At 38.0% G+C, this 115343-nt stretch carries 85 protein-coding genes and 1 tRNA gene (1 of these 86 running past the window's edge); 55 read left to right on the top strand and 31 right to left on the bottom strand.

Annotated features, from left to right (window positions below; all coding sequences use genetic code 11):
• Nucleotides 1-122 precede the first annotated feature (122 nt).
• Together BTO11_RS07185 and BTO11_RS07190 are read left to right on the top strand one after the other, a co-directional pair.
• Entirely contained in the window at nucleotides 123-1619 is a 1497-nt protein-coding gene (locus BTO11_RS07185; RefSeq protein WP_105051965.1) for an Hsp70 family protein, read from the top strand.
• 347 nt (nucleotides 1620-1966) lie between these two features.
• Nucleotides 1967-2716: an SDR family NAD(P)-dependent oxidoreductase gene (locus BTO11_RS07190; RefSeq protein ID WP_105051966.1), complete on the top strand. Its 750-nt coding sequence runs from the start codon at nucleotides 1967-1969 to the stop codon at nucleotides 2714-2716.
• Nucleotides 2717-2825: 109 nt separating this feature from the next.
• On the opposite strand, the gene BTO11_RS07195 is transcribed toward BTO11_RS07190, so the two are convergent.
• Nucleotides 2826-3557 carry a FadR/GntR family transcriptional regulator gene (locus BTO11_RS07195; RefSeq protein ID WP_105051967.1) on the bottom strand — a complete coding sequence of 244 codons (732 nt, stop codon included), beginning with the start codon at nucleotides 3555-3557 and terminating at the stop codon, nucleotides 2826-2828.
• A gap of 231 nt (nucleotides 3558-3788) precedes the next feature.
• Here BTO11_RS07195 and BTO11_RS07200 point away from each other — a divergent pair, with 231 nt between their 5' ends.
• From BTO11_RS07200 to BTO11_RS07275, 16 genes are all read left to right on the top strand, one after another.
• Complete coding sequence (locus BTO11_RS07200; protein WP_105051968.1) at nucleotides 3789-6887, top strand: TonB-dependent receptor; 3099 nt, start codon at nucleotides 3789-3791, stop codon at nucleotides 6885-6887.
• A 205-nt stretch (nucleotides 6888-7092) separates the two neighbouring features.
• Nucleotides 7093-9309 (top strand): chondroitinase-B domain-containing protein, encoded by a 2217-nt coding sequence (locus BTO11_RS07205; protein WP_229793350.1) that lies wholly within the window; start codon nucleotides 7093-7095, stop codon nucleotides 9307-9309.
• Nucleotides 9310-9317: 8 nt separating this feature from the next.
• Nucleotides 9318-11564 (top strand): heparinase II/III domain-containing protein, encoded by a 2247-nt coding sequence (locus BTO11_RS07210; RefSeq protein ID WP_105051969.1) that lies wholly within the window; start codon nucleotides 9318-9320, stop codon nucleotides 11562-11564.
• 186 nt (nucleotides 11565-11750) lie between these two features.
• Entirely contained in the window at nucleotides 11751-13046 is a 1296-nt protein-coding gene (locus tag BTO11_RS07215; RefSeq protein ID WP_105051970.1) for an MFS transporter, read from the top strand.
• A gap of 38 nt (nucleotides 13047-13084) precedes the next feature.
• Nucleotides 13085-14053, top strand: a complete 969-nt coding sequence (locus BTO11_RS07220; protein WP_105051971.1) for a sugar kinase — start codon at nucleotides 13085-13087, stop codon at nucleotides 14051-14053.
• Between the two features lie 180 nt (nucleotides 14054-14233).
• Nucleotides 14234-15400, top strand: a complete 1167-nt coding sequence (locus tag BTO11_RS07225) for an NAD(P) transhydrogenase subunit alpha (RefSeq protein ID WP_105051972.1) — start codon at nucleotides 14234-14236, stop codon at nucleotides 15398-15400.
• The gene (locus tag BTO11_RS07230) at nucleotides 15400-15675 is read left to right on the top strand and encodes an NAD(P) transhydrogenase subunit alpha part 2 (RefSeq protein ID WP_105051973.1); all 276 of its coding nucleotides are present in this window, start codon (nucleotides 15400-15402) and stop codon (nucleotides 15673-15675) included. The genes BTO11_RS07225 and BTO11_RS07230 overlap by 1 nt, the downstream gene beginning before the upstream one ends.
• Before the next feature lie 9 nt (nucleotides 15676-15684).
• The gene (locus tag BTO11_RS07235; RefSeq protein ID WP_105053690.1) at nucleotides 15685-17067 is read left to right on the top strand and encodes an NAD(P)(+) transhydrogenase (Re/Si-specific) subunit beta; all 1383 of its coding nucleotides are present in this window, start codon (nucleotides 15685-15687) and stop codon (nucleotides 17065-17067) included.
• Between the two features lie 118 nt (nucleotides 17068-17185).
• Complete coding sequence (gene eda, locus BTO11_RS07240) at nucleotides 17186-17803, top strand: bifunctional 4-hydroxy-2-oxoglutarate aldolase/2-dehydro-3-deoxy-phosphogluconate aldolase (protein WP_105051974.1); 618 nt, start codon at nucleotides 17186-17188, stop codon at nucleotides 17801-17803.
• A gap of 11 nt (nucleotides 17804-17814) precedes the next feature.
• On the top strand, nucleotides 17815-18894 hold the full coding sequence (gene fbaA / locus BTO11_RS07245) for a class II fructose-bisphosphate aldolase (protein ID WP_105051975.1): 1080 nt from the start codon (nucleotides 17815-17817) through the stop codon (nucleotides 18892-18894).
• A gap of 9 nt (nucleotides 18895-18903) precedes the next feature.
• A complete protein-coding gene (locus tag BTO11_RS07250) occupies nucleotides 18904-19869 on the top strand; it encodes a class 1 fructose-bisphosphatase (protein WP_105051976.1) in 966 nt (321 codons plus the stop codon).
• A gap of 804 nt (nucleotides 19870-20673) precedes the next feature.
• Nucleotides 20674-23784: a TonB-dependent receptor gene (locus BTO11_RS07255; RefSeq protein ID WP_105053691.1), complete on the top strand. Its 3111-nt coding sequence runs from the start codon at nucleotides 20674-20676 to the stop codon at nucleotides 23782-23784.
• A 445-nt stretch (nucleotides 23785-24229) separates the two neighbouring features.
• Nucleotides 24230-25633, top strand: coding sequence for a TolC family protein (locus BTO11_RS07260; RefSeq protein WP_105051977.1), 1404 nt, complete (start codon nucleotides 24230-24232; stop codon nucleotides 25631-25633).
• A gap of 2 nt (nucleotides 25634-25635) precedes the next feature.
• Nucleotides 25636-26991 carry an efflux RND transporter periplasmic adaptor subunit gene (locus tag BTO11_RS07265; protein WP_105051978.1) on the top strand — a complete coding sequence of 452 codons (1356 nt, stop codon included), beginning with the start codon at nucleotides 25636-25638 and terminating at the stop codon, nucleotides 26989-26991.
• 2 nt (nucleotides 26992-26993) lie between these two features.
• Complete coding sequence (locus tag BTO11_RS07270; protein ID WP_105051979.1) at nucleotides 26994-30077, top strand: efflux RND transporter permease subunit; 3084 nt, start codon at nucleotides 26994-26996, stop codon at nucleotides 30075-30077.
• 227 nt (nucleotides 30078-30304) lie between these two features.
• A complete protein-coding gene (locus BTO11_RS07275) occupies nucleotides 30305-31489 on the top strand; it encodes a hypothetical protein (protein ID WP_105051980.1) in 1185 nt (394 codons plus the stop codon).
• A gap of 133 nt (nucleotides 31490-31622) precedes the next feature.
• Here the strand turns inward: BTO11_RS07275 and BTO11_RS07280 are convergent, their stop codons facing one another.
• The 4 genes from BTO11_RS07280 to xseA all read right to left on the bottom strand — a co-directional run bounded on the left by BTO11_RS07280 (nucleotide 31623) and on the right by xseA (nucleotide 35071).
• The gene (locus BTO11_RS07280; RefSeq protein ID WP_105051981.1) at nucleotides 31623-32033 is read right to left on the bottom strand and encodes a response regulator; all 411 of its coding nucleotides are present in this window, start codon (nucleotides 32031-32033) and stop codon (nucleotides 31623-31625) included.
• Entirely contained in the window at nucleotides 32017-32790 is a 774-nt protein-coding gene (locus BTO11_RS07285) for a response regulator (RefSeq protein WP_105051982.1), read from the bottom strand. Before BTO11_RS07285 ends, BTO11_RS07280 begins: the two co-directional genes overlap by 17 nt.
• Before the next feature lie 149 nt (nucleotides 32791-32939).
• The gene (locus BTO11_RS07290; RefSeq protein WP_105051983.1) at nucleotides 32940-33698 is read right to left on the bottom strand and encodes a tRNA (adenine(22)-N(1))-methyltransferase; all 759 of its coding nucleotides are present in this window, start codon (nucleotides 33696-33698) and stop codon (nucleotides 32940-32942) included.
• A gap of 20 nt (nucleotides 33699-33718) precedes the next feature.
• Complete coding sequence (xseA, locus tag BTO11_RS07295; protein WP_105051984.1) at nucleotides 33719-35071, bottom strand: exodeoxyribonuclease VII large subunit; 1353 nt, start codon at nucleotides 35069-35071, stop codon at nucleotides 33719-33721.
• 278 nt (nucleotides 35072-35349) lie between these two features.
• Between xseA and guaB the strand changes: the two genes are divergently transcribed.
• Nucleotides 35350-36819: an IMP dehydrogenase gene (guaB, locus tag BTO11_RS07300; RefSeq protein ID WP_105051985.1), complete on the top strand. Its 1470-nt coding sequence runs from the start codon at nucleotides 35350-35352 to the stop codon at nucleotides 36817-36819.
• Between the two features lie 521 nt (nucleotides 36820-37340).
• Nucleotides 37341-38924, top strand: coding sequence for a glutamine-hydrolyzing GMP synthase (gene guaA / locus BTO11_RS07305; protein WP_105051986.1), 1584 nt, complete (start codon nucleotides 37341-37343; stop codon nucleotides 38922-38924).
• Nucleotides 38925-39051: 127 nt separating this feature from the next.
• On the opposite strand, the gene BTO11_RS07310 is transcribed toward guaA, so the two are convergent.
• The 3 genes from BTO11_RS07310 to BTO11_RS07320 form a co-directional block, all read right to left on the bottom strand.
• Nucleotides 39052-40230, bottom strand: coding sequence for an aspartyl protease family protein (locus BTO11_RS07310; RefSeq protein WP_105051987.1), 1179 nt, complete (start codon nucleotides 40228-40230; stop codon nucleotides 39052-39054).
• Between the two features lie 115 nt (nucleotides 40231-40345).
• Nucleotides 40346-40597, bottom strand: a complete 252-nt coding sequence (locus BTO11_RS07315; RefSeq protein ID WP_229793321.1) for a hypothetical protein — start codon at nucleotides 40595-40597, stop codon at nucleotides 40346-40348.
• A 41-nt stretch (nucleotides 40598-40638) separates the two neighbouring features.
• The gene (locus tag BTO11_RS07320) at nucleotides 40639-40872 is read right to left on the bottom strand and encodes a hypothetical protein (RefSeq protein ID WP_105051988.1); all 234 of its coding nucleotides are present in this window, start codon (nucleotides 40870-40872) and stop codon (nucleotides 40639-40641) included.
• A gap of 267 nt (nucleotides 40873-41139) precedes the next feature.
• Here BTO11_RS07320 and tadA point away from each other — a divergent pair, with 267 nt between their 5' ends.
• Nucleotides 41140-41652 carry a tRNA adenosine(34) deaminase TadA gene (gene tadA, locus BTO11_RS07325; protein WP_105051989.1) on the top strand — a complete coding sequence of 171 codons (513 nt, stop codon included), beginning with the start codon at nucleotides 41140-41142 and terminating at the stop codon, nucleotides 41650-41652.
• Nucleotides 41653-41655: 3 nt separating this feature from the next.
• Here tadA and BTO11_RS16475 read toward each other — a convergent pair whose 3' ends face one another.
• Both BTO11_RS16475 and mltF read right to left on the bottom strand, forming a co-directional pair.
• Complete coding sequence (locus BTO11_RS16475) at nucleotides 41656-41847, bottom strand: hypothetical protein (protein WP_189620481.1); 192 nt, start codon at nucleotides 41845-41847, stop codon at nucleotides 41656-41658.
• 86 nt (nucleotides 41848-41933) lie between these two features.
• Nucleotides 41934-43397: a membrane-bound lytic murein transglycosylase MltF gene (gene mltF, locus BTO11_RS07330; RefSeq protein WP_105051990.1), complete on the bottom strand. Its 1464-nt coding sequence runs from the start codon at nucleotides 43395-43397 to the stop codon at nucleotides 41934-41936.
• Nucleotides 43398-43697: 300 nt separating this feature from the next.
• On the opposite strand from mltF, the gene purL reads away from it, so the two are divergent.
• From purL to BTO11_RS07345, 3 genes are all read left to right on the top strand, one after another.
• Nucleotides 43698-47618 carry a phosphoribosylformylglycinamidine synthase gene (purL, locus tag BTO11_RS07335; RefSeq protein WP_105051991.1) on the top strand — a complete coding sequence of 1307 codons (3921 nt, stop codon included), beginning with the start codon at nucleotides 43698-43700 and terminating at the stop codon, nucleotides 47616-47618.
• Nucleotides 47619-47866: 248 nt separating this feature from the next.
• Entirely contained in the window at nucleotides 47867-49435 is a 1569-nt protein-coding gene (gshA, locus tag BTO11_RS07340; protein WP_105051992.1) for a glutamate--cysteine ligase, read from the top strand.
• A 1546-nt stretch (nucleotides 49436-50981) separates the two neighbouring features.
• Nucleotides 50982-51593, top strand: a complete 612-nt coding sequence (locus BTO11_RS07345; protein ID WP_105053693.1) for a transglycosylase SLT domain-containing protein — start codon at nucleotides 50982-50984, stop codon at nucleotides 51591-51593.
• Between the two features lie 129 nt (nucleotides 51594-51722).
• Here BTO11_RS07345 and BTO11_RS07350 read toward each other — a convergent pair whose 3' ends face one another.
• From BTO11_RS07350 to BTO11_RS07365, 4 genes are all read right to left on the bottom strand, one after another.
• The gene (locus BTO11_RS07350) at nucleotides 51723-52766 is read right to left on the bottom strand and encodes a phospholipase A (protein WP_105051993.1); all 1044 of its coding nucleotides are present in this window, start codon (nucleotides 52764-52766) and stop codon (nucleotides 51723-51725) included.
• Between the two features lie 124 nt (nucleotides 52767-52890).
• Nucleotides 52891-54525 carry a methyl-accepting chemotaxis protein gene (locus tag BTO11_RS07355; RefSeq protein WP_105051994.1) on the bottom strand — a complete coding sequence of 545 codons (1635 nt, stop codon included), beginning with the start codon at nucleotides 54523-54525 and terminating at the stop codon, nucleotides 52891-52893.
• A 157-nt stretch (nucleotides 54526-54682) separates the two neighbouring features.
• Complete coding sequence (locus BTO11_RS07360; protein WP_105051995.1) at nucleotides 54683-55963, bottom strand: HlyC/CorC family transporter; 1281 nt, start codon at nucleotides 55961-55963, stop codon at nucleotides 54683-54685.
• Nucleotides 55964-56032: 69 nt separating this feature from the next.
• The gene (locus BTO11_RS07365) at nucleotides 56033-56839 is read right to left on the bottom strand and encodes a cytochrome C assembly family protein (RefSeq protein ID WP_105051996.1); all 807 of its coding nucleotides are present in this window, start codon (nucleotides 56837-56839) and stop codon (nucleotides 56033-56035) included.
• Between the two features lie 249 nt (nucleotides 56840-57088).
• Here BTO11_RS07365 and ffh point away from each other — a divergent pair, with 249 nt between their 5' ends.
• A complete protein-coding gene (gene ffh / locus BTO11_RS07370; RefSeq protein ID WP_105051997.1) occupies nucleotides 57089-58459 on the top strand; it encodes a signal recognition particle protein in 1371 nt (456 codons plus the stop codon).
• Between the two features lie 149 nt (nucleotides 58460-58608).
• Here ffh and BTO11_RS07375 read toward each other — a convergent pair whose 3' ends face one another.
• Nucleotides 58609-59910, bottom strand: a complete 1302-nt coding sequence (locus tag BTO11_RS07375; RefSeq protein WP_229793320.1) for a sigma-54 interaction domain-containing protein — start codon at nucleotides 59908-59910, stop codon at nucleotides 58609-58611.
• Nucleotides 59911-60487: 577 nt separating this feature from the next.
• Between BTO11_RS07375 and BTO11_RS07380 the strand changes: the two genes are divergently transcribed.
• From BTO11_RS07380 to BTO11_RS07400, 5 genes are read left to right on the top strand one after another with little or no spacing between them, the layout of a single operon-like run.
• Complete coding sequence (locus tag BTO11_RS07380; RefSeq protein WP_105051998.1) at nucleotides 60488-62080, top strand: cytochrome ubiquinol oxidase subunit I; 1593 nt, start codon at nucleotides 60488-60490, stop codon at nucleotides 62078-62080.
• Nucleotides 62073-63209, top strand: a complete 1137-nt coding sequence (cydB, locus tag BTO11_RS07385) for a cytochrome d ubiquinol oxidase subunit II (RefSeq protein WP_105051999.1) — start codon at nucleotides 62073-62075, stop codon at nucleotides 63207-63209. Before BTO11_RS07380 ends, cydB begins: the two co-directional genes overlap by 8 nt.
• Nucleotides 63210-63219: 10 nt before the next feature.
• A complete protein-coding gene (cydX, locus tag BTO11_RS07390) occupies nucleotides 63220-63345 on the top strand; it encodes a cytochrome bd-I oxidase subunit CydX (RefSeq protein WP_105052000.1) in 126 nt (41 codons plus the stop codon).
• A 2-nt stretch (nucleotides 63346-63347) separates the two neighbouring features.
• Entirely contained in the window at nucleotides 63348-64970 is a 1623-nt protein-coding gene (locus BTO11_RS07395) for an ABC transporter ATP-binding protein/permease (RefSeq protein ID WP_105052001.1), read from the top strand.
• Nucleotides 64961-66475, top strand: a complete 1515-nt coding sequence (locus tag BTO11_RS07400) for an ATP-binding cassette domain-containing protein (RefSeq protein ID WP_105052002.1) — start codon at nucleotides 64961-64963, stop codon at nucleotides 66473-66475. Before BTO11_RS07395 ends, BTO11_RS07400 begins: the two co-directional genes overlap by 10 nt.
• Before the next feature lie 20 nt (nucleotides 66476-66495).
• On the opposite strand, the gene BTO11_RS07405 is transcribed toward BTO11_RS07400, so the two are convergent.
• On the bottom strand, nucleotides 66496-66657 hold the full coding sequence (locus tag BTO11_RS07405; RefSeq protein WP_105052003.1) for a DUF2986 domain-containing protein: 162 nt from the start codon (nucleotides 66655-66657) through the stop codon (nucleotides 66496-66498).
• A gap of 205 nt (nucleotides 66658-66862) precedes the next feature.
• On the opposite strand from BTO11_RS07405, the gene BTO11_RS07410 reads away from it, so the two are divergent.
• Both BTO11_RS07410 and BTO11_RS07415 read left to right on the top strand, forming a co-directional pair.
• Nucleotides 66863-69106 carry an N-acetylmuramoyl-L-alanine amidase gene (locus tag BTO11_RS07410; protein ID WP_105052004.1) on the top strand — a complete coding sequence of 748 codons (2244 nt, stop codon included), beginning with the start codon at nucleotides 66863-66865 and terminating at the stop codon, nucleotides 69104-69106.
• 29 nt (nucleotides 69107-69135) lie between these two features.
• Nucleotides 69136-70383: an acyltransferase family protein gene (locus BTO11_RS07415; protein ID WP_105052005.1), complete on the top strand. Its 1248-nt coding sequence runs from the start codon at nucleotides 69136-69138 to the stop codon at nucleotides 70381-70383.
• Between the two features lie 122 nt (nucleotides 70384-70505).
• Here the strand turns inward: BTO11_RS07415 and BTO11_RS07420 are convergent, their stop codons facing one another.
• Nucleotides 70506-71891, bottom strand: a complete 1386-nt coding sequence (locus BTO11_RS07420; RefSeq protein WP_105052006.1) for a Na+/H+ antiporter NhaC family protein — start codon at nucleotides 71889-71891, stop codon at nucleotides 70506-70508.
• A 274-nt stretch (nucleotides 71892-72165) separates the two neighbouring features.
• Nucleotides 72166-72462 (bottom strand): ribosome assembly RNA-binding protein YhbY, encoded by a 297-nt coding sequence (yhbY, locus tag BTO11_RS07425; RefSeq protein WP_105052007.1) that lies wholly within the window; start codon nucleotides 72460-72462, stop codon nucleotides 72166-72168.
• A 100-nt stretch (nucleotides 72463-72562) separates the two neighbouring features.
• Between yhbY and rlmE the strand changes: the two genes are divergently transcribed.
• From rlmE to BTO11_RS07475, 10 genes are all read left to right on the top strand, one after another.
• Complete coding sequence (gene rlmE, locus BTO11_RS07430) at nucleotides 72563-73192, top strand: 23S rRNA (uridine(2552)-2'-O)-methyltransferase RlmE (protein WP_105052008.1); 630 nt, start codon at nucleotides 72563-72565, stop codon at nucleotides 73190-73192.
• A 47-nt stretch (nucleotides 73193-73239) separates the two neighbouring features.
• Nucleotides 73240-75216 (top strand): ATP-dependent zinc metalloprotease FtsH, encoded by a 1977-nt coding sequence (gene ftsH / locus BTO11_RS07435; RefSeq protein WP_105053695.1) that lies wholly within the window; start codon nucleotides 73240-73242, stop codon nucleotides 75214-75216.
• A gap of 146 nt (nucleotides 75217-75362) precedes the next feature.
• Entirely contained in the window at nucleotides 75363-76196 is an 834-nt protein-coding gene (folP, locus tag BTO11_RS07440; protein ID WP_146105469.1) for a dihydropteroate synthase, read from the top strand.
• Entirely contained in the window at nucleotides 76189-77520 is a 1332-nt protein-coding gene (gene glmM / locus BTO11_RS07445) for a phosphoglucosamine mutase (protein WP_105052009.1), read from the top strand. The genes folP and glmM overlap by 8 nt, the downstream gene beginning before the upstream one ends.
• 84 nt (nucleotides 77521-77604) lie before the next feature.
• Nucleotides 77605-78342, top strand: coding sequence for a triose-phosphate isomerase (tpiA, locus tag BTO11_RS07450; protein ID WP_105052010.1), 738 nt, complete (start codon nucleotides 77605-77607; stop codon nucleotides 78340-78342).
• Nucleotides 78343-78351: 9 nt separating this feature from the next.
• On the top strand, nucleotides 78352-78762 hold the full coding sequence (gene secG / locus BTO11_RS07455) for a preprotein translocase subunit SecG (RefSeq protein ID WP_105052011.1): 411 nt from the start codon (nucleotides 78352-78354) through the stop codon (nucleotides 78760-78762).
• 18 nt (nucleotides 78763-78780) lie between these two features.
• Nucleotides 78781-78865 (top strand) — tRNA-Leu (locus BTO11_RS07460).
• 166 nt (nucleotides 78866-79031) lie between these two features.
• Entirely contained in the window at nucleotides 79032-79532 is a 501-nt protein-coding gene (locus tag BTO11_RS07465) for an integrase arm-type DNA-binding domain-containing protein (protein WP_105052012.1), read from the top strand.
• 2 nt (nucleotides 79533-79534) lie between these two features.
• On the top strand, nucleotides 79535-80635 hold the full coding sequence (locus BTO11_RS07470) for a tyrosine-type recombinase/integrase (RefSeq protein ID WP_105053697.1): 1101 nt from the start codon (nucleotides 79535-79537) through the stop codon (nucleotides 80633-80635).
• A 158-nt stretch (nucleotides 80636-80793) separates the two neighbouring features.
• Complete coding sequence (locus BTO11_RS07475) at nucleotides 80794-81348, top strand: recombinase family protein (RefSeq protein WP_105052013.1); 555 nt, start codon at nucleotides 80794-80796, stop codon at nucleotides 81346-81348.
• 103 nt (nucleotides 81349-81451) lie between these two features.
• Here BTO11_RS07475 and BTO11_RS07480 read toward each other — a convergent pair whose 3' ends face one another.
• The gene (locus BTO11_RS07480; protein ID WP_105052014.1) at nucleotides 81452-82798 is read right to left on the bottom strand and encodes a pentapeptide repeat-containing protein; all 1347 of its coding nucleotides are present in this window, start codon (nucleotides 82796-82798) and stop codon (nucleotides 81452-81454) included.
• An 848-nt stretch (nucleotides 82799-83646) separates the two neighbouring features.
• Here BTO11_RS07480 and BTO11_RS07485 point away from each other — a divergent pair.
• From BTO11_RS07485 to BTO11_RS07500, 5 genes are all read left to right on the top strand, one after another.
• Nucleotides 83647-84450 (top strand): type II toxin-antitoxin system death-on-curing family toxin, encoded by an 804-nt coding sequence (locus tag BTO11_RS07485; RefSeq protein WP_105052015.1) that lies wholly within the window; start codon nucleotides 83647-83649, stop codon nucleotides 84448-84450.
• A gap of 158 nt (nucleotides 84451-84608) precedes the next feature.
• Complete coding sequence (locus BTO11_RS16480) at nucleotides 84609-84779, top strand: hypothetical protein (RefSeq protein ID WP_181135867.1); 171 nt, start codon at nucleotides 84609-84611, stop codon at nucleotides 84777-84779.
• An 11-nt stretch (nucleotides 84780-84790) separates the two neighbouring features.
• A complete protein-coding gene (locus tag BTO11_RS07490; RefSeq protein WP_105052016.1) occupies nucleotides 84791-85276 on the top strand; it encodes a type II toxin-antitoxin system death-on-curing family toxin in 486 nt (161 codons plus the stop codon).
• Between the two features lie 612 nt (nucleotides 85277-85888).
• Nucleotides 85889-89536, top strand: a complete 3648-nt coding sequence (locus BTO11_RS07495) for a response regulator (RefSeq protein ID WP_146105470.1) — start codon at nucleotides 85889-85891, stop codon at nucleotides 89534-89536.
• A 150-nt stretch (nucleotides 89537-89686) separates the two neighbouring features.
• The gene (locus tag BTO11_RS07500) at nucleotides 89687-90790 is read left to right on the top strand and encodes a hypothetical protein (protein ID WP_105052018.1); all 1104 of its coding nucleotides are present in this window, start codon (nucleotides 89687-89689) and stop codon (nucleotides 90788-90790) included.
• A 261-nt stretch (nucleotides 90791-91051) separates the two neighbouring features.
• On the opposite strand, the gene BTO11_RS07505 is transcribed toward BTO11_RS07500, so the two are convergent.
• The 7 genes from BTO11_RS07505 to BTO11_RS07535 all read right to left on the bottom strand — a co-directional run bounded on the left by BTO11_RS07505 (nucleotide 91052) and on the right by BTO11_RS07535 (nucleotide 98871).
• Entirely contained in the window at nucleotides 91052-92860 is a 1809-nt protein-coding gene (locus tag BTO11_RS07505) for a cation:proton antiporter (protein WP_105052019.1), read from the bottom strand.
• A 181-nt stretch (nucleotides 92861-93041) separates the two neighbouring features.
• On the bottom strand, nucleotides 93042-93422 hold the full coding sequence (locus tag BTO11_RS07510; protein ID WP_105052020.1) for a rhodanese-like domain-containing protein: 381 nt from the start codon (nucleotides 93420-93422) through the stop codon (nucleotides 93042-93044).
• A gap of 24 nt (nucleotides 93423-93446) precedes the next feature.
• Nucleotides 93447-94424: a cobalamin biosynthesis protein gene (locus BTO11_RS07515; RefSeq protein WP_105052021.1), complete on the bottom strand. Its 978-nt coding sequence runs from the start codon at nucleotides 94422-94424 to the stop codon at nucleotides 93447-93449.
• Nucleotide 94425: 1 nt separating this feature from the next.
• Nucleotides 94426-95118, bottom strand: coding sequence for a 5'-methylthioadenosine/S-adenosylhomocysteine nucleosidase (gene mtnN / locus BTO11_RS07520; RefSeq protein WP_105052022.1), 693 nt, complete (start codon nucleotides 95116-95118; stop codon nucleotides 94426-94428).
• Nucleotides 95119-95277: 159 nt separating this feature from the next.
• A complete protein-coding gene (locus BTO11_RS07525; RefSeq protein WP_105052023.1) occupies nucleotides 95278-95886 on the bottom strand; it encodes a DUF2726 domain-containing protein in 609 nt (202 codons plus the stop codon).
• Between the two features lie 213 nt (nucleotides 95887-96099).
• Nucleotides 96100-97005 carry a recombination-associated protein RdgC gene (gene rdgC / locus BTO11_RS07530; RefSeq protein ID WP_105052024.1) on the bottom strand — a complete coding sequence of 302 codons (906 nt, stop codon included), beginning with the start codon at nucleotides 97003-97005 and terminating at the stop codon, nucleotides 96100-96102.
• 99 nt (nucleotides 97006-97104) lie between these two features.
• Nucleotides 97105-98871, bottom strand: a complete 1767-nt coding sequence (locus BTO11_RS07535) for a sensor histidine kinase (RefSeq protein WP_105052025.1) — start codon at nucleotides 98869-98871, stop codon at nucleotides 97105-97107.
• A 437-nt stretch (nucleotides 98872-99308) separates the two neighbouring features.
• Between BTO11_RS07535 and thrA the strand changes: the two genes are divergently transcribed.
• From thrA to BTO11_RS07565, 6 genes are all read left to right on the top strand, one after another.
• Nucleotides 99309-101759 (top strand): bifunctional aspartate kinase/homoserine dehydrogenase I, encoded by a 2451-nt coding sequence (thrA, locus tag BTO11_RS07540; protein ID WP_105052026.1) that lies wholly within the window; start codon nucleotides 99309-99311, stop codon nucleotides 101757-101759.
• A gap of 2 nt (nucleotides 101760-101761) precedes the next feature.
• Nucleotides 101762-102745, top strand: coding sequence for a homoserine kinase (gene thrB / locus BTO11_RS07545; protein WP_105052027.1), 984 nt, complete (start codon nucleotides 101762-101764; stop codon nucleotides 102743-102745).
• Between the two features lie 59 nt (nucleotides 102746-102804).
• On the top strand, nucleotides 102805-104079 hold the full coding sequence (gene thrC, locus BTO11_RS07550) for a threonine synthase (protein WP_105052028.1): 1275 nt from the start codon (nucleotides 102805-102807) through the stop codon (nucleotides 104077-104079).
• 255 nt (nucleotides 104080-104334) lie between these two features.
• Entirely contained in the window at nucleotides 104335-105075 is a 741-nt protein-coding gene (gene ung / locus BTO11_RS07555) for a uracil-DNA glycosylase (RefSeq protein WP_105052029.1), read from the top strand.
• Between the two features lie 248 nt (nucleotides 105076-105323).
• Entirely contained in the window at nucleotides 105324-107900 is a 2577-nt protein-coding gene (locus BTO11_RS07560; RefSeq protein WP_105052030.1) for a cadherin domain-containing protein, read from the top strand.
• Between the two features lie 359 nt (nucleotides 107901-108259).
• A complete protein-coding gene (locus BTO11_RS07565; protein WP_105052031.1) occupies nucleotides 108260-109021 on the top strand; it encodes a hypothetical protein in 762 nt (253 codons plus the stop codon).
• Between the two features lie 112 nt (nucleotides 109022-109133).
• Here the strand turns inward: BTO11_RS07565 and BTO11_RS07570 are convergent, their stop codons facing one another.
• The 4 genes from BTO11_RS07570 to tal form a co-directional block, all read right to left on the bottom strand.
• Nucleotides 109134-109316, bottom strand: a complete 183-nt coding sequence (locus BTO11_RS07570; RefSeq protein WP_373295176.1) for a DUF3545 family protein — start codon at nucleotides 109314-109316, stop codon at nucleotides 109134-109136.
• A 314-nt stretch (nucleotides 109317-109630) separates the two neighbouring features.
• Nucleotides 109631-110605 (bottom strand): DMT family transporter, encoded by a 975-nt coding sequence (locus BTO11_RS07575; protein WP_105052033.1) that lies wholly within the window; start codon nucleotides 110603-110605, stop codon nucleotides 109631-109633.
• Between the two features lie 151 nt (nucleotides 110606-110756).
• Nucleotides 110757-112385, bottom strand: a complete 1629-nt coding sequence (pgi, locus tag BTO11_RS07580; protein ID WP_105052034.1) for a glucose-6-phosphate isomerase — start codon at nucleotides 112383-112385, stop codon at nucleotides 110757-110759.
• Nucleotides 112386-112500: 115 nt separating this feature from the next.
• Entirely contained in the window at nucleotides 112501-113454 is a 954-nt protein-coding gene (gene tal, locus BTO11_RS07585; protein ID WP_105052035.1) for a transaldolase, read from the bottom strand.
• A 264-nt stretch (nucleotides 113455-113718) separates the two neighbouring features.
• On the opposite strand from tal, the gene BTO11_RS07590 reads away from it, so the two are divergent.
• Nucleotides 113719-114192 carry a DUF3429 domain-containing protein gene (locus tag BTO11_RS07590; RefSeq protein WP_105052036.1) on the top strand — a complete coding sequence of 158 codons (474 nt, stop codon included), beginning with the start codon at nucleotides 113719-113721 and terminating at the stop codon, nucleotides 114190-114192.
• A gap of 136 nt (nucleotides 114193-114328) precedes the next feature.
• On the top strand, nucleotides 114329-115105 hold the full coding sequence (gene yaaA, locus BTO11_RS07595) for a peroxide stress protein YaaA (RefSeq protein ID WP_105052037.1): 777 nt from the start codon (nucleotides 114329-114331) through the stop codon (nucleotides 115103-115105).
• A gap of 117 nt (nucleotides 115106-115222) precedes the next feature.
• Here yaaA and pulA read toward each other — a convergent pair whose 3' ends face one another.
• Nucleotides 115223-115343: the 3' end of a pullulanase-type alpha-1,6-glucosidase gene (gene pulA / locus BTO11_RS07600; protein ID WP_105052038.1), read on the bottom strand. It continues 2654 nt past the right edge of the window; the window shows 121 of its 2775 coding nt (coding positions 2655-2775); its start codon lies beyond the right edge, outside the window — the gene reads right to left on this strand; its stop codon occupies nucleotides 115223-115225.

Consider the following 115343-nt stretch of genomic DNA (forward strand, 5'->3'; position numbering starts at 1 on the left):
ATATTCATGATAAAAATAAAGTAATTTTTTTAACTGAAATTATTCATGGCCTTTTGATTAAATATGGGTAGAATTGCTTGCCGATTTTTCTGGTAAATTTAACGAATAAAAAAGAGGGTTCAATGGTAACTGTAGGTATTGATTACGGAACATCTAACTCCGAAGTTGTATTATTTGATGGTAAAGAACATCATTATATTGAGCTGGATAGAGATTCAAAAACACCGTTTAAGATCCGTTCTTCGGTATTTATTTATTATGAAGACGATTTACCTCTTCCTCCGGTTGAAGTTATTCAAGAAAAAGTTCAGCGTATCAAACGTGCTATCACCGCGCAGCTAGATAAAGCTAAAGACAAATATGAAGAAGCAAAGAACCCAGCTGACGAGCGCCGTTATTTAAAACAAATCGACCAACTACGAGCTGAATTCCATAATACGCCTGCGTTACAACGTAGAGCGATTAATGAATTGTTAAAAAATCAGTCGGTAGATGATCTGCCTTTACATAAAATGGTAGAGACGGGGACATTCTTATTTGGTGAAGCTGGATTTAAACAGTATTTAAAAACACCAGAAAAAGGTCGTTTGATTTATTCTCCTAAAAACTTTTTAGGGGCAAATTTATTGTCAGGCCAAAAAGATGCATTTGTTGGTTTGATTGCTAAGCAGTTAAGTTTCTTTAAAGAGTCTGCAGAAGCGCAATTAGGTAAGAAAGTGACTGGAGCCGTAATTGGTCGACCGGTTAAGTATCATGGAACTCGTGGCGAAGACGGAAATTCACAAGCAATCATGATAATGACCGAAGCTTCAAAATTAGCTGGGTTTGAAAAAATCGATTTCTTGGAAGAGCCAATTGCTGCAGCTTATCGCATAGAGCAAAACCTAACAGAAGAAAAAGTTGCACTGGTTATAGATATCGGTGGTGGTACAACAGACGTATGTTGTATACGTTTAGGTACTCAAAAACAACATGAGTACGATAGACAGCAAGATGTATTATCTGTTACAGGTACACGCCTTGGTGGGATGGAATGTGATAAAAACCTAATCTTAAAATGTATTGCTCCTTCTATGGGATTAGGTACGGAAACCACTAATGGTATACCAATTCCTCCACTGTATTACAGTGACATGGTTGCGGTAGATGACATCCCAAGACTGAATAAATTCTTTACCGATGAAACTGGCCTAGAGATAGCACAAACTATATCTGTAGCCAAAGAACCGAAAAAATTAGAAAAGCTATTAATAGTGCAAGAAGAAAAACAGTCAGCGCGTTTGGTTAACTCTTCTAGAATGGCAAAAGAAATGCTGTCTGAAAAAGATCACATTGTATTACCACTAAAATACATTGAGCCTGACTTTACCGTAGAGCTGACTGAAAACGATTTAAAACGTTCTATGGTTGGTTGGATGTCTAGAGTTCGAGCCTTGGTAAATGAATGTTTGAATAACAGTAGTGAAAAACCAGACATACTATTCTTAACCGGTGGTATGAGCTTGTCACCTGTGGTGCAAAAGGACATTAAAGAAATGTTACCGGATTTACCAATGGTGACGGCGGATGCATTTAAGTCAATATCGGAAGGATTGAGTATTCAGGCTAATAAACTTTAGCCAATACGTATCAACCTTTTAAGCTAATCGTCCAAATCCATTGAAAATCTCAATATTTGGGCGATTTTTTTTTATTAATTTTTAACAATCTTATTTTTAATCCCATTTTTGTGTGTATTCAGTCGTTTAATATCTAAATATGCAGAGGTATTTAGCTGTTCTAACCTATATTTCATCTCAAATTACCTATTATGGTTAACCAATGGTAAATAATTGGTTGACATTGAGTTGAATACTGGTTAGTTTCTCTTCTCTACTAGCTTCAGAGCGAATAAAGGAGTGCGGTTCTTTTTACTGTATGAAGTTAGAAATTTTTAATATTAGATAATTAAGTTCTGGAGAATAGAATGTCGATGAAAGGCAAAGTAGCAATTATAGCAGGCGGTGGACGAGATATAGGCCGTGCATGTGCAATCGATTTAGCAGAAAAAGGCGCGAACATTGTTCTTACTTATCATTCAAGTAAAGAAACCGCGCAATCTGCAGTGGCAGAGATTGAAGCTTTAGGTTGTAAAGCAATTGCAATCAAAGCTGATTTAACTTTAAAAGCTGATGTTGATGCAACCGTTGCAGCAGCATTAGAAACTTTCGGTTCAATTGATACGTTAGTACATGTATCTGGTGGATTAATTGGACGTGTTAAAGTGTCTGAAATGTCTTTAGAGCATTGGACAAACGTTATGAACTTAAACTTAACGTCTTTATTCATGATGTCTAACGCATGTATCCAGCATATGAAACCTGGAAGTACTATTGTGACTTTCGCTTCTCAAGCAGCACGTGATGGCGGTGGCCCAGGATCTGCAGCTTATGCAGCATCTAAAGGCGCTGTAATGTCATTCACTCGTGGTCTTGCTAAAGAGCTAGGTGTTAATAACATCCGTGTAAATAGCGTATGTCCTGGTATGATAAGTACTGGTTTCCACGATACGTTCACTAAAGATGAAGTTCGTAAAAACGTAGCGGGTGCAACTGCCCTTAAACGTGAAGGTACTTCACAAGAAGTAGCTAAGTTAGTAACTTTCTTAGCAAGTGATGATTCATCATATATGACAGGTAACTGTGTAGATATTAACGCTGGTATCTTATTCTCTTAATAAGCCTAGTTTAAATATTTAACATAAAAAAAAGAAACCATATCGGTTTCTTTTTTTTATGCTTTTTTTATGACAAAACACAATTGTTTAGTCATAAATACCAGCTTACTTAGCTCACTAAGTGACTTAAAGAGTATAAATCACGAGTTTCATTATTCTTTCTCTTAACTTCTTCTAACGCTTTAGCTTCTGTTGCATCAAATAATGCATTGATAAGACGATTAAAGTGCTCATGCATTGCTATACGAGCTTTCTGTGCATCACCAGCCTTTAATGCATTGTAGATATCTCTGTGTTCATCTTTACGTTTATTTACGTTTGATTGACACACCATACGATAAGCTTCTTTAATATTCTCTTTGCTCTCTCTTAAAGACCAAAAATTTTGAACAGCAAATAAAATAGCGTTGTTACGTGTGGCTCTAGAAATAATAGAATGGAATTCTTTATCGGCTTGATCTGCGTCGATCCCAGCTTCCATTTTAACTAAATTTGTATGCAGCTGTTCTAATTCTTCTTTGGTTATACTTCCAGCAGCCAATGCAGCAGCTTCACCTTCCACCAAAGCTCTGGCTTGAGTCAATTCAAACGCGGTAACAAATAACTGTTTGTTTGCTTCATCTGGCTTTTCAATAACGTATACACCAGAGCTGGTTTTTACTTCAACACGTTGACGAACTTCTAATGCAATAATTGCTTCGCGGATTGTAGGGCGACTGACGTCAAACTGCTCTGCTAGTAAACGTTCAGGAGGCAAACGACTACCAGGTGGATAATTACCAGAATCAATAAGTAATTCGATTTTGTCCACGATATCCCAAAATAATCGGCGGTTTTGCATTTTTGGTCTCTTTGTCTATCTGCAGCTAAGCTGGATTTATTGAAAATTTAATTACTGTTAGTATATCGTTATATCAGCTTTTATTGAATAATCAAATTGGTTAATGAATTAGTTTTATTTGGTAGGGTGGAATTTGTCAAGTGGTTAACCAAAGTGGTTGACAATCTACCGATATATTGGTTGAATGAGCCTGCTGTATATAAAAAAAACAATAATTATAAGAGAATCTCGATGGCTACTCACAACAAATTAAACAGGGTTAGTAGAGTGTTACGTCAAAACATTCACAACCATAAAAATTTTTTATACACCTCTACCATCTTATCTATGCTGGCATTTCCAGCCTTAGCTGCGGAACCAAGCAGCACAGATCAAGTTGAGGCAGAAGTTGAAGTAATTGAAGTCAGGGGCCTTAGAGGCACAATGACTCGTTCGTTAAATGAAAAGAAAAACAATACGGCTATCGTCGACGCGGTAGCAGCTTCTGACTTTGGTGAGCTGCCAGGCCTTTCTCTTTCAGACATTATTGAAAATATCTCAGGCGCTTCAGGTCATAGACTTAAAGGTAGCCAAAATGAAATATCAGTTCGTGGCTTAGGATCTTATTGGGGATACTCTACCTTCAATAATCGTACTATTACCAACGCCGGACCAGGCCGAGCGGTAAACTTTAAAAAATTCCCATCTGAGTTAGTTGATAAAGTTGTTATATACAAATCTCAACAAGCTAACTTAGTTGAAGGTGGTACATCAGGTACTATCGACGTTAACTCCTTACGTGCTGTTGATTATGGTAAGAGTCAAACAACAGTTGAAGCAACCGGTATCTATAACTCTTATTATGGTGATGTAGAAGGTGATGCAAGTCCTTGGGGCAATAAGTTTGTTGTTTCTACCGTGCAAAGTTTTGAAACTGATGATTATGGTGATATTGGCTTCTCATTTGGTATAAACCGTACTGATTCATCAAACCCAGAAGAAAACTACGGTGGTAGTTCTCAAATGGGTGTATGTGCTCTGCGTGATTCAGATGGTAACGATCTATCTGATGATGGTGGCGATTGTACCGGAGGTAGTTCGGAACAAGCCGTTAGTGCTGGCCGTGCAGGTCGTTCACCAACAATAGGTGAAGATACTTTCTTAGCTGATTATGATCAAAGTTCGATTTTTTATGTACCAAATGATGTTTTCTGGCGTACAGGCGAAGATTCAGACCAACGTACTGGCGCAGTAGCAACGGTACAATGGAAGCCAACAGACCGTTGGGATATAAATGCAGATTTTGAATATTCAGACTTAGAATATACAGAAAAACGTATGGAGTTAGGACTTGATTCACGTCGTCGTAACTTAGAAGACCATATAATTGCTGATGATCACACATTGTTGTATGCCACAGGTGAAGCGAAGCCGCAGCTAAATGGTGAAGACAGAAACCAGGTTGATGAATATCGTGGTGGTGGCATCAGCATAGAGTATCTAGCAACTGACGTTTTAAAACTGGCGTTAGATGTTTCTTATTCAGAGTCTTACCGTTATCGCTTACGCCAACGTACAAAATTTCGCTCACAAACTCGTTATAACTACGGATTAGACTTCCGTGATAGTGACGTTCCAGTGCTAACTTGGTTAGATGATGACCGTAATGCTCCTGGCGATGCTGGTTTTGATTCCGATGAAGTATTTGATGCATCTGATATGACTAACTTCATTCACGATGATCATGCTTATGTTGAATATCGTCGTACCCATGAAGAGCGTAAAGATGATATTTTAGCTGTGAATTTTGATGTTGAATATGACATCGATAATCCATTCATATCAAGCTTTACTGCAGGTGTTCGTTTATCAGAAGAACATTTAGTGGATTATGTAACTAATGATGTTTCACTCATTCTTACCGATGGCTCTCAAAAGTATGGCGCTAGTGATAACGAAGATGATGACTGGGATGAATTAAATCATGAGGCAAACTTAGCATTAGTAAACGGTATCGTTGATAGCTGTCAAAATGGCCACGATAACGGAAACTTATTCAGTGAAGAAGCTGGTTCTGGCGGCGATGCGTCAAACTTTGCAACTTACGACTCTAAATGTTTTATTGGTCAAGTTTTAGGTCAAATACCTGGAAGTACAGGAACTGATTTTTATGACATCGGCGAACGTGAAGACGGCAGAGATGGTGCTGACCGTGATGTAACTGAAACTATCACCGCTGCATATTTTATGGCAAATATTGATGCTGAAATATTTGATATGCCTGTATACGGTAATGTAGGTTTACGTGTTGTTCAAACTGAAACTCACTCAGAAGGTTGGGGAGATAAGGTTTATATTAGAACCAATTCTGATGGTACGTTTACTTCAGATATTAACTCAAGTGGTGAAATTGAAGCGGTAACTTTAGATTCAAGTTATACCGAAGCATTACCTAGCTTAAATTTAACATTCCAAGTATCGGAAGAGCTTTATATAAGAGCTGCAGTGTACCGTGCTATGTCACGTTTTCAAATGAATGCGATGTCAGCGGGTGTTAGTTACGAGTTGTGTCAGGATGAAGATGAGACTGTTTGTGATCAAGCAACAAACACTGACTTTTCAGCAGTTATAACTGGCGGTAGTGCTAGTGGTAACCATATGAAACCTTACCTTTCAACTAACTATGACGTGTCTTTTGAGTATTACCCAAATCAAGATGCGGCCATTACATTAGCCTTATACACCAAACAATTTACTGGTGGTTATGTTAACTCTGTTGAGTACCGTGATATTACAGTTGATCTTGATGGCGTAGATACATTATATGAAAATGTAGCCCACGTAGTTCGTCAAACCTCAGATGACACATCAACTATCTCAGGTGCAGAATTTACTGTTCAAAAACACTTTTCTGAGTTACCTGAGCCATTTGATGGTTTAGGTGCAAAAATGGCATACAACTTAGCTGATTCTGACTTTGTTACAGAAGAGCCTGGTTCTCCTGGTTTAGTTGATGATGCTAACTTATTCGGTTTCTCAAAAAATGTAGCCTCGGCTTCTGTTTATTGGGAAGGCGATAGTACAACCTTACGTTTATTATGGAAATATCGCTCTAAATACTTCCAGCCAAACAGCTTACCATTCCCAGATCGTTCTAATCGTTATGTGCAGGACGCATCATATTTAGACTTTACTGCAAAATATAACATTTCTGATGACGTATCAGTGTTCTTTAAAGGCTTAAACCTTTTAGACACTGCACAAGTAATGACTCGTGGTAATGATACGACAATTGCGGATTACTCTCGTTCAGGAATGAAATTTGAAATGGGCGTTAAAGCGAAGTTTTAATTAGATTTTTGTGAAAAATCTCAGTTGTGTTTTGTTGTGGACCAACTGAGAGCTCTTTGGAAACCTTTGAATATCGCACATTTCAAAGGTTTCCAATTCCATTTTGCAGGTCAGTTTAAGTGAGTGAATTTGTATGTTAAATAAATCAAAGAATATGAAATCGTTAACTAAGTCGATTATTAAGCTTAGTGTTATTGTTGGTCTAATGCAGTCAAATCTTGTATTAGCAAAAGATTATTTAGTAAAAAATCAATCCGAATATAAAAAAGCATCTAAAAAATTAGAGGCGGGTGACAAGGTTATTTTAGCCAACGGTACATGGAAAAACTTCGAAGTCGTTTTCCAAGGCCAAGGCTCAGAGAATCAGCCAATTACTTTACAAGCAGAAACCAAAGGTGAAGTATTTTTAACTGGTAACTCTAATTTACGTTTATCTGGTGAATACTTAGTTGTTTCTGGTTTAGTATTTAAAGATGGTTACTCACCAACTAGTGAAGTTATTTCATTTCGTCGTAATAAAGAAAATTTAGCAAACCATTCACGTGTAACAGAAGTTGTTATCGATAACTTCAGTAACCCAGACAAATACGACCAAGATAAATGGGTTGTTATGTATGGTAAGCATAATCGATTTGATCACAGCTATTTGGCTGGTAAACGCAACGCTGGTGTAACCATGACGGTTAGATTAAACAGTGAAGATAGCCAAGAAAACTATCACAGAATAGATCATAACTATTTTGGCCCTCGTCCAATCTTAGGCTCAAATGGTGGTGAAACATTAAGAATAGGCACTAGCCATTATTCTTTAACAAATTCATTTACTACCATTGAAAATAACTATTTTGACCGTTGTGATGGTGAAGTAGAGATCATCTCTAACAAGTCAGGCAAAAACAAAATAGTAAATAACGTATTTTACGAATCTCGCGGGACATTAACACTACGTCACGGCAACGGAAATTTAGTTGAAGGTAATGTGTTCTTTGGTAATGGTAAAGATCACACCGGTGGTATTCGTGTTATCAACGCTGACCAAATTATTCGTAATAACTACATGGAAGGATTAACAGGCTATCGCTTTGGTAGTGGTTTGACTGTGATGAATGGAGTTCCAAACTCATCAATTAATCGTTATCACCAAGTAAATAATGCGCTTATTACAAATAACAGTTTAATCAATGTTGACCACATTCAACTCGCGGCAGGCAGCGATGCTGAACGTTCAGCTGCACCAATTAATAGTAAGTTTCAAAATAACTTAATTGTGCATAATGAAAACAAAGATGGTTTTACGTTATTTGATGATATCAGTGGCATTAACTTCTCTGCTAATCAATTACATAACGTAAACAAACCAACAATATCTTCAGGCTTTAAAAGTGCAAACGTAGAATTAAAACGTGCATCTAATGGTTTGTTATATCCAGTTGATGAAACGTTCGCAAAAATGGGTATTGATAAATCTGTATCACCAATTACAAAAGCGGAAGTTGGTCCAAGTTGGTATGCCAAAAAAGAACCTTTAGTTCAGTTTGATTCAGGTAAAACAATTACCGTTTATCCTGGTGAAGATGCCTTAATCGATGCCGTTAAAACTGCAAACGACGGAGATGTTATTTATTTAACGCCTGGCCAATATACGGTCAGTAAAACCTTGTTCCTGACCAAAGTTCTTACGTTCAAAGGTGACAAAGATAAAGTCGATGTTGTCTTTCAACGTAAGACTTTATTTACCATTGAAGATAAAGGCAGCTTAAAAATATCTGGCTTAAATATCAGCGGTAAAGAAGCGCCAGATTCAGCAGGAAATGTATTGATAAGTAATACGAAATTACCAACAATTTATAATTTCAGATTAGAGATCCTAGACTCAAAAATTAGTGACCTTGATGTTAACCATTCATTCCATGTGTTTGACTCTGGTTACCGAGCGTTTGCTGATGAAATTGTGATAAAAAATTCACAATTTACTAACATCACAGGCGACATTTTACGTTTAAACAAAGAACTTGATGACCTAGGTATTTATAACGCTGAATACGTTACGTTAGACAACAATGTATTTAGAGATGTTGAAGGTACGATTGCTAACTTATACCGCGGTGGAACAGATGAAAGTACATTTGGACCGCATTTTATTATGACCAACAACAAGCTTAAGCAAGTTGGTAACGGTAAACGTAATAAATCAAAAGCAGTAATGACTATTCATGGTGCGCAAGTAACTAACATTGAAAATAATGTATTTTCAATGACCCCAGCTATAGTGATTAACCATACGGTTGGTGAGCCTCAAACTGTTATTAAAAACAATACCTTTGACCAAGCAACAGAAATTAATGTTGTAGAGTTAAATGTAGATGGTCCACATACAGCAATATTAGAAAATAACTCGTTTAAAAAAACGACAAGTAAATAGGACGGATTATGAATTATTTCACTCGTATTACCTCGTCGCCAAAACAGATTTTAGCGGTTGTTGTATTTCTAACTTTGTTGGTTTTAGCATTTTCCATTAAAGCTGAAAGTGAAAGCCCTCGACTCGTTTCGACGCAAGATGATATCGCTGAAATGCGTTTAGCTATTGAAAAGCCAGGCTCATTTAAAACTAAATTTGAACAGCAAAAACGTAGTGTAGATAAACAAATGGAACAGGCTATTACTGTTCCAGTTCCTGCTGATGGCGGTGGTGGTTATACCCACGAACGTCATAAGAAAAATTATAAACTTATGTATCAAGCCGGAATGTTATTCCAGCTTACACAGGATAAAAAATACGCTGATTTAGTACGTGATATGTTGCTGCAATACGCAGACTTGTATCCAACGCTAGATGTTCATCCAAAACGTAAAGCTGGGGCAAATAATCCAGGTAAGCTTTTTTGGCAGAGTTTAAATGAAGCTGTTTGGTTGGTTTATAGCATTCAAGCGTATGACTTTGTTTTACCTAACTTAACAGAAAAAGAAATAACTAAAATTGAGCAAGGTATCTTTCGCCCAATCGTTAAATTCTTATCTGTTGACTCACCAGCAACCTTTAACAAGGTTCACAACCACGGAACTTGGTTAACCTCAGGTGTGGGGATGGCTGGATATGTATTAAATGAGCCTGAATGGGTTGAGCAAGCACTTTACGACTTAGATAAGTCTGGTAAAGGCGGATTTTTAAAACAGTTAGACGAGTTGTTCTCGCCTCAAGGTTATTATAATGAAGGTCCGTATTATCAACGTTACGCATTAATGCCTTTTATTACGTTCGCTAAAGCCATTGAAACTAATGAACCGGAGCGCAAAATTTTTGAATATCGTGATGGCATCGTTTTAAAAGCGATTACTACAACAATTCAGTTAAGTTATAACGGTCTGTTTTTCCCAATCAATGATGCAATTAAAAGCAAAGGCATTGACACAATTGAGTTAGTTAACGGCGTTACTATCGCTTACGGATTAACTGGTGATACTGGCTTATTAGAGATAGCTCAAATTCAAGACCAAATTATATTAACGGGTGATGGTCTTAAAGTTGCCCAGGCACTAGACGCAGGTAAAGCCACGCCGTATGAATTTGAATCTGTGGCCTTTGGTGACGGAGCAGACGGTACGCAAGGTGCGTTAGTTATTATGCGTCAAGCTAGCTCTAATAAAGCGACTGAAACGGATAGCCAAGCGGTATTATTTAAGCCTGCGGCACAAGGTTTAGGTCACGGTCACTTTGATAAATTAACTTGGCAGTTTTATGACAAAGGTGCAGAGATTGTTTCTGATTATGGTGCAGCTCGTTTCTTAAATGTAGAAGCAAAATACGGCGGCCGTTATTTACCTGAAAATAAAACTTATGCTAAACAAACCATTTCTCATAATACGGTTGTAGTTGATGAACGTTCGCACTTTGATGCAAATTTAGAAAAAGGCAATGCAAATCACCCAGAGCATTTGTTTTTTGTAAATGACAAAAACGTTAAGTTAAGTTCAGCGACAATTGATTCGGCTTATGAAGGTGTTGAATTAACTAGAACTTTAGCGTTAATTAATTTACCAGAGCAAGATCAGACGCTAGTAATTGACGTGTTTGATGTTAATTCTAAAAAACAGCATCAGTTTGACTTACCGGTTCACTATCAAGGTCAATTTATTGATAGTAACTTTGCTCTAAACGCAAATGATAAAACTATGTCGGCATTAGGTAATGAAAATGGTTATCAGCATTTATGGTTGAAAGCGCAAGCTACGCCAGACGCAGGTTTAGCACGCGTTACTTGGTTGCATGATAATGGCCGTTTCTACACTCAAAGTTCAATTGAAACTGGTGACAGCCAAATATTGTTCACTCAAATTGGTGCTAACGATCCTAACTTTAACTTACGTAATGAAAATGCATTTATTCATCGTGTTAAAAACACTAAAAAGCATAGCTTCATAAGCGTACTTGAGCCGCATGGTGAATATAACCCATCAAAAGAGTTCACTATATCGGCAACCAGTAAAGTAAGTGGTTTAGCTCATGTAGATAATGATAACGTCACTGCGGTATTAATTACCTTCCTTGACGGTAAAGAATGGGTATTGGCCTACAACAAGCAATCAGTGACAAAGACTAAAAAGTCAGAGTTCAGCTTGAAAGGTAAAAAATATAAATTTAGTGGTCAATATCTATTACAAAAAATAACTAAATAGTAAAACTTGAGCTAAATTGTTATAAGAAAGATGTACTTATACATTTAGTACAATTTGAGAGAGCATTTAACAAAAGTTAAAGCTCTCTTAAAAACACAACAAATATAAAAAATATAAAAATATAAAAATCAAATTATCAATTATAAAAATAACTAAAATATAAAACATGGGTCAATGGGGAACACAATGAAAATGAAAAATTTAAGATGGTGGGTTATTGCCTTAATCGCACTAGCTACCGTTATTAACTATATAGACCGTTCTGCGCTTAGCGTATTGTGGCCAGATATAGTAGAAGATCTGTTTCCTGACGAATCAGCTTTAGAGCGCAAACAAATATATGCCAACATTTCTATTGTTTTCATATTGTCTTATGCCTTTGGTCAAGCCATTTTTGGCAAAATATTTGACTGGGTTGGAACTCGTTTAGGTTTTGTTTTATCTATCGGTGTTTGGTCGTTGGCAACCGCTGCTCATGCACTTGCTCAGGGCGTACTAAGCTTTAGTATTTTCCGTGCAATCTTAGGTGTAGCAGAAGCCGGTAATTGGCCTGGTGCAGCTAAAAGTAACGCAGATTGGTTTCCAACCAAGGAACGTGCTTTAGCTCAAGGCATCTTTAATTCAGGTGCCGCTATCGGTGGTATCGTCGCAATTCCTTTAATTGCTTATTTAACTGTATTTTTTAACTGGCAAATGGTGTTTGTTGTTATCGGTCTAGTTGGTTTGTTATGGCTAATACCTTGGATAATTTTAGTTAAAGCGCCACCTAAGTCTCATCCTTGGATAACAGACGAAGAACGCGAATATATTTTAACGGGTCAAAGAAATACTGAAGCAAACATAGATTCTGATGAAGAAGAATATAACCCTACAACGGGTGAGTTACTTTCTCATAAGCAAAGCTGGGGTGTCATTATCGCTTCTGCAGCTATCGACCCTATCTGGTGGTTATTTGTATTTTGGATCCCAATTTACCTTAACGAAGTTTACGGTATGGATGTAAAAGCGATTGGTATTTACGGTTGGGTTCCATATGTAGGCGCTATGTTCGGAGCTTGGTTTGGTGGGCTTTTAGCACAAAATAGAATTAAATCTGGTTGGAATACAGATAAAACTCGTAAGTTAACGATTACATTAGGTTGCTTGATAATGTTACCAGCACTATTAGCTATGGCTAATCCTGGTGGACCAACTGCTGCGGTTATCATCATGGCTGTTATCTTATTTGGTTTCCAAACGGCTATTGGTAACGTTCAAACACTACCAAGTGACTTATTTGGCAAGAAAGCGGTAGGAACACTTGCTGGTTTCTCTGGAATGGCCGCTAAATTTGGTGCGTTAGGTTTAACTGCTTTGGTACCGATTTTAACTGCTGATGGTAACTATGCTCCTGCATTTATTATTGGCGCGTCTTTAGCTGTTATTGCTATTGCGGCGATTTGGATCCTTATTCCAAAAATTGAACCACTAAAAGCTAAGTAACTTAGTAATTAACAACGATTAGTTTAGGAAGTAACCTTGTGAAAAAAGTAGTTTTATTTGGCGAATGCATGATTGAGTTAAAACAAACAGGTAATAGCAATACTGTACCTGTTCAAATGCAACAAGGATTTGCCGGAGATGTGTTTAATGCAGCGGTTTACTTAACCCGATGCTTTAATGATATAGACATCCAGTTGTTTACTGCATTAGGTCGTGATGACTATAGCAACAACATGAAAGACTACTTAAAAGCAGAGAACGTAGGTACGGATTTAATATTAACCTCAGAAGATAAAATTCCGGGGTTATATTCAATCCAAACCGACAGTTCTGGTGAACGCAGTTTTACCTATTGGCGTAACGATGCAGCTGCACGTTACACAATGGAGCTGTTGACTGACGATATAATAGAAAAGCTAAAGCAAAGCGATATGTTTGTTTTCTCTGGCATTTCATTAGCCGTTATTAAACCAGAATTAAGAGAACGTTTTTGGCAGCTAATTGCACAATTAAAACAGGCTGGGGTCGAAATTGTATTCGACCCTAACTATCGCCCCCGTTTATGGGCTGATACCACAGAGACTAAAACTCAATACGAGCTGGCATTACAAGCAAGTGACTATGTATTACCAGGTATAGAAGATTTTGAAGTGTTATACGGTTTAAGCACGTTTGAAGACGTAGCTGACTTTTGTAAACCTTATAATATTCAAGAGTTAGTGATTAAAGATGGGCCAAATGGCGTCTTAATCATCCAACAACAAAGCAGTGAAAAAAATGATAACCAGCCAACTCAGCAGTTTATCAATATTGAACCTGTTAAAACTGTAATAGATACAACATCAGCTGGCGATTCATTTAATGGTGTCTACTTAGGCGCTAGATTAAGTGATTTAACGGTTGAACAAGCTGTTTCAAAAGCAGCCAAGACAGCTGGGTTTGTTATTCAACACCCTGGTGCCATTGTCGAAAAGTCTATATTCCATCAATTTACCAAGACGTTATAAGGAAATTTTTATCAATAAAAACCTAATAACGTTAAGCGTACTAATAAAGTAGAGCTAACCACTTAAGTTAGCCCTTTAATTTGGTTGTCACGACCATGATCACCCAAAATATTAACATTCGTTCTGGCGCATGCTGTTTGGTGCTAGGGGATTTTTACGTCTCAAATTTGAGGAGCAATTATGCCAACTCTAGCTTTTCCAAAAGAAACCTTAAATGGTGAAAAGCGCTGTGCATTGCTACCAAGCAATGTAAAAGCATACAAACTCTTAGGTGCAGCAGTCATTATTGAAGCTGGTCTTGGAGAGGGTATCCATATTACGGATGAAGAATATAAACAGGCAGGAGCCGAAATTATTAACAAGCGTGAAGACTTGTTAAAACAAGCTGACATCGTGTTATCGATTCATAAATTACCATTGTCAGAACTAAGTTTAATCGCCAATAAAGTCGTGATCAGCTTTTTAGACCCATTTAATAACGCCGATTATGTTGAGCAACTTTGTCAGCAAAACGTAACGAGTTTCAGTATGGAGATGATCCCTAGAAGTACTCGTTGTCAGAAAATGGATGCACTAAGTTCACAGGCTAGTTTGGCTGGTTATGTGATGGTGGTGAAAGGCATTAGTGAATTGCCTTCAGTATTACCTATGATGATGACAGCCGCAGGGACAATTAAACCGGCCAAAGTATTTGTTATCGGTGCTGGTGTTGCAGGATTACAAGCCATTGCAACGGCAAAACGATTAGGCGCTGCGGTTACTGCATTTGATACTCGTGCGGTTGTGGCTGAGCAAGTTCATTCATTGGGTGCAAAATTCTTAGATATTGATTTAGGTGAAACTGGCCAAACGGCTCAAGGTTATGCGCAAGCATTAACACCTGAACAAATGCAAATTCAACAACAAGAGCAAGCTAAATGTATTGCTGATTCCGACATAGTGATCACAACTGCGCAATTGTTTGGCCGTAAACCTCCAGTATTAATTAACAAAGATACCGTTGCATTGATGAAGCCGGGGTCTGTGATTGTTGATATGGCAGCAGAAAATGGCGGCAACGTTGAAGGTTCTGTTGCTGGCGAAACCGTTGTGGTAAATGGTGTAACGGTTGTAGGTACAGGTAACTGGTCAAACGATGTGGCTAAAAATGCCACTCAAATGTACGGCAATAATATATTCAATTTGGTGAGTGAGTTTTGGCAAGAACAAGAGTCAGAAAATGAATTAAAACAATGTGAATTTGTTATTGACCTAGAAGACGATATTCAAGCCAACGCGGTGATCACTCACCAAGGTTTGATTTCAAATGAAATGATTAAAAATCACTTACAGAAGGAACAAGCATAATGACTGCAATTTATCTTTTATTTATCTTAATGTTATCTGTGTTTGTCGGCTTTGAGTTAATCCGAAAAGTACCTGCGACTTTGCATACTCCACTTATGTCTGGAGCGAATGCGATTTCTGGTATTACGGTAATTGGCGCTTTAGCTTTAGCGGGTGGTGAGTATGGGCAATGGTCTACTTGGTTAGGTGCAATTGCGGTGTTTTTAGCAACGGTTAATGTTGTCGGTGGTTACTTAGTAACTGACCGTATGTTAGCTATGTTCAAGAAAAAGTAGGGCTGGATGATGCTTGATTCTATTATAGATACTTCATTATTAATAAACTTTGTTTATGTTATATCCGCTACGTTATTTATCTTTGGTTTAAAGTTATTAAGCCACCCATCGACAGCGCGTAAAGGTAATTTATTATCTGCACTTGCTATGTTAATCGCGATTGTTGTTACTTTGTTGGATAAACAAATTATATCGTTTGAATTGATATTAGTTAGCATATTGGCAGGCTCTGCCGTCGGTGTGTATGCCGCTAAGAAAATTGAAATGACTTCAATGCCTGAGCTTGTCTCTTTGTTTAATGGTATTGGTGGTTTAGCGAGTTTAGCGGTTGCTTGGGCAACAATTGCAGGTGGCGTTAACTTATCGACGTTTGTATTGTTTGTTAGTTTCTTAGCTTTACTTATTGGTGCTATTACATTTTCAGGCAGTGTGGTTGCTTGGGCTAAATTGAGTGAGCGAATGATAGGCCGCCCAGTTGTATTTAAAGGCCAAGCTATTGTTAACGTATTGCTAATTGCGGCAATTGTGGCATCCGCTACTTTATTAATACAGCAACCTGAAGTGACAACCTGGCATTATTTAGTTATTGGTTTGGCGCTATTAATGGGCGTGATGTTTGTACTCCCGATTGGTGGTGCGGACATGCCAGTGGTTATTTCATTGTTAAATAGCTACTCAGGTTTAGCTGCGTGTGCGGCTGGTTTCGCGTTAGAGAATAATCTTCTGATTGTTGCAGGTTCGTTAGTTGGTGCCAGTGGCATTATCTTAACTAATATCATGTGTAAAGCCATGAACCGTTCGTTAGTGAGTGTGTTAACTTCAGGTTTTCAACCTGTCGTAACAAGCGAGATGGTAATTGAAGGGGAAGTAAAACCTTTATCTGCCGACGATGCATTTTATGTATTGGAAGCGGCTCAGTCGGTTTTAGTTATTCCAGGTTACGGTATGGCAGTAGCACAAGCACAACATGCAATGAAAGAGCTACAAGGTCTATTAGAAGACAACGGCGCTGAAGTGGCCTATGCGATTCATCCTGTTGCGGGGCGTATGCCTGGTCATATGAATGTATTGCTGGCAGAAGCCGACGTTTCTTATGAGCAGTTATTTGAAATGGACGAAATCAATTCACGTATTGAAGGTTTTGACGTTGCTATAGTTATAGGGGCGAACGATGTAGTTAACCCTGCAGCACGTGAAATGAAAGGTAGTCCAATTTACGGTATGCCAGTTATTAACGCCGATTTAGCTAAAAATGTATTTGTCCTCAAACGTGGAATGGCGTCTGGTTTTGCAGGGGTTGATAATCCTCTGTTCTTTAAACCAAACTGTCGCATGATTTTTGGTGACGCAAAAGAAACGTTAAACAATATTATTCGTCAGTTTTCTGATTAATATTGTTAAGTGTTAACAACAACAGCCTTGAAGAGGAAATCCTCTTCGAGGTTTTATATTAAAATTTGTATTCATAAATTTACGATTCATAACTCACAATAAATATAAAGGTAACTTAATGACTTCTTTTTCTAGTTTAATGGGCTCACAGACTTTACTGCCAATTATTCAAGCTAACTCCGTAGAGCAAGGTGTAAATATCGCAAAGGCGATGGCTGCAGCTGGCTTAAAATTAGTAGAAGTAGTATTGCGTACAGATGCATCATTACAGGCTATAACGGCAATTAAACAGCAGGTTCCAGAGTTAATTGTTGGCGCGGGGACAGTAACAAACGAAACTATTCTACAACAAGCAATTGATGCCGGCTCCGACTTTATCGTCACGCCTGCGGTATCAGAAAAACTACTGGGCTTTTTAGTGGATTGCGGTGTTCCTGTGTTACCTGGTGTTTCCAATACAGGTGATATTTTGATGGCGAGAGAGTTTGGTTTTACTGAATTAAAACTTTTCCCAGCAGCTTTGTCTGGTGGCGTACCATTTTTATCTGCGGTAAACTCTGTTTTTCAAGACATAAAGTTTTGTCCAACTGGCGGTGTATCTCCTAAAAATAAAAACGATTACTTATCATTAACTAATGTAATAGCAGTTGGTGGTACGTGGGTATGCCTTAAAGAGTGGGCAGAAAATGAAAACTGGCAAGCGATTACAGACGCCTGTAAAGAAGCAATTAACTGAGGAAGCAAGTAATGTCCAAACTTACTGAAATGTTAAAACCTGGGGTGATTTTAGCAGATGATGTTCAGCATTTATATGATCATGCAAGAGCGAATCAATATGCATTACCAGCGGTAAATGTCATAGGAACTCATTCTATAAATGCGACTTTGGAAGCGGCTGTCAAAGTGAAGTCGCCTGTGATCATTCAGTTATCAAATGGTGGAGCTGCATTTTTTGTAGGTAAAAGCATTGGATTAGAAGGCCAAGGTGCTGCAATTGCTGGAGCAATAGCGGCTGCAAAATATGTTCATGCTGTTGCTGGTTTATATGGTGTTCCTGTTATTTTAAATACCGACCATGCCGCTAAAAACCTACTTCCTTGGATAGATGGTTTATTGGATGCTGGTGAGCAACATTATGCTGAAACTGGTAAGCCATTATACAGTTCTCATATGATAGATTTATCGGAAGAACCACTAGAAGAAAATATCGAGATTTGCGCACAATACTTAGCTCGCATGAGTAAAATAGGTATGACGCTAGAAATCGAACTAGGTTGTACTGGTGGCGAAGAAGACGGTGTTGATAACTCTCACATGGACAGCTCTGAGCTTTACACTCAGCCAGAAGACGTTGCCTATGCATATGAGCAGCTTTCTAAGGTGAGTGATAAATTTATTATTGCGGCTTCGTTTGGTAATGTTCATGGAGTTTATAAGCCAGGTAACGTAGTGCTAACACCTGAAATTTTAAAGAACTCTCAAGCTTATGTTTCTGAAAAGTTTGGTTTACCAACTAATAGTCTTAACTTTGTATTTCATGGTGGTTCAGGCTCTGAGCCTGAAAAAATTGCTGAGTCGTTAACTTATGGCGTCATAAAAATGAATATTGACACCGACACCCAGTGGGCGAGTTGGGAAGGTGTTTTGAATTATTACAATGACAAACAAGGTTATCTACAAGGCCAAATTGGTAATCCAGATGGCGATGATAAACCTAATAAGAAATACTATGATCCACGTGTTTGGTTACGTCATGCAGAAACATCAATGACAACTCGACTTGAACAGTGTTTTGCAGAATTAAATTGTATAAATAGATATAGCTAAGGGTTTCTGATGAAAAGATTAGTACCAGTATTAAAAAAAGATAATGTGAACTTGGAGCTGATCATGTTGATCAGAACCATCTTAGCTGCATCTAAAGAGATTGCATTTCGTGTAAGCCAAGGCGACTTAGCTGGTGTTTTAGGTTCTACTTTGGATGAAAATATCCAAGGTGAAGTACAAAAAAAACTAGATGTGTTATCTAATCAATTGCTCAAAGATATGCTGCTAGATGACGACTCTGTTCGTGCTATCGCATCTGAAGAAGAAGACTTTGTAGTAGCCGGTCATAAAGGCGCTCCTTATATTGTTGCGTTTGATCCACTTGATGGTTCATCTAATGTCGATATTAATGGGCAGATAGGGACTATTTTCACTATTTATGCAGCTAGAGACGATGTTGCCGACGACAGTGAATTACAATTTGCTCAGCAAGGTAAAGATCAGCTTTGTGCTGGTTATGTGCTTTATGGCGCTTCAACCTTACTAGTGATGACAACTGGCGGACCAACACGTTGTTTTACATTAGATTTAACTCACGGTGGATACCTACTCACTGAGAGTGAATGTGAGATACCTGTTGAGACAAAAGAGTTTGCGGTAAATATAGCTAATTACCGCTATTGGTCTGAGCATACTAAAACATACTTTAATGATGTGTTATATGCATCTGAAGACTATGCCGGTTCATCAATGCGTTGGAATGCAGCTATGGTTGGCGATATGCACCGTATTATCAGCCGCGGTGGTTTATTTTTATACCCTGAAGATAGCCGTCCTGGTAACCAAAATGGCAAAATTAGATTGTTATACGAAGCGAACCCATTAGCTATGCTTGCAGAGAATGCAGGTGGTAAAGCAACGGCCGCAGGTAAGCGCATTCTAGATATACAACCAAGCTCATTACATCAACGTGTGCCAGTGACTTTAGGCTCAGTTAAACAAGTGGATGAATTTAATAAAGTAACGGTGAAGTAAGTACGTTTCTTTCTTTTGTATACTTATAAAAACCTAGCTTTGCTAGGTTTTTTTACGTATACGGGTATTGAAATAAAGCAAATACCGGTTCCATACTCAATCGTATTGTATGTGTAGATTCATAATTTTTAACGTTGAAATAATACCCTATTATTTTACAGTGAAAGCTCCTTCATTAAATTCCCCATATACCTCCCCATATAACTCTGCGAACTTAATTTAAAAAACTCGACCAATTGTTTCATGAATTTTTACCATGAATGGCTATATTTAATTTATGTAGTTTCATTTTGGTAAGTTGATTACAGAAAAAACAATCTAATAGTAGTTAACGTGACTCAAACTTTAGTCATAAACTGATTTTTTTTGTACAAGATAAAGTGACTTTTGTCATACAAATTGGTAAAAATATGCTGTGTAAATAGTTTTATTTTATATATTTTTTATTCTATAGGTGAAAATAATTAAGTTATAACTTATTGAATGTACTCGTTTATTTTTTAATCTAAGTGCGTATTTAATTTAACCTAACAAAAACATTTATAACTTAAGCCTATTTGTGGTTTGAATTGGGATGTTAATTGTATTATAAATGGTTAACCAAATTAAAAAAATAAAGAATAATAAATTCGAGTTTGGTTATTCATTTACCACATTTTGGTAATACCAAAATATTAAGTGAGTGAATAAAAGGTATGTGTCTAGTTGTACTTTGGCTATGCCAAAGATAGATGCCTCGATAAGTAGAATCAATCAACAGGGTTATACAACATGAAACTTAATAAAATAATGTCTGCACTTAGTATGCAGAACAAATTAAACCGTAATATATACGCATCTTCATTAGCTGCACTTTTACTGGCAACACCAACTTATGCTGCAGAGCCTGAAGATACAAACGTCGAAGTTATCGAGGTTACAGGCATAAGAAGTTCGCTTGCAAGCGCTATGCTGGAAAAAAAGGCTGCGAATAATCTAATTGAAGTAATTGCATCTGAAGATATTGGTAAGTTACCAGACCAAAACCTTGCAGAAGTACTTGAAAATATTACCGGTATTCAAATCACTAGAACAGCCGGAATCGGTACTGGTGTGCAAATCCGTGGTAGTAACTCTAATATCGTACAAATTAACGGTATGCAAACGGTAGGCACAGGTGATGGCCGCTCGGGAATGAAATTTGAAGATCTTTCTGCTGCGATTATTGCAGGCGTTGAAGTAACTAAAGCTTCAGATGCTAAAACAACAGAAGGATCAGTCGGTGGTACTGTAAATTTACGTACTATTCGTCCTCTTGCATTAACTGAAATGTTAGGTTCTATACGCGTACAGGGTGAAGATAGTAGTTTAACTGAAGACGGTATTATGCCAAGAATTTCAGGCGCCTACGGCGATAACTGGGAATTGGATAATGGTGGTAAATTTGGTGTTGTAATTAGTGGTAGTATCACTAAACAAGAAGCGACCTCTTTTCGACCTCGTGTTGACCGCGACGGTGCGTTAGTCGAAAATAGTAGCGCAAATATATATAGACTTGATGATCACGACGACGATGAAGATACAGATGATATACCTGTACTCCAATCAAACCCTGCTGCAGGCCAAGATTTTGATTTTATTGGCGTTCAATTTTTAAATCAAGAATTAGAAAATTTTGAGTATGAAACCAAAAACTTTTCAGCTTCATTTGAGTATGCACCTAATGATGACATGAAGTTTTTCTTTGATGCAGTTTTGACTGACCAAGAAGTACGTCAAGAAAGCACACGTGTGCAAGGATCTGGTGTTAGTAGTTTAGTTGACTATAGTGTGCCAACATCATTTGAAACTCTTAACTTTGGTTCTCTTGATGGTGTGAATTTAGGTAGTATTCAAGCTGCGCAAACTGGTGTTATTGAGCCTGATTTATCTGTAGATGACGATGATCCAAATTTACGTTTTAACAGTGATACAGGCGCCCGTATTTCAGAAAGTAAAATGTTTAGATTTGGTGGCGAATGGCAAGCAACTAATAATCTATTTGTAAGCGCTGAAATATCACATGCAAGTTCGGAAACTAGAACGCCAAAACTTGATACTCAATTAAATTACATCAACCCTAACATTGCACTAGATGCACTTGATGGTAACGGTGATATCACTGCGGATACAAGTAATGATAATGCAGTACCATTTGCTTATGACTTAACCGGTGACATGTTGTCATTTGGTATTAATTCAGATTCTGTTTATGCACCTACAGCTGCACAACTGACGAATGTTAATAATGTTGTACTTGATCAAGTTGACTTTAGCAATGGCAGCACAGAAAACTCAGATACTGCATTCCGTATTGATACAACTTACTATATAGATGACAGCATTATCACCACGGTTGATGCTGGTATTCGTTATAATACTGTAAAACATGAATCTATTTCAGTATCAGATAGAATTGGTGGCTTCAGTAAAATGGTTGATAGCCCTAATGGCAGTTTATTTGCCGATATTTTAGTCGCAGGTCCAAGTAACTTTGGAGAAGCGGATGGACGTGCACTTGCATTCCGTGACTTCCTCATTGTTAATCCGGATCTTGCCTATAATAATCCTCAATCAGTTATCGATACGCTGCAAGCTGCTATGACAACTCATCGTGCGAATATGGAAGCTGATGGTGTTAGTGACTTTATTGATGATGAAACTGGTGAATATATCGATCTAGACTTTTTAAATACAGAACCTGGAAGTACAGCTGGTTTTGAAGTGGAAGAGTCTACAACCGCTTTATATGCTCAAGCGAACTTTGAATATGAAATGATACGCGGTAATGTAGGTGTACGTCATGTAATGACAGATATTACCTCTATTGGTAATACTGAAATCAATGGTGTCGTATCGAAAGTAAATAATGAAGGTGATTACAGTTACACATTACCTCGTATAAACATTGTTGCTGATGTTGCTGATGATGTGATTGTTCGTATGAGTTGGGGACAAGACATTCGTCGTCCTGATTTTGGTAACTTAAATACGTCAGTTTCATATAGTCAAAACGAAAATTCAGCTGTAGATTTTGGTAATCCAAACCTAGAGCCAGAAGAAGTAACTTCATTTGATATTGCAACAGAATGGTATTTCACTGAAGCTGCTGTTGTTAGTATTGGTTACTTTGAAAAAGAACGTACCAATATATTTAGCTCTATTTTAGATTCTGCACCTGTAGATTCAGATGGAATGCGTTATTTCGATTTAGCGTGTGCTGATGGCGGTACTTATAACCCAGCGGTTATTCCAAATTCGTTTGGTGATGCAAGTACAGTTGGTCTATGTGTTGATGCTAATACTACAATAAATGACACTGCAACTCTGACTCAAACTGGTATTGAAATGGCATTTCAATACGACCTTTCAAGCTTTGAAAGTGATTTAGGTTGGGCTTCTGGTTTTGGTGTTCAAGCTAACTATACAGTTCAAGAGTTCTCTGGTGGTTCAACGGTTTACACTTCGGCTTCTCGTGGTACAGATATCTTTAATGCTATCAATAATGTTTATGATGATTCTCAATTTGTAGAATATACATCAAATCAAGGATTATTAGATTTCTCTGAGAACGCTTATAACTTAACGTTCTACTATGAAAAACATGATATTTCTGCAAGAGTACGTTACACATGGCGTGAAGCATACCGCACTGAAGATACAGCTGCTGGAGCATCGTTAAACTCAACATTAGGTTTCCCTGTTGTAACACACGACCGTGGCCAACTTAATGCAAGTATTAGCTATGATGTGAATGAGAAGTTAAATCTTGGTATTGAAGCTATTAACTTAACTGAAGCTGACATTATCCAATCTTGCGTTAATGAAGGTGCTATGCAATGTGCTGAAGGTATCACTGACCGTCGTATAACGTTTGGTGCTAGCTATAAATTCTAAGCTAGAGATATAAGAATTTGATTACATATTAAAATAATCCTCTTATCTTAATTAAAAAAAGCCTACTTCTTTGAAGTAGGCTTTTTTATTTGCGGCTTTCGAGTTTCAAGTATCTCGATAATAATTCTGTCCATTAAGTTACTGATCACAAAATATACATTACGCTTAAAATAGATTGCTCGTTCATTATCGGTTGTTGAGCGCAAGTGTATTTGTGCATGTTAATTAGCTAGGTAGAATAAGGTAAAGTTATAGCGTTAATTAATAAAGTTCCTTATTTGAGGATATGTATATCCCCATATCGGGATAAGTAAATGTTAAAGTAAAGATTTGATATTTAGCCTGTTTTAACGCATTGAAATATAAGAATAAAAATGTCGGTATGAATCTTGATTGTTTTGCCGATTATCGTTTTAAAAACCTTAAATTATTTGGATTTGGATAAATGTTGTTTCAAAAAAAGTCATATCTAAGTTTCATATTAGCCAGTAGTTTTATTGTTGCAGGTTGCACAACAAACTCAGCAATTGAAATCAAAATGGATTCTCTACCAACTCCTGAAAATTGGTCGGACAAAAATGTATTAACTGAAAAAGTTAATTCAGAAAATAACGGTCAATGGTTAGTTAAGTTAATGACGCCTGAATTACAGCGCAATATTGAGTTAGCATTAATCAATAACAGAAGCTTAAAGCAGCAGAGATTGGCTGTGGAAATTGCAGAGCAGAATGTGATTGTTAGTGGCGCAACATTATGGCCATCGTTAGATCTTAACTTATCAACCTCTAAACGCGATTATGGTGTCTCAACGACGAGTAACGATTTATCGCTATCACTAAAATACGAATTTGATATTTGGGGTAAATTGAGCGCGTCGGAACGTCAGATTAATTTAAATTACGCTGCGTTATTGGCTCAATACGAACAACAAAAAAGAGAACTGATTTCGGATGTGATTTTAGGTTGGTATCAAGTTATAGAGCAAAATCAGCAATTAACTTTGGCTAAAGAAAGTCTAAAAAGCATAGAGCAAAACTTAGCGATTATTGAAGCTGGTTATAACAGTGGTTTGAATACCTCGTTAGATGTATACCTAGCACGTAACGATGTAGCAAGCGAACGCTCAACCGTTGCAACGCAGAAGACAAGATTACAGTCAAATATTCGTGACCTAGAATTGCTACTTGGGCAATATCCAAGTGCTGCATTACAAACGGATGTTTCTGACATACCTGAATTAAGCCAGGCTGTTGCCGTTGGTATTCCATCTGAGATAGTGGCAAATAATCCAGAACTACAATACATGTGGAATTTGTTACTCGCTAAAGATGCGGGATTAGCATATGCCCATAAACAACGATTCCCAAGTTTAAGCTTAACGGCAAGCGCAGGAACCTCTAGTACAGAGTTGTCTGATTTATTGTCTTCAGATTTAGGTTGGTCATTGGTTGGAAGTTTAACGGCACCTATCTTCAATGCTGGGCGGTTAGCTGCAAATGAAGAAAGTGCACGATTAAGTACCAAACAAGCAGAACAAGCTTATTTAGAAACTCTTTACACTGCATTTTCAACAATTGAAAACAGCTTAACGGAAACTGACAATTTAAAACTAAGCTATCAAGCAAATATAGACGCAGCCGAAAATGCACAACTTGCAGAAGAAGTGTCATTTGAACAGTATTTAAAAGGACTAGTGAGCTATACCACAGTGTTGGATGCACAAAATCGTGCTTTTACAGCTCAAAGCTCAGTGATTCAACTTAAATACGAAATGCTAAACATTCGCCTACAATTATTTATCGCCCTTGGTGGTGATTTCAGTTCAATCTTACCTAAGGACGTGAAGTAATTATGTCTCAATCAATTTCAAAATTTAAAAAATACGGGATTCCTGCAACTATTTTAGGTGGTACGATTCTCTTGGCGATATTCATTTTCTCCAATCCACCAAAAGCTCAACGTCAAAGGGCTTCAAAAGCACCTCAAATGACAGTTGAAGTACAAAATTTAGAGCCGCAGTTATATCAAATAAAGTTAAGTAGTTTTGGCAGAATTAGACCTAGAACAGAAAGTGTTTTAGTAGCACAAGCATCAGGGCAAATTAATTATATAAGTGATGATTTTCGTGATGGTGGCTTTTTTGAAAAGGGCGAAGTTTTACTAAAATTAGATGACCGTGATCATCAAGCTGATGTGAAAATTGCACAAGCGAGCTTATTGGAAGCAAAACAAGTATTAGCAGAAGAGCAAGCTCGTTCAGATCAAGCGTTAACAGATTGGCAGCGTTTGGGTAAAAAAGGGCAACCAAACTCATTAGTATTAAGAGTGCCGCAATTAGAGGCTGCTAAGGCTCAATTGTTATCAGCGGAAGCTCAGCTAGATAAAGCTAAATTGACTTTAGAACGCACCAAAATCGTTGCGCCATACGCCGGTCGTGTTTTAAATAAAAATGTAGATGTAGGTCAAGTGATTTCAGCTAACAGTGAATTAGCGGATATTTATGCAGTTGATTATGTTGAAGTTCGTTTGCCTCTTAAAAATCAAGATTTAGAGTTGATTGACTTACCTGAAGAATATCGTAATAAAAAAATAGACAAAGAACCCGCTCTAGTTATGTTTGAATCAGAAATGAGCAATAAACATAAATGGCAAGGTAGTTTAGTAAGAACCGAAGGTGCAATTGATAGCGATTCACAGCAACTTTATGTTGTGGCACAAATTGAAGACCCTTATGCATTAACCAAAGCCAACGACTCTGCCATTAAAATTGGTCAATACGTGAGTGCTCAAGTTTCAGGTAAATTGTTGTCAGACGTTTTGGTGATCCCAAATAAATCAATATACCAAGGTAACTACGTTTACATCGTAGAAGAAGGTGTATTAAAACGCCGTGAAGTAACCTTGTTATGGAAAAATGAAACCGACGCTATTATCAAATCTGGCTTAACAGAAAATGAACAGTTGGTAACGACATCGTTAGGCCAAGTGAGTTCAGGTACTCGTGTTTCTATCGCGGGTGCTGAGCCAGAAAAGAAAATGGCTGAAGGTCCAGGTGCTATGAGAAAAAAATCTCGTAGCTTGAGTGACTTACCGCAAGATAGGCAAGATGAAATAAAAAAAATGGCTGAAGAAGAGGGTGTTTCAGCAGAGAAAATGTTTGAGCAAATGCAAGCCAAACGCAAACAACGTACGTCTAGTGGAGACTGATCATGATTGCTTGGTTTACCAAAAATCACGTTGCAGCAAATTTACTGCTGATAACCATTTTACTGGCCGGAATATTTTCCTTAACTAATCGTATTCCGCTTGAAGTATTCCCGTCATTTGAGTCCGATGTTGTATCGGTTAAAGTGAGTTTACGCGGCGCAACACCAGAAGATGTTGAGCAAGGTGTTTCTATTCGTGTAGAAGAGGCGGTACAGGACTTGGAAGGTATTGAGCGCATTACAAGTCGCTCTTCTGAGGGCAGTGCTTCAATTAGTATTGAGATAGAATCTGGTTATGAACCTCGCGATATGTTGGCCGACATTAAAAGTCGAGTTGACGCGATTAATACCTTTCCAGCCGATGCTGAAAATCCAGTAGTTGGATTGAATCAGCGTATTAGAGAAGTGTTAACTGTGACCATAGCTGGTGATTATAGTGAAGCTGAAATTCGCGAATACGCTGAGCTTATTCGTGATGATATGTTACGTATACCTGGCATTACTCAATTAGAATTAACCGGTGTTCGTAACTACGAGATCACAATATCCGTTGACCAAGATAAACTGCGTCAATACGACTTAACATTAAGTGAAGTATCACAGTCGGTAGGTAACAGCTCATTAGACATTTCAGCGGGTAATTTACGCAGCTCAGGCGGTGACATTTTACTACGCTCTAAAGGTCAGGCTTATCACAAAGATGAATTCGCTAGTATTGTGGTTAAAAACAATAGCGACGGCTCTATTATTCATCTAGAAGATGTAGCAACAATTAATGACGGTTTTGAAGAATACCCAATCCGTACCCGCTTTAATGGTAAACAAGCGGTATTTATTGATGTTTACCGTATAGGTCAACAAAGTGCGATTGACGTTGCGGATAAAGTAAAAGAATACATTGTTGAACAGCAAAATAATTTACCACAAGGTTATGAATTAAGTTACTGGGATGACAATTCGCAGGTGGTTAAAAACCGTTTATCGACATTAACATCAAGTGCGATACAAGGTGGTATTCTTGTGCTCTTGTTATTGACCTTGTTCTTACGTCCTGCAATTGCGTTTTGGGTATTTATTGGTATCCCAATTTCCTTTATGGGCGCGTTTATCGTTATGCCGTTTTTCGGCATCACGCTTAATATCATGAGTTTGTTCGGCTTTATTCTGGTGCTAGGGATTGTGGTGGATGATGCCATCGTCACCGGTGAAAATGTTTACACTCACATGCGGCATAGTAAGTCGAGTGAAGAAGCCGCGATAAAAGGAACACAGGAAGTCGCAACACCTGTAACATTTGGTGTGTTAACAACTGTGGTTGCCTTTTTACCGTTAGCCTTTATTGAAGGTAACCGAGGGGCGTTGTTTGCTCAATTACCTGTGGTGATCATTCCGGTATTAATATTCTCATTAATAGAATCAAAATTTGTTTTACCTGCGCATTTAAAATACATCAAATATCGTCATGAGTCAGAGCTTACCGGTTTTGCTAAATTCCAACGTAATTTCGCAGATGGCTTTGAGCGTTCAATCATTAAATATTATCAACCTGTACTCAAAAAAGCTTTGAGTAATAAAGGGACAACAATCTCAATGTTTGTTGGTGCTTTTATTTTAGTGGTTAGTTTAATCATGTCAGGCTGGACTAAGTTTGTATTCTTCCCTCGTATTCCAAGCGAAACCATTTCTATGAACTTGTCTATGCCAACTGGAACGCCATTTGAAGTAACAGATAAATTTATTAGAAAAATATCTGGCGCTGCAACCGAGTTACAAGAAAAGTACGTAGATGAAGATGGTCAATCGATTGTGTTAAATACATTAGCCATTACAGGTGGTCGTGGCGGAACAACGCATCAAGGTCTTGTACGCTTTGAAATTATTCCCCCAGAGCAACGTGAATCAACCATTACGTCAAGTCAGTTATTAACAGAGTGGCGCGGGTTAATCGGCACGATTCCAGGAGCTGAAACTATTACCTTTAGAGCTGAGATTGGTCGTTCTTCTGATCCGATTGATGTACAGTTATCTGCAACCTCCATCAAAACTTTGCAAGAAGTTGCAGAGAAAGTAAAAGAACGACTTGCTACTTATCCAACAGTGTTTGATATTGCCGATAGCATGTCAAATGGTAAACAAGAGTTGCAAATTGAACTAACTAAACAAGGTGAAGCCCTAGGTTTAACGCGTAATAGCATCACTCAGCAGATTAGAACTGCTTACTATGGCTCAGAGGTACAACGCATCCAACGTGGTCGTGATGATGTACGTGTATTAGTGCGTTTGCCACTTGAAGAGAGAGAAGCCATTTCTAATTTAGAGCATATCTTAATTACCACACCGTCAGGCGGCCAAGTTCCGCTGTCGCATGTTGCACAATTAATACCTGGGCAAAGTCCGTCGACAATTAGTCGAATAGACAGATACCGCGTATTAAATGTCACTGCAGATATAGATAAAACTGATACTAATATGACGGCATTAAATGCTGACTTAAAAGTGTATTTAGATGACTTAGTGGCTAAATACCCTGGGGTGAGTCATTCATTGGAAGGGGAAGCTAAGGAACAAAGAGAATCTTTCGGTTCGTTACAATGGGGATTATTATTAGTCTTCTTTGCAATCTATTGTCTATTAGCCATACCATTTAAGTCATATTGGCAGCCTGTTGCGGTTATGAGTGTTATTCCTTTTGGTATTCTAGGAGCCGTTGTTGGGCACTGGATAATGGGAATGGACTTAACCATCATGAGTATCCTAGGTATGCTGGCCCTAGTTGGTGTTGTGGTTAATGACTCCTTGGTATTGGTAGATTACATTAACAAAAAACGCAGTGAAGGTATGGCCTTGCTTGATGCTGTATCAACAGCAGGTGCCGCTAGGTTTAGGCCGGTAATGTTAACAAGTTTAACTACCTTTATCGGTTTATTGCCTTTGTTGTTTGAAGAGTCAACACAAGCACAATTTTTAATACCTATGGGTGTTTCATTGGGCTTTGGTATCTTGTTTGCCACCTTCATCACACTAATATTGGTGCCAGTTAATTACATGTTATTGGATAAGTTAGTGGCATATAAGCCTGCGACTTAATCTAATAAGTTAATTGGTTTTATTAAAAAGGTCACATTTGTGACCTTTTTTGATCCAATTTATAAGAGAATTTATAAACATTAATAGCTTAAAATGTATATTTATTATGGAGATACGCAGGTTTCTCATATTACTACTAGAAAAATTCCTATATTTTACGTATGATAGGCGGCCTTTTAGTCATACCGATTATACTGATTGGTTAAAGTACTGAGTATAAATTTTCAATGAGAAAACTGTTAGCTTCCCCTGTAAAAATGGCATTGTCAGATGCAGAAAACACCATTTATCAAAGCATTTTACAATATGCGACTGAATTAAGTTTAAATCTTATGGCAGTCAAAGTGGTTGATCATCCTGAGAATTTTTTAAACTGGAGTACTGAACTACTAAGAATCACGAATGAGGACTTAAATCAAGATTTGATGGATCCTCCTCAGTTTGTGCCACTTAAAAAAATGCAAGACTTGCTAGAAAAAGCAATCAGCCTTGCTAAATTAAAAATGGTTAAAATATCTCCTTGGGTTATTTACTCTGATTTTATCCAAGCGCAAAGCACAGTTCAGGCTTTAGACGAAAGATTTAGATTGTTAGATCATATCGACAGCATTCGTTCTACTCCATTAGCCCAAATGACAGAATTAGATTTATTAGCGTTTGCTGGTAAACATACTAATCAGCATGACTTCAACATTTACGATTTCGATTGTGAATGGTTTGGCTCTACTAAAGGCGCTAAAGTTTTCCATGCGATACTACAAACTAAAGCACATGAATTAGATAAAGCGTTAGCTCACATCCCTCTAGAAGGTGAAGTGACACACGATCATTATCAAGCATTTGTTACTGCTTACACAGAATTGTTCACTACGTACACTGAAAACAAACCTGCGGGCGAAAAAGCGGGTGTTGCACCAGCAAGTCGTTTATTGGCAATGCGTCGTCCAGATCAATTTGTAGCGCTTACAAACGCTAAAGTTGATGTTGTTTGCCAAGGTTTGTCGATCACTAAGTTTAATAACTTTAGTTTCGACGGTTACTGGAATGAACTAGTGACAGCAGTAAGATCGTTTGCTTGGTGGCGTAAAACCCAACCAGAAGACGAAATGGAACAAAAAATCTGGCGTAATCGAGCCATCTTAATGGATCTATACTTATTTGCTGGGCCTGAATTAGCAGGTCAATCAAACTACGTTAGATTACGCGATAAGCCAATCTCAACAAGAAAAGCATCAGGCGCAACTCGTACAAAACGTACTAAAGAAACGGCTGAGATGATTGTTGATAAACGTCTTGCTAGCGATGACATGCCTGCTTACATGCAAAACAAACGTAATGCATTGATCAGTGAAGTTAAGTTAGGTAAAAATATTGACCAAGTTATTACGTTAATGCGTAAAATATTTGGTTAATACTTAGCTAACCGCTAATGAATAAAAGAAGGGGCTGTTTTTACAGCCCTTTTTTGATCGTCTTTTTTAAAATGAAGAACCGTTGTGCTTACTGGAAGTGTAGGGGAAATGTTAAAACGCGAAAAACTAACCTTTAGCTTTTCTGTTTTGATAATCTTTTTAGGTAGTTTTCTACCGTTTCTAAAATACGGCCAGAGTTAAAAGGTTTTACAATAAAACCGTTAGCACCATCTCTTATTGACGTCGTTACATTGCCTATCGAGCTTTCACCTGAAACCATAACGACCATGAGATTAGGATACGTTTCACGAATTTCTTTTAACACTTTAAGCCCACTGGTGTGGGGCAATTCAATGTCTAAATAAACCAAATCAATATCATTATATTTAATCGTGTCAGTGATATCTTCGCCTGTAGAAGAATGAAAGAAGTTAGCTTCAAGATCTTTTTTATGATCATGCACGCATGTTAACAAAGCCCCGCGTAACAACTCTCTACTGTATTCAACATCATCAACTAATAATATGTTAATCGTTATACTCATTTAATACTTCCGCTACTTTCTGATTGAGGCTACTACAATGTTGAATTGCTTGTTGGTATTGCTTATTTCTAAGAAATCGCAACGATTCTGCTGCTAAGTCAGTTAACTCATCATAGCCAAAATTTCCTGCTAAACCATTGATAACATGTATCACTTTTATTAATTCTGAATAGTTAAGTTCTTGTATATATTCAGTGATTTCAGAATGCTGTTTGGCTAAGTCAGTGTAAAACATCGCTCTGATCTTTGGGTCTTGAACTAATATTTTATCCCTTTGCGCGGTATTATGCACTTTATCGTTACAATTGGTTAGATGTTGGCCGAGTATTTGATAGAGGATAGTTAGCTCTACGGGTTTACTTAAGGTTCCACGAAAGCCGATAACTGAATATTCTGCAATATCCGAGGGCATATTATTGGCTGTTAGTGCATAGACGGGGGTATTAATACCAAGTTGCACCAGTGAGCTCATCACTTCTTTGCCATCCATCAATGGCATTTCAATATCCATCAAGATTAAATCATAATGATTAGACAACGCTTTTTGTAAACCTTCTTGGCCATTTTCGGCTAAATCGACTTTAGCGCCTGTTTTTTCGATATTAAAGGTGAACAAATGCTGATTCACTTTATTATCTTCTACCAATAGGACATCGCCAGATAATGACGGAATTGACTGGGCTTTAGCTACAGAATCTGGGTTCGGTTTATTTTCCAATTCAGACGCCTTTGAGTTATTGCTTGTATTCCATGTCATATATTACTCCTGAAACTTAATACCAGATTAAGTGAACAATAGTGTGTATTAGGACGGAACAGAACCAACAAGGTTTATTCCGATTTTAACCAAGTCGGCCCATCTATATTTAACTAGAGTTGATGATAAATCTAGTGTAATAGTCATGATTAACTAACCGTGACGGCCTCGTAAGCAGAAATTACATCCGCCACATCTAAACGTCCACCTAATTGCATGCGTTTATAATGCTGTAAGGTTTTGGCTAAATACTGTTTTGCGGTTTTATATTCTTGTTCACTTGCTGTTTGCCAAAAATCGTTGCCGGTTAGTGTGACCGCTTTTATATTAGCTTTAATATCCGTTTTTGCATTGAGGTTGGCTTTTACTAACAGCACCTCATAAAAGCGCTTGTTCTCTTCTACTAAAACGTCTTGTTCTAAACGAAAGTCCAGATTGATTAACTGTTGGCGTAAAGTGTATTGATGATGAACAGGACATAACAAAAAGTCGATATCTAGACTGGCGTGTGTTTTACAAATATTACTAACAAATTCACACATTAAGTCACCACCAACGCCGGCAATGATCACTAAGTGTTTGGCTTGGTTTGTGCTGTTATAAGATGCTAAGGGCAGGGTATTTACGTCTATGCAGTGTGTTTGCCATCGTATTTTATTATCTGAGTTGGTTAGTGGTTGCGACCTTGAACTTTCCTGCGGATAAAACTGCTTTAGCTTAAGGTGCAACTCACTCATTAATTCTGGGACTATATCAACAAAATGAATAACACTAGATGGTTGTTTATTTAGTAATGCAGCCCCCAATAAACCATGATCACAGCAACAGTCCCAAATATGGTCATAGTTGGTAATTACTAACTTCTCTATTGTTTGTAGGCGCTTACCCAGTTTTACCATGCTAGTCATATTATTTAATAACGCTTACTTTATTGTCCTGACTCTACAACTTTGACCGCAATGTCGCCATCGGCCACTTTTATGGTTAACTTATCGTCAATATTCACTTGCGTTGTATTGGTTATAACCTTGCCAGTATCAGATGTGGCAATCGCGTAACCGCGTTGTAAAGTCGCTAATGGACTGACAATCTGTAACTTCTCTATGTTACTGGCAAAACGTTGCTGAGTTTTGGCAAAATAACTATTAAAGCTAGTGTGTAAGTCGTGAGTTAGTTGTGCTTGTTTATTTTTGGCTAACTGCAATTGATGTTTTGGCGTATTAGCTAACAGCATTTCTTTGCCAATGGATGAGCGTTGTTGCTTTTGCGCCATGGTTTGTTTTATTAAGCTGTTTAGCTTTAAATTTAGTTCGTCCGTTTGTTGCTGGGCCAATCTAATTTTATGACTCGGATGCAACAGACTTAAGGTTTTATTCAGCTGGCCAAACTGTGCTTTTCGATTTTTATGGATATTGGTATAAGCCATCAATAAACGTGAATACAGTTGCGTGGTTTTATTAACCAGTTCTGAATTATCCGTTGAAACTATTTCGGCTGCGGCAGAAGGGGTTGGTGCGCGTAAGTCGGCAACAAAGTCAGAAATAGACACATCAACTTCATGACCAACGGCACTGATAATTGGCAAAGCTGAATTATAAATAGTGTGAGCGAGTGCTTCGTCATTAAAACACCACATGTCTTCTAATGAACCACCACCGCGACCAACAATTAATACGTCAACTTCGTTTCTATGATTGGCTGCGTTAATGGCCCAAATAATATTTTGTGCCGCTTGCTCACCTTGCACCATAGTTGGATAAATAATGACTTCAGTTTGTGGTGAACGGCGTTTTAATACGGTTAAAATATCGTGTACTGCAGCGCCCGTTGGGGAGGTGACAATACCAACACGTTTTGGTGAAACAGGAATAGGGCGTTTAACGTCTTGGTCAAATAAGCCCATTTGCGCCAATTGCTGTTTAAGTTGTTCAAATTGTTGTTTTAATAATCCTTCGCCAGCAGGTTCCATCACCTCGGCAATAAACTGAAAATCGCCTCTTGGTTCATACAGACTAACTCGCCCGCGAACTAATACTTGTGTGCCATTTTCAACCACGGCGCGTACTGAACGATTGTTACCTTTAAACATGGCACTTTTAATTTGTGCACGTTTATCTTTTAACGAAAAATACCAATGGCCGCTAGATGCTTTAACTAAGTTTGAAATTTCACCCGAAATCCAAATATTTACAAACTCACCTTCCAATAACATACGGGCTTTTTGATTAAGCTCCGAGACTTGATATATATGTTGCTGTTGGGCGTTATTAAGAGTTTGCACTAATTTACATTTCAATTTTAGGTTGGATGGTTGGAGTCTAACAAGAGTGTAATTGAAAGTCAGTTATTCAATCGATTGTTGTATCAGTTGTGCATCGTTTGTTACATATATTCAATAAATATTGGACGGTAAAATAATAGGTATTTGGCGATTTAAAAAATACTTAACATTATTTCGCTGATTTTTACAAATTTCATTTACCTAGCGTGCTTTTTAGACTAAAATCCCGCCGCAACGTAATCACCTCCTTCCAAATATTAAGTTAAGGTAAAATTTCCATGTTGCGCATAGCTAAAGAAGCTCTAACATTTGATGATGTCCTACTTGTTCCAGGACATTCTACGATTCTTCCTCACGAAGCCAATCTAAAAACTCGTTTAACTCGTAACATCGAATTAAATATCCCTATGGTGTCCTCAGCAATGGACACAGTTACAGAAAGCCGTTTAGCAATCGCCCTTGCGCAAGAAGGTGGATTAGGTTTTATTCATAAGAATATGTCTATTGAAGCTCAAGCTAACGAAGTGCGTCGTGTAAAAAAATTCGAAGCTGGTGTTGTTTCTGACCCTGTTACTGTTTCTACTGCCATTAATGTTGGCGAAGTAATGGCTATGGCTGACGAGCATGGCTTCTCAGGTTTCCCAGTTGTAGATAAAGACAATAATTTACAAGGTATTGTAACTGGCCGAGATCTCCGTTTTGAAGCGAATTTAAAAACCAACGTAACTAGTATCATGACACCAAAAGAGCGTCTGATCACAGTGAAAGAAGGTGAAGCAAACGAAGTTGTTTTCAAGCTTATGCACGAAAACCGCATCGAAAAAATCTTAGTTGTAGATGATGAATTTAAACTTAAAGGCATGATCACAGTAAAAGACTTCCAAAAAGCAGACAGTAAACCAAATGCATGTAAAGATTCTTTAGGAAGATTACGTGTAGGAGCAGCGGTAGGCGTTGGCGCAGGTACAGATGAACGTATTGAAGCTTTAGTAGCAGCAGGTGTAGATGTTTTATTAATTGACACATCTCATGGTCACTCTCAAGGTGTACTAGACCGTGTTGCTAAAACAAGAGCCGCATACCCAGATTTAGATATCGTAGGTGGTAACGTAGCAACTGCTTCAGGCGCATTAGCTTTAGTAGAAGCTGGCGTTGACGCAGTTAAAGTAGGAATTGGCCCAGGTTCAATTTGTACAACACGTATCGTTACTGGCTGTGGTGTTCCACAAATTACTGCCATTTCAGATGCAGTTGAAGCTGTTGCAGGCAAAGATATCCCAGTAATCGCAGACGGTGGTATCCGTTTCTCAGGTGACATTTCAAAAGCTCTAGTCGCAGGCGCAAGCTGCGTTATGGTTGGTTCAATGTTAGCTGGTACAGAAGAAGCACCAGGCGAAGTTGAGTTATACCAAGGCCGTTACTACAAATCATACCGCGGCATGGGAAGCTTAGGCGCAATGAACCAGTCTCATGGTTCATCAGATCGCTACTTCCAAAAATCAGACAACAAAGAAAAATTAGTACCAGAAGGTATTGAAGGACGTGTTGCATACAAAGGCCCAATCGAAAACATAATCCACCAACAATTAGGTGGCATACGTTCAGCAATGGGTCTAACAGGCTGTGGTTCAATTCCAGAATTAAACACCAAACCTGTATTTGTACGCGTAACATCAGCAGGCATGGGCGAGTCTCATGTGCATGATGTGCAAATTACAAAGGAAGCACCAAACTACCGTATGGGCTAGTTTATTCTTTGTTTTGTCGTCAGTTTAACTGATCTCGGTGTCAGCAATGCTCAAGTAGACTTCTACGTTCCGCGTTGCCTCCTTGACCTCAATTAAACTGACTTAAAAACAAATGAAGAAACGGGTGAAAATAGCTTGTCTCTTTGCTCCCGTTCAAGAAATAGCGCGTCGAGAGTGCTCATGTATTGGCATACACTGCGCGCGCTCTTCTTGAACTGAAACAAATATTCGGCGCTATAAATTAGAAATTAAATTATGTTTTTTTGCCAGTTTGACTGATCTCGTTATCAGCAATGCTCTTGAGCTACGAGTCACGAGTTTCGAGTTTCGAGAGGCGAGCTTAAGACTTACAGCTTATAGCTTACGGCTTACAGCTTACAGCTTACAGCTTAAGACTAAAAACTTGCAGCCTATAGCTTCAAGTTGTACATAAAAATTATTAAACAAAGTCGGATTATATATCCGGCTTTTCTATTACTAGGTTTAGGGTTACCTGACCGTTCAATTAAAAAGGCTAAAACATGTCAGTAAAACAAGACATTCACCAGCATAAGATTTTAATTTTAGATTTTGGTTCTCAATACACTCAATTGATTGCTCGTCGTGTACGTGAAATTGGTGTTTATTGTGAATTATGGGCTTGGGATGTTACCGAAGAACAAATCAAAGGCTTTAATCCAAACGGGATTATATTAGCTGGTGGACCTGAGTCTGTTACCGAATATGACTCTCCACGTGCGCCTGAGTATGTATTTAACGCTGGTATTCCAGTGCTTGGTATTTGTTACGGCATGCAAACTATGTCACAGCAATTAGGTGGTTCAGTAGAAACATCTGATGATCGTGAGTTTGGTTATGCTCAAGTTGAAGTTATCAAATCATCTCCATTGATTAAAGATATTGAAGATGCAATCACAGCAGACGGTAATGCGTTATTAGACGTATGGATGAGTCATGGTGATAAAGTTAGTTCAATCCCTGCAGACTTCACTACAGTAGCTAAAACTGAATCTTGCCCTTATGCAATTATGGCCAATGAAGATAAGCAGTTTTATGGTGTGCAATTCCACCCAGAAGTAACGCATACCAAACAAGGTTTACAATTATTAGAAAACTTTATTTGTAACATTTGTGCTTGTGAGAAGTTATGGACGTCAGCGACTATTATTGAAGACGCGATTGCCAAAATGAAAGAGCAAGTTGGCGACGACGAAGTTGTACTCGGTTTATCTGGTGGTGTTGACTCTTCTGTTGTGGCTATGTTGTTACATAGAGCTATCGGTAAAAAACTAACTTGTGTATTTGTTGATAACGGTTTACTTCGTTTAAACGAAGGCGAACAAGTTATGGACATGTTTGGCGATAAATTTGGCTTGAACATTATCCACGTTAAAGCTGAAGACAGATTTTTAGACCGTTTAGCGACAGAAAATGACCCTGAGAAAAAACGTAAAATCATCGGTAACGTATTTGTTGAAATTTTTGATGAAGAAGCCAGTAAATTAACCAATGCAAAATGGTTAGCGCAAGGCACTATTTATCCAGACGTAATCGAATCTGCTGCATCTGCAACGGGTAAAGCGCATGTGATTAAATCACACCACAATGTTGGTGGCCTTCCTGATGATATGGAGCTTGGTTTAGTTGAGCCTTTACGTGAGTTGTTTAAAGACGAAGTACGTAAAATTGGTTTAGAACTTGGCTTGCCATACGACATGTTATATCGCCACCCATTCCCTGGGCCTGGTTTAGGTGTTCGTATCTTAGGTGAAGTGAAAAAAGAATACGCAGACTTGTTACGTCGTGCGGATCATATCTTCATTGAAGAACTTCACGCTGCTGATTTATACAATAAAGTAAGCCAAGCGTTTACTGTATTTTTACCAGTGCGTTCTGTTGGCGTTATGGGCGACGGTCGTAAATACGACTGGGTTGTTAGCTTACGTGCAGTAGAAACTATCGACTTTATGACGGCGCATTGGGCACATTTACCTTATGATTTCTTAGGTAAAGTATCTAATCGTATTATCAATGAAATTGATGGTATTTCTCGTGTCGTTTATGACATTAGTGGTAAGCCGCCAGCTACCATTGAATGGGAATAACGATTAGAACTGTGATCACTAGCTAGTCTAGAGCATCAGTTAAAAATAAAAACGGAGCATATTATGCTCCGTTTTTTTATTAGCGCGTTTAACTTAACCTAGCTTGATCTAGTTTTACCTAATTGGATTAATTCACAGCCAGTATTAATAGATTGTTCTGCTGATCAATTTTAAAAGCAAAGTGTTTTAGAAAATTCATCCCTAATAAACCATCTGCTTTATCCATACTTTCTAAGTCCATAACCGCAAACTCAATAGATTTTACTCGATAACCACTAATTTGAAATTGCTCGAAACGATATACCGACGTAGTTACTACACCACCTGCGGTATTCATCTCTACTTTTCGATTAAAGGTAGGGTTCAACCAGCTCGGCAAATTATCAAAAGCGGCTTGGGATAATACCGATAAGGATGCGCCAGTATCTATCATCAAGTTTACTGGACTTTGTGCATCAAACTGTCCTTTAACAATATAATGAGCGCCACGCTTTAATAGGGGGACTGCAGACTCACCTAACATCATATCTTCTACTTTTTGTAACAAGGCTTCAACCTGAGCAGAGGATTGATCAAACTCATTTAATTGCTGTAATATTTCTTGTGCGGAAGTTAACTGGTTCAGTTCAATTTTAGCTTTACTGAGCATAAGCAGATACGGCGGATAATTAGGCTCATCAAAGAGTAAAGGCTCAATGAGTTCAACAACGTCATTCCATAAACTCTGTTGGCTTAATATCGCATACTGTTTTTGTGCTAATAGATGAATTTGGTTTTCGCTGCTTTGTTCAATTTCGATATTAAATGAGTTATCGATAATTTCCTTGTACAGCTTTATTGCTGCTTGGTATTGCTGTAAATGTGAAAATCGCTGCGCTTCTAATTGTAATACTCCAATGTGATAAGCATTGTCATTAAAGAAATAGCGAGTGAATTCTGCCACAACCTTATGTTCATCATTTTTTAAATCACGGAATAAGCTGTGCAACCAAGAACTTAATAATTTATCGGCTAATACATCATCTTGAACAAGGATGTCACTATAAATTTCAATCGCCAAATCAAATTCTTGTTTGTTAAAGTACTGATTTGCTTGTTGAAAAAGCTCGTCGTTAGACATGCTTTGCTCATTAGAAACGCTAAAAGGATTGTGTTCTACAGAACTCTCTTTCGCTAAAGGTGGCGTTATCGGCGGGGCTATTTGATTAGACGAATCGGTATGATCATTAACATTAAGATAAAAATATAGGTTTAAGCTTAATGATAAAAACAATATCAAAATTAACAGCTTAATTTTAATTTGCATTTTTCTCTCGTTTGTTAAGTGAACCTTTAGTGAATATACCTTAATTGAATCTATTTATTAAGTTAGCTAAATGGATTCAATTAGCTAACTTAACAAACTTGTTATAAATGTTTATTTATAGTGAGTTGATCTCATTTTTTAAATCGTAATCCTGGCTTGTTACAATTTTTTCTAACACAGCGGTACGCTCTTTTACTTCAGCAAGTTCTTGTTGTAATTGAGTAATCTGCTTGTTTAATTGTTCAGAGATATTTTTGGCGTTGTCTGTGCTTTGACTTTTAGCTTTAAGATTTGCTTTGTAAGCGGAAAGTAAAATGCCTCCAACAATAGCGACAATAGGGATTAAAAATACGATGTTACCTGACATAATGTTAACTCTTGGTTTGTTATTACAAAAATATAATTTAGTTAGCTCACTTTGCTTAATTTGTTAATTTCATCTTTTAACAAATATTTTTCATCAGTGACAATTTTCTCTAGTACTTCAATTCGCTGTTTTAATTCATTAATAATGGCTTGGGTATCTTCATCAGTTTTTGATATTTGTTGTTTAAGTTGTAATTTTACATACTCAGCATAGGCTGAGTAACCTAGGCCACCAATGATAGCGACTAATGCAATTATAAAATGTGCAGTTTCCATGTTAATTCCTTTTTATTATTTTGCCGGTTCGAGTTTGGTTTAATTATAAAGTTGTTAAATCGGTTTAGTAGCTTTTATTTTACTTAGAACAGTACCTAAATTTATACAACTGTAACAACATATAACAACATTTGTACCAAAATTTAACTTATTGAAAATAAACAGTATTAATTATTAATGAGATAATTACATTGTGGTATTAACTGAATTTTAGTCTAATTAGCCAAATTTTATGGCCACGCCTTCAAGAGTAACAAATAGATATTTATGAGTGATGAGCTAAATACAGACCTTAAGTGGATGTCATACGCAATTGAACTTGCCAGTAAAGCTGAACAGCAGGGCGAAATACCCGTCGGTGCCGTTCTGGTAAAAGATGACGAAATAATAGGGCAGGGATGGAATCAATCTATCACCTTGAACGACCCAACGGCTCACGCTGAAGTGATGGCCATTAGAGATGCAGGGCAAAGAGTTGATAATTATCGTTTAGTTGGCTCTACGTTATATGTGACTTTAGAACCTTGCCCTATGTGCGCAGGCGCTTTAGTACATAGTCGAATTGATAAGTTGGTATTTGGTGCGAGTGATTTAAAAACCGGTGCAGCGGGCAGTGTGATGAACATAGTGAGCCATGAAAAATTAAATCATCAGCTAGAGGTAGTACCTGGTGTGTTACAACAAGAATGTAGTCAGGCTATATCTGCTTTTTTTAAGAAACGACGTCAGCAAAAGAAAGCAGATAAGTTAAAGAATACATTGGATGAGAATAAAGAATAACGGCTATGACGTAGTCGTATCTGTTGTTTGATTCTCTGTTCTATTAATCGTAGAGCCTTCTAGACTCATAGGGATTTGTTTTATACGGCGATGCACTAATCGGCGTGTCTTATGTCTATTTGCTACGCGTCTGCGCATACTCGTATTCATTAAGCCTACTTTTTTAAGATTGTTAGTTCTTCTTCTGCGTAACACTTTTTCTTCCTAACTCTGCGTAGTCTTAAATAGATTAATACGATAACAACAGGCGCTTATCAGCGTTAAGTTGTTATCGTCCGTCGCTATAGCGCTTGTTGAAGCTTATTCTCTTGCACAGCATCACTTTTCTTACTGGCAATAGACTCATCTTCTGTTGTTTTTTGATCTATCCAAACTAACGTATCGTAATAGCGTCTAATGTTTGAAACATAATTAACCGCTTCATCGCCACGAGCAAATCCATAACGAGTTTTTTTGTAATAACGCTTCTGGCGTAACAGAGGTAACTGGTTTTTAACATCTACCCATTTATCTGGATTACCACCAAGTTTAGACGTAAGCCTACGTGCATCTTGTACGTGACCCCAACCTATATTGTATGCTGCTAAGGCAAACCAAGGTCTGTCATGTTCTGAAATTCTATCTGGAATACGTTTAAGAAGCTTTCTTAAATAAACAGAACCACCACGAATATTATCTTCTGGATCCAAACGACTTTCAACACCAAACTGTTTTGCCGTTGGTTGTGTCAGCATCATAATGCCACGCACACCGGTTGGTGATTTTGCTTTAGGATCCCAATGAGACTCTTGATAGCTTTGTGCTGCAAGTAAACGCCAGTCTATGTCGCCAGCGTAAACTTCAAACCAGTCTTTGTACTTAGGTAGTACTTTATCAACTGCGCGCATAAATAAGCGAGTATCAACGTAATTGAATTTTTCTACATGACCAAAATACCTATCTTCTAACGCAACAAGTTCGCCGGACTGATTCATTTCACCAAAAAAATCAATTAGGACTGCGTATAAAGAGTCATCGTAATTGTCATTTAACAACCAGCTAAGTTGTTGTTTTTTCTCTACCGTAAAGGCAACACTAATATCAGGGAAGTAACGGCGAACAATCGATAAGTTGTGTGAATCAGCAATGGTGTAATCAACCGTACCATCCATTACCATTTCTAAGATTTCGTTTGGATCCGAATTCTCAGCGACTTCAATTTTAAGGTTTGGATATTCATCGGCCATGCTCAATAATTTTTCGTGGTGGCTAGTTTGTGCTGCCACGGTTATTGGCGCATCCAGATCTTCCATTGAATTTGGACGTTTACGACCTTGTTTAAAAACAACTTTTTGCGAAATGTTTAAATATGGCGGCGAATATCTGAATTTTTCAGAACGCGTTTTAGTTGGGGCTAATCCGCCAACAAGAATATCGACTGTGCCATTTTCTAATTTAGGCAATAACTCAGATACGTGATAACTCGGAATTAACTCTATTTCCACGTCTAAGTAATTGGCAAAATTTCGCACTAAGTCGTGCTCAAATCCAGCTGGTGTATCGATATCTACGTAATAGCTTGTTGGATTAAATAAAATGCCAACCTTTAATACGTTAGCTTTTTTTATCTGCTGTAGTTTCGAGTTTTTATCTGACGGCTGGCAAGCAGCAAGCAAAATCAATAGCGACACGACCCATAATAGGCGTGTTTTTATCGATTTGAAGGCACAAGTGAATGTGCGCAATTTAAGGTTTTTTTGTTTCATGGGGCGTTTATACCACAAACTGGATTTGCCAGTCACTAAACATAATTTTAGAAAAATAAAAAAATCCATTATATTACGATCAATCCTTTATCGGGTAAGCTTAGATTTGTTAGTTATAAAAAAGTGAAAATAAGGTGTTAAATTATCTGGTCGATTTGCTTGAAATTGTGCTAATCGTGTTTTTTTATTTATTCAATTTATTAATTACGCCTGCGCTCTATATCTTGTAGTTTATTGTGTATATAATGCGCGCCTAATTTTTTATCCTTTCAAAACAATCAATGAATGGTGAATTGGCATATGTTAATCCTTCGTGGTGCCCCAGCTTTATCTGAATTTCGTGTTAAAAAACTTCTTGCTGCATTTTCGTCTATTGGCTTAAATGTTAAAGACATTTATGCGGAATATTCGCATTTTGCTGACGTATCAGCGGAACTATCTAATGATGATTTAACTAAGTTAAATGCATTGTTAAAATATGGTCCGTCTATCGCCCAGCATGAACCTGAAGGTGAACTGATACTAGTTACGCCTCGTCCAGGAACTATCTCTCCTTGGTCCACCAAAGCAACTAACATAGCTAATAACTGTGGTCTACAAAGTGTCAAACGCGTAGAACGTGGTATAGCCTATTATGTTGTGGCTGATGGATTAACCGCTGAACAAAAACAACTAGTGATTGCTGAGTTATACGACCGCATGACCGAAGTCGTGTTCACTGACTTACAACAAGCCTCACAATTATTTATTGAAGAATCGCCTAAGCCGTTTGCTTCTGTGAATGTTTTATCTGGTGGACGTGAAGCGTTATCATCAGCAAACATCACAATGGGCTTAGCCCTTGCTGATGACGAAATCGACTATCTGGTTGAGAACTTTACCAAGTTAGGCCGTAATCCAAACGACATCGAATTATATATGTTTGCTCAAGCAAACTCTGAGCACTGTCGTCACAAAATATTCAATGCAGATTGGACAATCGACGGGGTTAATCAACCTAAGTCTTTGTTCAAAATGATCAAAAATACATTTGAACACAATAGCGAATATGTAACCTCAGCTTATAAAGACAATGCAGCGGTTATGCACGGCTCTGAAGCGGGACGTTTTTTCGCAAATCCAGAAACCAATGCTTATCAGTACCATAACGAAAGCATTGATATCTTGATGAAAGTTGAAACACATAATCACCCAACGGCTATTTCTCCTTTCCCTGGCGCTGCAACAGGCTCTGGTGGCGAAATACGTGATGAAGGCGCAACAGGTCGTGGTTCAAAACCTAAAGCTGGCTTAAGCGGTTATTCAGTTTCTAACTTACGCATTCCTAATTTTGAACAACCTTGGGAAATCAATTACGGTAAACCAAGCCGTATTGTGACTGCATTAGATATTATGATGGAAGGCCCACTTGGTGGCGCTGCATTTAATAACGAATTTGGCCGTCCAAATATCTTAGGTTACTTCCGTACTTATGAAGACAAAGTAAATAGTCATAACGGTGTTGAAGTTCGTGGTTACCACAAACCTATTATGCTTGCAGGTGGCTTAGGGAATATTCGTCGTGAACATACTCAAAAAGGTATTGTTCCAGTTGGCGCTAAGTTAATTGCGTTAGGTGGTCCTGCGATGAACATTGGTTTAGGCGGCAGTGCTGCTTCTTCAATGGCATCAGGTCAATCGAACGAAGACTTAGATTTTGCCTCGGTTCAGCGTGAAAACCCAGAAATGGAACGTCGTTGCCAAGAAGTTATCGACAAATGTTGGCAGCTAGGTGATGAAAACCCAATTGCCTTTATCCATGATGTTGGTGCCGGTGGTCTTTCTAATGCATTCCCAGAATTAGTGAATGACGCTGAAGTAGGCGGTAAATTTGAGTTACGTAATGTACCAAATGATGAACCGGGCATGTCACCATTAGAAATCTGGTGTAACGAATCTCAAGAACGTTATGTAATAGCCGTTGCTGCTGAAAACCTAGAAGTGTTTGAACAGTTATGTAAGCGTGAACGTGCGCAATACGCTGTTATTGGTGAAGCGACTAAAGAACGTCACTTAACCGTTAGTGATGAGCACTTTAATAACAATCCAATTGATTTACCGTTAGATGTTTTATTAGGTAAAGCTCCTAAAATGCATCGTGATGTAAAATCTGCTCAAGCTTTGGGTACTGAATTCGATTTAACCAATATTAAATTGGCTGACGCAGCAGAGCGTATTTTACGTTTACCTACTGTGGCAGAAAAAACTTTCTTAGTAACCATTGGTGACCGTACGGTTACTGGCATGGTTGCTCGTGATCAGATGGTTGGCCCTTGGCAAGTTCCTGTAGCGGATGTTGCGGTTACTACTGCTGCATTGGACACTTACCACGGTGAAGCAATGTCATTAGGTGAAAGAACACCGATTGCCTTGTTAAACTATGGTGCATCAGCGCGTATGGCGGTTGGTGAGTCAATCACTAACATAGCCGCTTCTGATATTGGCGAATTAAAACGCATTAAAATGTCAGCTAACTGGATGGCCGCAGCCGGTCACCCAGGCGAAGATGCTGGTCTTTATGAAGCCGTTAAAGCTATTGGTGAAGAATTATGTCCTGCATTGGAATTAACCATTCCTGTAGGTAAAGACTCAATGTCGATGAAAACTCAGTGGCAAGATGAAGCTTCAAATGAAGACAAGTCGGTAACGTCACCACTTTCATTGGTAATTACTGCGTTTGCTCGTGTTGAAGATGTACGTAATACCGCAACGCCTCAGCTTAGAACCGACAAAGGTGAGTCAGAACTTATCTTGCTTGATTTAGGCAATAAGCAAAATCGTATGGGCGCGAGCTGTTTAGCTCAAGTTTATAATGAGTTAGGCACGTCAACGCCAGATGTTGACGACGCTAAAACATTAAAAGGCTTCTTCGACAGCGTTCAAACCTTAATTCGTGACGGTAAAGTGATGGCATATCACGACCGTTCGGATGGTGGTTTATTCTCAACGGTTACTGAAATGGCATTTGCTGGTAAAGCCGGTGTTAATGTTGAGCTTGGGGGTTTATGTAGCTTAGGTGGTGGCGACGTAACTGCGGCATTATTTAACGAAGAGTTAGGTGCGGTTATTCAGGTTAAATCTTCAGATAAAGCTGCGGTATTAGCGGTATTAGCTGAAAATGGTTTAGCTGGAATGTCACACGTTATTGGCTCTGTTAATAATGACGACAAAATTAGCTTTACCGTTAACGGCAAAGTAGTCCTTGAAAATACTCGTACTCATTACCGTACGGTTTGGGCTGAAACTACATTCAAAATGCAATCACTGCGTGATAATCCTGAATGTGCTCAACAAGAACATGACGCTAAATTTGATGTAAATGACAAAGGTTTAAATGTTGAATTAACATTCGACATTAACGAAGACGTAGCGGCTGCGTTTATCGCAAAAGATGCATCAACAGGTGTTAAACCTAGAGTTGCGATTTTACGTGAACAAGGCGTTAACTCGCATGTTGAAATGGCAGCTGCGTTTAATCGTGCTGGCTTTGAAGCGGTAGATGTTCACATGAGTGACTTACAAGAATCTCGTATGAATCTTGCTGACTTTACTGGCTTAGTCGCTTGTGGTGGCTTCTCTTACGGTGACGTATTAGGCGCTGGTGAAGGTTGGGCTAAATCAATCTTGTTTAATGATATGTTAAGTGAACAGTTTAAAACCTTCTTCCACCGTGACAACACCTTTAGTTTAGGTGTATGTAATGGTTGTCAGATGATGTCTAACTTACGTTCGTTAATTCCAGGCGCTGATCATTGGCCTCGTTTTGTGACTAACAAATCAGAGCGTTTTGAAGCTCGTTTCAGCTTGGTGGAAATCCAACAGTCAGACTCTGTATTCTTTGCGGGTATGGCGGGTTCTCGTATGCCAATCGCTGTGTCTCATGGTGAAGGCCTTGCTGAGTTTACACAAGCTTCTGATATTAGCGCTGCACTTGACTCTGGTCTAGTTGCCATGCGTTATGTTGATAACAACGGTGAATTCACTGAAACTTATCCAGCGAATCCAAATGGTTCTCCAGAAGGTATTACGTCGTTAACCACTAACGATGGTCGTGTAACGATTATGATGCCACATCCGGAACGTGTATTTAGAGCAGTAACTAACTCTTGGCACCCAGATGAATGGAAAGAAGATAGCCCTTGGATGCGTATGTTCCGTAACGCACGTAAGTGGGTTGGATAAGATCTGTTTATCGTTCACATGTTAATGATTTTTAAGTAATTAGTTACTTTTAGATATTAAATCTCAAAAACCGCTGAAAAGCGGTTTTTTATTTCTGTTATGAAATTTATATAAATATATCTTTAATTTACCCTTTACTTTATAGATAGTAGACTCCATAACATGCTCTTATATAAAACTAATTGGTTTGAATATCTTTAGCAAAAGTAATTATTATTAATTCTAAAGATGTAAGGAAAGGTTGCGCATTGACAACAATTAAGCAAAAGCTTGAGCGATTAACTTCAGCCCAAGTGACCAAAGCAATAAATAATATTAAACGCGGAATTGAGCGAGAGAGCTTACGGGTTAATACCGACGGTAAACTATCTCAATTAGATCATCCGATTGCATTGGGAGCAGCCCTAACTCACCCTTATGTCACTACTGACTTTTCTGAATCGTTATTAGAGTTAATTACGCCACCTTCAAATAATATCAATACGACGTTTGCTCAATTAAAAGATGTGCATAAGTTTGTCGCCCAAAATATTGGTGATGAAGTGTTATGGCCAATGAGCATGCCTTGTTTTATTAATAATGAAGATGACATCAGGATTGCGCAATTTGGCAATTCAAATGTTGGCAAGATGAAATCAACCTATAGAACCGGTCTAAAAAATAGATACGGCTCTATGATGCAGGCTATTTCAGGCATTCATTATAACTTCTCATTACCAACTGAGTTTTGGCAGGTATTAAAAGAATTGGATGGTTCTGACGATGATAGTCAGGATTATCAATCTGCAAAATATATGCACATGGTACGTAACATCAAACGATTTGTTTGGATTGTGACTTATCTTTACGGCGCGTCGCCGGCTATGTGTAAATCATTCTTAAAAGGCCGTGAAACAGGTTTAGACTTTGATTCTTTTGGTAAAGGATCAATATTTTTAAAGAACGGCACATCATTAAGAATGAGTGACCTAGGTTATACCAATAGCGCACAGTCAGAGTTGAATATTGAATATGGTTCATTAACTCAATATATCGAAAAACTAAGAAAAGCGATTCATACCGAGTCTGCAGAATACAAAAAAATTGGTGTTAAAGTTGATGGCGAATATAAGCAGCTTAATCATAATATCTTACAGATAGAAAATGAATTATATGCGCCAGTAAGACCAAAACAAATTGCCGAGTCAGGTGAGAAGCCAACGGATGCACTCGCTAACCGTGGCATTATGTATGTTGAATTAAGAGCGCTTGATGTTAATCCATTCTCTCCTTACGGTATTTCTCTTGAGCAAATGCACGTATTAGATGTGTTCTTGATGTACTGCCTATTAAGTTCTGAAACTGAGTTAACCGATGCTCAGCAGCAAGAAGCTGAAGAGAACCAAGATGCGGTGGTATTAGAAGGTAGAAAACCAGATTTAGAACTAAGCCACAATGGTGTAACTAAATCGCGTAGCAATTGGCTAGGTGAGATATTTGATGACTTCACTACTATCGCTGCATGGTTAGATACACATTATGGTAAAACGGATTACAGTGACGCTATTAAAGCAACGTTACCATCAGTGACTGAACCGGCTAATACCTTGTCTGGCAAAGTGTTGTCAAAATTACAAACAACCCAAACCGACAATGGTGTATTTGGTCTGCAATTAGCGCAGCAATACAAACAAGAAATACTTAACAATGAGACGAGTGAATTTTCAGCCGAATTCTTACAACAAGAATCGGTTAAGTCACTGCAGAATCAACAAGATGTTGAGAACGCAGATAGCGTAAATTTTGACGACTTCTTAACTGAATATTTTAAATATTAGTTAGCTGTTTTTATCCTCTTTATTTTTGTGAATTTATAACCGTAAACAAGTTAAAAGCTTGTTTACGGTGACTTGCTGTTTTCATCTAGAATTAATACTTACCTCCCTGTTCGATACAGCCATACTTTCCTTGTTCATCCATGGCCACCAAGCATACTTACATCCCTGTAGGCCTTTGCTCTTTATGGTATTCATTGTCATCCATTCTCTGCGAACAAAAAGTCACGACATACCTGTTCCTTACGCATACTCTCCTTGGCCATCCATGGCCACCAAGCATAGGTACTTTCTTTATACCTTACAGGCATACTCTCCTTGGCCATCCATGGCCACCAAGCATACCTACATCCCTGTAGGCCGTCGTTTATTGTCATCCATTCTCTGCGAACAAAAAGTCACGACATACCTGTTCCTTACGCATACTCTCCTTGGCCATCCATGGCCACCAAGCATAACTACTTTCTTTGTTCCTTACAGGCATACTCTCCTTGGCCATCCATGGCCACCAAGCATACCTACATCCCTGTAGGCCGTCGTTTATTGTCATCCATGACGCACGACATACCTGTTCCTTACAGGCAAAAAAAAACGAGCATATATAAATATGCTCGTTTTAAACAACAACAACTTTTTTAAGGGAATAACAACTTTCACTATGTTAGACAGGGTTATGAAGAAAAGTTCACAGAATAAAAATAAATTATTATTGTTTATGAATATAAACAATATGGATGATTAAAATTCAAATAGGTCAGTGATCATTTAAGATGCATGGCCCTAAAAAAACAGCCCTAAAAAATAGGCAAAAAAAAGCGAGCATATAAATGCTCGCGACAATAATAACAACAACTTTACTTCAGGGAATTAATAACTTTCACTATGTTAGACAGGGTTATGAAGAAAAGTTCATTTAATAAGAAAATAAATAGATTATTTTAATTTTTCGCCTGAAAATTACCTTGATAGGCTTACAGCTTACAGCTTACAGCTTACAGCTTACAGCTTACAGCTTACAGCTTACAGCTTACAGCTATACTCTCCATGGCCACCAAGCATACCTACATCCCTGTAGGCCGTCGTTCATTGTCATCCATGACGCACGACATACCTGTTCCTTACAGGCAAAAAAAACGAGCATATATAAATATGCTCGCGATAATAATAACAACAACTTTCAGGGGAATAACAAATTCAACTTTCACTACGTTAGACAGGCTTGTGGGTAAAAGTTCACGAAATACAAAAAATTAATAATTTTAGTTAATTTTACGTTAGGATAGTGACCAAATTTAGTTTGTGTATAATTTTTATTAACTGAAGCTGACCTGGCTAACTTGTTAATATTAAGAAATAGGCCGTTGTTCATTATCATTATTTACGCAGCCGATAGTCCATGACGCACGACATATTTGTATAGTAGGGTAATACGCAGGCAAAAAAAAACGAACATCAATCAATGTTCGTTAAACTAACAACAACTTTCAAGGAATAAAAAAATACTGCTTTCACTATGTTAGACAGGTTTTTTGAAAAAAGTTCTTATAATATGAAAAAAATCACAATTTATTTACTACTAACGCTTTCAATTTTAGGGTGTACTACTCCACAACCTAAGAATATCAATAACATATGTGAGATATTTAAGGAAAAGAGCGATTGGTGGGATGACGCTAATGATATGAAAGATAAGTGGGGAACCCCAATTCATGTTGTTATGTCTATGATGTATCAAGAAAGCTCCTTTAGAGCCGACGCTCAGCCTCCAATGAGATGGTTTCTAGGATTTATACCTTATGGAAGAGCGAGCAGCGCATACGGTTACTCACAAGCTAAAACGGTAACCTGGGAAGAGTATGTTAAAGAGTCTGGTAATTACTGGGGTGATAGAGATGACTTTGAGGATGCTATTGATTTTATGGGTTGGTTCACAGCTAAAACGTATAGATTAAATAAAGTGTCGAAATGGGATGCCAAAAACCAGTATTTAAATTATCACGAAGGTTGGGGCGGATATCGCAATAAGTCATACAACAAAAAAGCTTGGTTGGTTAAAGTCTCTAAAAAAGTAGATGCTAGAGCAAGAGTCTACGGGCAACAGCTAAAAGGTTGCGAAGAATACTTGAACTCAGGCTGGTTATGGCGATTGCTGTTTTATTAAATTGTTTTAGTTTTCTTGTTATCTAAAATAGTAATACTTTCATTAGAACAAATAAAAAAACGAACAGATGGCTTTGTAATAAAAGCAGCTGTTCGTTTTTTTTATACAATTTCTATACTAAGTGGAGGGTTAAAATATCTCAGTTAGCGCGATACCTAGTCCAAACTTTTGCTGTTTGTGATCGTAGTCGATCATACTCTCTCCGTAGCCACTAAAGTACTGAATGGTTCCTATTAATTTTTTCTGTAAAGGATAAGTGTAATTTAACTCAATTGCACCGTTACCTGTTCGCCAATTTTTTCGTACTAGTACGGTTATTTTATTATGATCATTAAAGGCATAAGCAGCATACATTTCATAGTTACCCATATAATCTTCAATATCTGGATTGTCATCACCCTTAGAAGATAAAGGGTCTGTTTTATCCGTTTCAGGTATTCGATACCAAGGATTAAACATCAGCATGTAATCACCTTTTTCAAAAATAAGCGACCCAACAATCCGATTCCAACTTCTTGAAAGTATTTGAGTTTGTCCGTTTGATTGATGTTCAAAAGATACAGCGTACCCCATATTGCCACCAAACGGTTTCCATGGAAGAGGTGAACGGTAAAAAATTTCAGGTTGATAATTAGTTTCTCTGAACGGTTTGGAAATCTCACTAGAGTACAATTGCCACCAGGCTTTAATTGTCATGCCAAAATACAAACCATCGCCTCGGGTTAAAAGATCACCTGAGTTAAGTGGTATTTTGAAACTGACTTGGTATTTGGCTTCAACTATTTTCATGCCTAACGCATAGTCTTCAACAAACTCATAAGGTTCACGATTAAAGTTATCCGTTATAGTTGCAGGTAATATGTAACTTGGCTTATGCGGTGTGATAACAAATGGATTGAATTCTGTCATTTTTTCTTCAAGAATTCTTTTGGCATATCGACCGGGTTTGAAACTCTTTTTGAGAGTTTCAACCTTACAGTATTGATTAAGCTGCTCTTGAGTTCCGTCGTATAAACCAGACTTTTTTATATTGTTAATGCATGTATCAATTTTTTTTAAATAATTAAATTGTTCATATTCATCTTCAACACTGTCAACTGCATGTGCACTGAAAATAGTAAAAGTAATCGAAATGGTGAACATTAAATGGGTAAGTAATCTTGCTAGTTTCACACTGAAAATCTCTTGTTTGAGTTTAGTAAACAAGTCCTTTGACCTGATACTATTGGCTATATGGGTATTGAAAGCTTTATGTTTTAAACATCCGTGTATTAAAACATAAAATTGTCAGGGGCGACTAACTAAGTTTAAAGCGAGTGACTGAATTTGATAACTCAGTAGCTAATGCCATGGTTGTATTAGCTTGGTTACCATTATTTTCTGCAATATCAAAATTGGCTTGAGTGTGATCAGATAACACAGTTAAATTTTCACTTATGTCTTCTGCCACAACACTCTGTTCTTCCGTTGCCGTTGCTGTTTGTGCCGCAACGTTAGAAACGTTAGCACAGGCTTCACTTATCTTCTCCAAAGACTCAAGCGTCTTTTGAGACAAGGCAACCGTTGATTCTGTTGCACTATTTCCTTCACTTATTGAGGTGACTGCTTCTTCAACCCCTATTTGCAATGCTTCTATCATGCCTTGAATGTTCTGAGTGGACTCTTGTGTACGACTCGCTAATGTTCTTACTTCGTCAGCTACAACGGCAAATCCTCGGCCTTGTTCACCAGCTCGAGCTGCTTCAATCGCGGCATTTAGTGCAAGTAAATTAGTTTGATCCGCCACTCCTCTAATAACATCTAATACGGATGCTATATCCGCTGAGTTTTCAGATAAGCGAGAAATGACTTCAGCTGCATTGTTTACTTTAGTAGACAGCTGCTTCATCTCATTTACTGCATTGTTGGTTATGGTTTTCCCTTCAGTAGCTAGACTATTCACAACATCAATTTCAGTTGCGGTTAAGCTCGCGTTACTTGCCACTTCCTTAATTGCGTATGACATTTCGTTTACCGCGGTCACTATCATATCTACGTTATCAGTTTGTTGTTTACTGGTTTGTTTTATTTCTTTTGCTCCAGAGTCTAATTCGCTTACTCCGGTAATCACTTCAGCTGACTGCTCAACAATAGAGCCAATTAAATGGGCTAGCTCATCCAAAAATTTATCAAATTCGTTAGCTATTTGGCCTATCTCGTCTTTTCTTTTGCTATGTATGCGTTGGCTTAAGTCGCCATTACCGCTATTGATTGCTTTTAATTGAGTTGAAAGGTTTTCTAACGCATCAGCCATCGTTTTAGGTGCAATAATACCAGCGGTAAAGGTTAAAATAATGATGATAATACTGAAAATGGTTAATATCGTTTGGGTCGTTCCGACTTCGCTTATAATGGTTTTGCTCACAGAGAGGCTTTTGTTATCGCCAGCCTCACCAGCAATATTATAAAAATCTCTTAATTGGTTGAAGCTGGTTAACGAAACACCTGCACTTTGCTTCCTAGCTTGTTCTACTTGGCCGCTATTAATCAAACTAAATACTGACTTTGCAGCGTTTTCCCATTTTTTAAATGCGGTATCAAATTGATTGAGTTTTTGAGTTACGTCCGGGTAAGCCGACATATATTGCTTAAATTCTTGCATACGGTCGTAGGCTTGTTGGGCGTTTTCTTCGAAGTCTTTTTGATTTTCGGTTACTTGAGAAGGGGAGCTATTACCTATGAGCATTTGTAACTCAGCGGCTCTTGCTTGGTATAGGTCTCGGTCAGCATTGATAACAGCTGAAATTGCAGGGTTAAATTCATGAGCAAATAGCGCCATGCCGTTTTCAGTTTTACTAACCAATGAAAAGTTCATTACATTAGATACGATAAGCACGACTGCAATACTACAAAACATAGCTGTGTATCTAACGCGGATACTTTCAAAATTCATTTATTACCCCTTAATTATAAAGATGTCACTAATGAATATAGTTCATTATTCGCTTAGTTAGCGGCCGGGATAACAAAAGATTGATTTTATTCTTGGAATATAGGGGCTGAGCGAGTGATACTGGGGTTGTAGCGCTTAAAAAGCAAAGATACACCAGTTAATCTGATGTATCTTCTGATTCTATTTTTGGATGAATTTTAGCAAGTGAAACTTTATTGTCTTTCACACTAAGAATTTCAATAGGGTAGTCAGCAATCAAGATTGAAGTGCCACTTTCTGGGATATCAGCCATGATTTCTTGAATAAGCCCATTGATTGTTTTAGGCCCATCGGTTGGTAAATCCCAATCCATTTCTTTGTTAATGTCACGCATAGATGAGCTTCCATCTAATATATAACTGCCATCTGGTTGTTTAATACAGATGGAACTTGGATCAACAGAAATACCAGTAGTAAAGTCACCAACGATTTCTTCCAAAATATCTTCCAGCGTAAACAACCCCTGGATATCACCATATTCATCTACAACTAGACCAATACGTTCTTTATTTTGTTTTAGTTTTTGTAACAAGACAAAAAGAGACGTGCCTTCTGGTGTGTAATATATTTCACGTACTGCACGCAATAGAGTCGTTTTACTAAAGTCTTCTTTTGCTAATAATCGTAATGCGTCTCTAACATGGATAAAACCGACCGCATCGTCAATATTGTCTCGGTATAACAACAAGCGAGTATGGTTGGCGTAAGTTAGACCTTTAAGTAAATTCTTCCAATCGTCATTAATATCCAGCGCATATATTTCGTTACGCGGGATCATAATATCCTCGGCTTTAATTTTGCCTAAGTCGAGCAAGTTAACAATCATGTTTTGGTGACTGTCTCTGATCAAACCACCAGATTCATTCACTACTGTTTTAAGTTCTTCTTTGCTTAAGCTGTGTTCTTCTCTTTGTTCTGAACTAACGTTTAATAACGCTAAAATACCATTAGTAATAAAATTAACGATAAGCACTAATGGAAATAACAGTTTCATTAAGAACAATAGAAATATTGAACTTGGGAATGCTACTTTTTCTGGATGTAATGCGGCTAATGTTTTTGGGGTGACTTCGGCAAATATTAAGATCACAAAGGTAAGCCCAAAGGTTGCTATCGCGACCCCCATATCGCCGTATAAACGGGTACAAATAATCGTTGCGATAGATGCTGCGCCAATATTAACTAGATTGTTACCAATTAATATTAACCCTATCGTTCTGTCTGGACGACTCATTAACTTGGCAACTCGTGTTGCCCCTTTATGGCCTTCTTTTACTAAATGTTTAAGCTTGTATTTGTTTAAAGCCATTAAGCCAGTTTCAGTACTTGAAAAGTATGCTGAAATGAAAATAAGCACAACGAGTATGATAACCAGTGTACTTGTAGAGATGTCGCCCAAAATTTATCCTTGCTGGAATTAAGAAATGTATAAGTATGATCTTATGCCGGTATAGTCAAGCCAAATACGTTAAGTGAGTAAGATTTCACGCACAAAACGACTGCCAAAATATGCCAACGTGAGTATTACAGATGCCAGTATGGTGCCAATTGCGCTATTACGCCCACGCCATCCATACAGTTTATGACCAATAGCAAGTGTTGCAAATGCAGCCCACGCTATTATTGAAAGTATTGTTTTGTGAGCGTATTGCTTGGCCCACATATTATCTAAAAATAACAAACCTGTGACTAAAGCCGCAGTTAATAACAGCAAACCGATAAACATTAATCTAAATTGCTGAGCTTCAACAATGTTTAGAGACGGCAGGTGGCTATTTAGCGATAATGTTTTTGATTTTAATTTTGCATCTATATACCTAAATTGTACGGCATATAAAGAAGAGATAACTAATACACAGTAAGCACTCACAGATAACACGATGTGAATTATTAAAGGTGTTGAAGAATCAATAGATACGCCCATGTAGGCTAGTGAATCATGGGGAATAAAAATAACAGCCAATGATAACAATGCAGAGAAACAATAAGTAACAAACAAAATCATTAAGTTGGTACTGGTAAAGGAACGGATAGTTAATACCGCAGCAATCAGTGCATTTATTAATACACACATAGCGGCTAATGATAAATGAAGTTCAGTGCCAACAAATAAAATAGAGCGTACTGCAAATAATTGGAAAATAATTGCGGCAATAGCTACTGAAAACAGTACCTTGGAATTGAATTTTGCATTCAGAAATATAGTTCTCGCCGTAATGAAACTGGCAAGAGTAAATCCAATAAAAGCTAAATTAAGTCCTAACATTACGGACATGGGTAAGAACCTTCGTGCATCAATTTGATAAAAATAACACTTTGATGTTACCACGTTTTTTTAATTCGTTAATCAATATTATTTAGATCTAGAAAAAGAATAATCGCATTAAATGGATAGATTATCCCTTTGTTACAGTTTGAAACCTTGTAATTGGCTTTTTACTCTATATTTAGCTTAGGTAGCGGTATATAATCCTAACATTCGCGCTGTTAAAAACAGCTAGCCTAAGTAAGAGAATAATCACATATGTTTGACAATTTATCTGAACGATTATCCGAGTCCCTGAAGAAGATCAGCGGACAAGGTCGATTAACTGAAGACAATATAAAAGATACGCTTCGTGACGTTAGAATGGCGTTGTTAGAAGCCGACGTTGCCTTACCGGTCGTTCGTGAATTTGTTAAATCAGTTAAAGAAAAAGCCGTTGGTGAAAACGTTGGTAAAAGTTTAACGCCAGGTCAGGTATTTGTAAAAATCGTGCAGGGTGAGCTTGAAAAAGCCATGGGCGATAAAAACGAAGACTTAAATCTTGCGGCTCAGCCTCCTGCTGTCGTAATGATGGCTGGCTTACAAGGTGCGGGTAAAACCACATCGGTTGGTAAATTAGCCAAATTCTTAAAAGAGAAAAAGAAAAAGTCTGTCTTAGTAGTAAGTGCCGACGTTTATCGTCCTGCTGCAATAAAGCAATTAGAGACCTTAGCGGCGGAAGTCGATGTTGAGTTCTTCCCAAGTTCAGTAGAACAAAAGCCAATTGATATTGTTACGGCGGCAATTGACCACGCTAAACGTAAATTTTTCGATGTATTGTTAGTCGATACGGCTGGTCGTTTAGCGATAGATGAAGACATGATGGGTGAAATCAAAGCATTGCATGCTGCGGTAAACCCAGTTGAAACTTTATTTGTTGTCGACTCCATGACAGGTCAAGATGCTGCGGTTACGGCCAAAGCCTTTGACGACGCATTACCATTAACCGGTATTATCTTAACCAAAGCGGACGGTGATGCTAGAGGTGGTGCAGCATTATCAATTCGTCATATTACTGGTAAACCAATTAAGTTTATTGGTATGGGTGAGAAAATTGATGCATTAGAACCTTTCTACCCTGAACGTATCGCAAGTCGTATTTTAGGAATGGGTGACGTTCTTTCTTTAGTTGAGCAAATTGAATCAACCATAGATAAAGAAAAAGCCGCTAAAGTTGCTAAAAAAGTAATGAAAGGCAAAGGCTTCGACCTTGAAGACTTCCGCGACCAGTTATCACAAATGCGTAGCATGGGTGGCATGTCGAGCTTAATGGACAAAATGCCGGGTATGGGCAAAATGTCTGAAGCGATAAAAGGCCAAGCAAATGACAAACAATTTACTCAAATGGAAGCCATTATAAATTCAATGACCAAAAAGGAACGTAAGTTCCCAGACGTTATTAAAGGCTCTCGTAAGCGTCGTATTGCAATGGGAAGTGGCACACAAGTTCAAGATGTAAACCGTATGTTAAAACAGTTTATGCAAATGCAAAAAATGATGAAAAAAATGAAAGGCGGCGGCATGATGAAAATGATGCGCGGCATGGGGGGAGCTGGTGGCGGTATGCCAGGTGGTTTCCCTAAAATCTAATATGGACTTTCAGTTCAATTAGATTGGAGTAATACTTATCATTAAAAAAAGAGTTCATAAGAACTCTTTTTTTGTTTTCAGCTTATAACAACTCTAGTTTATAAACACTCTAGCGTATAAACAGGGTTAGTGGCTTTACTCGCAGTTCATCAATAATCTATAGAAAGTTTATGCTTCTCTATTTTTCTATATAAGGTTCTAGTACTCACACCCAACAACTCAGCGAGTTCGTCCAATGTATAAGCTTGAGTATTTAGCATTTTATATAAATAGTCAGCTTCAACTTGCTCCAGTGTTTTAGCTTTTGAACCTGACACTTCCTCATTAAGTGGATTAAATAAAATGTGCTCAGGTAAGTCTTCTACGGTTATTTCATCTTCATCGGCTAGTAACGCAGCTTGCTCCACTAAGTTCTTCAACTCTCTAATATTACCCGGATAGGTATACTGCTTGAGTACGTTTAACGCCTCAAGACTAAAGCGTTTTTGTTGTGACTGTGAATGATTTAAAAAGTATTGAGTTAATAATGCGATATCGCCTTTACGCTCAGATAATGATGGTAAAAATATTGGAAACCCTGCTATTCGATAATAAAGATCTTGGCGAAATTCACCTTTGTTAACCAGCTCCAATAAATTCTTATGACTGGCTGAGAGAAAACGGAAGTTCGAGGTTTTTTGCTTTAAACCGCCAACCGTTCTGTAAGTCCTTGTCTCCAGTAACCTAAGCAACTTTACTTGCATATTTAATGGCACATCGCCAATTTCATCAAAAAATACAGTTCCGCCGTTGGCGAGCTCTATCAAGCCTTGCTTGCTGTGAGTTGCACCTGTGAACGACCCTTTTTCATGGCCAAACAATTCAGACTCAAACAAAGACTCTGTTAGTCCAGTACATTCAATAACTACAAACGGTTCATCTTTACGGGGGCTAACATCGTGTAATGCCTTAGCCACTAACTCTTTACCTGTGCCAGTTTGTCCTTGTAACAACACGGCTATTTCTGACTTTCCTGCCCGGTTAATTTTTTTTAATAGTGCTAAAAATGGTTCACTTTCGCCCACCATTTTATCTTTTTGTGATTGTGCTGAGGCAAATTTTAGGTCTTCTAAAATCTCTAAAAAACCAATAGTGATGCCATCTTCATCTTTAATTGGTTTCATCACAATGTCACAAATATCTTTACCATTTTCCATCTGATGAATGTGCACAACACTGGCCGAGCGGCCAGATTGAATACATGACTGGATAGGGCAGCTTTCACCATTTTGATCACACGGAACTGCGCTTTTATGAGAGACCGAATGACAACGACTAACACCAATATCGACCTTGGTAGAGTAAACGTCCTGGTACGGTTGGTTGACGGCTTGAATAACATAATCAGGAGAAATAAAAATAGCCGGTTTATCTATAGAATTAATCATAGATTGGATAATAGAAATGTTCATAAGCCTCGCTGTCAATAACGACAATGTGTTTGCCAAATATGGCATTAAGTTAACCGTGTTTCCAATACTTTTATGCGAGTGCACCGTAACTGGGTTTTAAAAAGGGCTTAGCTTAAAAAAGATACCTTGGTGCAAAAAAGACAAAAATAGCATTTGAGAAGTACTTTCATAAGAAAAGTAAAAAATGGCACGAGCGAACCTATTTATCAAAAATACATTGTTAAAACTTTAGGTATTGAGCGTTTACAGCCAGATAAAGACAAGTATTAAGAAACTCTATTTTACATGAGTTTTGTCATTAATGTCATGAGTTGTGTCATATATGGCATTTGGGGTTGCTGTTTTTATTGAAAATAGTGCTGTAGCACCCTAATAGCTTGATCTATATCAAAAAAGCCAGCTCATTTTATTGGCATAGTAACTGCTATGTTAGCGCTGTTAGTTATTGTTCATTTGTTATTAATCAGCGTCTCAACAATCTAACATTATATTTTTACAGCCTAATTGATTTACTGTTGTTTTAAATTAAACAAAAGTTATTGGGCTATTACTTAACGTACAAAAAAGGATAAGTAAAATGAGCGAAACCTTAGTTGAACTATCACGACTACAGTTTGCCCTCACCGCCATGTTTCACTTTATATTTATACCTCTTACGCTTGGACTAAGTTTTCTATTAGCAATAATGGAATCTGTCTATGTGATGACGGGAAAAGAAATTTATAAAGAGATGACAAAATTTTGGGGTAAGTTATTCGGGATTAACTTTGCTATTGGTGTAGCAACCGGACTTACAATGGAATTCCAATTTGGTATGAATTGGTCTTATTATTCCCATTACGTTGGTGACATTTTTGGGGCTCCACTGGCTATAGAAGGCTTGATGGCATTTTTTCTTGAGTCCACCTTTGTTGGTTTGTTCTTTTTTGGTTGGGATAAAATGTCCAAAGGTAAACATTTAGCCGCGACTTGGTTAGTTGCCATTGCATCTAATTTGTCAGCTTTGTGGATACTTATTGCAAACGGTTGGATGCAACATCCTGTAGGTGCAGAATTTAATATTGAATCTATGCGAATGGAAATGACTAGCTTTAGTGAGCTACTTTTCAATCCTGTTGCTCAAGTTAAATTTGTTCATACTGTTTCTGCTGGTTACGTAACAGGGGCAATGTTTGTTTTAGCTATCTCGAGTTACTACCTATTGAAGGGCAGAGAAACGGCATTTGCTCGTCGCTCATTCGCTATTGCAGCTAGCTTTGGTTTAGCCGCTTCAATCTCCGTTATTATTCTAGGTGACGAAAGTGGCTATGAATTAGGAGACGTACAAAAAGTAAAATTGGCGGCCGTTGAAGCTGAATATGAGACTCAAGAAGCGCCAGCTGACTTTACCTTATTTGGTATTCCAAATGATGAAACCGAAGAGGTTGATTACGCCGTACGCCTTCCATGGTTAATGGGTATTATTGCAACTCGTTCTCTTGATGAGGAAGTAACGGGTTTAAAAGAACATAAAATTGCTCATAGAGAACGTATTATTTCAGGTATTGAAGCGCATAAAGTTATAGGCGCTGTACGTGATGGTACTGCAACTGAGCAAGAGCTTGCACAGTTTAATGCTCATAAAAAAGATATGGGATACGGACTGTTATTAGAGCCTTTTACTGACGATATAACCAATCCATCTCCTGAAGCGATAGAAAAAGCGGTTGATTATTCAATTCCAAAAGTGGCCCCATTATTCTGGAGTTTCAGAATTATGGTTGTTGCAGGCTTTTTGATGTTATTCATATTTGCTGCTGCATTTTACTATTCTACCAAGCATCAAATCACGCAACCTCGATGGTTACTTAAAGCTGCGTTTTGGGGATTACCATTACCTTGGATTGCCTGTGAAGCCGGTTGGTTTGTTGCTGAGTATGGTCGTCAGCCTTGGTCGATAGCTGAAATATTACCAGTGCATACGTCAGTATCTAACTTATCTGAAGCGCAAGTTTTGTCTACCATAATTGCCTACTCAGCTTTTTATACTGTGATGTTTATTGCTGCATTTTACTTAATGCAAAAATTTGCTAAAAAAGGACCAACTTTGGTTGCTCAAGAGCAAGCAGAGATGAAAAGACAAGACGAATTACTTGCTCAACTAGATTCAAAGGAGCACAACAATGATTGATTATGAAGCTTTGAGAGTTATTTGGTGGGTGCTGATTGGTGTTTTACTGATAGGTTTTGCAGTCACCGATGGTTTTGATTTAGGTGTGGGGGCTTTGCTGACGTTAGTTGGTAAAACAGACCAGGACCGTCGTATAATGATCAACACTATTGGGCCTCACTGGGATGGTAACCAAGTTTGGTTTATCACCGCAGGTGGAGCGATATTTGCGGCCTGGCCATTAATTTATGCGGCTGCATTTTCAGGGTTTTATGTGGCGCTGGCCATAACGCTTATTGCGTTATGGATGAGACCGCTTGGTTTTGACTATAGAAGTAAGTTGTCTAATCCAACGTGGCGTAAAAGCTGGGATTGGGCATTATTTGCTGGTGGAATAATCCCTGCGCTTATCTTTGGTGTGGCATTTGGTAACTTGTTATTAGGTGTACCGTTCCAATATGACGACATGTTAAGACCAACGTATACGGGTACTTTCTTTGATTTGCTAACTCCGTTTGCATTGATCACAGGGTTGGTATCAGTGGCCATGTTATTAAATCATGGTGCAACTTGGTTACAATTAAAAACCGACGGTAAATTACATACTCGTGCACGTAATGTGTCGGTTGTATTATCTGCAGTAACGGCGGTTTTATTCACATTAGCAGGCGTGTATTTAGCCTTTGGTGTTGATGGTTACGTGATCACGTCTGACATCAATACGCTAGCAACAAGTAATCCAATGAACAAAGAAGTCTCGGTTCAAGCGGGGGCTTGGTTACAAAATTACAGCAAGTATCCTTGGATGGTTATTGCGCCTGTGTTGGGGATTGTGGCTGCACTTTCGTGTTCATACTTTTCAAAAATAAACCGAGGTGGCTTAGCATTTGTCTCTAGTGCACTGTCTATTACAGGCATTATCTTAACAGCTGGGTTCTCTATGTTCCCATTCTTGATGCCTAGTAGCACTATGCCAGAAGCTAGTTTGACTGTATGGGATGCAACGTCTAGCTTATTAACGTTACAAACTATGTTTATTGCTGCTTGTATATTTGTGCCTATTATCTTGTGTTACACCGCATATGGTTATTACGTTATGCGTGGACGTATCAAACAAGCTGATTTAAACAAAGCTCATACAATTTATTAAGGAATTAATTATGTGGTATTTTACTTGGTTATTAGGTGTTTTACTTGCCTGTTCATTCGGCATAATTAATGCCTTGTGGTTAGAATCAACCGAAGATATGGACCGTATCGACGACATGGAAAACCTAGATAAATAAAAATGACAACAAATGCACAGCACTGGTTAAAGGAACTTACAACGCAATATCGTATTCAGTTGAGTATGTTATTAGCACTTAGAACATTAATGTTCGTTAGCCAGGCGTTGTGCTTTTGGTTTTTCTCCAACATTATGGGGATATTCATTACTCAAGGTTCTACCTTAGTGAATGAACTTATCCCCTTATTTATTCCCTTATTTATTGCTTCCACATTCGCTTGGGTAGTGATTAAGTATTACCTTAACGTTCGTGTTGCCAAGTTACAGCAACAAGTAGAAACCGACATACAAAACCGAGTTGAGCAAACGCTTAATTCTCAGCAAAACGCGCTTTGTCGGCAGTATTCTAGTTATTTCTGGCAGCATGTTTGGATATCTCACATACCTGCAATTAGTCAGTTTTTGACTCAATATCAATTACAAAAAATGCTATCAGGTCTTATTCCTGTTTTTGTCATTATTGCTATTATTCCCATTAATTATTTTGTCGCGTTAATCCTATTGATCACACTACCGATTGTTCCCTTATTTATGATCTTAGTGGGTAAAGGGGCGGCAAAATTACATCAACAACATTTTATTGCGTTAGAGCGTTTAGGTGGTTTGTTTGTAGACAGACTAAAAGCGTTAACCTTATTAACCAGCTTTAATCAGCACGACACCGAAACCGCCAGATTAGATGAAGCCAGTAAACTGGTGAACGACAGAACCATGCGCGTGGTTGGTGTGGCTTTTTTATCGACTTCAGTACTCGACTTCTTCTCGACCGTTGCCATGGCATTAATTGCGGTGTTTATTGGCTTTTCTATTTTAGGGGAAATTAGTTTAGGGCCAGAACTGCCATTTACCTATGGTTTGTATCTTTTACTGGTCGCGCCTTTATTGTTTTCTGAGTTGAAAAACCTAGGTAGTTTCTATCATCAAAAAGCATTGGCTGAATCTGCAGCGGAAGCTATTTACCCTGTTGTTAAACAAGAAAACACAAACAACCAAGCATTTGCTAACAAAACGGGTAGTCAAAACACATCTTGGCAAAACCTACACTGGCAAAACTTTCATATTGAAACACCATCACTAAAAGCTGAGAACCTCAGTTTACAACAAGGTGAACATGTATTTTTACAAGGGCCGTCAGGCTCAGGCAAAACCATTTTGTTAGAAGCGCTAATGGGACTAAGGAAGTCGAGTCACCAGCTCACAGGTAAATGTGTCTTGTTAAGTCAAAGCGCGGTAATAACCACAGCCAGTGTCAGAAGTAATTTAATGTTAGACCGTGTGCTGCCAGATAAAACATTGCTGGATATGTTAAATAAAGTAGAGCTTACACCTTGGTTACATAGCTTACCTAATGGACTTGATACCTTGATGGGCGAACATCCTCCATTATCAGGCGGTGAGGCACAAAGATTAGCGCTAGCGCGTATATTATTACAACAAGCAGACATTGTGTTGTTAGATGAACCAACCGCGCATTTAACTAATGAGCAACATATCTTATTAGCCGAGCTCATTAATCGCTTATGCCTTAGCCAAACGGTTATTTGGGCGTCCCATAAGACTTTACCCGATAACTGGTTTTCTCAGCAGTGGATAATTGAACAGGGGGAAATTTTATGCAAATAAAATCCCCCTGGTTAGCCCTGTTTTTGGCTATTGTTCATGCGTTTTCTGGCTTAACCATTTTACTTTTTTCATCTTGGTTTATTGCGGCTTGTGCGGTTGCTGGAACGGGATTTAATTATATGCTTCCGGCTGTGTTGATAAGAGCGTTGGCGTTAATTCGGATTTCCAGCGGGTATGCTCAAATGTGGGTTGGTCATAGCCATTTATTAAATTTGTTAGCAAAATTAAGATTAAACCTATTCTCAAAGCTGAAAAATCAACTCACTTTTACCACAGGTATTGAGTCTGACAAGTTAACCTTTCAAACAGAAGCAATAGCCTCTATTTGGGTTGGTTGGGTATCACAAAATGCCAGTGCCTGGTTGGCAATGGCTGTATTAACCATATTCACTGTATTGCAACTACCTGTATTTAGCTTTGCTTGGATAAGCTTTGTGTTAGTTTGTGCCGTGATTTACTTATACCTGATTGTTATCGGTATAAAGGCGGCCAAACGCAGTTTAGCCATTAGACAAGAATTGGAATGTGACATTGAACATTACGTTAATGCAGCGCCAATTTGGCATATGTATCAAGACATTGAACATCCAAAAGCGGGTGAATATTTTAAAATGAATCGCCAGCATCAAAACAGCCAAGATAACGCCAGTTTATGGTTATTGATCTTATGTTTTGTTTCGGTGGTTTATTTGTTTTCAGTGATACAAGTGTCCCAAGTATTTTCGCCAGTAATATTAGTTTTACCTATGGCAATCATGGCAGCCCCCGATTGGTTTGGCCGAATATTTGCGACACAAACTCGCCTTATGGATTACATAACCAGTGTTAAAAACATAAAAGATATTAGTGGTGTTAAACCACTCACTCGTCAAACATGTAAAATTTCAACAATTAAAGTGAGTGACTTTGCAGCACAAGGCGCGAAACATAAGCCGGTTTCATTCTTGTTAGAGCCTCATTCTTTATTGTTGTTACAGGGCGGTTCAGGTGTTGGTAAGTCTCGGTTGTTACAAGCCATTAGTGGTTTGATTTCTTACACAGGTAAGCGTCAAATTAACGGGGTTGAGCTTGAAGGCGTGCTGGACGATTGTATTTACATAGAGCAAAGCCCGTATTGTCTATCAGCTACGTTAAGAGACAATATTAAGTTGGCAAATGCTAGTGTAACCGACGACAGAATAAATCAGGTTCTGAGCCAATTAAACTTGTCTCAACTAGAACTCAAAGGCTCTACAGCGGATAAACCAAATAAGTTAGACCAATGGATTGGTGAAAAAGGCCGCAAGCTCTCTGGTGGAGAATTAAAACGTATTGGCCTTGCGAGAGCTATGGTGTCAAACGCATCAATGATTTTATTGGATGAACCTTTTGAAGGATTAGACCAAGCTAATATTACCCATGTGGTAAATATTATAAATACACTGTCTCAAACCAAAGGCGTCATTGTCGCGTCACACATTATTCCACAACAGTTACAAAGCACATCTTCACTTCAATTATCATAAATAGAAGTAAATAAGCTGGATTAACTCTCTTGAGTCTCAGCTTGAGATGACTGTTCTTGTTGCTCTAATAAAGCTCGGTCTGCTTTAGAAACATATTTAGGTTTGTTACTTTTATGTAACTTTTGTTTGGCCTTTTTCAATTTACTTTGAAAAGCATCGTTTATCTTCTTTTTTCTGTTCATGCTGTTATCGCCTTATCTAACGTTAATCAATCTATTTTACAGTTAAAATTGAATAACTGTAATGCTCAATTGTTATTTTTATAAAACAAATATTGATTGCCAGAGGGGGCTAGCTTTATTCGTTGTAGTCATGGCACAATCATTACTAATACCAACTCTTTATATGGATTGGTATAACATAGTTTGTGCAATTTTTAATTAAATAGTGAGTAAATTTATCAAACGTTTTTTTGTTATTTTATTTTCCGTAGTTTTATTAAACGCGTGTAATTCATTGCCAATTAACAAGCAAATATCGGTTGGACAAAACGCAAGAATTCAATCTCTCATACTACACTTCACCGCGTTAAATTATGAACGTTCTATGTATGCTTTAAAGGACAGTGGTGGCGTTAGTGCCCATTATTTAATTCCTGAACAGCAAGACTCAAGCTACCCAAATTCTAACTTAGAGATCATTCAACTCGTTGATGAGAATCAAAGAGCTTGGCATGCGGGTGTGAGTTACTGGGATGGCAGAAAAAACTTAAACGACACTTCCATTGGCATTGAGATTGTTAACGTTCCAAATTGTTTGCATAAACCTGTAGTGGGATACACGCATGGTGGCGAATATGGCGCACATAGAAATTGCCTGTTTCCAAATTTTGAAGCTGAACAAATTGAACTGTTAATTGAATTAGCGCAGGGGATTTTACAGCGCCACCCTGATATTGAACCGACTAAGGTGATTGGTCATTCAGATATCTCACCTAGCCGTAAAAACGATCCTGGCCCTCGCTTTCCTTGGTATCAGCTTTATCAAAACGGCATAGGTGCCTGGTACGAACAAGAAACCGTGGATAAATACCTACAAGATTTCAGTTTGGTCAGTCCTTCAATCAATATTGTACAAAAAGCTTTGGCTTTTTATGGATACAATATTAAAGAGACGGGAATACTAGACAGCCAAACACAAGATGTTCTGTCGGCTTTTCAGTCACATTTCTTACCAACACAAGTCACTGGCGAGTTAACGCCTGTAACAACAGCGACTGTGTTTGCTTTATTAGATAGATACAAACAGCCAAGGTTAGAATTTTTACTTAAGCGTTATGATAAAGAAGTGGATGAAACCTTACTAATATCAGGTCGTCTTTCACCACGTTCTAATGCTAGCAAGACAAATAAGCACAGCATCAATCAAACCTTTTATGGTGCTAAAGGTCAAGGTTCCCTGATATTAATACATTTGGATTTCGCCTCACTGAATAAGTTAAACGTGTTAATTAATGGTAAGAGTCTGGACCTTAAAAAAGCACGTTCAGTGACTACATCAACAAATAGGACTGGCATTCAGTTAGATATTTCCAATGCGGTCACAAACGGGACAAACGTATTAAAAGTGACGTCAAAAAGTGACTTATCGTTACTTACCATTCAAATGGACTCGCCAACCATAATTCCGGCAACACGTTGGGTCGACCGAAAACTGAAAAATGACTTGGTGAATGGTTTAACTCAATTAGAGGAAGATTTTGAATTTAGCCTGGTCAAAAATGACAAACTAATTGCCCATCATGCCTTTGGTGATAGTTATCTCAACAATACTCTGTACTTAAAGCAACTAACCACATTTTTCACCACACAATTAGCTGTGTTAAAACTGGTCGGTGACGACAGGTTAAGATTAGATAGACCTGTGTCTTACTATTTATCTGAATATAAAGGGGATGGGCGTGGTAACCGCACTATTGAACATTTATTAACTCACTACTCAGGTTACCCAAGTGTAGAAAACTACCTTAATGGTTTAATGCCAGATGATGAGTTAGATAGCGAGAATATCGCCACTAGAAAAAGCTTACCGATACAATGGAACAAGGCGATATATAATGTGCCGTTTTATTATGGGGTAAATCAAAAGCTAAATTACAGTGAATTTAACGACTTGGTATTGAGGTTGGTGATTGAACAAGTGACCAATATGACATTTGAACAGTTTGTTGAAAACAGAATCCTGTCACCGCTGGACCTAGACAGCAGCATATTCCGCCAGGTGCCAAACAACAATTTATATCCGGTGAGCTTGTTAACCAGCCAAATGAAAGACATCACCATATTGGCTCAGTTATTCAAAAGTGGCGGTAGCTATGGCAAACAGAATATTTTCAAACCAAGTTCTTTTACCAGCTGGTATCAACATAACTCTTTTTGGTTAATAGCGTCTGAGCATAACCAAATAAATAGACTGGTTGGGATACAAGAATGTCATCCGTATTTAACACAAAATAGTCATGTGGCAATTACTGAAAAAGGCCTAGTGCTGGTGGATGATAAATTAGATATATCGCTGGTGGTTTATTTCCCTCACGCCGAAAAACACAATGTGAATCAGTGCGGATTATCGCAACAGCAGCAAGATGTATTAACCAAAGTATTTGAAATTATTTATCAGGCTAAAAGTTAGGGGCTGTATTTAAAAAGGATAAATACAAGATGTTTGGCTCAAGCCATTGCAGCAAAATACTCAGTGCGTTACCGCCCAATAGGCTTTTAGCGCTAGATGTCTTTCGTGGTTTAACCATTACCGCTATGGTGCTGGTGAATAATCCTGGAACTTGGGCTTATGTTTATCCTCCAATGTTACATGCCACCTGGCATGGATGGACGCCAACCGATCTGATCTTTCCATTTTTTATTTTTATCATGGGCATTTCCATCGCTATTGTGATGAATAGAGCAATAGCCAATGCAACTGATAAATCAGTCTTAATCAAAAATGCGTTAATAAGAGCCTTAAAGCTATTTGGTTTAGGTTTGTTTTTAGCCTTGTTCTATTTTAATTTTGTTGATGTTAGTTACAGCTGGATTGAAGCTAAACTGCAAACAGTCAGGGTTATGGGGGTATTACAACGCCTTGCAATTGTGTTCTTTTTTACAGTGTTAATTGTTTTATATTTTGGACGAGTCGGTCGGGCCGTTTGGATTGGCTGTTTACTACTAGGTTATTGGGGCATCATGATGCTTGTCCCTTATAGCGACGATTATGGCAATGTGTATCAAGGTTTATTGCAACAGGGCAACAGCTTAACCGCCTGGTTAGATAATTATCTGTTGGGTGCTAACCATGTGTATTACGCCAAAGCCGTGCCTTTTGCCTTTGACCCAGAAGGCATACTCAGTACGTTGCCTGCAATAGCCGGTGCGTTAGCGGGCGTATTTACTGGCGATTTACTATCAAGTGATGAAGTCGAAAATAGCAAGTCAGTGACAAAGGCGTCAGCATCTCATTCTTTAACTCACCTCTTAATAAAACAAAGTAAAATCATGCTGGCGTGGGGGTTATGTTTAATTGTCATAGGCGAGTTATTCGGCTTAGTGTTCCCTATAAACAAAACATTATGGACCTCAAGTTTTGTGATAATGACAACCGGCTGGGCATTGGTAACGCTGGCGATATTAACTTGGTTAATCGACATTAAAGGCTGGAAAAACTGGAGTGCACCTTTTGTGGTATTCGGGGCTAATGCACTTTTGTTTTTTATCTTCTCTGGCATTGTCGCTCGAGTGTTATTAATGATCCCCGTGGGAAAAATTAACTTACAAGCTTGGATATATGTAGAGCTTTATCAACCTGTATTTGGCAGCTTAAATGGCTCGTTAGCTTACGCGATTAGCTTTTTGTTATTGTCTTATCTGGTTATGCACCTGTTATATAAACGCAAAGTTTTCTTTAAAGTCTGATGGCTTTTATAGTTCTAGATTAAAAACCCGAATTGTAGATAGTTATAGACATAAAAAAACGTTTCCTTGGAAACGTTTTTTTATGTTTTTAATAATGACTTATTACTTCCTGAATTCAAGAATTAAATCATTATTAAACCAGCAAAGATGTAAGCTGCAATAGTTAACCCGCCGGCAAACAAAGCATACGGTAACTGAGTTTGCACGTGTTCTAACAAGTCGCAGCCTGACGCGACAGAACTTACCGCTGTGCTATCTGATATTGGTGAGCAATGATCACCAAACACTCCACCGCCTAATATAGCGGCTAAAATAAGTGGCGCAGGTAAATCCAGATTAACCACAAGTGGCATGCCTATTGGGATCAAAATAGCGAATGTGCCCCAACTAGTCCCTGTAGAAAATGAAATCAAACCACCGGCAACAAACAACACCGCTGGGATCAAGAAATACGGTAAAGACTCAGCCACCAAGTTAGAAATAAATATACCGGTTCCCAGTACCTTCAAGCTTGCGCCCAAGGCTAAAGAAAACAGAACTATCATAACTAAAGGTAATAATTCAGCCATGCCAGAAAAGCCTATGGTAGTCATTTTTTTATGGGTAAATTTCTTACTGCCAACCATCATTGCATAAGAAACTATACAGGCAAGCGCCGTGGCGTATAACACCGACTTAGAACCTGAACCGTTAATAAAGTCGCCATTACCAGTTAAAAACATAAAACCAATCATTGAAAACGACATCACCAATAAAGGCACTAACATATATCTTGGTTTAGATGGTTCTATCTCAAGCTCAAGTTGAGTGGTTGTTTTAGACTGATTTAACTCAGCCTGCTTTAATGGGCCATGAGTTTTGTCGGTTACGACAGTGTAAAGGACAACCGCCAACGTAATTAAAGCGTAAAAGTTAAGTGGGATAGTTTGCATCAGAGTCGAAATAGTCGACTGTTTTAATTCGTATTCACTAATTAACGCCAGTACATAAGCACCCCAGCCATTAAGTAAAATTAAAATACAAATTGGTGCACTGGTACTGTCGATAATATAAGCCAGTCTTGCACGGCTCATATTAAATTTATCAAACAAGCCGCGAGATAAAATACCCGCCATTAACATGCTTAAGTTTGACTCTATGAAAATAAACACACCGGTAAAGAAAGCAAGCAATCGAGCTCGGCGAGGATTACCACTGAGGCCTTTTTCAACTAAAAATTTAACCGTCGCAGACACACCACCGGAATAGCGCATAAATGCGAGTAATGCGCCGACTAACAATGAAAATATTAATATTCGAGTATTGCCACCATCAGAAAATACAGCAACAACCCGCTCAATACTGGAAATTGCAAAGCCAGCTAAGCTAGTTAAACTGTCGTCTTGGCTTAATAGTATTAAAAACTCAGAACTGAAGATGGCAGTTAATAATGCCAGAATAACTTCTTTTTTCCACAATACGACGGCGATAGCCAGAAGGGGAGGAATTACCGTAAACCAATCAGACACTATGTCTCCTATCTCGTTAAACGAGTTCTTATTATTTGAGTTTTATTAAATATAAATGCTGGCGGAGTAAAAGTACGCCGGTCAATAGGCTCTCATTCTGAAAGACCTGATGCAAAAAAGATAGCCCTAAAAGACAGAATGCCTTAAAAAGCCAGATCAATGACAGTAACTTTTTATTCTTAACCTGCATTTCAGCTCATTAGCTGCAAAAAACAAACACAAAAAAACCTGCAAATTGCAGGCTTTTTATAAAACTGAAGCTTTTAAAAGAGGTTTATTTCTTTGGAAGTTCAATTTTTTGGTTTTCACTTTGTTTGAATAAAACTAGCGTCTTTCCAATTAATTGGATTTTTTCTGCTTTGCTTTCTCTAACAATCGCTTCAACGTATAACTTAAGTTCTTCACGGTCTTCACAAGGAATTTTAACTTTAATTAATTCATGCACAGCAAGTGCATTTTCAATTTCAGCTAATACGCCTTCAGTGAAACCGTTATTGCCAAGTTGTACAACTGGCTTTAAAGAATGGGCTTCGCCCTTTAAAAATTGGCTTTGTTTTTTACTTAGATTCATTTTGTCACAAATTTAACAATGATAATTACTTGAATTACCGCTATTCTACCCCACCTTTAAGTTATTACCAATTTATAAGCGCTTTTATTAGGTAAATAGTATGGCAAAAGATAGTAAGTCGGCCAGTAGCAAAAAATGGCTACAGGAACATGTAAACGACAAGTACGTAAAAGAAGCAAATAAAAGAGGACTTCGTTCTCGCGCTTATTTCAAGATAGAAGAGTTGCAAAAGAAAGATAAACTAATGAAATCAGGTGATACACTGGTAGACTTAGGTGCAGCTCCAGGCGGTTGGTGCCAATACGTTGTTAACGAATTAGGCGACAACGGAACCGTAATCGCTTGTGATATTTTGCCAATGGATCCAATGGCAGGTGTCGACTTTTTACAAGGTGACTTTCGTGAAGAGTCAGTACTTAATGCCTTGTTAGAGAGAATTGGCGGAAAAAATGTTGATTTAGTGATGTCGGATATGTCGCCAAACCTAAGTGGTAATGATACCGTAGACCAAGCTACCTCCATGTATTTGGTCGAATTAGCATTGGATATGTGTCATCAAGTATTGAAACAAAATGGTAAGTTCGTAGTTAAAGTGTTTCAAGGCGAAGGTTTTGAGCAGTTTATGGCAGATGTGAAGTCTGCATTTAAAGTAGTAAAAATTCGTAAACCAGATTCTTCAAGAGCCCGTTCACGGGAAGTGTATTTGGTAGCGACAGGTTACAAATTATAGTAATCTTCTTTTAATTTATTTGACTAGAGGTTTTTCCCTTGAGTGATATGGTAAAAAATTTATTGTTATGGTTGGTTGTTGCCATTGTTTTGATGTCCGTTTTTCAAGGCATAGTGCCAGGCGATAATGACGAAGACACAAATTCAAACTACACCCAATTTATTCAGGATGTTCGACAAGGGTTGATCAGAGAAGTTAAAATTGAAGATCGTACTATAACTGGTTTAAGACGTTCAGGTGAGCGTTTTGAAACGTATATTCCTACAGCATACGATAAAGACTTATTGAATGACTTAATTGAACAGAATGTTCGTGTTGTTGGTGTACCACCAGAAGAACGTTCAATATTAGGTCAAATCCTAATTTCTTGGTTCCCAATGCTGTTGTTAATCGGTGTTTGGATCTTCTTCATGCGTCAAATGCAAGGCGGCGGCGGCAAAGGTGCTATGTCCTTTGGCAAATCTAAAGCGCGCTTAATGGGCGAAGACCAAATTAAAACTACATTTAAAGATGTAGCCGGTTGTGATGAAGCCAAAGAAGAAGTTCAAGAGTTAGTAGAATACTTGAAAGACCCTGGTAAATTCCAAAAATTAGGCGGTAAAATTCCTAAAGGCGTATTAATGGTAGGCCAACCTGGTACAGGTAAAACGTTATTAGCTAAAGCCGTTGCTGGTGAAGCTAAAGTACCTTTCTTTGCAATCTCAGGTTCTGACTTTGTTGAAATGTTTGTTGGTGTTGGTGCATCTCGTGTACGTGACATGTTTGAACAAGCTAAAAAAGCAGCACCTTGTATTATATTCATCGATGAAATCGACGCAGTCGGCCGTCAACGTGGTTCAGGCCATGGTGGTGGTAATGACGAACGTGAACAAACACTAAACCAAATGTTAGTTGAAATGGATGGCTTTGAAGGTAATGAAGGTATTATCGTTATTGCAGCCACTAACAGACCTGATGTACTAGACGCTGCGTTATTAAGACCAGGGCGTTTTGACCGTCAAGTTGTTGTAGGTTTACCGGATGTTCGTGGTCGTGAACAAATTATTAAAGTGCATATGCGTAAAGTTCCATTAGCGGACGACGTAGAACCAAACTTTATTGCTCGTGGTACTCCAGGATTCTCTGGTGCTGACTTAGCTAACTTAGTTAATGAAGCTGCATTATTTGCTGCCCGTCATAATAAACGTGTTGTTGATATGCAAGATTTTGAAAAAGCCAAAGACAAGATCATGATGGGTGCTGAGCGCAAAAGCATGGTTATGTCTGAAGAAGAAAAAACCAATACTGCATATCATGAAGCAGGACACGCTATTGTTGGTCGTTTAGTTCCTAAGCATGACCCAGTTTATAAAGTAAGTATTATTCCACGTGGCCGTGCGTTAGGTGTGACTATGTACTTACCAGAGGAAGACAAATACAGCTCTTCACGTGTTGAGTTAGAGTCTAACATTGCTACTTTATTTGGTGGACGTATCGCAGAAGAGATCACGTTAGGTGCCGCAGGTGTTACAACTGGTGCATCAAACGATATCGAACGTGCTACAGACATCGCTCGTAGAATGGTAACTGAGTGGGGCCTTTCAGAAAAATTGGGTCCAATTAAGTATAAAGCAGACAGCAATGGCATGTATTCTGGTGAAGCACCAAATTCAATGTCAGCTGAAACCACTCGCGACATTGACGCTGAAATTAGATCGTTAATCGAAAGAAATTATCAGCTTGCTGAAAAAATCTTAACTGAAAATCGTGATGTGTTAGAGACAATGAAAGACGCATTAATGAAATACGAAACAATTGATGCGAAACAAATTGACGATCTGATGAATAGAGTTGAGGTTCGTGAACCTGCTTCTTGGGCTGCAGATAAAAAAGAGAAAGACAGAGCTGACTCGGATAAGAAAGATTCTGATAAAAAAGACTCGGACAAAAATGATTCAGCTAAATCAGACTCAGATAACACTAAACAAGATGATGCAAAAGATTCATCGGATAGTGATACTGATTCAAAACCGTCTGACTCATAATACTGTCTGACTTTATACTAAAAAAGACAGACCTTAATTAAGGCTCCGAAAGGAGCCTTTTTAATATGAATGAACCGCTAGCCTTATAGCCTTATAGCCTTATAACCTTATAGCCTTATAACCAGATTATAAAAAACAGAATATAAATGACCCGTAAAATCGACTTTCAAAATATCCCACGACCGTTAGTAATGGGAATACTTAATGTAACCCCAGACTCTTTTTCCGACGGTGGTCGTTTCTCTCATTTTGATAACGCACTCAAACAAGTTGAACTTATGTTACAACAAGGTGCCGATATAATAGATATTGGTGGTGAGTCTACTCGCCCAGGTGCACAAGCTGTTAATGTTGATCAAGAGTTAGAACGCGTTATACCAATCATTGAAGCGATTAAATCTCGATTGGATTGTGCCGTGTCGTTAGATACAAACAAAGCACAAGTGATGCAAGCGGGTATTGATGTTGGTGTCGATTTAATTAATGATGTGTGCGGCCTTGAAGGTGAGGGCGTGTTAAAGGTCATTGCTAATAGTAATGTGCCTGTGTGTATTATGCACATGCAAGGTTCACCAAGAACCATGCAAAGTAACCCAATTTATAATGACCTAATGCTTGATATCACCCAGTATTTTGCAAACAGAATTGCTGAGTGTGAAGCGTTAGGAATAGACAAGAAACGAATAGTTATCGACCCAGGTTTTGGCTTTGGTAAAACCTTGGCGCATAATTATCAGCTGTTAGCTGAACTAGAAAAATTCAAACAGTTAGAATGTTCTATATTAATTGGCCTATCGCGTAAGTCGATGATTGGCAATTTACTCGACATTCCCGTCGACAAAAGACTCGTTGGTAGTATTGCCGCGGTTACGTTAGCACTGAATAACGGTGCTGATATTGTTCGAGTACACGATGTAGAAGAAACCAAACAAGCAGTACGCATCTTTAATGCGATGAGATATGGAGTAGAAAATGACTAAAAAGTATTTTGGCACAGACGGTATCCGAGGTTTAGTCGGAAAGGCACCAATTACCCCTGAGTTTGCCCTTAAATTAGGTTGGGCTGCAGGTAAAGTATTTGGCGCAAATGGCAAAGGGAAAGTGTTAATTGGTAAAGACACACGTATCTCAGGCTACATGTTAGAAACGGCACTAGAAGCAGGCTTAATCGCCTCTGGTGTCGATGCAGGTTTGTTAGGCCCTATGCCAACACCTGCTATTGCATATTTAACCAAAACCTTTCGTGCAGACGCTGGCATAGTGATCAGCGCATCGCATAATCCATATTACGATAACGGCATCAAATTCTTTTCAAAAGACGGTACCAAGTTACCAGATGAAATTGAGTTTCAAATTGAAGCCTTATTAGAGCAAGAGATCACTTGCGTTAGCTCCGACCAACTCGGTAAAGCGTTTCGTATCAATGATGCCGCAGGACGTTATATCGAGTTTTGTAAAAGTCGATTTGCGCCTGACTCATTAAACGGCATGACTATCGTTGTTGACTCAGCAAATGGTGCAACGTACCACATAGCGCCAGAAGTCTTTTCAGAACTTGGTGCCAATGTTATTCCAATTTTTAATAAACCAAACGGCATCAACATAAACGAAAAATGTGGTGCAACTCACACTGAAGAGCTACGCAAACAAGTGTTAGAGCACAAAGCTGATGTAGGCATTGCGTTAGACGGTGATGGCGATCGCATTATCATGGTGGATGAAAACGGTATAGAAGTTGACGGTGACGAACTGGTTTACATTGTTGCCAGACACGCACTAACACAAGGTAAGTTAAACGGCGGTGTGGTTGGTACATTAATGTCTAACCTAGGTCTTGAAGTTGCCCTTAAAAAATTAAGCATTCCATTTAAACGTGCCAACGTTGGTGACCGTTACGTGATGCAATTATTAAAAGAAAATAATTGGTCAATTGGTGGCGAAGGTTCAGGTCATGTTATTAACCTTGAGCACATACCAACAGGCGACGGTGTTGTCTCTGGTATTCAAGTATTGGCCGCTATGGTTGAAACGGGCATGAGTTTGTCAGAGTTAAAATCTGGTATGGAAAAATATCCGCAAAAGCTAATTAACGTTCGTTACGCAGATAATAAAGCGCCATTAAACGTTGAAGAAGTTAAACAAGCCATTGCAGATGCAGAGCAAGAATTAGGTGAAGACGGGCGTATTTTAATTCGCAAGTCTGGGACTGAACCGCTAATACGTGTGATGACTGAAGGCAAAGATGCAGACCTTATTGTGAGTGTTGCTGAAAAAGTCGCACAAAAAGTCAGAGAATTCGCATAATATTTGCTTAATAAGAGTAAGCATCTCTTGTAACTTTTGGCGAGGTTAGATACTATCTCGCCCCTAAAAACTAGGAGAGATTTAATGTCCACTCGATTACCTCTAGTTGTAGCAAATTGGAAATTAAATGGCGACCGCGACCTACTAACCAATATGGTTGAACGTTTAGATACATTAAACGCAGAACAAGTAGAAGCTGTAATTTGCCCTCCATTTGTATATTTAAGTGAAGATACAGCGAGCATCCAAAAAGGCGCTCAAAATATTGCAAGCCAAGAGTCAGGTGCATTTACCGGTGAAATATCTGGAAGAATGTTACGTGATGTTGGCTGTTATTATGTAATAGTTGGCCATTCAGAGCGTAGAGCTTTGTTTGGTGAAACCGACGACATAGTGGCAGAAAAAGTTAAAGCAACACTAAGTGCCGGGCTAATCCCTATCATTTGTGTTGGTGAAACAGATGAAGAAAGAGAAAATGGCGAAACTTTAACGGTGATCACTCGCCAAGTTAAAGCGGTATTAGATGTACTTCCTTCTTTTTCAGATAGTATAGTATTTGCTTATGAGCCGGTTTGGGCGATAGGCACAGGTAAAACGGCCAGTTGTGAACAAGCAGAAGATGTTCATAACGAAATACGTCAAATATTAGCTGGTTACAATCATGAACTAGCCAATACCACCCGTATTTTATATGGCGGCAGTGTAAACCCTGGAAACAGTAAAGAATTATTTGGTAGTGACAACATCGACGGCGGCCTTATTGGCGGAGCTAGTTTAGATGTTGACTCTTTTATGACAATTTGTGAAAACGCAGTAGCTTAGGAAACAAGCATGTACGAGATTTTAATTGCAGTTTATTTAGTAATCGCTTTAGCCTTAATTGGTTTGGTGTTAATCCAACAAGGTAAAGGCTCTGATATGGGCGCTTCATTTGGCGCAGGCGCATCAGCAACTTTATTCGGCTCTAACGGTTCAGGTAACTTTTTAACTAAGACCACAGCCATTCTAGCGACCTTGTTCTTCGTTATCAGTATCTTCCTAGGAAGCTTAACGGCAAACTCTACTAAAAGCGATGACGGTGCTACTGAAATGGCGACAAGAGTTGCAGAAAAAACAGTAGCTCCAGAGACAGACATGCCAGTAACGGAAAACACTGACTCTGATCTTCCAGCTGCAACAACGACTGAAGATGAAAAATCAACAGACGTACCTGCTGCTACAGAAGATAAAACATCTAACTAGTTAGATTATAAAAACTACGCGGATGTGGTGGAATTGGTAGACACGCAGGCATGAGGTGCCTGTGCCGCAAGGCGTGAGAGTTCAAGTCTCTCCATCCGCACCAATACAAGGTTCTAATTTGGTTTAGAACGTCCAGAAAGCCCAGCACTGATAAGGTGTTGGGCTTTTTTGTTGTCCTAAGTTATTTCATAGTGTTTTTTGTAATCCACATGTTTTAGTGGTATTTATAGTGGTGTCAGATCAAATCAACAAAGAGCGACCCCACTAAAATGGCTAGAACAACGACTCCACTTACAAATACGCAAGTAAAACAATCAAAGCCAACTGATAAACGTCAGAAGTTATCAGACGGTGGTGGTCTTCAACTTTGGATAAGTCCAAATGGCTCAAAGTCTTGGATGCTAGATTATATTCATCCAATTACCAAAAAACGTTTGTCTATGAGTTTTGGTATTTATCCAGCGGTATCTTTAGCTGATGCTCGTAAGAAAAGAGCGGAAGCAAAAGAACTCATAGCCAATGGTATAGATCCTAAAGAACACAGAGAAGACCAAAGCAGGCTGCAAGAACTTACTAACAGCCATACTTTACAAACTGTAGCTTCTGATTGGTTTGAAATTAAGAAGAGCAAAGTTGCAGAAACAACCTCTAAAAGCCTTTGGCGAAATTTCGATAAACATCTATTTCCCAAATTAGGCCACCGCCCAATAGATAAGTTTAATCCTAAGAGATCAAGCGCTCTTAAATTATCCTTTGATATAGGAATTTGATGATGAAAAAGAACAGTACGAAAAACGCCCGAATTCTCTATGAATATACCAAGTATTTAGGGGAAGCTAAACAGCTTGATCAATCAACAATTGATGGGGTAATGAAGTCAGTTAATCGCTTTGAAGAATTCTCTAATTATCTTGATTTTAAAAAATTTAGGGCAAAGCATGCAATAGGATTTAAGAAGCATTTGACGAGACAAAAGTCAGCCGTTACAGGAGAAGAATTAAGTAAGGCAACTGTCCTTACTACTATTCGAAACTTGAAATCGTTTTTCCAATATCTAGTAACGCAAAAAGGTTTTCGAGCAAAAATTAACTATTCCGACATTGAGTATTTTAACTTATCGGAAAAAGATACTCGGATTGGCAACGCCAAGCGAAAACGTAATGTCGCAACGATTGACCAAATAATGCAAACAATGGAGGCGATGCCTTTTACAACAGAGATTGAAAAGCGTGATAGAGCTTTAGTGGCATTTACCATCTTAACTGGTGCAAGGGATGGCGCTGTAGCTTCGGTTAAAATTAAGCATATTGATCTCACTGAACAATGCTTCTATCAAGATGCGAGGGATGTAAAAACTAAGTTTAGTAAGACCTTTAGCACATATTTTTTCCCTGTAGGTCAACTTCCGTCACAAATTTTGGCTGAGTGGATTGAGCATTTGGTTAAAGAACATGGGTATCAGCAATCGGATCCTTTGTTTCCTAAGACTAAGTTAGCACATAATAAAAATCAGCAATTTGAAGCTGTAGGTTTGCTGAAAGAACATTGGAGCAATGCAAACTCAATTCGTAAAATTTTTAAACATGCTTTTGAAGCTGCTGGTTTTCCTTATTTTAATCCACATAGCTTTAGGAATACGTTAGTCAGGCTAGCCGAGAACCTTTGCCAAACTCCAGAAGAGTTTAAAGCATGGAGTCAAAATCTAGGGCATGAGAGTGTTCTTACAAGCTTTTATAGTTATGGTGATGTACCAGATTACAAACAGGCTGAATTGCTTCGTAAATTATCAAAGCCTGCTGAAAAGGTTTCTCCAGATATTGAAGGGCAGTTCAAACAATTTATGGAGTTTCAAGAAATGATGGCGAAAAAGTAACTATCTGAAGTTAATGTTTTAAACGTACATTTTAGGCATAGTCAAAGTGTACGTTCATCATTTAATAGTATTATGTTCATTTTAAGTTGTATTTTATTAACTGTACGTATATTGTTATGACATCTAAGACTTAAAGTGAACAGTTTCTAGGAATAATTATGAATGGTAAACAAATTGGGTATATTCGTGTTTCAACAATAGAACAAAACACAGAACGACAATTACATGAAATATCATTAGACGAAACGTTCACTGATAAATGTAGTGGCAAAGATACAAACCGACCAGCACTTCAAGAGCTAATAAAATTTGTTAGAAAAGACGACACTGTACATGTCCATGATATTAGCCGAATGGCCAGAAACACTGAAAACCTTCTAACACTTGTTAAGGAACTAACTGATAAAGGCGTTAAGTTAATATTCCACAAAGAATCTTTAACGTTCACTGGCGAAAATAACCCTATGCAACAACTCATGCTGACAATGTTAGGTGGTATCTATCAGTTTGAACGTTCTATGATGCTTGAGCGTCAACGTGAAGGTATAGCTATAGCCAAACAGAAAGGAAAATATAAGGGGAAACCCGTTAATAAAGAGTTAAACGAAAATATTCAATTACTTGCAAAGAATGGTGTGAATAAATCTCAAATAGCCAAACAACTGAACTGTTCCAGAACAACTGTTTATAAGACACTTGCTAGCAATAGTTAATATCTAAAAATATGTCGTATCTTAGAATAACTTCAAAACACAATAGAATTAAGCCTCTTTGCTAGATTAGAAAGTACGTTGTAATCGAATGTTTCCCTTATATCTAACCCCATATGTTCCCATAAGAAGATAAAACAAAAATAGCTAAGAAATAAATGCTAAGTAAAGATTGGATTCCTGATATAACACTAAAGAGCCCGTTTGGTCTATATGTAAAAGCTGTTGGTTGAATTCGCGCTAGCCAGTTTCCAACATTTAGATCTCTCCAACCAAAATGGAAAGAGGATAAAATACTGAACCAAATAGCGTGGACCAAAACTAATAATATGTGTTTTATATTTATTGAGCTATCCGGACCATAAGGAGCGAGCTCACTTTTATGGAGATATAAAGTTCTAAGAAGGTTCTCGTTTCTATATGAACCAGCTTCGAAGTATTTGACATCTAATTTATAGGTAGGATCAATATTAGGTGTTACTAAAGTTATACTTCCTATCCATCGTAAATTAAATTTAACCTGAAGTAGTAGCACTGTTCCATATATGAAACTACAGATTACTAACGTATATAATAACAAAGCTAAAGAACCACTGGGGTTTACTCCATATTCAACTGTTAGATCAAATGCTAACCATCGAATATATGCACCTATTAACTGTATAGTATTTTGTGGGTTCTGAAATGTTTCTTCATCTTTACCCTTTTGAATTACGTAGGTTAGTTCTCTAGCTTCTCTTTCATATCCATTTTCTCGTAAATGTTTTCTCAATAACATCAGTGTTGGAGGGAAATTTAGATGGTCTGAATAATCATAAACTAGTGATTTGATATTTTTGGCACCTTTGATGTCTGCAAATACTAGTTCTTCCTGATTACACTTGAGTTCTTGGGTTTCGTAATTGAATTCGCACGATGGCCCATGGAATGAAGCTCCAGTTATATTAGTACATTTAGTTACATTATCTGGTAAACATCCAAAACTTGCATTGGTTAAATTAGTACCATGCAAAGTTGCTCTATACAGGTCTGCACCTCTTAAATCTGTCTCTTCTAAGTTAGCATTATTTAATTTTGCAATATTGAATTTTGCATTTCTTAAATTTGACGAGCTAAAGTCGGTGTCTTCTAGGCTAGACCAAAAAAATTTAGTATTTTCAGCATCTGCTGAGGAAAAGCCCGAGCCTCTAAAATTAACGCTATGTAAATTTAAATTTCGTAGATTAAAGTAGGGTAAGACCTTTCCTTCTAAAGTGAAAAAGCATAATTTTTTTGAAGATTGAGACTCAGCTCGTTCTATAAACAAATCTATATTATTAGCTTCTTTTTTTCTTTGTTCTAGTGAGAGATATTCACATGGATAAATGCGAGTAATGTCATTTTTATAAGCTTTTGCAGGAAAAATAAATGTTAATAATATAAGAATAATGTTAATTCTGAAGAGTAATGACATTAAAAGTCCATTGTATTTTAGGTTTAATTCTACATTATACTGTTTTGATATGTAGTTTTGGGGAAATTCAATATATGATCTGAGCCATATTTATAATTGAATTTTCTGTATAGTGGTGCCTTTAGTGGTGTGTTTATATTTATTAAAAAAATAAATGTTATTTATTAATACGTTACGTGTTATTAATGAGTCTCTCCATCGCACCAATACAAGGTTCTTTGGTATTGTTGTTATAACATTGAAGAGCCACAAAAGCCGAAAGTGCCTAGAAATAGGACTTTCGGTTTTTTTATGTTTTTTATTTAGTTAAGTTACTGTTAAATCGTATTTATATGAACTTTGAGGTTTCGCCCCTCGGCAAGTTACCTTTTTGCAACAGCTCAAAAATGTAACCGAAAAAAGCCGCTTCCAACCAAAATCCAATACTTCATTAAATAGTTATTTTTGTTTACCAAGCTTTTTGTTCCAGACAAAAGCTTAAGTTACTACATCCATGTAACTAAAAAACGGACTGAAAAGTCGTCCTTTGGTCATCTAATAATACATCCCTGCATGATGACATCCCATCATCCATGATGTGAACAAACAGTCCTTTCTCAGCATCCATGCTTCGAATTTAATAAAAAATAATATTTAACGAAGTGATTTTGTGATGGAGAGGTAAAACAGAATGTTTAAAACTTAATTGTAATAAAACTGTTTTATTAATGAACTTATCTGTTTAATGTATAAGATTAAATTAATGACGATGTATCTTTAGTTTATTTTTAAATATGCTTTATCTATCTCATGGCCATTAAAAATTGTCATGAGTAGGTTTAATATTGACAAGGAGTAGTTTAAGTTCAATGAATATGTTATCCAGTGAAGATGTTATAAGAATCCATGAACGGTTAACGTTGGAAGCCTTTGATTCTGATGATCCGATATCCCCACCTGGAGTCAAAAATGAAGGGATGCTTGAATCAGCAATATCACGACAATACTCTGGGTTTAAAGATGTTCTTAAATACCCAGATTCAATTAGTAATGCTGCAACTCTGTGTTATGGAATTTGTAATAATCATCCACTCCACAATGGAAATAAAAGAACCGCATTAGTCGCTATGCTTTGCCATTTAGATAAAAATGGACTTACATTTACTGCTGCTGTAACCCAAGATGAGCTTTATACATTTATGCTTAAGGTTGCGAAACATACTTTTTCTGGAAAGAAAAAAACTAAAGGTTTCAATGATGTTTCCGATGCAGAAATAAGTGCAATGAAAAAATGGATAAAAAAAAGAACAAGGAAAATATCCAAGGGAGACCGTTCAATTTCCTACAAAGAGTTTGAAAGATTACTTAAACAGTACAATGTGACGTTTGAAAATCAAAAAGGCAACTATGTCGATGTATTTAAAATTGAGATGGAAAAGCGACGGAAAGGTTGGTTTGGTTATGAGCAGGTACAAGTAAAAAGAAAAGTAGCTAATATTCCATATTGGCCTAGTCGAAGTGTGGGCAAAAATTTGATTAAATCTGTTCGAAAAAAAACAAATCTAACTTATGATTATGGTATAGATTCAACATTGTTTTATGGTAAAGAAGCAACACCAGATGACTTTATAATGAAATATAAGAAAACGTTAAGAATGTTAGCAAAAACCTAGTGCTAGCATTTTATTCTAAGTCATAGATATTTAAATATAAAAACCGGCTCTATTAGCACTCTAGATAGTTGGTAATGTTTGTTATTACATCCAATGGTTGTTATTGATTAAGTAAGGTGTATAATTTCGCGTCACTTTTACAGCTTAAGGGGGTTGTTATGTCAGCATTACAAAAAACAAACGATACATTCCTTTTGACGGATTACGATCCTAATACGGAGGTTAAATCACGCCCGTATCTTGGGAAGCATAACGCTGTTGTTACTGCTGCGCTGAAAGAAACAACTAAAAAGTTTGAACGTGCGATTGAGGAATTAGCTACAATATAAGGGTGGTAATTATGGCAAATGGAGACGCCACTAAAGGAATAAGATGGCTTGTTAGTGAAGACCTTATTTTAATAAATAAGAAAGCTTTATCATTTACCCCTTATGAAAAATTTAGCGTTAATCGCAATATTCTAGATGGTGCACAGCAAAGACCCAATACATTTAGCTACTTTGAAAATTGCAAAGATGTTTATGTTTTAGCCGCCCAATTAATGATTTCAATTAATAAAGCTCATGCATTCGGAAATGGTAATAAGAGAACTGCATTTATTGCATCTGTCATCTTCTTAAGAATTAACGGATTTATTTTCTCTCCTCAAGAGATTGAAATTTTGCAGTTTTCTCATGATATTGCAACTAAATGCCCCCTTGCGAATGATCCATATCACTTACAATCTTGGTTTAGACATTATTCAACGCCCTCTAAATACCCTATTGGAGTGCGATCTCAGCTAGAAGATTTGCCTTTCACTATTCCTACATTATGGCGAAAGTAGTATTTTGTAGACGTTTCCTTTCGCTGATGAACTTAGTGAAAATGGGAGTAGAGCACTTTGACTTATCACAAAATTAATGTGGTCAGATGAATCAATGGGCTAGAGCAAATTGATTGTTAATTTAACATTTGCTCAAGATTATTTTGTTCACTATACTTTCCCATAACAACACCCCTCCCGCTACCCTAAGAACAGCGCCCTGCGAGGGGGGAATTTTTTCTAGACCTTCAAAAAGATTTAAAGCATGGACTTCGCTAAAAGATCTCTCACATTTGAAAACCAATGGCGTCAAATCACTTTGATTGTTAGCAATCCTCCAAAGCTAGCTTTTCGGCTAGCTTAATTTTTATTTAGCATGTTATTAACTTATTTCCCTAGCCTTTTAGGTGATTTCAAAATTAACTCTCACGTAAATATTTACTTTGTTTTTTACTAAAAAAACAGGGATGTTAATATGATTAATACTTCATCTTGGTTTGGTGTTAATTTATTGAACCAAAAACAAATTATTTAACTTATACTGTTGTTGAACATTACGGAGAGTATGAAATTAAAAATTTAACAATCGCCTTTTATCTGTTGTTAACTGTTGTCTTTTTTTACAGTACTTCAGTGCTGTCAGCAGAACAGAGCCCGGAGCCGTCAGCTGAGCAAGGAATAGAGCCTTCAGTAGAGCTGCGCCAAAAAATACCTGCAAAATACAAACAAGAGTTGTTTGCAGGGCAAGGGCAAGATCCTTCAGAAGTTCTTACTGTTGTGGGGCTGAGCGAAAATCTGCCTTTTAGCTTTATCTTACCCGACGGCACTTTTAGTGGTTTGTATATCGAGTTCTGGAAGCTTTGGTCTAAAACAAATGGTGTGCCTATCCGTTTTGTTATGGCGCCTTTACAAGATAGCTTAGAACTCATAAAGCAAAAAAATACTATCCATTCTGGATTATTCCGTACCGATGCGCGTGCAGAGTGGGCTGATTTTTCACTCCCTATTCATAATGTGCAAACAGGTATTATTTATAATCGTTCAATTAGTGAAAAATCCAAACTCAGAGACTTAAAGTATTTAGTTATCTCTGCGCAACGTAACAGTTACCAAGAATTCTACGTAAGAGAAAAGTATCCTGAAATTGAGTTATCTACGTTCAGCAATCTTGATGAAGGGATTGAGCAGTTAGTGGATAATAAAATTCAGGCTGTGATTGCTGAATTGCCTAGCGCTTTTGCCCATATCGCTAAAAAAGGCTTAAGTGGCGTATTTACCATTTCCAATGAAGTAATTGTTTCCAATAATGTATTTGCTCTTATGGCGAAAGGCCAGCCTGAATTATTAGCTAAAGTTAATGCGGGTATAGAAAATATCCCTATTAATAAAATCATAGATTTAGAGAAAAAGTGGCAACCTAGGTTAAAGCCTTTTTTTGAGACTGAATCTACAGTTTCTACTTTAACAGGGGCTGAACGAAAGTGGTTGTCACAGCATGCTTCTTTTAGTTTAGGTATTGATAGTCAATGGGCACCGTTTGAGTCGTTAAATGAGTTGGGCGAGCATAGCGGTATAACTGCTGATTATATTAAGTACGCAGAGCAAGAATTAAACATCGACTTTACTCCAACGCTAGGAATGACCTGGTACGAGGGATTTGAACAATTCAATCAAGGTAAGATTGATATCATGTCAGCGGTTTTCTATACGGAAGAAAGAGCCAAGACCATAAATTACACAAATGCGTATTTTGATATTCCTTCTGTATTAGTTATTAAGAAAACGGCTTTTTATGCTGAAAACTTAGCCTCGTTAGGTGGCAAAAAGCTTGGGATAGTTGAAGGGTATGTGTTTAAAAATCTAATTCATCAAGATCATCCAACTATAAATATAGTTGATGTTAACTCAGTTGAAGATGGGCTTAGAAAGTTACAGTCCGGTGAGATTGATGCGTTTATTGATTCTATTGCTGTTATTAATTATGAAATCAATGAAAACGAAATTAACGATCTGGTTATCACTTCATTTACCCCTTATACGCTTGAGTTAAACATGGCCGTTCGTAAAGGACTTGAGCCATTGGTATCTATTTTAAATAAAACCTTTGCTGCAATGACTGAAAAACAAAAGTCGGCAATCGCGAATAATTGGTTATCTATTCATGTTCAGTCGGGAACCAAATTATCAACCATTATTGCATGGGTATTACCTATCACGTCATTGTTGATATTGATCATCGTTATCTTTTTCCGCATGAACAAAAGACTCAAAGTTGAAATTGACGCACGTGTGGTTAACGAGCAAAAACGAATAACCGCTCAACAAGATTTAGCCGCTCAAAAAACAGCAATGGATCAACATTCGCTGGTTTATGTAACGGATGTAAACGGTATTATTACTTATGTTAACAATAAGTTTTGTGCCAGTAGCGGTTATAGTCGTGAAGAATTAATTGGCCAAAACCATGATATTTTAAACCCTAGTGATCATTCAAAAGATTACTGGCGCAATATGTTGCTTGGGGTTTCCAAAGATGAATTCTGGCACGATGAAGTACGAAATAAAGCAAAGAACGGCCAACTGTATTGGGTAGATACTACCATAGTGCCACTTTACGATAATCAGCAACAGTTGAGCGGCTTTACTTCAATTAGTACTGATATTACTCATCAAAAAGAAATCATAGCGCGTTTAGCTGAAGCAAAAAAACAAGCTGAAGTAGCCAATGAGTCAAAAACCAATTTCTTAGCCAATATGAGTCACGAAATTCGCACGCCAATGAATGGCGTAATTGGTATGACAAATCTGTTATTGGATACACAGTTAAATCCTGAGCAGAGTGGTTTTGCCAAAACCGTAAGAAACAGTGCGGAATCATTATTAAGTGTAATTAACGACATTCTTGATTATTCAAAAGTGGAAGCGGGCATGTTAGAGCTTGAACCACTTGAATTTGATTTGTCGGTATTGCTACACGACCTAGGCAGTAGTTTGGCTTTTCAGGCTCACAACAAAGGCTTAGAGCTTATTTGTCCGGCTAACTTAATGCCGTCTCAGTCATTTATTGGCGACCCTGGCCGTATACGACAAATACTCAATAACTTAGTTGGTAATGCGATTAAATTTACCGAACAAGGCGAAGTATCAGTACACTGTAAAGTGCAAGGTGCCAGTTTAAACTCAACCACCTTGTTCTTTGAAGTAACCGACACCGGTATTGGCCTTTCGCAAGAAGATCAAAATAAACTGTTTGAACGTTTTAGTCAGGCGGATGGTTCAACTACTCGTAAATATGGCGGCACAGGATTAGGCTTATCCATAAGTAAGCAATTAGTTGAGCTTATGGGCGGTAAAATAGGAATAAACAGTGTTAAAGGTGAAGGTTCAACATTCTGGTTTACAGTGAATGTGGCCAATTCCAGCAAAAAGTTAATTACAGAATCTTATGACAGTTTAAAAGACCAAAAAATACTGGTGGTTGATGATAATTTAACCAACCGTACATTGTTAGGTTTACTGCTTACTAAGTGGAAAGTTGAACATACTTTGGTCGACAGTGGGCCGCTTGCGCTAGAAGCTCTAAGACAAGCCGTTGAAAAAGACGTTCCTTATAATATTGCTATCCTCGACATGCAAATGCCTGAAATGAATGGTTTTCAACTTGCTGAAAAAATTAAGCAAGATAGTCGCCTTTGCTCTGATCTGAGCTTAATGATGCTGACATCACAAGGTAAACGTGGGGATGCGACAAAATTAAAGGCCGCTGGCTTTAGTGGCTATCTTAATAAACCGATAGATCAGTCTATTCTTTACAATAGTTTACTCACCATAACTGGGGTTAATTCTCCAGATCAATCGTTAATCACTGCCTACAGTGCGCGCGAGTATCCAAAATTTAAAGCAAGAATATTGGTGGTTGAAGACAATCCGGTTAATCAAAAAGTGGCTCAAGGTTTATTGAAAAAGTTTGGCGTTCAAGTCGATTTAGCTGCAAATGGACAAGAAGCTTTGCACTCGTTAGAACATTTACCTTTTGACTTAGTTCTAATGGACTGTCAAATGCCAGTAATGGATGGTTATGAAGCGACTCAACAAATTCGTCTTGAGGACTCTAAAGTCCTTGACCGTGGAATTCCAATCATAGCAATGACGGCAAATTCAATGCAGGGCGATAAAGAAAAATGTTTGGCGGCAGGAATGGATGATTTTATTTCTAAGCCGGTAAGCCCAAGTAAGTTACAAGAGGCATTAACGCGTTGGTTATCCGAATTTAAATCTTAAATTAATTTAAGTAGATGATCACAGGCCCATCAAAAGTATTAAGTGCAAATCAAGTTTAGACGTATTAATAAGTCGGTTAACTATAAACTTCTTGTATCTAATTGTTTTATGGGTGATATTTAGACAGTTTTTTATTTGTAGGGAAGTACTATGAAGTCGATTAAATCAAATTTCAAAGAAAGTTTTTTATTCAAATCTGCGGTTACCGCATTTTTATTTTCTATATTACTCGGTTGTACTAGTAACTCTGATGAGTCAGCTGAAGAAACTGTAGCCACAACTCCAGAAGTTGTCGTTGCTCCTCTTGCTGAGCCAGAAGCCGCTCCTGTTGAAGTCGAAGAGCCTGAACCAACTCCTGAGCCTGAACCAAAACCTGCACCTCAGCCAATACCAGCTCCAATTGTGGTTAAGCAAGAAGTTGCAGCGCCTGCGGCGGACAAACTAAAAACGGTTAAGAAAAAGGTTGTAGTTGAAGCTGAAGTAGAAGATGACTTCCAAGACGTTCGATTAGATTTACCTGAACCACAAGAACTAGGTTTAGAAGATCCTGAAGAACAAGAACAAGTTGTTGAGTTCGATATCACTTCGGACGATGCCCTAGTGCTAAATGGCGACGATGACGAACTTAATGATGCTAGTGAGCCGTTAGTTGCAGAGCCGGTTGAAATGACAGACCGTGAAAAAGATATTCAATTAGCTGCTCGTGTCGATAGAGCTTTAACTAGATTAGCAAACGCAAAATATACATTTAACCCGAAAAAAGAATTGGTTGTTGGTGATGCATTTGAAGTTGAAGCGGTAATGCAGTTATCTAGTCTTATCAATCAAGATTCTGGTTTACTGCCAGATGTTGAGTCTTTGGTAGGCCAAATGAAAGTTGATGAGTTTGTTCACATTGAACTAGAAGCATCAAACTCTGAAGCACTTACTATTGTAGCGGTTTCAAATCCTGATCAAGCAATCTCAACTTCTTTTACGCCTAAATGGCGTTGGTCTGTATTGGCTAATCAAGAAGGCGCACATAAAATATTTTTAAAAGTAACACCTTTTATTAATCTAGAAAATCGTGATGGTAGCTTAGTTAAAAATGAAGGACGTAAGAAAACCATCATTGAAGACCTTAACGTAGTCGCTAAACCATTCAATTTCTGGGACTGGATCACAACCACAGTTGGGATGATAAGTGCCATTATTGCTATTTTGGTAGTTGGTGGCTTAATCGTTGTCGTACCTAACTTAGTTAGCAAAAAGTAGACGTTAAATAGTTAACAACATGATGTAACTAAAGCGATAATTTTACATAAAAAAACCAGTCTAATGACTGGTTTTTTTTGCTTTCAGCTTTTAAACGGGATGTTTAAAAGCCTAACTTTTAAAGCTGACATTTTAAGGGTCATAGTTAAAGTACTCAATGGCCGTTAAAGCAAAGCTAGCTGGAACGTTGGAGCTTTATTAGCTGAAACGTACATTGGATCAAGCTGCTGTACCTGAAAGGCACAACAGCTCCCGCTAGGCTTACTTCAATATAGTCACTTTAGGTGGTTGCATTGCAATGATCATATCGCCTACATCCGGTACGTATTCACCATTTACGGTAAATGGAATAACACGAACGTAATCTTCATCCTCAAGGTGTTGTAACACAAATAAAGGAATTGCCTCTTTATTCACTTCTAAATAATTATCCCAAGTAAATGCCTCAGCGAGTTTAGTGGCACTGACTTTTCCGCCTTTGGCAATTAAATTACTTAACACCGAAAACGATACATTAGCGCCAAATAAGTTTTGACGAGACAAGAAGGTCAAGCTGTCGTTATTGGCTCTTGAATGGGCACTTGACGATTTTAATGAGTAAACGTTTTTCTCACCAAGAATATGCGAGAAGTATTGCACACCCAAAGCATTGTTATGGCGATTAGGCGACAAACCTATTAAGGTTTTTAAGTTCGACATAGGTAAGAAGCGCTCTGCTTGAGCCGCTTGTGGATTACCAAAATAACTTTTAAGTCCAACCATACGTGCTAAACGACAGTTTTCCCAAGCAGGGTCTGAAAGGTACACATCCACTTCTTGCTCTTGCAGCACTTTAGCAATGGCACGGGCAACGTGGTTGGCTCCAATAATAATAACGGTAGATGGTCTTTTTTGACGTATCTTTAATAACTTAGCCAAAGGAATGGCCGTTAAGCTTTGCAGTACAACCGTCACAATGATCACGAGGAAAATAATAGGCACTATTTTATCAGCACCTTGTATTCCAGCCTGGCTCATACTGAGCGCAAAAACAGAACCTACTGCAGCGGCAACTATGCCACGCGGTGCAATCCAAGATAATATGGTTTTAGCACGCCAGTTTAAGTTTGATTTATAGGTGGAAAGCGCAATACAAATAGGGCGCGCCACAAACAAAACAATTAACATAAAGAATATGACATTAGGGCCTAATAGAAGTAACTCTGAAATCTCTAATCGGGCGGCGAGTAAAATAAATAATACCGAAATTAGTATTTGCGAAAGGTCTTCTTTAAATTCAAGAATGGAGTCGAGCTCTAAGTCGTCTTGATTAGCTAAGTAAATACCAAATACGGTGACCGCTAATAAACCAGACTCGTGGCTAATGGCATTAGAAATGGTAAAACTTATTAATACAAAAGATAACACGCCAAACTTTTGCAAATTATACGGCAGCCACTCTTTTTGAATGACCAAATTGGTAATGTAACCGGCAACTATACCTATACTAAGACCAAGCCCTACAGTAGTTACTAAGGCAATTAAGGTATGACTGAATACACCAGAAGTACCAGATAACATTACGGCTTCAAAAACCAATACCGCAAACAGTGCGCCAATTGGGTCAATGACGATACCTTCCCAACGTAAAATTCTGTCTATCTCTTCAGTTGGTCGCATGGCATTTAATAGCGGAGCGGTCACAGTTGGACCTGTAACCACCAACACGGCACCAACAACAGCAGCAATGCGCCAATCTACTCCAAGTAACCAATAACAGCTGTAGCCGATTATGATGGCTGTGGCTATCATGCCAATTGAGCAAAGATTCCGTACTACGTTACCTATGCCTTTAAGTTCTTTAAAATGTAAGGTTAGTGAACCTTCAAATAAAATAACCGCAACGGATAAGGATATTATTGGGAATAACAAATCACCAAAAATAGCATCTGGGTCAACAACAGAAAAAACAGGTCCGAGTAATAAACCTGTAACTAAAAGAAATAGGATTGCTGGTATTCGAGCTACCCAAGCTAACCACTGTGCTAACAAGGCACATAAGCCGATACCTGCAATATATAATGCTGTCATTTAATGCTCTTTAATTTGAAATGTTGTATTGAATAACTCAATAAGTATGAGGGTAAATATTGTGGTGTAAAAGTTATTTATAAAAGACTTTAATTTAACTATCACTCATCACGTTTGTATTGTTGTTTATCTTATTCAGCGCGCTGGTTTATTCCGTGCGCTGGTTTATTTAGTAACTGGCTTATTTAGTAACAGTTAATGGCAAACCTTTGTCTACCCAATCCAGCATGTCACCTTGTAAATGTAATATATTGGTCACGCCATTTTTCATTAACATATTTTCTGCTTTTGTTGCACGTGCGCCACTTCTGCAATGAACAACTAGTGGTTTATCTAATGCTTTTAATCTTTCTACTTCATCTAATACCGCGTAATGAGGAATATTGATTGCACCTGCAATATGACCTTCGGCAAATTCGTCAGCCGAGCGCACATCTAATACTACATAGTCTTGTTGGTTTTTTAGCAATTCAGCGGATGTGATCAGCTTATTGGTGCCGCTGTAACCTGCAAACACCGAGGTGCTAAACAACATGGTGATGAACAATAGTAATTTTTTCATTTTAAATGCCTTGTAGAATTAGCTCTAGTGGAAGTTATTAGTGAAATATAATGTAGTTAAAGTAATGATATTAAACAAGATGAAAGTGGCTCTAAATCGGTTATTCCAATGAACAAGTACACCTATGGCTGATGGATCAAGTGGTGCACCTTGGTTGATACGGGGACGACCAATTTTTTGTTGCTGCAACATTAATGGTCCTGCGAGCTCAGACTTACACCCTGCAGAAACTATGCTTAACCAAACCAGTTGATTAAATGACGATGCTTTCGCATGTTGCCACTGATGTTTTGTCACTTTGACATACTTGCCCCAATGAGGACTCGACTTAAAGACAGAGTAAATAGGCGCAATAATAACAGTCGGTAAAAACTCAATGGTGTTTTTTACTTTAAAAACGGCTTTGCCAAAGTACTGTAATTTCACATGTTTGGGCTGCCATACAATGTAAGCCTCCAGTAAGGCGCGGTACATTAACGCGGTCAAACCATCAAACAGCAAAAATAAAAGAATTGGGGTTAGCCAAAAAGACACAAAACGTTTTATTAAGCTCTCTAGGGTGAGCTTGTTTATGCCTAATTCACTTAGTCGGCTTACATCAAATTCAGTAATATGGGCCAATATAGTTCGGGCTGCCGACTTTTGACCTTGTGTAATACAAGCTTGAACGGCACTGGCTTGATTCGCCACACTTTGATAACCCAAGGCAAAATATAACAATATTGCTTGAGTCCAAATATCGTTGGTTACCGCAAACAAAATAGAGCCAAGGATAACGCCAATCAAAAACAAATAAGTGCCAAGGGCTAACCACCCCGCTAGCATTTGCTGATTTTGAGAGCCTGATTGTGCGACTTTATTTGAAATAGAACTGGCAAGCACGTTAAACATATATGCTGGGGTAAATTTACTGGCAAGTGGAAACAGCCACTCTAAAAGTAAAACCAGAGTTAAGGCAATTAACTCTGGGTAAACAGCAATTACTGAAGTGATTAATTCCATATTAAAGCTGACTTAAAATATCCAGCATAAGTGCAGAAGAGTTTTTAGAAGCAACTTCTAAATACGCATCAAAACTCATTGGCGATTCTTGTCCTGCTATGTCTGACAAAGAACGAATAACTAAAAATGGTGTTTTTAATTGATGGCAAGTTTGTGCAATCGCTGCGCCTTCCATTTCTACCGCTAGCATAGTTGGGAAACGTTCACGGGTTTGATTAATGCGTTCCGGATCACACATAAAACTGTCGCCAGTGGCAATAAGACCCACTTTACTAGTGATACCATCTAAATTGGCTATGCACTTTTGGGCAACACTAATTAATTTTTCATCGGCACTAAACGTCGCTGGCATGCCAGGTACTTGACCAAATTCATAATTAAATGCCGTTACGTCAACATCGTGGTGAACAAGTTCATTACCTACGGCAATATCACCTACCTTTAACGCAGGATCAAAACCGCCTGCAGAACCCGTATTGATAACGTACTTAGGTGAGAATCTTTCGATGACTAATGTTGTGGCTATAGTTGATGCAACTTTACCAATGCCTGACTGTACTAAAACCACATCTTGGTTATTTAGTTCACCAGAGTAAAAAGTGAAGTCAGCAATTTTTGTTTCAACTCGGTTGTTGATTTTGTCTTTTAAAATGGCAACTTCTTGTTCCATTGCACCTATGATAGCGATAGTCATATTTGACCCTTCATTATAAAATTTGTCACAGTATAAAATAAACAGCTTTGAAAGCTAACTCATTTATCTAAAATCTGAGATCAAAAAAAGGAGGGGTTACCTCCTTTTTAATAATTGTTATTTTAAAGCGTATGTTTTTATAAACTTAAGCGCATTTCTTTATGATGCTCTGGCAAATCTTGGAGCTGACAAATGTGCTTTAATTTGTGATGACGATAGGGCAGCTACTGGGCGTCTAGGAATATTGCCTTTGATAATTGGTTCAGGCGGATTAGAACGTTCTTTTTTGCCAATCTTGTACATGATGCCGCTTCTGATCTCTTCTACCTGGTAACCCGCTTTCACTTTAATTCTAATGTGCGGAATACCTGCGGCTTCTAATGCGCCATTAATAAACCAATCTTGTTTGGCTTTATGGCCACCTTTGTTGTGGTTAACTAAATCAACCGCAGCAATAATTCTGAATGTATTTGGATCGCACAATACATAATCTATATATTTTGACGATGCTTTTAATAACGCAGCACGCTTTGCTTTGGCCGACACTGAATCTTTAATATCGATAATGTCATTAAGCTTTACTCGGTTAATGATTTTAAAGTCATCGCCAACGGCTTTTTCTAATAACGCCAAGAAACCACGTTCAATGCTGGTTAAAAGCTGAGTTTTCTTTTTAAATGGATACGGATTGCTGCTGTCCATAAAGTGGGTTGCAACAAGTGCAACAGTAACGATTAACAACATTAATAGAATTAACGCCCATTCCATATAAATCTCCAAATTTTGCTTCTAAATAACTGATGCTTGAACTTAGCAGGATCAATGCCAATAAAATTTGACGCGGGAGTTTTTTTTTAAATACGGGGAAGGAATGTAGTCAATCGTTAGATTTGTTGTTGGATATAAATAAAAAAACCAGTTCAAATGAACTGGTTTTTGTTGGATGTTAGCTGTTAAATCGTAACGTTTAAATGTTAGTGATTACTCAACTTCTGGGCTAACCCAAGTTCGTTCTAATTCAGCAATCAACTCGTTTAACTCGCCCGTCATTAACGTGAAGTCGGCATCAAACTTAGCTAGATGATCGTCGCTAGCAACATCATCATTTTGTTCTTTCACTATGTCCAAGAACTTAATTTGTTTTAATGCAGCATCTTCGTTTAAGTTAAATTTGATCTTTTCTGCCCATACTAAGGCTAGTTTGTGCACATATTTGCCGTTGCTAATATGCAACTGAACTTCTTCTTCGGTCACGTCATGATTTTTTAATTTTGCCGCTGCAGCTTCTTCATCTAACGCTTTTAGCTCTATATCGTTGGCAAATGCAAATGGCGCCGGTAAGTCGTTGTTCTTGACCCAATGTGTCATAGTCACAATTAAGTCGCCATCAGGCTTGTGCGGAAGTACAGGTAATGAACCAATTGACTGGCGTAAAAACGCGAGTAAGTTTTCAGCACGATTTGCGCTGCTGGTATTAACCACAAGAATTTTCTTTTCAGGATTGATATAAGCATACAAACGGCTGCTTTTAGTAAATGCCTTTGGCAATAACTGCTGAATGATCTCTTCTTTTAAGGTTTGCTTTTCTTTCTTACCTACTTTCTGACCACGTTCATTTTGTAGCAACTGCACTTTTTCTTCTAGTGCATCTTTGATAACAGAACTTGGTAATACTTTTTCTTCGGTCTTTAAACAAACAAGGGCATTGTGGCCAGTAATATGAACCATATTCTCTGTGCCTGGAATAGCTGAAACCCAACCTTGTTTTGATTGATCTTGGCTACCACAAGGATGAAACGGATGTTCATTAAGTGATGACTCTAACACTTCATTTGATGTTTCAAAGGGCTTAGTAAATTGGTAAATAAAGGCGTTGTTAAACCACATAATTGTTTCTTATTCCATATTTGCGAGGGACAAGATAGTAACAAACAAAATTAAAAAAGGCTGCATCATTTGCAGCCTATTTTTAGTTAATCGTTATTATTAATTGATCCAATCCGTCGAGGAGGGGTCTTTTTTTATCTTAGGTATTTCTAAGTGGTAAGTGAGTCCTTTTTCTAACTCGCTTTGTGCTTCTATTTCGCCATTTAAGGTTTGCTTCACTAGGTTGTAAGCAATGTTAGTACCTAAGCCTGAACCACCTTGTTCGCGTTTAGTGGTATAAAAAGGGTCAAACAAATGACTTAATTGTTCTTTATTAATACCGTGTCCGTTGTCTTTGTATTCTATTTTAACTGTGTCGCCGCAGTCTTTAATTATAATATCAATCTGACCATGTTCACGGCCGTCAAAACCATGGATGATGCTGTTGAGCAGGAAGTTAGTGAATATTTGTGAAATTGCTCCCGCTGGTACTTTCATTTCAATATCATCAGGGCAATCAATATTGATTTTGTGTGCCGATTTTTTTAATTCAGGTTTTAACGATGTAATTATTTCGTTTAAATAATTTTTAAAGTTAATGGTTCTGGTTGCTTCACTTGCCTGGTCAACGGCGATTTGCTTAAAGCTAGCAATTAACTCACTGGCTCGGTTCAAGTTATTGTTTAACAATTCAATACTTTGATTACCTTCATCAATAAAGGTTTTCATATCAGAGGCGCTTAGTGATTTGGCATCAAACTTTTTACCTAGTTCATTAAAGCGGTCTGAAAGGTAAGTGGTTGCGGTAACACCCACACCTATTGGGGTATTTACATCATGTGTAATGCCCGCCACTAAACCACCAAGAGCGGCTAATTTTTCCGACTCTACCAATTTCCCATGCGCCATACCTAAGGTATCTATGGTGTGTTCTAGTTCTGTGGTTTTATGTACTAGCTCAGATTCAGTGCCTCGGCGAGTTTCAATTTCTTCACGCAAGGTTTTTTGCTGGGCTTCTAACTGATACTTTTGTTTTTGTAAGTCCATCATAGCTTGACTTAAGTTAGCGGTTTTCTTTGCTACTTCTTGTTCTAACATTAAGTTTTGTTGGTCAAGTCTGTCGTTGGTTTTTACCAATTGTTTTTGTGCGTGTTTAAGTTCGGTTTGTGAGCTGGATACTTTGGACATTAAGTCGTTGAACGAATGCTTGATAACAGTAAGTTCGTTTTCTTCTTCTTGGTCAATTTGTATTTGAGCATCGTCGATATTTTCCATATCGATTCTTTCAATTTTTTCAGTCAGTTCACTTAAAGGGTCGGTAAGGTATTTTTTAAAGGCGAGAGAAAATAACACCACTAAACAAATGGTTTTGATAATTGCACTGGCGATTAAAAATAAAATACTGAGCATGATGCGGCTGAAAACAATTTCCCGACTAGAGAATAAAGTTACATCGCCCACTTGTGTGGTACGGCCTGAGAATTCGAAAATTAGTGGAAAGGTGTAACCAAACAAACCATCTTTACCAGAAATTACCGCGCCAACTTCACTTAGTTCAGTTGCTTGAAAATCAACATTGTTGGCGATGCCACCCATTTGAGTGAGTAATTCACGGTTGTCATCTCTGATCAATACACCTTCAACCATAGGGATCTCTAATAAACCTTCAGAAATTGATACGACTTGTGGTGTATTCAATTCCCAAATTGCTCTGGTTAAACTGGCGCTAAAGGTTTTTTCTAGGTTACGTAATTCGTGGCTGATGGAATTTTTGGTATTGGAATAGTCGGCATAAATCTGCGCGCAGGTAACAACAAAGGTTAATATAAAATAGACTGACAATACGCTTACTAAAAGGCGTCTGGATATACTTTTACTTGGCTGCATCCGGCTAAGTTCCCTAGATTAACTTAAGTTATATAGCATTTTAGTTTCTCTAATCAATAGAGCCAAATGCTTGTCCATCATTTCCAAATCTATAATATGCTCAACATGCGTATCAAACTAGTAAATAAACATAGTTAGGCATATCAAATATATTTAACTCTCTAGTTATACCAACATACAGGGCGGATGACAAAATCATTATGGCTTTAATTGCCTATTTATTAGCAGATTGCAATCAATGCAACTATAAGTGTCATAAAAAGCACTTGACTTTTTACTCTAATAATCAGATTTTACATACATGAAAAAGAATATGTTCAACACCATTATTATTAATAACACCACCCTAACAGGGTAGTGTATTCACTGGTGCGCACAATACTTGCTAAGCCCGTGATGAATATCACGGGCTTTTGTTTAATAAAAGGAAAGTAGTTATGAAAGTTGTTAAATTTGGTGGTAGCTCGTTAGCCGGTCATGAACGTTTTGCTACAGTGGCAAACATTATTGCGGAACAAGCTCAAACCTCTATTACAACCGCAGTACTTTCCGCCCCTAAAGGCGTGACCAATCAACTGGTGGATTTGTGCGATATTGCAGAATCCGGTGCTGACTTTAAAAAGCGTTTAGCAGAACTTAAAGCGCATTTTGAACAGATAACTAAAGCGTCAAAATGTGAATCTGAACAAGAGTTACTTTTTCAAATTGAAAAACTAGTTACTGAGTTAGATAACAAATTGACTGGTGTGCAGTTATTAAAATATTGTCCGGCACACATCAAAGCGTTTGTAATAAGCCGTGGTGAAGTCTTCAGTGTTTTGCTTATGCAACAAGTGTTTAATGCGATGGGCGTGAAATCTCAAGTGTTAGAACCAACTCAATCAATTATCAGTAGCCCAGACTTTTTAAATGGCGTCGCTAATATAGAGCTAAGTCGTGCTGCCATCATGAATGAAATGCAAAGTGGTAAAGAAGTGTATTTACTACCTGGTTTTACCGCTGCCAACGAAGAAGGTCAATTAACTACATTAGGTCGTAACGGCAGTGATTATTCTGCGGCGATTGTTGCGGCTTGTTTGCATGCTGATATTTGTGAAATATGGACAGATGTTGACGGTGTATACAGCGCCGACCCAAGACAAGTAAAAGACGCGACGTTAATCGACAAATTATCTTATTCAGAAGCGATGGAATTATCTTACTTTGGTGCCAGTGTTTTGCATCCAAAAACAATTGGTCCATTAGCGCATTATAAAATTCCGTGCGTGATCAAAAATACATTAAATCCCGGTGTTAAAGGCACTGTGATAGGCACTGAAGCAAATAACACAACGCCAATTAAAGCAATTTCCAGCTTGAATGATGTTTGCATGTTGACGGTTATTGGCCCGGGCATGAAAGGCGTTGTTGGTATTGCTAGCAGAACGTTTAAAGCTATGGCAGATAAAGATATTTCCGTTGTATTAATTACGCAATCTTCATCAGAATTTAGCATCAGCTTCTGTATTTTCTCTGAACATCGTAAAGAAGCATTAGACGCTTTACATAATGAATTTGAATTAGAAATCAAAAACGGCTTACTAGACCAACCTAAAGTAAATGATGAAGTAGCGATTGTTTCTTTAATTGGTGAAGGCATGCGTCAACACAAAGGTATCGCGGCTAAATTCTTTACGTCATTAGCGCAAGCTAGAGTTAACATTTTAGCAATAGCTCAGGATAGTACTGAAAGCTCAATATCGTCGGTTGTAGAACGCCGTAAGTGTGAAGATGCGATAAAAGTTTGCCACGAAAACTTCTTCACTAAAATACCGTCAATCGACTTATTTATATTAGGTTGTGGTGTGGTTGGTGATGAATTAATTAAGCAAATAAAACGTCAACAACAGTGGTTGAAAAATCGTAATATCCGCTTAAATGTTTATGGCATTGCCAACAGTAAAAAGCTGTTGTTAAACCCTGATGGCATAAACCTAGAAAATTATAATGAACAACTGCAACAAGCAGAACCTACGTTTAGCTTGTTAAATATCAAACGCTTTGTGCAAGACAATCATTTGGTTAACCCTGTGTTAGTTGACTGTACTTCTGCCGAAAGTGTGGCGAGTCAATACGTTGAGTTTTTAGCCGCCGGTTTCCATATAGTAACGCCAAACAAAAAAGCCAACACGGGCAGCATGGCTTACTACAGCGAGCTAAGAGAAACTGCGCAATTAACTATGCGTCGCTTTTTATATGAAACAACGGTTGGCGCAGGTTTACCAGTAATAGACACACTACAAGGTTTGTTTAATGCAGGTGATGAATTGTTAGCATTTGAAGGTATATTGTCAGGTTCTTTGTCTTACATATTTGGCAAAATAGACGAAGGCGATACGTTGTCAGAAGCCACAATAGGCGCGAAAGAATTAGGTTACACAGAGCCAGATCCACGTGATGATTTAAGCGGAATGGACGTAGCGCGTAAGTTATTGATCATGGCGCGTGAATCAGGAATGGAACTTGAGTTATCAGACATAGAAATTGAATCTGTACTTGGAGATGATTTTGATTCCTCGGGTACTGTGGAAGAATTTTTAGCACGTTTACCTGAGCTAGACCCAACATTTGAAGCGCTTAACCAAAATGCTAAATCAAACGGTGAAGTATTACGTTATGTTGGTGAAATCAAAGACGGTAAGTGTAAAGTTAAAGTTGCCTCAGTAGGGCCAGATAACGCTTTGTATGCTGTTAAAAATGGTGAAAATGCATTGGCAATTCACAGTGCATATTATCAGCCAATTCCAATTGTATTGCGCGGATATGGCGCAGGTGCAGCCGTTACCGCAGCCGGTGTATTTGGCGATGTAATGAGAACATTAAGCTGGCAACAAGAAGTGATGCTTTAACTATGTCTACTGCGAATATAAAAACAGATCTTATTGGGCGCAAAGCATCGGCTTATGCGCCAGCCAGTACAGGCAACGTGAGTGTTGGTTTTGATTTATTGGGCGCGGCATTAATCCGTGTAGACCAAAAACCTTTGGGTGATACGGTTCATGTTGAATTTGCAGAGCAAGACCAGTTAATAAACTCAGGTGAATTTGCTCATGTGTGCCCACCAGATAAAAATCAGAACTTAGCTTGGATAGCATATTCGCTATTTAAAAATAAATTAACCAACCCTGAGCAATTTCCAGCGGTAAAGATGGAGCTCGTTAAGTCTTTGCCTGTTGGGAGTGGTTTAGGTTCAAGTGCTTGTTCTGTCGTGGCAAGTTTAACAGCGTTAAATCGTTTGTTCGACTTCCCATATACTGACCAAGAATTATTGGTGTTAATGGGTGAAGTAGAAGCAGGTGCCAGCGGCGACTTACATTATGACAATGTAGCGCCAAGTTATTTTGGTGGTTTGCAGTTAATGAGTCCGCATCAAGATACTCCTGTGATTAATCTGCCAAACCCAGATTCATGGTATTGGGTTGTGGCATTCCCTGGCTTTTCATTGCCGACCAAAGAAGCAAGAGAAGTATTACCAAAACAAGTTGATAAGTCGGTTGCTATCGACAACGCACAATACTTAGCTGCGTTTGTCGCTTATTTGTATCAAGGTGAACAAACCTTGGCAGCGAAAACCATTAAAGATGTTATTGCTGAACCATACCGAGCTGACTTAATTGCTGGATTTAAAACGTCAAAGCAATACTTACTAGCACAAGATGCCTTAGCGGTTGGTATATCTGGAGCCGGACCTACGCTGTTTGCGTTAACCACAGATTTGACCAAAGCTCAGCAATACAAAGAATACCTTGAGCAAAACTATATCCTTGCAGATAAAGGATTTGTTCATATTTGCCAATGTGCAACATTGGGTGCAAAAGACATTCAGGTCGGATAAATAGTCGACTGAGTGCCATTCACCTATTAAATTAATTTAAGACGTAGAAAGAGGTAACCATGCTGTTAGAGAATATAAAACATAATGATCAGCAGGTAAGTTTTGAGCAAGCGGTTAAACAAGGTTTAGGCCGCGACCAAGGTTTATTTTTTCCAAAACAGATAAAACCATTGTCTAATGTTGATGAGTTATTGGCATTACCATTTGTTAAACGCAGCAGCATAATACTGTCGCATTTAATGGATAATGAAATTAGCCAAGCCGACCTAGAAGTGATGCTAACCAAAGCGTTTGAGTTTTCAGCTCCGCTTAAATACGTTAACGACAATATCTACAGCTTAGAATTATTTCATGGCCCAACGTTAGCATTTAAAGACTTTGGCGCACGTTTCATGGCGCAGTGTTTAAATCAGTTTAATCAACAAGGTGAGTTAACTATCTTAACGGCGACATCGGGTGATACTGGTGCAGCTGTTGCCCATGCGTTTCATGGCATAAAAGACATTCGTGTGGTTATCTTGTATCCAGAAAACAAGATCAGTCGCTTACAAGAGAAGATGTTTTGTACCTTAGGCGACAACATTGAAACTATCGCTGTAAAAGGCACGTTTGATGATTGTCAGTCGCTAGTAAAAGCGTCGTTTGAAGACGCTGAGTTACGCAAAGAAATTGGTCTGAATTCAGCCAACTCTATCAACATCAGTCGTTTATTTGCTCAGGTTTGTTATTACTTTGAAGCGGTTGCTCAGCTTCCTTTAGAGCAACGTGATAAGTCAGTATTCTCAATTCCAAGTGGTAACTTTGGTAACTTAACTGCTGGCATTATTGCCAAAGTATTAGGTTTACCAATTAAACGCTTTATTGCCGCGACTAATGAAAACGATACCGTGCCTCGTTTCTTATCAACCGGTGATTGGGATCCTAAAGCAACGGTTGCCACGCTTTCAAATGCCATGGATGTAAGTGAACCAAATAACTGGCCGAGAATTCAGCACATGATGGACTTAGGTTGGTTTGATAAGAACTTACTTTCTTCAATCATGATTGACGAAGACTCAAGTCAATTAGCGGTTAAGCAACTTTATAAAAATGATTACGTGTCAGAGCCACATGGCGCTATTGCGTATAAAGCATTAAAACACGGTTTGGCGGAAGATGAAGTTGGTGTGTTCTTAGGCACAGCGCATCCTGCTAAATTTAAAGAAAGTGTTGAGAATATTCTAGGTGAGTTAATTCCATTACCACCAGAATTAGCAGCTGTTGCCGGATTACCAATATTATCCGAAACAATGGACGCCGACTTTGATAAACTACGCGCGTATTTAACTGCATAAGTTAATGAACACTCTTTAGGGGCTAAGGTTTAGATGCTCGTAGCTCGTAGCTCGGGTCTCGTAGCTCAAAACTAGAAACTCGCAGCTCGAGTCTCGTAACTCGAACCTCGGTTCTCGAAACTCGAAACTCGCAGCTCGAAACTCGAAACTCTGACGCTTGTAGGTGTTTATTAACAATATGCACCTGCAGCGTTTTTTGTTTTTTAAATACAAATAAAACGCCACGTATTTTAAACAGCTAAGGCGAAAAGTCTCATGTCATTAACCTGGTCATCAGTAATAGCTCAAGAGCAGCAACAAACTTACCTTAAAGATACCTTAACCACAGTTGCTCAAGAAAGAGCGCAAGGGATTGATATTTTCCCGACCGATGAAGACGTATTCTCTGCCTTTGATTTAACCGCCTTAAAAGACGTTAAAGTAGTGATCCTTGGTCAAGACCCTTATCACGGCGTTAACCAAGCTCACGGCTTGGCATTCTCAGTAAAACCCGGTATTAAAGTTCCACCGTCACTGCGTAATATGTACAAAGAATTAGCCACTGACATAGATGGATTTACTATTCCGACACACGGCTATTTGGTGGACTGGGCAAAGCAGGGCGTTTTAATGCTAAATACCGTTTTAACCGTACGTTCAGGACAAGCACATTCACATAAACATCTTGGCTGGGAACAATTTACTGACAAAATCATAAGCACTTTAAACGAACAAAGAAGCGACTTAGTCTTTTTACTGTGGGGCAGTCATGCTCAGAAAAAAGCCGCGGCAATCGACAGCAATAAACACCATGTATTAAACGCACCACACCCATCACCACTATCTGCCCATCGCGGCTTTTTTGGCTGTAAACACTTCTCCAAAACCAATGAGATATTGGCCAAGCAGGGACAGTCTCAAATAGATTGGCAACCTAAACATGTATTGGATGATGCTCAAGTACAGGATCGAGGCCAGAAGCTAAAGCAAGAACAAAGACAGCAAAGCTTGTTGTGATGTATTTCTATTAGTGTTTAGAAAGAAATAAAGCTGGTCCCAAAAGGCGTGTACTTTTCTATAGGAGATAAATCGAGTGTATAAAGCAAACGTATTAGTTAGCAAAACCAATTGCTGTAATATCGTGTAATAACAATATTGAATTAGATAAGGTATGTTTCTTTAATTGTAGAATGAGCTTGATTAGGCTTGTTGCGTAATACTTTAAATAGCTGTGTTATTTTTAGTTAATTATAAAGGAAATCAAAGTGTTAAATATATTTCTAAAGTTCTGTACCTATGGCTTTTTAGGCCTCAAAAATCTATTTCGTAATAGTAAATATGTGTGTGTTGTTATTGCTTTTACTCTGACTTTATCTGCTTGTAGCAAAAATAATTCCGATACAACAGCCCCAACCGATACAACAGACACAACCGATACAACAGACACAACCGATACAATAGCCCCAACCATCACATCTGGAACGGCAGCAGCTATTGATGAAAACAGCGGTGCAGCGCAAATTATTTACACAGTAACCTCGGATGACAGCGCAGCAACATACGCATTATCTGGGACTGACAGTGCATTATTTACAATTGATGCCAGCACAGGTGCCGTGACATTAACCGGTAATCCAGATTTTGAAGTTAAAAGCAGTTATAGCTTTACGGTAACCGCAACGGATGCGGCAGGTAATGACTCGTCAATTACAGTTACACTAACAATAAATGATAAAACCGCGCCAACCATCACATCAGGAACGACAGTGGCGGCTATTGATGAAAACAGTGGTGCAGCGCAAGTTATTTATACCGCAACATCAGATGACAGCGCAGCAACCTACACATTATCTGGCACTGACAGTACATTATTTACAATAGATACCAGCACTGGTGCCGTCACATTAACTGGTAATCCAGATTTTGAAGTCCAAAGCAGTTATAGCTTTACGGTAACCGCAACGGATGAGGCAGGCAATAGCTCTTCACCAATCGCAGCAACATTGGCAATAAATGATATTGCTTTAGCTCCGTTTAGTCTTGGTAGTATTGCCCCCTCATCAGGTGAAATTAAAGAAATGACGTTAACTTGGGACTCTGCGGCTTTAAGTGCTGAGCAAAGTATCGCTTATACTATATGCGAAAAAGACACCACAAAAGATAACAATTGTAATGAATTAACCTCAGTAACGGATGTATTAACCGCCAATACTACGGTAAGTAGTTTGGTGGATGCAATATCAGCGGATTATTTTGTTTTAGCGTCATTTAAAGGTGAATTTGAACCCTCTTCTGAAGCTAATTTAAGCGCAGATGATGTAAATAAAATGATTGGTTACTTTAAAGCCTCTAATACTAGTGCAGGTGATTTTTTTGGTCATAGCGTTGCATTAAGTGGTGATGGTCATACCTTGGCGATCGCGGCTTACTTCGAAAATAACAGTGCCAGCGGTGTTATTACCGACAAATCAGAGGTTAACGGTGATAAAGATGGCCTAACAACAAATAACTCTGGTGCTGTTTACCTATTCAGTAATAGCAGTGGTAAGTGGGTACAAACGACTTATGTTAAAGCCTCTAACCCTGGAGCGGGTGATAATTTTGGAGAAAGTGTAGCGCTTAATAATGATGGTACTATTTTAGCGGTTGGTGCTGTTTATGAACAAAATAGTGCATCTGCGGTTGGGGTTATTACCGACGGCTCAGAAACTTCCGATGATAATGGGGGGGAAGCTTTCTCAGGTGCTGTGTACTTATTCAATAAGAATAATGATGTTTGGGCGCAAAGTGCTTATATAAAAGCCTCTACCCCTTTAGAGAATGGTACCTTTGGCGTTAGTGTTAAGTTAAGTGGAGATGGTACTATTTTAGCTGTTGGAGCTGATGAACAATCACTATCAGGCACAAGCCCAGGCCCAGGTGCAGTATATTTATTTAGTAATAGTGATGATGTTTGGACGCAAACCGCTTATTTAAAAGCCTCTAACCCTGGAAATGGCGATCGTTTTGGTTACAGTATTGCATTGAGTGATGATGGTGCAACGTTAGCAGTAGGCGCTTACCAAGAAGATAACAATGTAACCGGTGTCAATACCGATGGTTCAGAAATTGCCGGAGATGTTGCACATACTGTTAACGCAGGAGCGGTGTATTTATTCAATAAGAGTAGTGATGTTTGGTCACAAACGGCTTATGTAAAAGCCTCTAATACTGGTAGTAGTGACAATTTTGGTTACAGTGTTGCATTAAGTGGTGATGGTGCAACGTTAGCGGTAGGCGCTTACAACGAAGATTACAGTGTGACTGGTGTAACTACGAATAGCCCGACAGTTCATAACATAGATGATGGGGCCACTGAAAGAGCTGGTGCTGTGTATTTATTCAATAAGAATAATGATGTTTGGTCACAAACGTTTTATGTAAAAGCCTCTAACACTGAAGAAGAAGATGGTTTTGGTTACAGTGTTGCATTAAGTTTTGATGGTGCAAGGTTAGCGGTAGGTGCTTACGCAGAAGATAACAGTGTAACCGGTGTCATTACCGATGATTCAGAAGTTGCTAGAGATGTTATTTTAGAAAGTGACGCTGGAGCCGTGTATTTATTCGATAAAAGTAGTGATGTTTGGTCACAAACAGCTTATGTAAAAGCCTCTAACACTGAAGAAGAAGATGGTTTTGGTAGCAGTCTTGCATTAAGTGGAGATGGTGCAACGTTAGCGGTAGGCGCTCCGCAGGAAGATAATGCTGCGACTGGTATAATCACCGATGGTTCAGAGAATGGAGTCACTGGAACGGGAGATACTGGTACGTCTAATAATGCTGGTGCAGTTTACGTTTATTAAGTAAATGGCTGATGTTGCAGTTTGGCGCTTAGTTCTTAGTTTTATGTGAATAAAGAGTTAACGTTTAGCTTTAAATAAGAAAACGTACTTAATGTAAAAACAAAAAAACGAGGTGTTGATTTTAATTTTTATTCTCAACCTCGTTCTCGTTTTAAATACAAAAGCCCATTCTGAAAAGACTGGGCTTTTTGTTTTGGGTTCGTTTATTTTGTATGCTAATTCTAAAGTTAACTAAACTTTTGCCGAAAAAATAAATAATATAATACGTGCGCGTTGCCTGAGTTTGTATAAGTAGCTGAGTATAAACAAGAGCACATAAACAACAGTATTTAAATAGTTTGTATTTTAAGGATAATAATATGAAAACGCTTCCTGTTAATATGTCTTCAATCCCTGTGTTCTCGCCAAGTTCAGCGAATGCGGCTACAAATAAAACGCAAACGGCTGAAGGCCAAGCAAGCCAAGTTGTATTTTCCTCTTCAGATGCACAACAAACACTCCCTTCACGTGAACAGCAAGAAAAAGCGTTATTGCAAGAGGCTAATTTCACTCAAGAAGTTAACCCCTACATAGAGTTAAGCCGGGTCGCGAGGGAGAAAGCGTGGGCTCACCAAGATAATGCCTCCCTCGCTTATACTATGATGGAAAAGGGTGTACAGGAAGTAATGGAGACAATTGCTTTGGAAATGCCTAAAATTTTCACTAAGGACTTTGATTTCACCAGAACCGCAGAAGGCATAGAGATAGTTGACCATGAGTTAACTACAGAAAAGTATAATTATGTGAAATACCTAGCCAATAATAACCAAAATTTATTAGATGGTGCAGACAAGTTTAATCAATCTGTAGCAGATGCTAAAACCTATAGTTGGTATGAATCAAAAAATCAATCCAGAGATTTAAAAGATGAGCCTGTTTATAAAAAAGAGGCAATTGAAGGTCGAATAAATATAAAAGCCTATATGGAAGATTTATCTCAATTTATATGGGAATTAGGAAGCTCCTCTCCGGAACTTAGAAACGATAAAGCATACGATTTCAATTATATGAATAGAGGAATAGCTTCAGTTGATTACGATATGGTTGATACTGTTTATGCAGAGGTTTCTACTAAAGTTTAAGTTCGTTTTAATAAAAGTATTCCAATTTAATTGACCATTAGATACATGATGCTGAAACGCAGATACAAAAAAGCCTAATACGAATATTAGGCTTTTTTTAACTTTATCACTTTTAGTACTCTAACGATTCAAAGTCATATTCCGACATGGGATCTATGCCATTTAATTCGTCTCTTAGTCGATATTTGTCCTTAATCGATTCAATTTCGCGCCACTTACTTTTTGACGGGCGTTTTTTAGAGGTAGTTTTAGTTTCAAGCGTAGTTTCAAGTATTTCAGCTAGACCTTCCATCATGGTCTCCTTTTACTTTTATAATTATGTTGTTGTTAAAGAATGTTTGTCTTTGCTTTTTATTAAACACTTACATAAAAGCTAATTAATAAAAGCTAATGAAAAACAGACCCTTTACAGCAGAGTTTTTTCTCTGCTCGCATTACTGTTTACCACATTTATCCTAAATGTGAAATTTATTTGTCGCTTTTTTGTAAAAATATTGAACAAAAACTGAAACTTAATTGAACAATCTAGGGCGCATTGAACATTTCAGCTGCCTGTTGTGGCAAATACTTTTAATACGCGTTTCTAATTTATGGTTCCTGCAAGTAGCGCTAAACCTGGTTAGAACGACTAATGTTATTAGACGCCCGTTTTATTAGATTTCTGTTTATAATTCCTGTGGTTAGTGACACGCCGATTAAGATTAAAAGAACACCCCAAAAAATATTAATGCTCAATTGTTCATCCAAAAATAGATGACCAAACAAAACCCCGAAAATAGGGATTAAAAACGTCACCATCATGGCGTTGGTCGGCCCTGAATGTTCAATAATTCGGTAATATAAAACATAAGCAACACCGGTACTTACCACGCTAAGCCCAATTAACATTAACCATGCAAGTGAGCTAATGCTCATTACATTTGGCGTGGTATAAATTAAAATAGGTAACATTAACAAAGCGCTACCGAACAAGCTGCCAGAAGCGATAAACAAAGGTTTAATACCAGTTAACATCTGCTTGGAATAGTTGGCAGAAAGTCCATATAAGCTGGTGGCGCAAATAATGGCGAGTATTCCTTTAACTTGGTCGGTAAAGTCCCAGCTAAGTTTGTCCATGGATAACACAAACACCCCAAGGAAACCTAAAAAAAGACCTAAAATAGCCAGTTTAGACAGTCGATTGTTAAATAATAACGCACCAATCACTGCGCCCCATAAAGGCGTCGTTGCATTCATTATTGAAGAAAATCCTGCATCTAAATTGGTGGCGGCATAAGCAAAAAAGTACATAGGGATAGCCGCGCTAATAATGCCAATAATAAAGATATGGGCAAAGATAACTTTTGTACTTCTAGCTGGAACTGGGTTATTTGAATTGTCTGCTTGAGTCGTGCGGCGACTCAGCCAGTTTTTGTTATAAACGTAATAAAGTAAAATAGGTGACAAGGTTAATGCGGCAAACACCATACGGTAGCTGGCTAATGCGGTTGCCCCAAACTCAGGTGCAGCCACGCGCATAAACAAAAATGAAGCGCCCCAAATAGCCGCTAAAATTAATAACTCAATAAAATGACTTAGTTTCACAGGCGTCCTTATTTCAGATCAGTTCGAACGTTAACTTAGGTTTTAATTTATTTCAAAATCATACGCTAACAGTAAAAGTTTAAGAGTAGATAAAACAAAAAAGCGCTCAAATTTGAGCGCTTTTAGTGTTATTAATTCATTCACCCAAGCGCTAGGATATTTGTTGTTTAAACAAGTCCACTAATTGCTGTGTTGATGAATCTAATTCAGGCTGTGCAGTATCTTGTAAAGCAGAAAGGACTTGAGTGCCTAATACTTTACCCAATTCAACACCCCATTGGTCAAAACTATTGATATCCCAAATAACCCCTTGTACAAACACCTTGTGTTCGTATAAAGCGATTAATCGGCCTAATTGAATAGGTGTTAGTTTTTCCATTAATAATGTATTAGAAGGGCGGTTGCCTGGCATGTATTTATGCTTAGCTAAACGAGTCGCTTCTTGTTTATCAACGCCTTTTGCTAATAACTCTTGTTCAATTTCTGCCGTTGTTTGCCCTTGCATTAATGCTTGGGTTTGGGCAAAACAGTTAGACGCTAACATTTGGTGATGTTCAACTTCATCATGGTTTGGGTTAATTGGCATAATGAAATCAGCAGGAATAATAGTATTGCCTTGGTGCATTAACTGATGAAACGCATGTTGACCATTTGTTCCTTCGCCACCCCAAATAATAGGACCAGTTTTATATTCAATATTTTGATCTAACTGATTAACTGACTTACCATTTGATTCCATATCTAACTGCTGAACATACGCAGGGAAACCACGTAAGTAATGCGAATAAGGTAATAATACATGGCTTTGGCAGTCAAAAAAGTTGCTGTACCAAACGCCTAATACGGCCATGATCACAGGTAAGTTATCTTCCAGCGGCGTTGATAGGAAATGGGCATCCATTTCTCTAGCGCCCAATAATATTTGCTCAAAGTTGTCAAAACCAATAGACAACGCAATTGGCAAACCAATCGCTGACCATAAAGAGTAACGGCCGCCAACCCAGTCCCACATTGGAAAAATGTTATCAGGGTCAATACCAAATTCAGTTGCTTTGGCGGTATTACTTGAAACGCACATAAAGTGTTTGGCGATATCTTCAAATTTAGCACCTGATGCTAAAAACCATTCACGCGTGGTTTCTGTATTTTTAAGGGTTTCTTGTGTGGTAAATGATTTAGAGCTCATCACGACCAAAGTTGTGTCTGCGTTTAGCTTAGCTAATACATCAACAATATGGTGTGCATCTACGTTAGCCACAAAATGCACTTTTAACGCCGGATTTTGATATGGTTTTAACGCCTCAGTTACAATCTTAGGACCTAAGAATGAACCACCAATACCAATTGCTACTACGTCGGTGAATTTCTTTCCTGTGCGGCCTGTACGTGTGCCATTGTGAATTTCAGCAACAAATTGCTTCATCTTGTTTAATGTTGAATACACTTCATTAACCACATTTTTGTTATCAACTAAAATGCTGTCTTTTGAGTCACGTCTTAATGCCGTATGTAATACAGCGCGGTGCTCAGTTTTGTTGATGATTTCACCAGCAAACATGGCATCACGTTTTTCAGTTAATTTGTGGTCTTTTGCTAGTTGGAATAGTGCGGTTAAGGCTTGTTCATCAACTCTGTTTTTTGAGTAATCTAATGTGAAGTCACATGCTTTTTTGGTGAATTTGTTTGCTCTTTGTGGGTCTTGTGCAAACATGTCTCGCATGTGTACATCTTTCAAACGGTTAAATTCTTGTTGTACAGACTGCCAAGATTGAACTGTCATTATTGATTTCCTCAAAATAAATCAGATGTTAGTAATGGTATAGGTAGTACAGAAACAAAAAGTGGCACTTGTTACAAACAACAAGAACCACTTAATATAAAGTTACTGAGATGCTTTACAGCTTTTCAATAAGTAACTTTTCTAGCTTAACCTGGTCTATGGCAAAGTTTTTGATCCCTTCCGCTAACTTTAATGTCGCCATTGGATCTTCGTTATGTTCCCAACGGAACTGAGCTTCAGTCATAGACTCTGGTTTTGCTTTAACGTCACCTGAGAATGTTAATTTCGCGTCTAATTTGCCTTCCATCTTATCTAATGTATCCAATAAGGCTGGAGCAATTGTTAAACGGTCACAACCAGCTAACGCGATAATTTCGTCTGTATTACGGAAACTTGCGCCCATAACAACCGTGTTATAGCCATGCTCTTTGTAGTATTGGTAAATACTGCGAACTGAAATAACGCCCGGATCAGTTTCGCCTGTGTACTCTTGTTGTTCAGTATTGGCTTTATACCAATCTAGAATACGACCAACAAATGGTGAGATTAAAAATACGCCAGCTTCTGCACATGCTCTTGCCTGAGCAAAACTAAACAATAACGTTAAGTTACATTGAATGCCTTCTTTCTCTAATTGCTCAGCCGCTTTAATGCCTTCCCAAGTAGATGCTGCTTTAATTAATACGCGGTCTTTAGGAACGCCAGCTTCTTCATACAAGGCAATAAGTTTTTTCGCTTTTTGGATGGTCGCTTCAGTATTAAATGATAAACGAGCATCAACTTCTGTTGATATACGACCTGGGATCACTGCGCTGATCTCTTTACCAATAAGCACTGATAATTTATCGCCAGCATCTTCAATTTGCTGAGCTTGGTCAGAAGATTGTGTTTTGGCCCAAGCAATAGAGTCATCAATTAGGGATTGATATTCAGGTAGCTGAGCTGCTTTTAATAGCAAAGATGGATTGGTAGTGGCATCAACAGGTTGAAACTTTTTAATTGCTTCAATTTCGCCAGTGTCGGCAACAACCGTTGTCAGCTCTCTTAATTGTTTTAATATGCTTGTCATTTTAATTAGTTCCGTTGATTTAGAGTGGAAACTCCAGATGCTGTAACTTTATTACAATAGTGGGCATCTTGGAAGTGATCCATAAGAAAAATACCGAATAAGTAACAGTAATTTGTAGCTAAGTTACAAATATTTTGAATGAAGTCAAAATAATGATTTATTTGGGTTTTACGATTTTTATTGCTATCCAATCTTAACTCTTTATTGTGTTGGGCAATATCAAAAAACAGCTTTTATTTTGTGAATTTAGGTGATGATTTATCTATGACTAATAACCAATACTTCTCAACATCGTTAAAACCAACTATTCATTTTATGAGTTGGTGTGCCATTTTACCTTTTATCGCCTGTACTTTATTAATTTGGTTCCCGGTAACTAGCCTTGAACTTGATGTGTTAAATATACTTAGGTTATACAGCGCGGTGATTGTCAGCTTTATTGCTGGCAGTGTTTGGTCTGCAGCCTTGTTGATTCAGCTAGGAAAAGAGACGTTAGTGTTCAACCGTAAAAACTTAATGTTAGGCGCTGGCTTTGTCGCGGTTTTATCCTGGTTAGTGCTCTTTATTGACGCTAAAGCGGGCGTGTTTATTTCCGCTTTATTGTTTCTGGTTTTATGGCAAATAGAATTAAAAACTAATTTAGCCCGCATTTACCCACAATGGTTTTGGACATTAAGAACCAAACAAACCATGGCGATTGCGCTGTGTTTAATGGGGGTGTGGATGACTTTAGGTTAGACGGCTGTTTTTCTTGAATTCAAAGTATAAGTGTAATCGATTGTGAGCATCTATTTTTATAATTAAACAAGCGGTAATACTTTTTGTTAAACTGAACGCATATTATTAATGACTTAATATAAAACGGAAATGAATCATGTTGTACGTTATATCTCCTGCTAAAAATTTAGATTATGAAACCCCTCCGGTTATTGAAACTTACACTCAACCTGAGTTGTTGGATGACGCACAAGAATTAATGAAAACCTGCGTTACATTAACGCCATTGGACTTATCTAACTTGATGCACATTAGTGATAAGTTAGCAGGGTTAAATGCAGCGCGTTTTACACAGTGGCAGCCTAACTTCACTCCCGATAACGCCAAACAAGCGGTACTCGCTTTTAATGGCGATGTGTATAGCGGAATAGATGCCGAGAGTTTTTCACAGCAAGACTTTGATTATTGCCAAACTCATTTACGTATCTTATCTGGTTTATATGGTTTATTAAAACCACTGGATTTAATGCAACCTTACCGTTTGGAAATGGGCACTAAGCTTGAAAACAGCCGCGGTAAAAACTTATATGAGTTTTGGGGCGATATCATCACCAACAAACTTAACGAGCAAATTGCTGCGACTAAATCTGAAATGTTAGTGAACCTAGCGTCAACTGAGTACTTTAAGTCAGTAAAGAAAAAGCAACTTAACGCTCAGCTTATTACGCCAATGTTTAAAGACTGGAAAAACGGTCAGTATAAAATGATCAGCTTCTTCGCTAAAAAAGCCCGTGGCATGATGGTGCAATATTTGGTGAAAAACAAAGTAGAAAATTTAGAGGGATTGTTAAAATTTGATTTGGCAGGGTACGAGTATCACCCAGAATTATCACAGCCAAATGAACCTTGTTTTACTCGTAAAATTGTAGACTAGCTCTTTTCTGTATAAGTTTTAGTGTAAAAATAAACCCGAACGTTATTACTAACGCTCGGGTTTATTTTTAGCCTCTAAAGTATTTGTTTATTTTATACCTGTCTGTTTTATAACCATCTACTTTACAAAAACGGCAACACTCAATGGGGCTATGTTAAATCCTGTCTTGTTTGTTACTGACGTTTGTACAATTGTATCAACGCCATTAAGCTGACTTGGATGTAAGTGATACGCTTCT

Origin of the sequence: Psychrosphaera saromensis, from assembly GCF_002954545.1 — a bacterium.
Taxonomy (GTDB): domain Bacteria; phylum Pseudomonadota; class Gammaproteobacteria; order Enterobacterales; family Alteromonadaceae; genus Psychrosphaera; species Psychrosphaera saromensis.

Excerpts from the sequence above, each read along its gene's own strand:
- tadA (WP_105051989.1), top strand. The coding sequence starts at position 41,140 with ATGAGTGATGAGCTAAATACAGACCTTAAGTGGATGTCATACGCAATT.
- yaaA (WP_105052037.1), top strand. The coding sequence starts at position 114,329 with ATGTTGTACGTTATATCTCCTGCTAAAAATTTAGATTATGAAACCCCT.
- tal (WP_105052035.1), bottom strand. The coding sequence starts at position 113,454 with ATGACAAGCATATTAAAACAATTAAGAGAGCTGACAACGGTTGTTGCC.
- BTO11_RS07395 (WP_105052001.1), top strand. The coding sequence starts at position 63,348 with ATGACAACAAATGCACAGCACTGGTTAAAGGAACTTACAACGCAATAT.
- BTO11_RS07215 (WP_105051970.1), top strand. The coding sequence starts at position 11,751 with ATGAAAATGAAAAATTTAAGATGGTGGGTTATTGCCTTAATCGCACTA.
- BTO11_RS07490 (WP_105052016.1), top strand. The coding sequence starts at position 84,791 with ATGGCAAATGGAGACGCCACTAAAGGAATAAGATGGCTTGTTAGTGAA.
- BTO11_RS07270 (WP_105051979.1), top strand. The coding sequence starts at position 26,994 with ATGATTGCTTGGTTTACCAAAAATCACGTTGCAGCAAATTTACTGCTG.
- BTO11_RS07260 (WP_105051977.1), top strand. The coding sequence starts at position 24,230 with ATGTTGTTTCAAAAAAAGTCATATCTAAGTTTCATATTAGCCAGTAGT.
- cydB (WP_105051999.1), top strand. The coding sequence starts at position 62,073 with ATGATTGATTATGAAGCTTTGAGAGTTATTTGGTGGGTGCTGATTGGT.
- BTO11_RS07500 (WP_105052018.1), top strand. The coding sequence starts at position 89,687 with ATGAAGTCGATTAAATCAAATTTCAAAGAAAGTTTTTTATTCAAATCT.
- BTO11_RS07290 (WP_105051983.1), bottom strand. The coding sequence starts at position 33,698 with ATGACTAGCATGGTAAAACTGGGTAAGCGCCTACAAACAATAGAGAAG.
- BTO11_RS07250 (WP_105051976.1), top strand. The coding sequence starts at position 18,904 with ATGAAAAGATTAGTACCAGTATTAAAAAAAGATAATGTGAACTTGGAG.
- purL (WP_105051991.1), top strand. The coding sequence starts at position 43,698 with ATGTTAATCCTTCGTGGTGCCCCAGCTTTATCTGAATTTCGTGTTAAA.
- secG (WP_105052011.1), top strand. The coding sequence starts at position 78,352 with ATGTACGAGATTTTAATTGCAGTTTATTTAGTAATCGCTTTAGCCTTA.
- BTO11_RS07400 (WP_105052002.1), top strand. The coding sequence starts at position 64,961 with ATGCAAATAAAATCCCCCTGGTTAGCCCTGTTTTTGGCTATTGTTCAT.
- BTO11_RS07355 (WP_105051994.1), bottom strand. The coding sequence starts at position 54,525 with ATGAATTTTGAAAGTATCCGCGTTAGATACACAGCTATGTTTTGTAGT.
- BTO11_RS07515 (WP_105052021.1), bottom strand. The coding sequence starts at position 94,424 with ATGGAATTAATCACTTCAGTAATTGCTGTTTACCCAGAGTTAATTGCC.
- cydX (WP_105052000.1), top strand. The coding sequence starts at position 63,220 with ATGTGGTATTTTACTTGGTTATTAGGTGTTTTACTTGCCTGTTCATTC.
- BTO11_RS07225 (WP_105051972.1), top strand. The coding sequence starts at position 14,234 with ATGCCAACTCTAGCTTTTCCAAAAGAAACCTTAAATGGTGAAAAGCGC.
- BTO11_RS07590 (WP_105052036.1), top strand. The coding sequence starts at position 113,719 with ATGACTAATAACCAATACTTCTCAACATCGTTAAAACCAACTATTCAT.
- BTO11_RS07510 (WP_105052020.1), bottom strand. The coding sequence starts at position 93,422 with ATGAAAAAATTACTATTGTTCATCACCATGTTGTTTAGCACCTCGGTG.
- BTO11_RS07315 (WP_229793321.1), bottom strand. The coding sequence starts at position 40,597 with ATGTCAGGTAACATCGTATTTTTAATCCCTATTGTCGCTATTGTTGGA.
- thrA (WP_105052026.1), top strand. The coding sequence starts at position 99,309 with ATGAAAGTTGTTAAATTTGGTGGTAGCTCGTTAGCCGGTCATGAACGT.
- thrC (WP_105052028.1), top strand. The coding sequence starts at position 102,805 with ATGCTGTTAGAGAATATAAAACATAATGATCAGCAGGTAAGTTTTGAG.
- BTO11_RS07320 (WP_105051988.1), bottom strand. The coding sequence starts at position 40,872 with ATGGAAACTGCACATTTTATAATTGCATTAGTCGCTATCATTGGTGGC.
- BTO11_RS07265 (WP_105051978.1), top strand. The coding sequence starts at position 25,636 with ATGTCTCAATCAATTTCAAAATTTAAAAAATACGGGATTCCTGCAACT.
- BTO11_RS07365 (WP_105051996.1), bottom strand. The coding sequence starts at position 56,839 with ATGTCCGTAATGTTAGGACTTAATTTAGCTTTTATTGGATTTACTCTT.
- BTO11_RS07230 (WP_105051973.1), top strand. The coding sequence starts at position 15,400 with ATGACTGCAATTTATCTTTTATTTATCTTAATGTTATCTGTGTTTGTC.
- guaB (WP_105051985.1), top strand. The coding sequence starts at position 35,350 with ATGTTGCGCATAGCTAAAGAAGCTCTAACATTTGATGATGTCCTACTT.
- BTO11_RS07570 (WP_373295176.1), bottom strand. The coding sequence starts at position 109,316 with ATGATGGAAGGTCTAGCTGAAATACTTGAAACTACGCTTGAAACTAAA.
- fbaA (WP_105051975.1), top strand. The coding sequence starts at position 17,815 with ATGTCCAAACTTACTGAAATGTTAAAACCTGGGGTGATTTTAGCAGAT.
- BTO11_RS07405 (WP_105052003.1), bottom strand. The coding sequence starts at position 66,657 with ATGAACAGAAAAAAGAAGATAAACGATGCTTTTCAAAGTAAATTGAAA.
- BTO11_RS07280 (WP_105051981.1), bottom strand. The coding sequence starts at position 32,033 with ATGAGTATAACGATTAACATATTATTAGTTGATGATGTTGAATACAGT.
- BTO11_RS07480 (WP_105052014.1), bottom strand. The coding sequence starts at position 82,798 with ATGTCATTACTCTTCAGAATTAACATTATTCTTATATTATTAACATTT.
- BTO11_RS07415 (WP_105052005.1), top strand. The coding sequence starts at position 69,136 with ATGTTTGGCTCAAGCCATTGCAGCAAAATACTCAGTGCGTTACCGCCC.
- BTO11_RS07485 (WP_105052015.1), top strand. The coding sequence starts at position 83,647 with ATGAATATGTTATCCAGTGAAGATGTTATAAGAATCCATGAACGGTTA.
- BTO11_RS07345 (WP_105053693.1), top strand. The coding sequence starts at position 50,982 with ATGAAAAAAATCACAATTTATTTACTACTAACGCTTTCAATTTTAGGG.
- pgi (WP_105052034.1), bottom strand. The coding sequence starts at position 112,385 with ATGACAGTTCAATCTTGGCAGTCTGTACAACAAGAATTTAACCGTTTG.
- BTO11_RS07375 (WP_229793320.1), bottom strand. The coding sequence starts at position 59,910 with ATGAACATTTCTATTATCCAATCTATGATTAATTCTATAGATAAACCG.
- yhbY (WP_105052007.1), bottom strand. The coding sequence starts at position 72,462 with ATGAATCTAAGTAAAAAACAAAGCCAATTTTTAAAGGGCGAAGCCCAT.
- eda (WP_105051974.1), top strand. The coding sequence starts at position 17,186 with ATGACTTCTTTTTCTAGTTTAATGGGCTCACAGACTTTACTGCCAATT.
- BTO11_RS07195 (WP_105051967.1), bottom strand. The coding sequence starts at position 3,557 with ATGCAAAACCGCCGATTATTTTGGGATATCGTGGACAAAATCGAATTA.
- BTO11_RS07205 (WP_229793350.1), top strand. The coding sequence starts at position 7,093 with ATGCAGTCAAATCTTGTATTAGCAAAAGATTATTTAGTAAAAAATCAA.
- BTO11_RS07185 (WP_105051965.1), top strand. The coding sequence starts at position 123 with ATGGTAACTGTAGGTATTGATTACGGAACATCTAACTCCGAAGTTGTA.
- BTO11_RS07470 (WP_105053697.1), top strand. The coding sequence starts at position 79,535 with ATGAAAAAGAACAGTACGAAAAACGCCCGAATTCTCTATGAATATACC.
- rdgC (WP_105052024.1), bottom strand. The coding sequence starts at position 97,005 with ATGTGGTTTAACAACGCCTTTATTTACCAATTTACTAAGCCCTTTGAA.
- mltF (WP_105051990.1), bottom strand. The coding sequence starts at position 43,397 with ATGAAACAAAAAAACCTTAAATTGCGCACATTCACTTGTGCCTTCAAA.
- guaA (WP_105051986.1), top strand. The coding sequence starts at position 37,341 with ATGTCAGTAAAACAAGACATTCACCAGCATAAGATTTTAATTTTAGAT.
- BTO11_RS16480 (WP_181135867.1), top strand. The coding sequence starts at position 84,609 with ATGTCAGCATTACAAAAAACAAACGATACATTCCTTTTGACGGATTAC.
- glmM (WP_105052009.1), top strand. The coding sequence starts at position 76,189 with ATGACTAAAAAGTATTTTGGCACAGACGGTATCCGAGGTTTAGTCGGA.
- BTO11_RS07200 (WP_105051968.1), top strand. The coding sequence starts at position 3,789 with ATGGCTACTCACAACAAATTAAACAGGGTTAGTAGAGTGTTACGTCAA.
- rlmE (WP_105052008.1), top strand. The coding sequence starts at position 72,563 with ATGGCAAAAGATAGTAAGTCGGCCAGTAGCAAAAAATGGCTACAGGAA.
- ffh (WP_105051997.1), top strand. The coding sequence starts at position 57,089 with ATGTTTGACAATTTATCTGAACGATTATCCGAGTCCCTGAAGAAGATC.
- folP (WP_146105469.1), top strand. The coding sequence starts at position 75,363 with ATGACCCGTAAAATCGACTTTCAAAATATCCCACGACCGTTAGTAATG.
- BTO11_RS07465 (WP_105052012.1), top strand. The coding sequence starts at position 79,032 with ATGGCTAGAACAACGACTCCACTTACAAATACGCAAGTAAAACAATCA.
- ftsH (WP_105053695.1), top strand. The coding sequence starts at position 73,240 with ATGGTAAAAAATTTATTGTTATGGTTGGTTGTTGCCATTGTTTTGATG.
- BTO11_RS07310 (WP_105051987.1), bottom strand. The coding sequence starts at position 40,230 with ATGCAAATTAAAATTAAGCTGTTAATTTTGATATTGTTTTTATCATTA.
- BTO11_RS07380 (WP_105051998.1), top strand. The coding sequence starts at position 60,488 with ATGAGCGAAACCTTAGTTGAACTATCACGACTACAGTTTGCCCTCACC.
- BTO11_RS07210 (WP_105051969.1), top strand. The coding sequence starts at position 9,318 with ATGAATTATTTCACTCGTATTACCTCGTCGCCAAAACAGATTTTAGCG.
- thrB (WP_105052027.1), top strand. The coding sequence starts at position 101,762 with ATGTCTACTGCGAATATAAAAACAGATCTTATTGGGCGCAAAGCATCG.
- BTO11_RS07565 (WP_105052031.1), top strand. The coding sequence starts at position 108,260 with ATGAAAACGCTTCCTGTTAATATGTCTTCAATCCCTGTGTTCTCGCCA.
- BTO11_RS07255 (WP_105053691.1), top strand. The coding sequence starts at position 20,674 with ATGCAGAACAAATTAAACCGTAATATATACGCATCTTCATTAGCTGCA.
- BTO11_RS07535 (WP_105052025.1), bottom strand. The coding sequence starts at position 98,871 with ATGCAGCCAAGTAAAAGTATATCCAGACGCCTTTTAGTAAGCGTATTG.
- BTO11_RS07525 (WP_105052023.1), bottom strand. The coding sequence starts at position 95,886 with ATGGAATGGGCGTTAATTCTATTAATGTTGTTAATCGTTACTGTTGCA.
- mtnN (WP_105052022.1), bottom strand. The coding sequence starts at position 95,118 with ATGACTATCGCTATCATAGGTGCAATGGAACAAGAAGTTGCCATTTTA.
- BTO11_RS07275 (WP_105051980.1), top strand. The coding sequence starts at position 30,305 with ATGAGAAAACTGTTAGCTTCCCCTGTAAAAATGGCATTGTCAGATGCA.
- BTO11_RS07475 (WP_105052013.1), top strand. The coding sequence starts at position 80,794 with ATGAATGGTAAACAAATTGGGTATATTCGTGTTTCAACAATAGAACAA.
- BTO11_RS07235 (WP_105053690.1), top strand. The coding sequence starts at position 15,685 with ATGCTTGATTCTATTATAGATACTTCATTATTAATAAACTTTGTTTAT.
- tpiA (WP_105052010.1), top strand. The coding sequence starts at position 77,605 with ATGTCCACTCGATTACCTCTAGTTGTAGCAAATTGGAAATTAAATGGC.
- BTO11_RS07190 (WP_105051966.1), top strand. The coding sequence starts at position 1,967 with ATGTCGATGAAAGGCAAAGTAGCAATTATAGCAGGCGGTGGACGAGAT.
- BTO11_RS07285 (WP_105051982.1), bottom strand. The coding sequence starts at position 32,790 with ATGACATGGAATACAAGCAATAACTCAAAGGCGTCTGAATTGGAAAAT.
- BTO11_RS07505 (WP_105052019.1), bottom strand. The coding sequence starts at position 92,860 with ATGACAGCATTATATATTGCAGGTATCGGCTTATGTGCCTTGTTAGCA.
- ung (WP_105052029.1), top strand. The coding sequence starts at position 104,335 with ATGTCATTAACCTGGTCATCAGTAATAGCTCAAGAGCAGCAACAAACT.